At 38.9% G+C, this 101,010-nt stretch carries 64 protein-coding genes (1 of these 64 cut by a window edge); 6 read left to right on the top strand and 58 right to left on the bottom strand.

Annotated elements, in window-relative coordinates; translation table 11 throughout:
* Positions 1-90: 90 nt before the first annotated feature.
* The 17 genes from FN756_RS11710 to FN756_RS11630 all read right to left on the bottom strand — a co-directional run bounded on the left by FN756_RS11710 (position 91) and on the right by FN756_RS11630 (position 18,376).
* Positions 91-462 (bottom strand): thioredoxin domain-containing protein, encoded by a 372-nt coding sequence (locus FN756_RS11710; RefSeq protein WP_142604302.1) that lies wholly within the window; start codon positions 460-462, stop codon positions 91-93.
* 119 nt (positions 463-581) lie between these two features.
* Complete coding sequence (locus FN756_RS11705) at positions 582-1,478, bottom strand: IS3 family transposase (protein WP_142604301.1); 897 nt, start codon at positions 1,476-1,478, stop codon at positions 582-584.
* Positions 1,427-1,951 (bottom strand): transposase, encoded by a 525-nt coding sequence (locus tag FN756_RS11700; protein WP_142604300.1) that lies wholly within the window; start codon positions 1,949-1,951, stop codon positions 1,427-1,429. Before FN756_RS11700 ends, FN756_RS11705 begins: the two co-directional genes overlap by 52 nt.
* 620 nt (positions 1,952-2,571) lie before the next feature.
* Positions 2,572-3,279 (bottom strand): hypothetical protein, encoded by a 708-nt coding sequence (locus FN756_RS11695; protein WP_142604299.1) that lies wholly within the window; start codon positions 3,277-3,279, stop codon positions 2,572-2,574.
* Positions 3,276-5,027, bottom strand: a complete 1,752-nt coding sequence (locus FN756_RS11690) for an O-antigen ligase family protein (RefSeq protein WP_142604298.1) — start codon at positions 5,025-5,027, stop codon at positions 3,276-3,278. The genes FN756_RS11695 and FN756_RS11690 overlap by 4 nt, the downstream gene beginning before the upstream one ends.
* Positions 5,028-5,216: 189 nt before the next feature.
* A complete protein-coding gene (locus tag FN756_RS11685; protein WP_142604297.1) occupies positions 5,217-5,750 on the bottom strand; it encodes a hypothetical protein in 534 nt (177 codons plus the stop codon).
* A gap of 475 nt (positions 5,751-6,225) precedes the next feature.
* Positions 6,226-6,759, bottom strand: coding sequence for a hypothetical protein (locus FN756_RS11680; RefSeq protein WP_142604297.1), 534 nt, complete (start codon positions 6,757-6,759; stop codon positions 6,226-6,228).
* Between the two features lie 26 nt (positions 6,760-6,785).
* The gene (locus tag FN756_RS11675) at positions 6,786-7,604 is read right to left on the bottom strand and encodes a hypothetical protein (protein ID WP_142604296.1); all 819 of its coding nucleotides are present in this window, start codon (positions 7,602-7,604) and stop codon (positions 6,786-6,788) included.
* Positions 7,605-7,712: 108 nt separating this feature from the next.
* Positions 7,713-8,183: a hypothetical protein gene (locus FN756_RS11670; protein WP_142604295.1), complete on the bottom strand. Its 471-nt coding sequence runs from the start codon at positions 8,181-8,183 to the stop codon at positions 7,713-7,715.
* A gap of 49 nt (positions 8,184-8,232) precedes the next feature.
* The gene (locus FN756_RS11665; protein WP_142604294.1) at positions 8,233-10,218 is read right to left on the bottom strand and encodes a discoidin domain-containing protein; all 1,986 of its coding nucleotides are present in this window, start codon (positions 10,216-10,218) and stop codon (positions 8,233-8,235) included.
* A 915-nt stretch (positions 10,219-11,133) separates the two neighbouring features.
* Entirely contained in the window at positions 11,134-11,331 is a 198-nt protein-coding gene (locus FN756_RS14810) for a DUF7149 domain-containing protein (RefSeq protein WP_449441401.1), read from the bottom strand.
* Between the two features lie 395 nt (positions 11,332-11,726).
* Entirely contained in the window at positions 11,727-12,008 is a 282-nt protein-coding gene (locus FN756_RS14785; protein ID WP_142604293.1) for an HTH domain-containing protein, read from the bottom strand.
* A 1,108-nt stretch (positions 12,009-13,116) separates the two neighbouring features.
* Positions 13,117-15,084 carry an AAA family ATPase gene (locus FN756_RS11650; protein ID WP_142604292.1) on the bottom strand — a complete coding sequence of 656 codons (1,968 nt, stop codon included), beginning with the start codon at positions 15,082-15,084 and terminating at the stop codon, positions 13,117-13,119.
* On the bottom strand, positions 15,084-15,401 hold the full coding sequence (locus tag FN756_RS11645; protein WP_142604291.1) for a helix-turn-helix domain-containing protein: 318 nt from the start codon (positions 15,399-15,401) through the stop codon (positions 15,084-15,086). The genes FN756_RS11650 and FN756_RS11645 overlap by 1 nt, the downstream gene beginning before the upstream one ends.
* Positions 15,402-15,483: 82 nt before the next feature.
* Positions 15,484-16,407, bottom strand: coding sequence for a hypothetical protein (locus FN756_RS11640; protein WP_142604290.1), 924 nt, complete (start codon positions 16,405-16,407; stop codon positions 15,484-15,486).
* Positions 16,408-16,420: 13 nt separating this feature from the next.
* On the bottom strand, positions 16,421-17,650 hold the full coding sequence (locus FN756_RS11635) for a site-specific integrase (protein ID WP_142604289.1): 1,230 nt from the start codon (positions 17,648-17,650) through the stop codon (positions 16,421-16,423).
* 270 nt (positions 17,651-17,920) lie between these two features.
* Entirely contained in the window at positions 17,921-18,376 is a 456-nt protein-coding gene (locus FN756_RS11630) for a hypothetical protein (protein WP_185955266.1), read from the bottom strand.
* Positions 18,377-18,644: 268 nt separating this feature from the next.
* Here FN756_RS11630 and FN756_RS11625 point away from each other — a divergent pair, with 268 nt between their 5' ends.
* On the top strand, positions 18,645-19,130 hold the full coding sequence (locus FN756_RS11625) for a hypothetical protein (RefSeq protein ID WP_142604287.1): 486 nt from the start codon (positions 18,645-18,647) through the stop codon (positions 19,128-19,130).
* Between the two features lie 298 nt (positions 19,131-19,428).
* Here the strand turns inward: FN756_RS11625 and FN756_RS11620 are convergent, their stop codons facing one another.
* The 9 genes from FN756_RS11620 to FN756_RS11580 all read right to left on the bottom strand — a co-directional run bounded on the left by FN756_RS11620 (position 19,429) and on the right by FN756_RS11580 (position 33,359).
* The gene (locus tag FN756_RS11620; RefSeq protein WP_142604286.1) at positions 19,429-21,675 is read right to left on the bottom strand and encodes a copper-transporting P-type ATPase; all 2,247 of its coding nucleotides are present in this window, start codon (positions 21,673-21,675) and stop codon (positions 19,429-19,431) included.
* Between the two features lie 23 nt (positions 21,676-21,698).
* Complete coding sequence (locus FN756_RS11615) at positions 21,699-22,028, bottom strand: hypothetical protein (RefSeq protein ID WP_142604285.1); 330 nt, start codon at positions 22,026-22,028, stop codon at positions 21,699-21,701.
* A gap of 51 nt (positions 22,029-22,079) precedes the next feature.
* Positions 22,080-22,394, bottom strand: a complete 315-nt coding sequence (locus FN756_RS11610; RefSeq protein WP_142604284.1) for an HPF/RaiA family ribosome-associated protein — start codon at positions 22,392-22,394, stop codon at positions 22,080-22,082.
* A 380-nt stretch (positions 22,395-22,774) separates the two neighbouring features.
* Entirely contained in the window at positions 22,775-24,010 is a 1,236-nt protein-coding gene (locus FN756_RS11605; protein WP_142604283.1) for a DUF2254 domain-containing protein, read from the bottom strand.
* A 795-nt stretch (positions 24,011-24,805) separates the two neighbouring features.
* Positions 24,806-25,939, bottom strand: coding sequence for a TlpA disulfide reductase family protein (locus tag FN756_RS11600; RefSeq protein WP_142604282.1), 1,134 nt, complete (start codon positions 25,937-25,939; stop codon positions 24,806-24,808).
* An 86-nt stretch (positions 25,940-26,025) separates the two neighbouring features.
* Entirely contained in the window at positions 26,026-27,468 is a 1,443-nt protein-coding gene (locus tag FN756_RS11595; RefSeq protein ID WP_142604281.1) for a RagB/SusD family nutrient uptake outer membrane protein, read from the bottom strand.
* A 21-nt stretch (positions 27,469-27,489) separates the two neighbouring features.
* The gene (locus FN756_RS11590) at positions 27,490-31,131 is read right to left on the bottom strand and encodes a SusC/RagA family TonB-linked outer membrane protein (RefSeq protein WP_185955265.1); all 3,642 of its coding nucleotides are present in this window, start codon (positions 31,129-31,131) and stop codon (positions 27,490-27,492) included.
* Between the two features lie 306 nt (positions 31,132-31,437).
* Complete coding sequence (locus tag FN756_RS11585) at positions 31,438-32,625, bottom strand: FecR family protein (protein WP_142604279.1); 1,188 nt, start codon at positions 32,623-32,625, stop codon at positions 31,438-31,440.
* Positions 32,626-32,756: 131 nt separating this feature from the next.
* Positions 32,757-33,359 (bottom strand): RNA polymerase sigma factor, encoded by a 603-nt coding sequence (locus tag FN756_RS11580; RefSeq protein WP_142604278.1) that lies wholly within the window; start codon positions 33,357-33,359, stop codon positions 32,757-32,759.
* 788 nt (positions 33,360-34,147) lie between these two features.
* Here FN756_RS11580 and FN756_RS11575 point away from each other — a divergent pair.
* The gene (locus FN756_RS11575; protein WP_142604277.1) at positions 34,148-34,504 is read left to right on the top strand and encodes a hypothetical protein; all 357 of its coding nucleotides are present in this window, start codon (positions 34,148-34,150) and stop codon (positions 34,502-34,504) included.
* Between the two features lie 90 nt (positions 34,505-34,594).
* On the opposite strand, the gene FN756_RS14650 is transcribed toward FN756_RS11575, so the two are convergent.
* Positions 34,595-36,088 (bottom strand): M28 family peptidase, encoded by a 1,494-nt coding sequence (locus FN756_RS14650; protein WP_142604276.1) that lies wholly within the window; start codon positions 36,086-36,088, stop codon positions 34,595-34,597.
* Positions 36,089-36,342: 254 nt separating this feature from the next.
* Here FN756_RS14650 and FN756_RS14490 point away from each other — a divergent pair, with 254 nt between their 5' ends.
* Positions 36,343-36,492, top strand: coding sequence for a hypothetical protein (locus FN756_RS14490; protein ID WP_185955264.1), 150 nt, complete (start codon positions 36,343-36,345; stop codon positions 36,490-36,492).
* A gap of 633 nt (positions 36,493-37,125) precedes the next feature.
* Here the strand turns inward: FN756_RS14490 and FN756_RS11565 are convergent.
* From FN756_RS11565 to FN756_RS11495, 15 genes are all read right to left on the bottom strand, one after another.
* On the bottom strand, positions 37,126-38,886 hold the full coding sequence (locus FN756_RS11565) for a sodium/sugar symporter (protein ID WP_142604275.1): 1,761 nt from the start codon (positions 38,884-38,886) through the stop codon (positions 37,126-37,128).
* 116 nt (positions 38,887-39,002) lie between these two features.
* Positions 39,003-40,334: a xylose isomerase gene (gene xylA / locus FN756_RS11560; protein ID WP_142604274.1), complete on the bottom strand. Its 1,332-nt coding sequence runs from the start codon at positions 40,332-40,334 to the stop codon at positions 39,003-39,005.
* Positions 40,316-41,833, bottom strand: coding sequence for a xylulokinase (locus FN756_RS11555; RefSeq protein WP_142604273.1), 1,518 nt, complete (start codon positions 41,831-41,833; stop codon positions 40,316-40,318). Before FN756_RS11555 ends, xylA begins: the two co-directional genes overlap by 19 nt.
* A 5-nt stretch (positions 41,834-41,838) precedes the next feature.
* A complete protein-coding gene (locus FN756_RS11550) occupies positions 41,839-42,678 on the bottom strand; it encodes an endonuclease/exonuclease/phosphatase family protein (protein ID WP_142604272.1) in 840 nt (279 codons plus the stop codon).
* 33 nt (positions 42,679-42,711) lie between these two features.
* A complete protein-coding gene (locus tag FN756_RS11545) occupies positions 42,712-45,381 on the bottom strand; it encodes a glycoside hydrolase family 3 C-terminal domain-containing protein (RefSeq protein ID WP_142604271.1) in 2,670 nt (889 codons plus the stop codon).
* A gap of 380 nt (positions 45,382-45,761) precedes the next feature.
* Entirely contained in the window at positions 45,762-48,548 is a 2,787-nt protein-coding gene (locus FN756_RS11540; protein WP_142604270.1) for a glycoside hydrolase family 38 N-terminal domain-containing protein, read from the bottom strand.
* 396 nt (positions 48,549-48,944) lie between these two features.
* Complete coding sequence (locus FN756_RS11535; RefSeq protein WP_142604269.1) at positions 48,945-50,756, bottom strand: RagB/SusD family nutrient uptake outer membrane protein; 1,812 nt, start codon at positions 50,754-50,756, stop codon at positions 48,945-48,947.
* Between the two features lie 20 nt (positions 50,757-50,776).
* Positions 50,777-53,890 (bottom strand): SusC/RagA family TonB-linked outer membrane protein, encoded by a 3,114-nt coding sequence (locus FN756_RS11530; RefSeq protein WP_185955263.1) that lies wholly within the window; start codon positions 53,888-53,890, stop codon positions 50,777-50,779.
* 867 nt (positions 53,891-54,757) lie between these two features.
* Entirely contained in the window at positions 54,758-57,139 is a 2,382-nt protein-coding gene (locus tag FN756_RS11525; protein WP_142604267.1) for a hypothetical protein, read from the bottom strand.
* 146 nt (positions 57,140-57,285) lie between these two features.
* Complete coding sequence (locus tag FN756_RS11520) at positions 57,286-59,169, bottom strand: RagB/SusD family nutrient uptake outer membrane protein (protein WP_142604266.1); 1,884 nt, start codon at positions 59,167-59,169, stop codon at positions 57,286-57,288.
* A gap of 30 nt (positions 59,170-59,199) precedes the next feature.
* Entirely contained in the window at positions 59,200-62,610 is a 3,411-nt protein-coding gene (locus FN756_RS11515) for a SusC/RagA family TonB-linked outer membrane protein (protein WP_185955262.1), read from the bottom strand.
* A 239-nt stretch (positions 62,611-62,849) separates the two neighbouring features.
* Positions 62,850-63,956 (bottom strand): FecR family protein, encoded by a 1,107-nt coding sequence (locus FN756_RS11510; protein WP_142604264.1) that lies wholly within the window; start codon positions 63,954-63,956, stop codon positions 62,850-62,852.
* A gap of 83 nt (positions 63,957-64,039) precedes the next feature.
* Positions 64,040-64,597 (bottom strand): RNA polymerase sigma factor, encoded by a 558-nt coding sequence (locus tag FN756_RS11505; RefSeq protein ID WP_142604263.1) that lies wholly within the window; start codon positions 64,595-64,597, stop codon positions 64,040-64,042.
* A 165-nt stretch (positions 64,598-64,762) separates the two neighbouring features.
* Positions 64,763-66,508, bottom strand: a complete 1,746-nt coding sequence (locus tag FN756_RS11500; RefSeq protein WP_142604262.1) for a RagB/SusD family nutrient uptake outer membrane protein — start codon at positions 66,506-66,508, stop codon at positions 64,763-64,765.
* Between the two features lie 62 nt (positions 66,509-66,570).
* Positions 66,571-69,675 (bottom strand): SusC/RagA family TonB-linked outer membrane protein, encoded by a 3,105-nt coding sequence (locus tag FN756_RS11495; RefSeq protein WP_142604261.1) that lies wholly within the window; start codon positions 69,673-69,675, stop codon positions 66,571-66,573.
* A gap of 268 nt (positions 69,676-69,943) precedes the next feature.
* On the opposite strand from FN756_RS11495, the gene FN756_RS11490 reads away from it, so the two are divergent.
* Positions 69,944-70,810, top strand: a complete 867-nt coding sequence (locus tag FN756_RS11490; RefSeq protein ID WP_142604260.1) for an AraC family transcriptional regulator — start codon at positions 69,944-69,946, stop codon at positions 70,808-70,810.
* Positions 70,811-71,038: 228 nt separating this feature from the next.
* On the opposite strand, the gene FN756_RS11485 is transcribed toward FN756_RS11490, so the two are convergent.
* From FN756_RS11485 to FN756_RS11475, 3 genes are all read right to left on the bottom strand, one after another.
* Positions 71,039-72,787 (bottom strand): N-acetylmuramic acid 6-phosphate etherase, encoded by a 1,749-nt coding sequence (locus FN756_RS11485; protein WP_185955261.1) that lies wholly within the window; start codon positions 72,785-72,787, stop codon positions 71,039-71,041.
* Positions 72,780-75,380 carry a hypothetical protein gene (locus FN756_RS11480; RefSeq protein WP_142604258.1) on the bottom strand — a complete coding sequence of 867 codons (2,601 nt, stop codon included), beginning with the start codon at positions 75,378-75,380 and terminating at the stop codon, positions 72,780-72,782. The genes FN756_RS11485 and FN756_RS11480 overlap by 8 nt, the downstream gene beginning before the upstream one ends.
* Positions 75,381-75,466: 86 nt before the next feature.
* Complete coding sequence (locus FN756_RS11475; RefSeq protein ID WP_142604257.1) at positions 75,467-78,136, bottom strand: glycoside hydrolase family 38 N-terminal domain-containing protein; 2,670 nt, start codon at positions 78,134-78,136, stop codon at positions 75,467-75,469.
* Between the two features lie 390 nt (positions 78,137-78,526).
* Between FN756_RS11475 and FN756_RS11470 the strand changes: the two genes are divergently transcribed.
* Positions 78,527-79,390, top strand: a complete 864-nt coding sequence (locus tag FN756_RS11470; protein ID WP_142604256.1) for an AraC family transcriptional regulator — start codon at positions 78,527-78,529, stop codon at positions 79,388-79,390.
* Positions 79,391-79,684: 294 nt separating this feature from the next.
* Positions 79,685-80,581, top strand: coding sequence for an AraC family transcriptional regulator (locus FN756_RS11465; RefSeq protein WP_142604255.1), 897 nt, complete (start codon positions 79,685-79,687; stop codon positions 80,579-80,581).
* A 184-nt stretch (positions 80,582-80,765) separates the two neighbouring features.
* Here FN756_RS11465 and FN756_RS11460 read toward each other — a convergent pair whose 3' ends face one another.
* From FN756_RS11460 to FN756_RS11400, 13 genes are all read right to left on the bottom strand, one after another.
* Complete coding sequence (locus FN756_RS11460) at positions 80,766-83,435, bottom strand: glycoside hydrolase family 38 N-terminal domain-containing protein (RefSeq protein WP_142604254.1); 2,670 nt, start codon at positions 83,433-83,435, stop codon at positions 80,766-80,768.
* A gap of 50 nt (positions 83,436-83,485) precedes the next feature.
* Positions 83,486-84,856, bottom strand: coding sequence for a family 43 glycosylhydrolase (locus FN756_RS11455; protein WP_142604253.1), 1,371 nt, complete (start codon positions 84,854-84,856; stop codon positions 83,486-83,488).
* 16 nt (positions 84,857-84,872) lie between these two features.
* On the bottom strand, positions 84,873-87,578 hold the full coding sequence (locus FN756_RS11450) for a glycoside hydrolase family 38 N-terminal domain-containing protein (RefSeq protein WP_142604252.1): 2,706 nt from the start codon (positions 87,576-87,578) through the stop codon (positions 84,873-84,875).
* Positions 87,579-87,647: 69 nt separating this feature from the next.
* Entirely contained in the window at positions 87,648-89,537 is a 1,890-nt protein-coding gene (locus FN756_RS11445; RefSeq protein WP_142604251.1) for a DUF1565 domain-containing protein, read from the bottom strand.
* A 254-nt stretch (positions 89,538-89,791) separates the two neighbouring features.
* Positions 89,792-92,104 (bottom strand): carbohydrate-binding protein, encoded by a 2,313-nt coding sequence (locus tag FN756_RS11440; RefSeq protein ID WP_185955260.1) that lies wholly within the window; start codon positions 92,102-92,104, stop codon positions 89,792-89,794.
* Between the two features lie 152 nt (positions 92,105-92,256).
* The gene (locus FN756_RS11435; protein ID WP_142604249.1) at positions 92,257-93,126 is read right to left on the bottom strand and encodes a sugar phosphate isomerase/epimerase family protein; all 870 of its coding nucleotides are present in this window, start codon (positions 93,124-93,126) and stop codon (positions 92,257-92,259) included.
* Positions 93,127-93,188: 62 nt separating this feature from the next.
* Positions 93,189-93,368 (bottom strand): hypothetical protein, encoded by a 180-nt coding sequence (locus FN756_RS11430; protein WP_142604248.1) that lies wholly within the window; start codon positions 93,366-93,368, stop codon positions 93,189-93,191.
* A complete protein-coding gene (locus FN756_RS11425; RefSeq protein WP_142604247.1) occupies positions 93,368-95,587 on the bottom strand; it encodes a glycosyl hydrolase family 95 catalytic domain-containing protein in 2,220 nt (739 codons plus the stop codon). Before FN756_RS11425 ends, FN756_RS11430 begins: the two co-directional genes overlap by 1 nt.
* A 6-nt stretch (positions 95,588-95,593) precedes the next feature.
* Positions 95,594-96,466: a phytanoyl-CoA dioxygenase family protein gene (locus FN756_RS11420; protein WP_142604246.1), complete on the bottom strand. Its 873-nt coding sequence runs from the start codon at positions 96,464-96,466 to the stop codon at positions 95,594-95,596.
* Between the two features lie 11 nt (positions 96,467-96,477).
* Complete coding sequence (locus FN756_RS11415) at positions 96,478-97,875, bottom strand: sugar porter family MFS transporter (RefSeq protein ID WP_221929055.1); 1,398 nt, start codon at positions 97,873-97,875, stop codon at positions 96,478-96,480.
* A gap of 139 nt (positions 97,876-98,014) precedes the next feature.
* Positions 98,015-98,452, bottom strand: a complete 438-nt coding sequence (locus FN756_RS11410) for an L-rhamnose mutarotase (RefSeq protein WP_185955259.1) — start codon at positions 98,450-98,452, stop codon at positions 98,015-98,017.
* Positions 98,453-98,469: 17 nt separating this feature from the next.
* Positions 98,470-100,029, bottom strand: coding sequence for an SLC5 family protein (locus FN756_RS11405; RefSeq protein ID WP_142604244.1), 1,560 nt, complete (start codon positions 100,027-100,029; stop codon positions 98,470-98,472).
* 19 nt (positions 100,030-100,048) lie between these two features.
* Positions 100,049-101,010, bottom strand: the 3' portion of a protein-coding gene (locus FN756_RS11400; RefSeq protein ID WP_142604243.1) for an enolase C-terminal domain-like protein. 217 nt of this gene lie beyond the right edge of the window; 962 of the gene's 1,179 nt are visible here — the last part of the coding sequence; the start codon falls outside the window, past its right edge; the stop codon is at positions 100,049-100,051.

The raw sequence follows: 101,010 nt of genomic DNA, 5'->3' as shown, positions 1-101,010 counted from the left end.
GCATCGGCCAGTTTCCCACATTACAACAGGATAATAACAATAAATACAACGGGAATTATTTAGTTTTGGATGTAGCTAGTTAGGGGAAGATTACACTTTGTTTTTTAATTTAAGTTGTGTCGAACTATAAGGATAAACTGAATTTTTAGGTTGATCAATGCTTTTAAGAAGTTCTAAGAAATTTTTATAACTACCATTTTTATGAATTGTAACCAATTGTCCCTTAGGAGAAATTATACATGTAATGGGGAAAGAATAGTCATATAACCATTGATTCACCCATGTATTTTCAGGAAAATCTGTGACTATTTTATAAAAAAGATAATTAGATGAATTAATCTGCTTATCTAAATGAACAACAATATCTTTGGGAAGAGATTCACAAGAAGCACATCCTTGTTTACTCACAATAGCCACTAATGTTCTATTTGTCTTTTGAGCCTCTTCTATTGCTTGTTCCATGGACCCTTCTTTTATTTCAATTACTTGTTTTGAACTACAAGCAATTAGGGTCATACAAAAAATAAGGGTGACGGTTCTAAAAAAATATATCTGGACTGCACCCCAAAACTTAGACAAAGTTAGATTAAAGATTTATAATAATGAGTTCGGTATTGTGCCGGACTCATTCCGTTTAAATTAAGTCTGATCCGGTCTTTGTTGTAATACTTGATATAGTCTTTGATCTCTTCTTTAAGCTCTTTGATGGTTTTATAATTTTTTAAATAAAATAATTCTGCTTTAAGCGTTCCAAAAAAGTTTTCGATGATCGCATTGTCCAGACAATTCCCTTTTCTGGACATACTTTGAGTAATGCTCTTTTGTTGCAGCAAAAGCTGGTACTGCTTCATCTGGTATTGCCATCCCTGGTCGGAGTGCAAGATCACTCCTAGCTTGCCTTTTAGCTGTTTAAACGTTTTCTTGAGCATGTCGGTGACTTGTTTAAAATTCGGACTCTCCGAGAGTTCATAACTCAATATTTCGCCATTGAACAGATCGATGACGGGCGAAAGATAAAGTTTTCGTCCCTGGACTTTAAATTCTGTGATGTCTGTTGCTAGTTTTTCTTTAGGCCCCTTTGCCTTAAATTCCCTGTTCAAGATATTGGGAGCTATTTTACCACATTCTCCCCTGTACGACTTGTATTTTTTTCCTCTGATGATGCTTTTCAGTTTCATTTGCTGCATTATACTCAGGGCAGTTTTGTGGTTGACTGTTATACCTTCATTTCTCAAGGCCAGGTGAATCCTTCTGTAACCGTATTTGCGTTTATGTTGTTCGAATATGTGTTTTATGTGCTCTTTTACTTCCGCGTATTTGTCCGGCTTTTTACTTTGTTTAATGTGATAATAGTAGGTGCTCCTGGGCATGTTGGCCAACCGGAGCAAGGCCTTAAAGTCTTCTTGTTGCCTTAACTCATGGATGATCAACGCTTTTTCCTTTTCTCTTTTTCTTCCTGTTGAATTAAGGCATACCACTTTTTTAAGAAGGCAATTTCCGCTTTTAAATACGTGTTCTCTTCTTCGAGTTGTTCTTCTCTACTTTTTACTTTTTCGGATAGCTTTGGAATCTTTTTTGGCATAGGATCCTTGCTTTTTCTGCCTCTGGTCTCTTGCTGGAAGCCTTCCAGCCCTTCCTTCTCGTATTTTCGTAACCAACCCAACAACACACTGGGTTGGCTTACCTGAAAGCGAACACAAGCATCACTCAAAGACAGCTGCTCTGCCAAGATACATCGAACGGTTTGGATTTTAAACGCCGGAGGATATTGTTTTTTACTCGGTTCCAATCCCAATGGACCGTAGGCTTCATAAAACTTAACCCACAGCTCCAAATTGCTATTCCTCACGCCATGTGCTTTGGCTACAGATCGTTTGGATTGATGTGCTTGAAGTACTGATTTAACCAGTTTTAATTTAAAGTCTGGTGTATATTTCGTTTTCTTGTTCATAAAACTGCCCCCAATAAGTGTCTAACTTTTTGGGGGCAGTTTACCTGAGCCAACCTTTTGTTTTTAGTTTGTGGTAGTACCTACTACCGATTTACAAATTTTCACACACAGATATCATTTCTTAAAAAAATCCTTTATCAACCCAAAAATCTAATTCAAAAAAAATCCATGTCAATTGATTTGATGCCCTTTTACATTTGGGACAGCTTTTCTTATTAACATAAATACAAGGATTAGTAGTATTAATTCTTATTATTTTTTCAATTTTCTCCATGGGAACAGAGCGGAACTACCAAAGTATTTTCGACTATAGTTGTTTGGAAATTTTAGTGACATATTTAATATTTTAAATTACGTCCCTTCGTCCCACCATCTTAGGGCGGGACAATAAGGACAGATGGGACATTAATTTTCTACTTCCTTTAACCATCTACCAACTTTAAATTTACTAATAGTTAATCGCTTTCCGATATCTCTGATAGTAAGTCCTTCTTTTTGCTTCGGGATTGATTATTTATAGCATAAATAATTTTAGATGAACCAGACAGTTCTAAAATCTACCTTAATTAAAATGATGCATTAACAGCTGAAATAAATAGGTATCAAAGAACCTTTTATGTTTACTGACAAGCGGATGTAATCAGGTTTCCGTCTGCCCCTTTTTCCATCCTTAACCAGGTGTTAAATTGCATGTTTCCTTTAAATAGTATTAGTCCAGAATTTTTAATCATATCGATTAGCGTAATTTCGAAAGAAGCCGTTCTTCCTTTTGAAAGGAGACTTTGTTGTTGGTTATAGTAGCTGTTTTCAAAACTGTGAAAAGATTGTAAAGATTGAAAGTTTTTTTGACCAAATTGTTTAAATAATTCAATGTTATCTATTTTTAATATATAGGCATTTCCATCTGCCGATACTACACCCAATAAAAAAGTAGCTGGGTTTCTCATTTGGTTAATATCATAAACATCATAGACTGCTCGTATATCTGAACCTGAAAATATTGGATACAAATTACTATAATGACAATGTATATAGCCGTCAAGAGGCTTATCCACGTCAACATTTATAGAAGCTTTGTTTTGCTCTCCAATCACTTTTTCATAAGCATAGCTACTTTTGGACGTTGAAAATAAAACATAACCGGTTTCAAAATTATTGATTTTAGATTCTTCGTAAAGAGATTGAAATTTTGCAATAAATTCTGCATTGCTTGCGAGTTGATTTACCTGCTCGCATGTGCTTAGAACTGGTTCTATTTTGTCATCCTCTTTTTTACAGGCTATAATTAAAAATAGACTTACATAAAGGAATATATTTTTTTGTTTCATAATTTGTCTGTTTGTAAATACATCAAAGCTTTTGCCTTGATTTTATCTATTTCGTTGGATGGAATTTTAATTGGTTTTGTACAGATTTGTTCTGCAATTCTTTTTGCCTTAACGACCTGCCCGGTTTTTTGATAAAAACTTAGTAAATGATCCAATGGCTTGAATAATTTGGGGTGCATGTATGCCGCTTTTGTATAATTTTGCTCAGCAAGTGCATTATGCCCAATAGCAGCGTAACAATCAGCCAACCATATGTACAATTCTACACTATTTCCGTAGCGTGCAGCCCGGATAAATAATGGAATTGCTTGTCTATTTTTACCAGCATAAGCCAATTCCGCCGCATAGTTAAACAGAAATGCACCATTGTTTGATAATACAGGAAAAATTTGTTGATATTTTTTAAATGACGGATTTAATTCTGATAGATTTTCAGTTGCATCTCGCCACTGAAAAATTGAATAAATCTTTTGGATTGATACAAAAGCGAAACCGCATATCACCAGCAACAAAATTGATCTACTTATGCGGGTGGGGGTGTATTTTAATAATATCATATCAATTGACGCTATGTAAGATAAACAGCAATAAAATAAAGCACTAATTGCAAAATCTTGAAAGGGATATGAAAATAGACCGAAAATTAGTATCACGCCAAATAACACCGCAAAAACAATTGCATACGCTTGGTTGTTTTTAATTCCTCGCCAAACAGAAAATATAATTGCTACTATCAATCCTACAAAAACCAAAATACCAATAATGCCATTCTCAACAGTTATTTTCAGAAACTCATTAAATGCGTAATAATTCATTCCTGCAATTTTAACCTCATTTGGAGTTCCTTGTCCTGAAAGAAAATAATTGGCTTGATAATTACCATATTCAGTAAAGAAATTGCCATAACCAATCCCAAAGAAAGGATGGTCTAAAAACATGTAATAACTTATTTTCCAAATTAAAAATCTACCTGACACAGAAACCGTATTCTGCTGCCAAAGACTATTTATAATTACAGCTAATATCCCTATTATTAACGCCGTAATAATTTTTTTATGCTTTGTAATTATATAGACCGGGTCTATCTTCAATCTGTAAAAAATTATGATAATCGAGCCGAGTAACGAAGACACTAAAGCGGTTCTAGATTTGGAAAAGTAAAGCGAATTTAAAACCAGAACCCCAATAGATATAAGTAAAATTATTCTAGCTCTAGTTATTTTGGGTTTTGTGATAAAATGGGTTATGATTGGTAGACCCAGCCCTATAAAGCAACCATAAATACCTGGATTAATAAACGTCCCGCGCACCAAGCTTGTCGTTTGCCAAAATTGCAAAATGCCATATACTGCTTGATATACTATCACAAATAAAAACCCAATTAGGAGCAGTTGTGTATTTTCCTTAGTAAAAGGGTTTACTATTCTTAAGGATATATAAAGCAAAAAACACCCCAGTATATTGAAAATTCTGTCAGAAGGAGGAAATGGCTGGGCGATGAATAACGAGTTAAAAATGATATAAAAGAAGAAAAATACGGCAATAATATCAATAAAAGTGATGTGGAGGCGCTTTACTATACTTGCTATTCCCGCCAAAGCAAGGCTGGAAACTAAAAAAGAAAAAATAAAGGGAGGGAGTTCTCTAGCCCAATAGCTGTGTTTAAAACTGTATAAATTTGAACATAACAAAAACAACAGGATAACCGAAATTGAAAAAAGAGATGATAATTTAGCTATTTTTATCATTACGATTTATAGGAGGGTATATACTTTTCATGCATTTAAACCACGTAATACCTAAATGCTTATTGTGGTTTGAAATAATTATTTATGTTTATTATAGAGTGATGGGTAATCTTCACTATTCTTTAATTAAAGTTCAGTCTTTTGTAGAATGCAAAACTCTGAACTTTAATTCCTTTGTTTTTTAAAGATTTACTTTTTAAACCTGATGCTTTTCAGCAGTTCATCCAGCATTACTGCGGCCTGTTCTTTATCAGCAGAATTGTATTCCAATTTACCATTCAAACAGCACACCTTTGTATTGCTAACACAAAAAAAAGAATAATGAGAAATAAACTGCTCGGTATAGGCTCTGTTTATGATCAGCACCTGGTAATTATTATACGTTTTAATAACGGAAGTATACCCCGGATCTGATGACCAACTATGGCTAGCATCAAAGCCTTTCTTTAATTTATTCAAGTAATTATCTGTCGTTTCTGACATCATTCCATTTAATTGTAAAAGGCAAGTAGAACTCAGCTTATAAAATTCCCCACTTGAGTGTTCAATATTTATTGTAGGGAATTTAACCTTTGTTCGATCCATCTGTTTGAGTTGTCCCCTGTCTATTTTTTCCATCTTTTTAAACGGCGTAAAATTTATAACATCATTTAACGGAACGACTTGACCAAAGCTACTAAGGCAAAGAAAGATGCCTACAATAAGAATGCTAATCTTTTTCATTTCTATTTAACTCTAATTTTATACAATTAATTGCAAGGTATTGATAACACTGAATTGGCGTAAATCCTTTGAGGTATGAAGTCTGTAGAATTTATTGTCGAAGCATATACATTTATACAATCGCCATACATTTTCAGTAATGCATACGTACCTGCTTGTTCATAATCGCCTCCAAGCTGTAAAACATATTCACTTGCATATTCTTGGTATAATTCATTATAGTATAATTGATTTTGTTCAAAACTTGCGCGCTTGGCTTGAATTATTTCCCAATCTGTAACAGTGATTACATATTGATGAGTCGCTGTAATTGTAATGCATTTAAACCACGTAATACCTAAATGCTTATTGTGGTTTGAAATAATTATTTATGTTTATTATAGAGTGATGGGTAATCTTCACTATTCTTTAATTAAAGTTCAGTCTTTTGTAGAATGCAAAACTCTGAACTTTAATTCCTTTGTTTTTTAAAGATTTACTTTTTAAACCTGATGCTTTTCAGCAGTTCATCCAGCATTACTGCGGCCTGTTCTTTATCAGCAGAATTGTATTCCAATTTACCATTCAAACAGCACACCTTTGTATTGCTAACACAAAAAAAAGAATAATGAGAAATAAACTGCTCGGTATAGGCTCTGTTTATGATCAGCACCTGGTAATTATTATACGTTTTAATAACGGAAGTATACCCCGGATCTGATGACCAACTATGGCTAGCATCAAAGCCTTTCTTTAATTTATTCAAGTAATTATCTGTCGTTTCTGACATCATTCCATTTAATTGTAAAAGGCAAGTAGAACTCAGCTTATAAAATTCCCCACTTGAGTGTTCAATATTTATTGTAGGGAATTTAACCTTTGTTCGATCCATCTGTTTGAGTTGTCCCCTGTCTATTTTTTCCATCTTTTTAAACGGCGTAAAATTTATAACATCATTTAACGGAACGACTTGACCAAAGCTACTAAGGCAAAGAAAGATGCCTACAATAAGAATGCTAATCTTTTTCATTTCTATTTAACTCTAATTTTATACAATTAATTGCAAGGTATTGATAACACTGAATTGGCGTAAATCCTTTGAGGTATGAAGTCTGTAGAATTTATTGTCGAAGCATATACATTTATACAATCGCCATACATTTTCAGTAATGCATACGTACCTGCTTGTTCATAATCGCCTCCAAGCTGTAAAACATATTCACTTGCATATTCTTGGTATAATTCATTATAGTATAATTGATTTTGTTCAAAACTTGCGCGCTTGGCTTGAATTATTTCCCAATCTGTAACAGTGATTACATATTGATGAGTCGCTGTAATTGTAATCAAAGATGCGTTGTCTTTATATACCTGTTTTTCACTTTCTGATGCATTTTGAAACTGAGTATTATTAAATTGGGCTGCTAACACAGTTGCATCAGCAGGAGAGGGTGGAACGTCATCGGGATGACCATGAGACGAACTGATAGTATAACCAGCTGTACTGTTCCAAGTGAAAGAGATTGGATAATGAGTTCCGCTTCCAACATGTACAGATGAATTAACATAAGTATTAGCACCAATGCTCTGTAATTTTCGATCTACTCCATATTCATTTGCATGATCTTGGGCCATTCTCTCCAAAATCTGGTCATGCTGATCAGAGATTACCGAGTTTGAAACCATTGTATTTATAGCATTTGCCTGGCCACATGGATCATAGGGGTCTCCCCAGCCCCCAGCTTCGTCGCCCATCAATACAATTGTTTTTTTGTGTCTTTGTGCGGTAGTTTCTGCAAGTGGGTCTTTTTCACATGCTGAAAAACACAACAAAGTGATTAAAATAGTTAATAAAGGATAAATTTTAATTTTCATAATTATTAGTTAGATATTTATAGTTCATTATGAAGGGGAAACTATGATAACTCCCCAATACGGTTCAAAATTTGAAAATGGATCAGATTGGTTCTTTATTTAAAAGTTTTATAGTCGTACAGAGGGAGGTATTGAAGTTACTTCTGATAATGTACCTTTCTTTTGTATAAAAAGGCAATATCTTACTAATTTCAAATAATCTAAATTGGTAATTACCTTGTCATTATTCGAAGTAGAAGGATTGGTTGAATATCGAATGGTACTGTTGATGTGTGATTGATCAGCTTCCTTTATAGTCTTATTTAAATAAGACAAGTAATTTTGTCTAACTGACGCCCTTTGAATAGCCCTCACTGCACTTACATACGATGCATGGGCTGCTTTACAAGCATTTACCTGCATATAATTGGTTAATCTTGAATCCAACATTTTAGTTCGAGCTTCCTCATACTGGAGCTTTAATGTTAGTATATTGCTTAAATTGTTTTCAATTACATCATCCTTGATCTGATTTTGAGCTTTTGTTTGCATTATGCAAATACAACTTAATAATAGAATTCCCAATAGTTTTTTCTTCATTGTTTTGTTAGTTTATAATATAATTTTAAATTTTTGCTACTCTTTTCGACTACCACCAAACCTGGTTATTGTTTTCGTAAGTAAAAATTCGTTCCTCTTTACCCTCAGTCAAATTTCTGAGTAAGAACAATGCACCCTTTGGCACTTCCTTATATTCCAATTCTTCATCCACATTGAAAAGTCCAGGGCCTAATGATATCCACTTGTCGTTCCAATAAAAAAGCTCATAATTCATATTTGCCCTAATCGCATTCCCATCATTTCTTGGGATGTAGCCAACATCGGTAATTTCAATACTTTTTCCTAAATCTAATCCAATCCACTCGTTGTTGTAATCACCCAGATTTTGAGTATAGATATAATTATTTAAGTTTCCATCGAAAGCGATTTTTAAATCACTAGGCTGTACTTCTGCTGAAGAAATGAGCTTGCCCATTAAGGGCTTGCTGTCTTGTATTTTGTTGTAAAAGGAAATTTCAGCCAAGGAACCATAACCATATTCAGGAAACAAGTATCGCAGGTAACGGAAAGTATGCGAATTATTGGTTTTAATTTGTTTTACCTTGGGGTTAACCGGTTCCGGAATAGAATATAATTTTTCTGCGTCTGAAAAATCAGAACTATTTGCCCCCTCAAAAACACCGTTAGCCATTAAATATATCCATCCCATTTTTGCAGAAGACAGTGGATACTTTCGTGTTAAGATTACGGCTTCTGTTTCTTTACTTGCCTGTAAGATTTGTATATTTTTTTTATTATCTAATCGAATTGGCGCCGATATTGGCCGTTGAACTCCATTTTCGTTAAAAATAACAGGAAGATATACTGCCCCCAATCCCATATCTTTAAATATTGCCTCATTATTTTTTAATATTCCTTTGTAAACAGGTTGCCAGTTACGATTGTCAAATACACATAAATACACGTCCGCGTTTGCCGGTATTTGTCCAGGATCCAATGAAATTTTTATATCGCTTACTTTTATATGTTGATTAGTTACATCTAGTATAAATCGTTCTAAATTGGGGGTCAATGCTCCTGAATTCACATCATCAGCCAAATAAGCCTCATCTTGTATCGAATATAAGTTACGATATATTTTAGGGGCTATATCGCTAATTTTAAATTTATAAGGATTATACTCTGCCCCTGAAAAGGCTATGAACTTTCCGTCTTTACCTAAAACGGAGCCAAAGTCATGTCCCATACTTCTATTTGCCCAGTGAGTAATTTGCTCTAAAACCACAGGAATTCCCATAGCCCGCATAGCGAAATTAGCTATCCCCGCTTGATCCAAACATTTACCCATCATTCCCTTTAACAAATTGTTTGGCCCCAATGCCGCAGGGTATTCATGCAGGTTTGCGTTATAAACAAAAATCTTTTTAAGTTCTTTGTTAACCATTTCACATGCTTTTATTGGGTCATCGCTCTTGCCCATCGAATCTTTAAGCCAACTGAATTTTTTCATAAAAATTGGTCTCCACGATTCTAAAGGCTCATTATAAAACCGATAAGGTAAAACATACAAACAAAATTCATCAAATTTTAGGTGTTTTGACCAAGGTAGTTCCCAAGCCTTAAAAGCATAATCAATGTTTTCGATTAGTAATTCGGCAGTAATGACTTTTGCATCAAATGCATTATTAGTGAGTGGTTTATAATTTTTACTATCAACCTTAAGTGAATCCCATACTCTATCAAACTTTCTTAGATAAGAAGAATTAAACTTTTCGGTTGTCGTTTTTTTTGTTTCAGCAATATTATTTATATAGGCATCCACAGCTTTAGATTTATTCCCAGTATAAGAGAAATGCCCGGTCATATTTCCAATTAAAAAATAAGCTGCTTTTAGTTTTAAACTATCTTTCTTGCTCTTGGAATAATACTCAATCACTTTATTGAGTTCAACTGCGTTGTCACCTGCAAACTTTAAGGCAATATCAAACTTTTGTTTGTTGCTTAGAGGTTTATCTTGACCATGGGTAGCTATAGTTAATGAAGTAAGAATAAATAGAATAGATAATCTTTTCACGATTTTTTTTTAAATTTTTAGTTATATTAAATTCTTTCTGTAATAACTTAACAATCTTCGTTTTGAGCTACTATAAAAATACTTTCCTTCTTTTTGCGCTTGTGCTAAAGCCTCTTTTGGAGACCTTTTTACATAGTGAGTTGGCAACCGATAAGATAATCCAAAACTATTGGGCATCAATGCCATTTTATAGCACTGTGATGATTGGCATAAAGTAAAAAATACAATCAACTGAACATGAGGTTAATTTATTTTTAAATAAATAAGAAAATATTATTTAAAGGCATTTAAATGGCTCACTTCTCCCAAACAACAATGACTTTAATTACTTTGCATTTATATTTCTGAACTTCAAAAACAGGCTCAAGGAAAGTATTAGCCAAAAAATTGAAAGTAAGTGAACGGAAGTAGGTTGTTAGATTTTATGAGGGACAGGGGTGCTGAAATTGAATACGCACGAAAGGAAAATACCTGTTTTTATAAGAAATCAGGTATTTTTTGTAGTAAAAGCACAATTTATTGAGATAAAAGGATTATTGATTCTGATACAATTTTTTTATACATACCAAACGCTTTCTGAATTAGTATCCTTAATTCTTGAAGGATGCTGGATAGCTTAAAACTACAGGAGAATTAGTAATATTATTTAGGAATATAGGAGTAGGAAATAGTTTTTTGGAGTTTCCAGTTTGTATTCAAATAATGATAATGGTTACTTTTATAAATTTCTGAACCTTTTACAATCCTTGATCAATTTTGCCGATTCTATTTTATTAAGCAGTTTAAACCAAGTCGGCGCGAGTCAAAAGCAACAAGCTTTAGATTTGAAAAGTAAAGAACTTAGTATCAAGGTAAACGGAAAGCGATTAGCGCTTAGTAAATCTAAAGTTGGTAGATGGTTGAAGAAGTAGAGAATTAATGTCCCATTTGTCCTTTGTCCCGCCCTAAGATGAGGGACGAAGGGATGTTTCGCCCTTTAGTATTTACAAAAAGATTAGGACTGTAGTAGGTATTCTTTAAAAAATCAGCAACTAGGTTTTTATTAAGCCCTTCAGATTCTTTTTCATTGAGCTGATCGATCAGTTGAATAAGATTCGATTTAAACTTTTCTATTCGCTACGATTAGGCTTAACTTTTAAAAAGGCCTATTTAATGCTTTTCTTGGGTTTAGGATGTTATTATTGCTACTCACTTACCAGTCTAATTTTTTTATAAACAGTTAATTGGCAAGGCAAAGCCGCATCATTAAACTATATTGCCACCACACTGCTATAGAACTTTTATATTGCACTAACATTAAAGCTTCGATAAAGATTGCGCCCTGCATTTAGAATCGTATAGTACCGTACATTGAGGTAATTAATATATCAATTTTCTATCATAGGACTAAAGGAAGACTGCCAAATTTTTTATAAAGTTATTTAGATATTTATTGTTATATACATTAGTGTTAATTCACCTGTATATTTTAAGCTATCCAGCATCCTTCAAGAATTAAGGATGCTAAATCAAAACATATTGTCTGATAGGTAAAAATATATCAGAATCCATAATGATATATTCTCAATAAATTCTGCTTTTACTACAAAATTGCCTGATTTCTTATATAAAAAGCTGTTTATTTTTCGATCGTATTCAATTTCAGCACCCCTATCTCTCATAAATTCTAACCACCTACTTATGGTCCGTTCACTTACTTTTAACTTTTGGGCTAACACTTTCCTAGAGCCTGTTTTTGAAGTTTTAATCAAATAATCTAATTGTTCTAGTCTGAAAATTATTTCAATCATTTAAAAATTGTTGGTTTCTCTTATAATTAGAGGTAAAATCAATATCCCCTTCTCGCAAATTTTTTCTTTACTGTTAAATGGTTATTGCATCGCCACTTTTACGAACACTCCAACATGTTATTAAATTGAAGATTTAAACAAGCAGTTTGCTCCAAATTTCATTTGCTCTTTAGCCGCCAGTTTAACTTATTATTCTGTTTTAGGAATAAGACGGCTAGGCTAGAAGTTTGTGTAAGAGAAAATGAAAAAAAAATAAATAAATAAAAAGGAGAGGTGGTTTAATAGTAATAATTAGTTAATATATTTTATTAATTGCATGGTTAATAGAGCTGATAATTAATTAATTGCAGTTTAATGTTTTAAAAACATCTTACAGTGCTATAAAACGGCAGTAATGCCCAATAGATTTGTAGTTATTCGAAGTTAAAGTGATTGAGTATATTCGAAGAGCAAGAAAGATAGTTTAAAACTAAAAGCAGCTTATTTTTTAATTGGAAATATTACTGGGCACTGCACTTATATACAGGGAATTTATCTAAAACTATGGATGCCTGTATAAATTATATTGATGAAACAAAAAAAACGACAAACGAAAAGATAAGAAAGTTCAACTCTTTATGGGATTCTCTTAAGGTAGATCCTAAAAATTCTTTGATTGACTTAACAATCTGTGTTTCTGTAAATCTGTTCTTTTCATATTTGCCAATTCAAAGTTAATTCCTTTTCATGGAAATCCCTCGCTGCGCTGCGGGGAGAATTCTACCTTTAATTGGCCCAACTTTGGGGAAGCTAATAATCAAAAATGATTCATTTTTAACATTTCAGTTTGTAAGAATTTTGTAAAGGATCTTCACTGCTATGCGCGAGGGACGAAGGGACGTAATTTAAAATACTAAATATGTCACTAAAATTCCCAAGCAACTATAGACTAAAATATTTTACTGCTTATCATGAAGATATAATCTGTTCCTTTATTTAAGGGGGTTTACTAATTCTTCAAGATACTTTAGTAAAAAATAGAAAAGAAGTAAAATTTATCCCTTCGTCCCACCAATTTTGGGCGGGACAAAAGGACAAATGGGACAATTTTAGTACTTGGACATTATTATTAATTCTTTAGCCATCGGCCTATTTTTGACTTACTTATATTAAGTTCCCTTTCCATTTCTCTGAAAGTTTTTCCTTTATTTCGGAGCTCAATTGCTTTCTTTTTCATTTCTTCCTCGTAATCAGGATCGGCACATGTTAGCAATGTGGCTTCATTACAGTATGAAATAAACCGGAAAGTGAGAAACGAGTCTATTTTAGTTAATTCACACTTAACAACATTAGTCTGGTCATATTTATATTCGCCGCTTCTACTTGGTTTGACTTGCCTCATATATCTATAGCCTCTATCTGACTGGGACATACCAATAGCAAATACTGAGTCGGCAAAATTGCTTAAGTGTTTACTTCCAGCTAAATCATTAATTGAAAAATGCTCTGACGATCTTCTCTTAGGTGTATGTGCCATTACAACAATAGTAATATCCAACTCTTGTTTCATTTGTTTCAGCATCTTCATTAATTCCATCGCAACCTGTGCATCCTGAGAAGATTGAGAGCTAATAAAGGTGATATTATCAATAAATATTACACTTGCACCTGTTGATTTAATATCTTCTTTAATCTTGTCAATTAAAACAGTTTCAAACTTATTCTGTCTATCAAATTTTAGTTCTGCAAAATCAATACTATCTGTATATAAATTTCTATTAAAAGAATGAGCTTTTCCTTCATTGTCCGAGTACCTTTTTTCAAATTGCTTGTCAGATAATTCGAAATCATAGTAAAGAACCTTTTGCGGTTCACATTCATTTTCAAGCTCTAAAAATTTAACACCTTTACTAATTGCATCAGCTATAGCGATACCCAAAATGCTTTTACCAACTCCTGTATCACCAAATAAAATTGCTAATTCTCCTGTATGAAGAAAAACGTCAACTAATTTTTTGATTTCTGAAAGAGCGCTTGCATCTGCCAGTCGCTGTGAGGCTGTTCTAACAGATTTTCTTTCAACTTCAGGTTGAGTATTCACTTCACTAAAATTAATTAAAGAAAGTAATTCATCCTTTGTGCCACCTAAACGAAAGAAATCAGATACATCCTTTCCTCCTTTTTCTATTAACCACTTTGGAAGGACTATTCTTTTAAATCCAAATTCTTCCTCAAGCTTTAAGCTTTGTTTTAAGCCTGTTTCATCAATATCATATAATACGCTCACCTTAATTCTACTCTCATACAATGATTTAATTAATCTGCGACTCGGTAATGCTGTTTCACTGTTGAGTGTAATGGCATTAAATCCATGTGCAATCAATGTTAAAGCATCTTTTTCACCTGCAGTCAAAATAAATTCAACTTCTTGGTCAAAAAAATCAATACCAGATCCCCATGTAAAGTCCTGTGATTTGCTTCCCACATACCAAAATTTTTTCGGGTACGGACAATATAATTTTGCATGTTTTGGGCCTTTAAAGGCAAACCACATTTCTTCTTTTCTAGAATAAGTTTTACTAAAATCATCAGGTGATCTTTCTGTATAACCATCAACTGCTACAACTTTTGCATTTTGTAAAGCTGTTTTATCTATACCATACTGACTCCAGAACTTTAATTCTTCGTCTGTAAAATAATTTGCATCTCGTTCATTAAGCGTGAATTCGATGTGTTTTTGGGAAGCTAGGGTTGCTGACTTTTCAACATTAGCAAACTTTTGCTTATCACTTAAGGTAAGCGATTCCATATCTTCTATTATATTATTAAGTATTTGTTTATAATCCTTTTTAATATCCAAACCGTAATGATAGGATGCAAAGTCAATTACATTTCCTTTATATTCAGGATCTCCAAAATCATTAAAACGCCATTCATCATTTTTTAAATAAATGCTTAAACTTGGATTACTATCATCGTAGAAGGGATTTCTTGTTAATTCACACTGTGATCCTTTAACCCTTAATTCAGGAATAACCATTTTATAAAATGCTATTCCTCCAGATGTTTTTTCAAGAACAAGTTGCCTATTTGCCATTATTTTCTGTTTTTCTTTTGTTTAAGATTTTGAACTTCCATTGAATCTAATAATTGAGATTTTCGAAATAAAATTTTCCTTCCGACCTGATAATAGGAAATGACTCCTGCTTTTTGATAGTTATACAAAGAAGTCATGGAGCAATTAAGAAATTCTGCAGCTTGTTTCCTGGTTAAGAAATCTTTTGTTTCTTCTTTTTGGGAAATAGAAGTGAGGTTTAGGAGTTTAGGATAGTATTCAGAGATTACATCCTTAATAGAGTTCCGAATTAAATACTCTATTTTTTCATTAGTAATTATTACAATTTCTTGCGTCATAAATCATTAATTTAATGACGCAAAACTGTTTATAGAAGGGACAAGGTCTGTGCAAGGGTAGTTCAATCCTTGACTAAATAATTTATAAACTACTGATTATCAGCATCATTTTTTTTCCTACAGATTCCTTCAACTTACCTTTACTTATAAGACTATATAAACTTTCTGCTTTTACGACAACTCCCTTAAAAATAAAATGTTGCGAAATCGTTTGTGCATATTTATTTTCAAACCTACAATCAATAAGCCCTTTTTCAGATAATTTATTAAAAAACCAAAAGCAACAGTACCTAGTTTCTAACCAATTGATCTTATTCTCAATAATCTCTCCTTTGAAATGGCGATTAAAATCCATAAGCGATAATTCATTAATAAAGCGATGTTCAATTAAAAGTTTATGGAGCTTTTCCAATCCTTCTTCATTTTTCAACCATAATAAATTGGATTTTTTCTCTTCTTTTTTATTAAAGTGGTGTAGTAATTCGAAATTGCCGCTTCCCTTAATTTTTTCTAAAAATTTCCAATACCGAAAATAGGAGAATGCAAGGATCTGCAAATTTAAATCATGCTGGATCGATTCACTCTTAATTGAAAAATTCAAATCCTCATTAGGAGTCGCAATAGAGCTATACTCAATATTCCCTTGAACTATTTGCTGGTAGTAAATCTTTTTAATTGAATTAAATATATCGCGACCCCATACCCCCCCAACTACATCATAAATGAATTTTGTTTTTTCCTCTTCCCCATGAAAAATCTCCTGTAGTAATGTTAATTCATTTAATAGCAATGTCTCTTTGTCTTGAGAGTTATTTATTTTACTCCTAAATAATCCTATCAGCTCATTTTTTGCGCATTCCACATATTCTTCAAATATTTTTTTTTGTTCTTTCGTGATTTTAAGCCAATCTTCTCTACTTAAATCCAAAGCTGAATTAGGTGTAAATTTAAATCTACGTTCTTCCCAATCTTTAAAGGTATATCTATAAGTTTCTTTCGTGTTCATTGTTTTTTAGATTCTAAAACTTAGTGAATGCCTTTTTCATGGCTTCTCTTTTTTGTTCCTCAGCAATATGATTGTATCTCGCTAATATTTCTGGAGATTTATGTCCAGTAATAGACATAATAATTTCCGTGGGTATTCCCTGTCGATAGGCATTGGTAACGAAAGTTTTCCTAGCTACATGGGATGTGAGCACTTCATATTTTTTACATTTTTTCTCCAAACGCTGAGCTCCTCTAAAACGAATAATTGTAATAGGCTTATCTATTCCTGCAATTTTACCTACTTCTTTCAAATAATCATTCATCTTTTGATTACTTATAACCGGTAGGCATTTTTCCATTGGATAATCAACATATCTATTCAATATTTCTCTTGAATAATCATTCAAGGGAATCATAGTTAATTCCTTTGTTTTAATAGTAGTTAAAGTAATAGTATCATTAACAATATTTTCTCTTCTTAAATTATAAATATCAGAAAATCTCAAACCTGTGAAACAACCAAAACAAAACACATCCCTAACATGTTCTAGTGATTTTGATTCTAATTTTAAATCATATAGATGCATTAATTCATCCCAATCAAGGGCAATAATTTCACCATCATTTTCTTTGTATTTAAACTTCTTAAACTCCTGATTTTTACTGTAATTCTGTTCGATCGCCCAGTTCAAAAAACCTTTAAGAATTCGAATATTTTTGGCAATCGTATTATTGGTATGCTGTAGATCAGTTATAAAAAACTCTATATATTTTTTTAAAAAACCTTCATCAAGAGTTTCGAATTCAAGAGGATATTTTTTCTTTAATGAAAACTTTTTAAGATGAACCAAGTTTGTTTTATACTTTTTAATAGTTCCTAGCGTACATTGATTCTTGTGACTTTCAATATACTCTTCAAACACTTCAAAAAATGTTTTGTTAGTTAACTTTTGGTTCTTAGAAAGTTTACTTTTTATATAGTTAACAGTTGGAATATCTCCTATTATTCTTGCATCCCTATATATTTTCTCAACCTCGTTTGACAAAGACTCTAAGTAAGAGTTGATTTGAAGTGCACTATTAACTGAACGTTTTACTTTTTGCTTATTTGCATCCCATTTATCAGTGTCTATCCGTTCACCTGTATATACATTTAATCTTAACCCATCAAAACTAAAACTTAATAAAATCGGGACATTTTTAACGATTAATATCCCATTTTTATCTTTCCTTTTTTCTACATAAAACTTAACACTAGCCATTTACCTAAAAATTTACATACGAATTTACATACAATTTTAACTTTATTGAATTGAAATTTATTGAATCTTGTTTTTCATGAATGTCCCAAAAAAACCGTTATTGCAGTAAAAATTGTGTTCTATTGGAGAAAGTTGAATTTGGATGAATTTTATTATAGAGTCCCTCCAGCTCCACAGAACACATTAAAAAACCGCCTTAAATCATACTTTAAAGCGGTTTTTTAATTTTCACGATCAATATCACGGACACCAATCTCAGAATTTAACCTATCACTTTAAAAGGACACAAATAATTTCAGATATAGTAGACAAAATCACTCCAAAGATTAAAATAATCACCCCCATGGGGTCCCATCCAATATCTACAATAGAATTCTTAACCAGATTATTTGTTTTTGTAATAACAAAGGAATGTTGATTATTCATTTCATTTAATTCCATCTTCAACTCTCCCATTGAGTGTTTTGTATCCAGAAGCTTTGTTCTTATATCTGAAATTTCCTCCGAGAAATGTGTAATTATTTTTTCTAAATTTTCTTCGTTCGTATTTAATTTATCATGGACATTAAGTTCCTCATCTGATGGAGGGGTTACTATTTGACCCTCAATATTCCTTATCTTACCACTCCTAGGAAAGCTCTTAAAGTAACCACAAATTAATTTAATAACTCCTTCGGATTGAAACAGGTTCAATTTTACAATTATTGACTTAATGACTGCGAACATACCTATAAGTTGTAAAATAAGTCCATAGTATCTAACAGAATCCTTAAACTCAATACCCATGCATGTGCTTATTGTCTTTAATAAAAACAAAAACCAAACAAACAAACAGAACCAATAAAACAGTATGCCTTTGTTAATCCAATTAGATAGTCTGTTTAAGTAATTCATAAAGGGAGTTTTGCCATTACCCTAAATGTCCAATTCGATAGTGACCTAAAGGAAGCCATTCGCAGCGGGGAGTTTGAAAATTTAGCTCAGGAGAAAATTCTTGAAAAAATATACGCCATATGCCACCATTCTTTACCGGAATGACAGTGTCGTTTTAGAAGCATTTAATTTAATATATTCAACAAATAAACCAAGAAAATCGGCAGATAGAAGTGGTTCTTATAATCCAATGTTTGACATTGAACTTACAGGTATATGGGACAAACTTAATGCTGAGAAAGATGCTATTGACAAATTGGAGATTGAATCTAAAACTGCCATACAACATTTTAAACAAAATTTTCAAGACCTTAATTCTTTTGGTGACACAATTACACCATTGAAAGCTATAATTATTCTGCTAATGATTATGTTTCCGATTACTGTAATTTATCCTTTGCATTTTATGCCTGTTGGGGCGAATGAAAATCCTACAATAACATTCAACTTTATAACCATCTTAAGCTCTTTTATTTCCTTGAAATCAATTTTGTTACTTGCATTTTTTATTTCAATTGAAGGCATTTTTGTTACTTTCTCATATTAATGAACCAATTAAATAAAAGGCTAAGAATAGCTGTAAAAAATAATTCACAGGATATAAGAAGCATAAAAACTTATTCTCAGTATTTTGATGAAGACTAATAAGCCTTAATCGCTTATTCGATTTGAAATGAGCATTTCTGACGAGAACAAAAAGAAAACCTTATCTACAGAATCAAATTTCAAACCTATGGTATCGGGGAAGCTTACTATAGGTAGCTAAAGGTAGTCGCAAACGTTATAATTGAAAATTTTAACAAACAGTAAACTCTTGCTTATGAATAAAGTTTAATAACTTTTAATTATAATTTTGCATTTCTTAACCTGAGAGCATTCACAATAACTGATAATGAACTGAAACTCATGGCCAATGCTGCAATCATAGGAGAAAGCAATAACCCAAATAGTGGGAATAAAATTCCTGCTGCGATTGGAATGCCCAAGGCATTATACCCTAAAGCAAATAACAGATTTTCCTTAATGTTTCGCATCACTTTGTGACTTAACAATCGTGCTTTGACAATGCCATTAAGATTGCCTTTAACTAACGTGATGGATGCACTTTCTATGGCCACATCCGTTCCGGTACCCATTGCAATACCAATATCAGCTTGCGACAAAGCCGGCGCATCATTAATTCCGTCACCAGCCATTGCTACTTTTTTGCCTTGGGTTTGCAAATACTTTATTTCCCTCAATTTATCTTCGGGCAGCATTTGGGCATTGTATCCATCCAAACTCAACCTCTCGCTTACAGCTTTAGCCGTATCTTCATTATCACCGGTAAACATGATCACCTTCAAACCTTCATGCTGTAATTTGTGAATGGCTTCTTTAGTCGAAGCTTTAATTTTATCCGAAATCACTACAAACCCAATAGTTCTATTACCCTCAGATAGATAAGAAACAGTTTTACCCATTTTTTGCTCATCCTTTACCTGTTTATGCAATTCGGGAGAAATAACTGCTTTCACCTGCTCCATTAATTTTTCGTTACCGAATGCCAGTTTAGCACCTTCAAACATTCCCGTTACTCCTTTTCCTGTAACTGCCTCAAAATTTGAAATGGGTTTTGATGAAATTTTCATTTCTTCTCCATAATGAATGACGGCCTGAGCCAATGGATGTTCACTACTGCTGTTTAATGAAACTATTTTTTGAAGGATATCATTTTCAGAAAATTCAGAATCTGCACTCACTATCTTTTCTACAGATGGTTTTCCTTCTGTTATGGTGCCAGTTTTATCGATAATTAATACATCCATTTTATTCATTTTTTCGAGTGATTCGGCATCTTTAATTAGTACACCCGATTGCGCTCCTTTTCCAACACCTACCATAACAGACATTGGAGTAGCCAGGCCCAATGCACAAGGACAAGCAATAATTAATACTGCAATGGAATTTACAAGCGCATACACATAGGATGGTTCGGGGCCGTAGATCGCCCAAACTATAAATGTAATTATTGAAATGGCTACTACAATCGGAACAAAGTAACCAGAAATTTTATCAGCTAGTTTTTGGATAGGGGCCTTTGAGTGACTTGCAGTATTTACCATTTCAATAATTTTGGCAAGCAAGGTTTCCGAGCCTACTTTTTCAGCCTTCATCACAAAAGTTTTGTTTCCGTTTATCGTGCCTGAACTAACAGCAGCTCCTTTTCCTTTTTCTACAGGAATTGGTTCTCCGGAAATCATGGACTCATCTATGACAGCCTCGCCTTCCAGTATACTTCCATCCACAGGAATTTTTTCACCCGGTTTTACACGTAGCAAATCGTCTTTTTGAATAGTATTTATGGCAACTACTTGCTCTTTTCCATTAACTATTTTGGTAGCCTTATTGGGTGCAAGTTTTAATAGTTCTTTAATGGCACTATTAGTTTTGCTATGAGCTCGGGCCTCTAAAAGCTGACCCAATAACACCAATGTTAAAATTACGGTAGCTGCTTCAAAATAAATATATACCGTTCCGTGATGCGTTTTAAACTGATTCGGAAAAACGTTAGGAAAGATCAATGCAACTACACTAAAAAGCCACGCCACCCCTGCCCCAATACCAATCAAGGTAAACATGTTTAAATTCCAACTAACAATTGATCGCCAGGCGCGCTGAAAGAACATCCAAGAAGCATAAAACACTACAGGGACAGAAAGTATTAATTGCACCCAATTCCAATTTTTTAAGCTTGTAATGTTATATAGCGGATTATTGGGTATCATCTCCGACATCGCGAGGATGAAAATTGGAATCGTAAAAATGCAAGCGATTGTAAATTTATGAAGTAATGTTTTATAGCTTTTGTCTTCCTCTTGCACATTCACTTTTAATGGAACAAGGTCCATTCCGCATATGGGACAGGCTCCGGGTTCATTCCGAATAATTTCGGGATGCATTGGGCACCTGAACTTTGCTGAATTGATGGGAGCCCTCTCTTCTTTTACTAACTGCATTCCACAAACTGGGCATTCTCCCACATTATCATACTTTTTATCCCCCTCACAATGCATGGGGCAGTAATAATGATCACTCAACGATTTTTCCATTTATTAAATTCTTTTTTTGACAATTATTTATGGATTTCTTCCACCTTTATCATAAAGTTACTGACCTGTGAATCACTGAAAACACCATACCCATCAACTAGAGTACCTTTTTCTCCATTTTTGGTTTCAATCGCATACAAAATAGAGCTATCGTCTGGGTTGGATTCTCCTTCGAAGCGATAAAAATGTAATACTTTAACTTCATTAGGCTGAAAAGTTTTTTGAGTAGCTAACGACAGCAAACCGTATGAGGTGGCTTTAAATTGCGTTTCAAAGCCAGTGGCATTTAAGGATTCGAGAATGGTCACCAAAGATTCCATGTACACCTTTTCAATAGGTTTTACAAACTTCATTTGTTTGTAGAGTTAGGGGTTTTATTAACACGAAAAGAAGCATTTACCTTACTAATGATTTTTTAAGCGGCCAAGTATAGTATCAAGCGAGGTTTTTAACTTATCAAGTGCCCCTTCTACGGCCTCTTCTTTAGTATTTGCCTTGTTCGTTACGGCGATGGGCTGCATTCCCTCCAGTCGGGCTTCAAGTAGGCATCGTATATCATTTTGACCTTCCTTATTAGCATTAACGTCGGATAAATGAGCTTCAATCCTCGTTATCTGATCACTAAACCTGCTTAATTTGTTTGATATTAAACTAATAAATGAAGCATTGAGTTCTTCGCTTCCATTTATATTTTTATCGGTATTAAATTGAATAATCATAATGGATATAATTTTATGTTAGAATTATCACAACTTCTGATTGACAAATGACATCCACCATATTATCTACTCTCCCGGTACTTCCGCGACCGTTGTAGTACTCGCTATGGAATATATCGATTGGGATCTATGGGTTTTTCGCGAGATCTTTGTGGAGTCCGTTCAGGAACAGGCTTATTTTGAGTATGAATATCATCCCCCGCATGCATTTTAAAATCAAGTACCTAATTCTGAAAGAATTGATTTTTCTACGCCATCAACATTGCCTAATTTACTGATTTTTAATAATTTACCGAACACTTAGCACCAAAATGACTTTTACATCCTTTTCTTCAATGGATCTTTCAGTATTATTAAAAGTGAATGTTTGATTTCGGAATTTATAAAATATTTTTATTGGACTTATTCTCCTTCAGAATTTTCAATTCTACTTCATGTAATAATTGTTCGACAGATGTATTTTGGTTTAATGAAAAAAGCATCGTTAAAAGATGCCGGATTTCATGCTGTATCATTCTGTCGTTTTTTCCATAATCCCAAATGGGCAATAGGGTTGTTTCAAATATATCTTCGAATGATAATTCGTTGATGATAATTCTTGTTTTATATTTTTCATTTTTAATTACATTGTCAGGAAAATGACACAACCTGTGAGCATATAATTTAAATAAAGCCCTCATGCATTCAATCGCAGTGCCGGGGTCATTAATACCGGGACTAAGCGCTTTAATCGCCACTTCACTCAATTGGCGAAAGCCATAGAAAAAGTTTTCTTCAACAGATTCTGTAACACGTATATTCACCGAGTCATTTATCTTACTCATTACATCGCGAGGTAGTCGTTTATCAGAATTTACAATCGGCAAACCTTTTAAAATAAATGTACCGGGCGCGGGTAAAATCTGTAGCGTGCAATCATTTTCATGGCATATATCAAGCAACGAATGTTTTTCAAAGTTTTCATAAATCCCTGAAGCTTCAGAATAAATAACCGAGGCGTTTTCAATCAAAGGGGATGCCGAAGGTTCTTCTGATAAACAGCATTTATGTTCCAATTGAAGTTTGGTTTCTTTAAATATTCTGCGAATGATTACTTCATACTTTACAGATTGTGTGATGTAATGAAGAAAATAAATAAAAAGAAACACATCCAGTATCGTAATCAGAATTAATAAATAGGTGCTCAAAGCAGGAATGCGGATACCGGAGTCGATATCCCTGATAGAGCTTAATAAAAAAAGAGCATATACGATAGTACCTACATATACACCTAAAACAACTTGATGGAACCGGCTTCCGATTAACTTGTCTAAAATGCGGTTACTCATTTGTGAAGCGGTCTGGTTCAGCACAATCATCACCATTGAAAAACTAAATACAGTGAGCGAAATAATTCCGGCAGCGATGGAGGAAATAATACTTCGCGCAGTGGAAGCATCACGCAACCGAAGCAAGTGTAATTGTGATTTGAATTGTTTCCCCTGTTCGGAAAAATCAAAGGATATGCTTAGGAATGAAATCAGGAGAAAAGATATAGCAATAATAGCGGGATAAAACGCAATGCTGTTTACTGCCTGCCGATAACGGTCTTTAATCCAAATTTTAATTTTAACCATATTGATATTTATGAATAATTTATAAAGAAGGATTTATTGCTTTCAGTATCCAGAAAAAGTGTGTAAATGAAATTCGGGGTTAGGGTCTCAGACTTTAACCCTGTCTTCAAAAATAGCCATAAACTTACTGAGTATCAATCACCAATGAATATTCAGCTGATCCCATTTGGCTATCCAACGAAAAGCGAATTGGAGATGGGCCTTCTCGATCATGATGTCCGTCATCCGTTACCACTTAATGACCTATATAGACTTGTTCAAATTCCTGAAAAAACCTGATGGAGATTGGAGTGAATTAAATAATCGTAAAAAGGACAATTAACGCTTTTTCAAACATAGGGCGGTTCTATTGAAAAAAAACAAAGGAATGCCCTCTATTAACATTCTGACGGCACGAAATATTGGGCAAGTTTTTTTTAACGGACAGCAATGATTTAAAATAATAAAATCCGTTGTGTGATTGATATTAAAATTTGGGGATAAATTGGAATAAAAAGTTGCGCACACAACTGATTAACAGAATTTTGAAGAAGAAAAAACGACCCAGTATTTACTTCTTCCATGCACAACTTAAAGCCAATTTCGATAAGTTCTTTGACATAACAAAATCGGTATTTTCTCCTAAATAGATTGGGCTGAGAATAAGAAGATTTATCTTTTTCGATTAGCTGTTTTGATAATTTTAAAAAATCTGCTATGAGATATTTTAGTCAATTTACAATTTGAAATCCATTCAAAAAAAGGTGCCATCGATACTTGGACACCTTTTTTTCATTTGATTATTTCTCTTCTATTTTATTTTCCTAAAAGCTCCGCAAGCTTTTTCTGCAATTCCTCACCTCTAACATTTTTAGCGATGATTTTACCTGTAGGATCGATTAAATAGTTAGCAGGTATGCCAGTTACACCGTACATGTTCGAGGCTGCATTTTTCCATCCTTGTAAATCACTCACTTGGGTCCAGGCCAGACCATCTTTTTCAATAGCATTTAACCAATCTTGTTTTTTACCGGGGCCATCTAAAGAAACACCCAGAACTGTAAATTTTTTGTCTTTGAACTTGTTGTAGGCAGCTACTACGTTAGGGTTTTCTTGACGACAAGGGCCACACCATGAAGCCCAGAAATCAAGCAGCACATATTTTCCGCGGAAATCAGATAATTTAACCGGCTTGTCATTCACATCATTTTGAGTGAAATCCATTGCTGTTTTACCTACCCCGGTTTGTTTTGCCTGATCAATTGCTTTGCGAATGCTCTTCCCAACATCTGTTGCTTTTAAAGCAGCAGGGAATTTATTGAAACCGGCTTCAGCAGCTTTAGGATCAGCTTGCACATCCGTAATCATTTGATAGGCCAATAAACTTATATAAGAATCAGGGTTTGCTGCGATAAACGCTTTTTGGATTTCATTTGCTTCATTTTTGATGGATTCTTTACGGGCCATAATTTGTTTCATGAATTCTTCATCTTTACGGACATCAGGACCATTAGCAAAAAGGTCATTTCTTAAAGCCTCATTTTTTTCAACAACCGGTTTCGCTAATACTCTAAGTTTAGCAGCGTCCTCATTTACTTTTGAACCTGTTACAACAGCATGTTTTATTGAATCTGTTGCCGATACAACTTGCATTGGAACAGGTTCAAGATAAATTGTGAATTCATCACCTTTACCTTTAGCAGGAGCTGTGTCGTGTTTAATTTTCAGCGTAGCCATGCTGATATCAGTCACGGTTCCTGTAAATACAAATTTGCCGCCCACAATATCAACCGAGTCGGTAATAGGATTATCCTTCGGTCCATACGTTAAAAAAGCCTTTGCCGGCGAGCCCAAATTGCCTACCTTGGCGGTTATGCTAAATTTACCCGGGCTTTGCGCCATTACAGCAAGAGGCAATAAGCAAGCTGCGATCAATACAATCTTTTTCATAATTTCTATTTTTTCATTATAAGTTTTGATGAGGCCATTTGGAAACCAAACAGCTTCATGAAGTAATATTTAGTAAGTAACTCTTATTATGGATTATTAAGCATTCCGGGATTTGCATTCATTACCTTTTCAGGAAAACGCATCACAAATCTTTCCGGACGCAAGGTGAAGACGGTTACTTCACCGTTAGTTTTTACATAACTATGCGTATAGGTTGTACCTGCAAATATCGGATCTACAGACAACCTGCGCATATCAAACCAGCGGTAGCCCTGCAAAGCAAATTCACGGATACGTTCCTCTATGATGTATTTAACCATGGCTGTAGCATCTGTAATATTAACCGTAGCATCCGAAGCCGACATCCGGTTCTTTCGTAAAGTCTCCAGATCAGCTTTGGCGCCGGCAACGTCGTTGGTACGGGCTTTACATTCGGCACGCAACAGGTATATATCAGGCATTGTTAAGCCTATACAAATATTCAAACCACTATTTCTTCGTAATATCCCTCCGGCGAAAGGCCCTAAACTCCCAGATGGCCCTGTAGTAAAGATTTTTTTGCGCTGGTCTGTTGACGTGGTATACAAATCTGCGGCCTTTTTAGTAAGCAGAGCGAACGCATTAGTACTGTTGTAAAAACTGAGGAGTCGCTTAGGCATTAAGACTTCTTCGTATTCAGAAATAATAGGTGGTCCGCTCAAAGACCTAAGCGGTGTAGTAGCAGGGTTATATCCCCATGGCCCATTCGTGGTCATAGTCACATTATAATCATATAACCGTACACTCAGATTGGAAGGCAGGTGACTTAAAGCATTGTTAAACTGTACAAGCCCATCCGCATAACGCCCTATAAACACATATACCTTACCAAGCAAGCCCTCTGCCGCAGCTTTAAAGCCCCGGGTCCTGCCGACAGCATCTACCGGCAAATGCTGAATGGCATTTTCCAGATCACTGATGATAAAATCATACACTTCCTGCACGGTAGCCCTTTTAAAACTTGTAGCCGTGACGTCTGCCGCTGTAATGATAGGGAAGCTAAGGTCTTGCCCTGCAGTAGAAACCGCATAAGGTTTTCCATAATAATTGGTCAGCATAAAGTAAATCCAGGCTCTGTTTAACTTGGCCTCTCCGATTAACTTATTCTTTTGCTGCTCAGTTCCCCCAACCGCATCGGGCACTTCCGTTATAACTTTATTGTAGAAATACAGTTGCTTTATCAGATCTGTCATCTCCCGGGCATCTTCGTTAGGATTATAAACCACATCATCCCATCTGAATAAACGCTGTTCTCTTGCCGTAGCGCTAGTGTAATATGGATCAATAGAAATAGTCTCATCGCCCATCAAAATCTGTCCATCGGCATTCACAGTCATTGCGTCATTATTAAGCATCAGATCGTAATCCCCTATATTCTTTGCAATCAGTTTTCCTTTGGGATCTAATTCCAGAAAACTCTTTTCACAGGAACTGAAGCCGGTTAATATAATCGCCAGTACCAATGTATATTTTATCATTTGATTCTTCATTTTCTTAAGCTTTAGGATAAATTAAAAAGTTAAGTGCGCTCCAACAGTAAATGTATGCTGGTTAAAAGGAGCCGTTCTTGTACCTCCATTTAACCCGAAAGCATTCTGAAACTCGGGATCTATACCGGCCTTATTGGCTTTCCAAAGCATCACATTAGAAAGCTGGGTCCTTAGCGTTAGGTTGCTCACCTTAAGCTTAGACAACACCGATTTAGGCAGGCTGTACGCCAATGATGCGTCTCTTAATTTAACATACGAAGCATCGAGCACATTGATGTCTGCCCGAGTATAATAGTCTGTGTTTCTTCTGCTTGAATTGATTGCGTTGGAAGTTACATAGGAAGGGACATTGGTAAAAGCCTCGTCACCTGGGACTTTCCATCTTCTGGCAAATTCTTCATTAATATTTCCGAGAGTAAATGATCCATCAAATGGTATTAAGCGTGTATTAACATAATTGAAATTCACGTCTTTGCGCATCACGTGACCCAAGTTATAGATCATATTTAAGGCAAGCGAAAAACCCTTATAGTCGAACACATTGGTAAAACCTCCGGACCAAATTGGTTGATAAGTTCCCATGTATTTTAAATCCTCTATTTTCGCTGCAGTCGGCGATTTGGTAATGGTGCCGTCTTTAAGCCTGATCTGCGGATCGCCAAGATTGTCCAGGCCCGCAAACTGATAAGCAAACAGAGAAAATGCTGAATAACCCTCCAGGTAAGTCTGGCTGAGAATGTCGATTGCAGTACTAGGAACTCGACCCGCTAAAAGCGTGTTGTATTTTGTAAGCTTATTTTTGTTATACGCAAAATTGAATAAAGTAGACCACCTGAAATCATTAAGTTGAAGGTTAACTGTTTTCAAACTCAGCTCGACACCTTTGTTGTTCATGTTCCCAATATTACCGGTGATGTTAGCATAACCTGTAAATGGATTAACCGGCGTAAAGCCGATCAGGTTTTCCGTATTTTTATTGTACAGATCGATAGAGCCGCTGATGCGGTTTTTCAGCACAGCAAAATCAATTCCGATATTGGTGGTTTTGGTGGTTTCCCAGCTTAGCTTTTTATTTCCAGGAGTACTGATGTTCAAGGCATTAAGATTTACAGCAAAACCATTGGTCGTTTTGCTGAGAACGTCAAAAGATGCCGCTGAACCCGGATCGGGAGAATTACCGGAGATACCATAAGAGGTACGTAGAACAAGCCTATCAAGCCAGCTAATATTGGCCATAAGATTTTCTTTCCCTAAACCCCAGCTTGCCCCGGCACTCCATACCGGCTTATTTTGTGCAGATTTATCTCTGCCAAACAAATTCGATTGGTCTATCCGCCAGCTTGCGTTTACTGTATACTTTTTATTATAGGTATACCCCCCGTTTGCATAATAAGAAGTAAAACGGACAGTTTGCTCTGTTTCAGAATATTGATCAGGAGGTAAGAAACTACTGGTGGTGCTGCTAGGCATAACCGGTGCACCATAATAAACGACACCTGCAGGAGGAACGCTGTTGTTAAGTGTTGTTGTTTTAAACAGCAGTGCATAATCTATTGGAGTATAACTTAACAATTGCGAATTGTATCCCCGCACAACGGATGTAATGCTGCTGTTAAAGTTTTCTTGGGCTTCCTGTCCGGCCAGCAAAGTCAGCTGATGCTTTTCATCCTTCCAAGAATTGTCATAAATAAACTGATTCCTAACGGTCCAGTTTCTTTGGTTAATATTGCCTACCGTATATTTTCCTCCACTTGAAGGTAAATAATAGGTAGGTAAGCCGCCTGCTGTTGTTGGAGCAACTGTAAAGGAAACCAGTTCATTTCTTACCGAAAAATTTTTCTCGTCCAATAAGTTGGTTGACTTGTTGTTGCCCCGGGCATAACCGTAAACACCTTCGTAACGCAGTCCCTTTAGCAGTTTGACAGTTAAGCCGGAAGTCAATCTGCCATAGAAGTTATTGGTTTTGGTATTCCCATAGTCCACCTCGTTAAGCGGGTTATAATCCAGGCTGATCAAACTTTTACTCTCGTAGCCTTGTCTCAACGCATCTGTCCTATACATCCATGGCATACCGGCATTTGTACCATCCGCATTTTTGAACATTACATAAGGCAAAAAGCGGTTGTCCGGGCTTACCGTATTCTTTGATGAAATGGTATTGTTCCTCAGGTCGGTAATCAGGTAAGCCTGAAAACGATCATTAAATCTAAAATCCTGACGAAGGTTTAAGCCATAATTGTCATTTTTACTACCCGGTGTACTATTTAAGGTATTGGTGTAAGCACCGGAACCGTAAAAACTGTATTTATTTCCTCCACCGGATACAGAAAGGCTATGGTTCATTAAACCGGCATTGCGGTACCACAAGTCTTTAATCTCCTGCACATTATTCTGCCCGGCCAAAACTGCGAGCTGCGCATCAGCCTGCTCTTTGGTAATGAGCCCACGGCTTTGGTTATACAGGATCATTTCATGAGGGGCAACAAGAGCCCTTCCTCCTGCTGTCGGTGTTGATACCGTTGCCCAGGGGTTTGTCACGGGATCAAAGAGGTCCCTTGCTGTCTGGATAAACTCAGTGCTGCTCAATACCGGAAAATAATCTATCTGTGGTTTGCCCTGAAAATTCATAAAAGCATCATAATCAATAGTAACCTTTTCACTATTCCTGCCCTTTTTAGTAACAATAACGACTACACCATTAGCGGCCCTTGCTCCCCAAATAGAAGCTGCGGTTGCATCTTTAAGGACCGTAACGTCTTCTATGTCATTCGGATTTAGAGAACTGATATCGTCCATTGGTATTCCGTTCACTACAAACAACGGATTTTTATTGCCATTGATGGAAGTCAGGCCCCTAAACAAAATAGTAGGGCCTGTAGCATTTGGTGCATTATTGATGGTCAATCCCGGCACCAGACCATCCAAACGCTGGATCACATTCATAGTACCTGAGCGGTTTTTCATGATGTTCAGATCTGGCTTTGCAATAGACCCTGCACTTCTTTCACTGGATATCGACTGATAACCTGTATTCACCCTAACTTGAACCTCTTCTAGATTTTCAGCATTGATAACCATGTTAATCACCCCCATATCTTTAACCGCCTTGGCCCTAAACTCCTTATATCCGGTATAAGAAATGATCACAATAGAACCTTCGTCCACATTTTTGATGAGAAATTCCCCATTGGCATTGGTTATTGCAGCGGCAGTTCTGCCTTTATATTTTACAGGATCAAAATCCTCTATTTTGCCATCTACCTTGACAATACTGACCGCAGCACCCGCAAGAGGATTTCCAGTTTCATCCACTACGCGTCCTGAGATATCAATTGCTTTCAAAGCATCAATAACCTTATCCAGAAAAGACTTTTCTTTTTTAATTGCTACGATCTTACCATCGATCTTATAGGTCAATCCCAAACCAGACAGCACACTATTCAATGCCTCGTCAAATTCCGAATTTGAAAGTTTAATGTCTACTTTCTGGTCATCTCCTATAACCTTGCCGTCATAGTAAAAGCCGTAGCCCGACTGCCTGGTGATTTCTCTAAGCGCTGCTTTCAGCGAAATGTTCTTTTGGTTCAGGGTAATGTGCTGTCCAAAAGTAGCAGCACTTACTTGCAACAGGGATACTATTAGTATAACGGTGGTTAATCGCATAATTAGCAGTATTTTTCGGTATAGCCGTATACCTGTACCGAAATTTGTGGTATAAATTTTATACATTTACGTAAAGTTTTGGATATGCAGTTTGCCTTTAGCGGTCGAAAACTTGGGGCATTCTGCGGTTATACAGTTGATTTTATTGATTGTTCCAAACACAAACCAGGGGTGCTTCACTTCTGGTTTGTTCCTTTATCAGCTTGCTTCCCTTAGATACTTTATCATCTCCTAAGTTGTTTAATCGTAAATAAATCTGTTGATTGTATGTTTATTTCAAGAAGATTAGTATGCTGGCTGTTATACTTATTTTGACACATACAGCCTCCTTCCTTCAATTTTAAAATGTACCTGTCCGGTTGATTCGATCGATTTGATCACATCCGACAGCTTGCTGCTCCTTGGAATCCAACCTCCTGCCTCCAAGTTTTCAGGTACCGAGCCGTTATAAATCACATCGAGATTGTACCACCTGGCAATTTTTCGCATCGCCACCCTGAAATCCATCTTGTCTAGGTAAAACTCCTCGTTCTTCCAATCGATCACGGCATCGATATTGACTTGCTTGACTTTGATCGTTTCCTCTGCATTAATAGCCTGTTCGCCCGGCCTCAACAATTGGCTTTTATTTCCCTCTGTCAGTTTCACTGAGCCTTCCAATAAGGTGGTCGTTATCGCTTTTTCATCCGCATAGGCATTGATGTTAAAATGCGTACCCAATACCCGAACTTCCTGCTTATCCGTTTTCACAATAAAGGGATGGGCCTTGTCCTTTGCAATTTCAAAATATCCTTCTCCTGATAGCTCCACCCATCTTTCTTTCAGATTAGCGAAAGTTGCCGGATATTTTAAAGAAGATGCAGCATTCAACCAGACCGAAGAACCATCTGGCAAACGCACCCGATAGGTCTCTCCGTTAGCAGTAGCCAGTGTGTTAACCAGTGTGTTAATTTTATTGCGCTCTGTAGAATTTCCCTTGATCTCATAAACGAGCTGGCCATCGGCGGTCTTGGAAATTGTTACGCCAGATTCCTTTGCTAGCTCACCATTTGTCGCATCAGTAAGCCTTATCTTCTTTCCATTAGCTAGCGTCAATGTGGCACTCTGCTTACCAGGGGCTACATCGCTGGTATAAGCAATCTGATTAGTGTTGTCATTTTGGTTCGCCCGATAAAACCAAAGACCGCCAAAAACAATGAGCATTGCGATTGCTGCCGCAATTCCGATACGGGGCCATAATTTAACCTTTCTGATTGGAACTGTTTGCCTCCGGGTTTCATACTGAAATACACGCTGCAACAAGTGTTGTTGATGTAATTCGTTCATTGATGATTCTCCCAGTTCCCGTTCATACTCCAATGCAAAACGTTCTCCTATCTCGCTGAAAAAAGCAGGATCATCAAAGTAACCTAGCAGTTCATCCTTTTCAGTACCTGACAGGGATCTGTCCAGGTATTTACCGATAAGCAACTGAAGTCTGACATTATTTCTCATAACAATATTCGTTTGGTTAATAAAATTTTAACCATTTAGTAATATTGACACGAATCGTCTAGGCTTACAGGGTAGTCAAAAAAACAAATTACAGTAACTGACTGTATATCAATTAAATAATTTTAAAAAAATTAAAAATGGTGTTTATCAAACAGACCTAAGATAAGAAGTGGATAAGCTACCGCATGCTTTCTGAAATGATTGCGGATCTTTTTTAATGCGTCTTTCATGTAAGAATTAACAGTTTGGGAAGAAATGTTCATTTGAACAGCTGCCTCATCGTATTTTAGCCCCTGTTGATGGCACAGCTGGTAAACCATGCGCTGTTGGGGTGAAAGTTCAGCTATTGCTTGATTCAGCAGGTTGTTGGTTTCATTGTAATCGAGCTGCAAAATGGTGGATTCATCAACCTCAGAAAATATCTTGCTGAACTCGACAGCAGACTTGGTATCCTGTAATTGCTTGCGCACTACATTCAGTGAATGGTTACGAACCAAGCGATTTAAATAGGCTCCAAAGTTTTTAACTTCCGGCAAGCTTTCCCTTGCAAGCCAGATCTTCAAAAAGATATCCTGAACGATCTCGCCTGCGCTCTCTTCCGAATGGGTTATTTTTTTACCGAAACTAAAAACAAAGCGCTGATAATGTTTGAACAAAAGGGTAAAGGCACGTTGATCCCCTTCGGCTATTTGAGCCAGTATTTCTAATTCGTTTACAAAGTGATTCAAAGCCATGCTATTAACGATCCGTTAGTCCGCAATCTAAAAAATATTTGGCATATCTTGGTAGGCCCCGACAATTACAACTATGGATCAGACACACTTATCAGTCTAATTTATAGATGTATTTAAGTGGCAAAATAGTGAAAACTGTTGAAAGAGTATTATGGAGTGAATTACGTTTTATCAACGTTTTTTTAAAAAAAATGGAAAAGAATTATTGCTGTCCAGTAAAAAAAACTTGCCCAATATTTTGTGCCGTCAGAATGTTGATAGAGGGCCTTCCTTTGTTTTTTTCAATACGCCACTATGTTTGAAAAAGCGTTAATTGTCCTTTTTTACAATTATTTAATTCACTCCAATCTCCATCTGGTTTTTTCAGGAATTTGAACAAGTCTACATAGGTCATTAAGTGGTAACGGATTACGGACATCGTATTAGAGTAGGCCCACTTTCGTGTAGCTTTTCGCTGAATGACAGCGACCATGCAACTGCTGATAAATACTTGCAAAGACAGCGCTAGGTCCAGGTGGGTAATATTGACTTTCGCTATAATTTACACCAAAACGCTTTTACTTAACCTTAAGACATCCATTCTTAAGATAATGGAAATGATCTAATGCAGAAAGGAATGGAATGATACTCCAACTATACGCGATTTGATTCTGCATAAACAAAATTTTCTTTGAATTACCACACCAAAGCATTAACAACTGATCATAAAATAATTAGCTATAATTTTGCGCTACAACTAACAAATAATTGTACTTTCATGTGACAGCATTGTATTAATATACGCAGCAATGGAAAAAATAGATATCCTACAAGAAACCCCTATCTATAATGGCAGCCTTGCAATATGGGAGGTAAAAGATACAAATCCGGATCCCAATTTTGCCCTATTCCTGAAACTGGGGAATGATGAAATGCTAATCATCAAATGGGATTTACATGATTTAATCTGGAAACCGAACTTAAATTTACCCGAAGGTTTCTACGAGCGGTTCACTGAAAGCGATAAGAAGGAAATAATAAATTTCATTAAAATTTTAGAAGGAAGAGTTGCGACTGAGCGTGGAATTGAGAATATGAAGATCATCAGCACCAAAATTAAATCGCTTGACTGGTGTGAATTAGAAGCGTTATGCAATGGAATCTAACTAATAAAGACATTGCATTTTTCTTTTCAAAAAAACAGCCGTCACGATTGATCGAAACGGCTATGTAAATGAAATTTCAACTTCCTGTTTTTAATCCTTAGGCTTATTAAAAACAATTGGCTGATCCAGGTTAACCAAGGCAATCATTGCTTTGCAGATAAAATCAGCAACAGCCTGTATTCCCTTTTTATTGATCAACTGGATATCATCTTCTGGAGTATGGTACTGCGGATGTCCTCCCGTGTGAATACCCAACACCGGTATATTTTTATTGTAAAAGGAAACATGGTCAGAACCTCCTACCCCGCCTTCGAAAACGTTGGCATGCAGGTCGGTTTGGGCGGCTATTGATTTCAATAAAGCTACACCATCCGGAAAAGTTCCAGCTCCACCCACATACACGTTCCGACTGCTATCCAAACGACCTACCATGTCCATGTTTACCATTCCTTTAATTGTATTGAGCGGAACCGGCGGATGGTTCACGAAATAGTCAGAACCCAACAACCCTTCTTCCTCTGCCCCAATTGCAATGAGAATCACACTTCGTTTTAATAATTGGCGATTGACTGCAAGTTTACGGCCAATGCTCAGCAAGGCAGCAGTTCCTGATGCATTATCATCGGCTCCGTTATGAATAGCTGACGTATCAGGCTTTTTAGAGCCCGTTTGATAACCTCCATGTCCTAGGTGATCATAATGGGCACCCAATACAATGTATTCCGCTTTTAATACTGGATCAATGCCTTCAATAACTCCTACTATGTTATTTGTTTTTACACTTTCCAATTCCAGATCGACAGAAGCAGTAAGCGGCTTGTTTAAATTCAATGATTTATTATCCGTTGAAGCATATTCCTTTTCAAGCTGTTCAATGGTTTTTCCCGTTGAAGAAAGTAGTTGATTGGCCACGGTACGTTTAATATGTATTACTGGAATGCCTAACGATTTGTCTTTCCGTGGCCTCATATGGGTTAGCTCATCTTTTTCATTCGATTTCAGCCCTGATACAAACAGCACTCCCGCAGCTCCCATATGTTCGGCCTGTTTAGCCTTGGTATAATCAATTGATTGTTCTTTAAGTAATTGCTTAGCAGCTAAAGCATCGGGTAACCCTTTTAATACAAGCACCCATTTCCCTTTCAAATCAAGGCCTGCATAATCGTTGATGCGTAAGGTATCAGCATCCGTTTTAAAGCCGTATCCAACAAACACCACATTGCCCTCCACTGTGCCATTTGCAGAAAAGGCCAAAGGCAAATAATCCTTTTCAAAAGATAATGAAGAAGGCCCAACAGAAAGGCAATTGTTTTTACCGACCTTAAATTTCAGATTTATGTCAAAGGGCTGAAAGTAAGAAGAAGAAAGCGGTTTAATACCCGAGCGCTTAAATTGAGCAGCAATGTATTTACCTGCTTCTTTACATTGAGTAGTTCCTGGAAAACGCCCTTGCATATTGTCGGAAGCAAGAAACTCAAGATGCTTAATCAGCTCATTTGAAGTGATTTCAGTTTGAGCAATTGCAAAATGACTTAAAAAAGAGATCGATACCCCAACAAGAAAAAATACTGATTTTTTATTCATGCCTTAATTTAATGGAAAAAGATTAAGGCTAAGATCTGATAATTTAAACTTATACCGAAATCTTATCCTGGTACACTAAACCTTAAAGGCATTGTGACACTCCCACTCCATCAACACCCAACAGCGACTTAAAACACACTGGATCAAATACATACAAAACTAACTAATTCTAAAACAAATATTAACAATGGTTAATATATATTCCCTTCAGCGTCATTGATTTTATATAAAATACTAAACATTAATTAACAAGAATGACCAGAATTCCCTACACAGGCAAAAAAAACGCCGAAAAATTTAGAGAGGGCCATATTTACAAGTATTTGACTGGCAGCAATTTGAAATTTATGCTAATTAATTTGCAAGAAAAGGATGCAATGGGAACAAAGCTTGATATTAAATAACCGGTTTGGTTTAATTGATAGACTATGCCCGGCTCCCGCCGGGCTTTTCTTTTTTTTGTAAAAACAGTCAGCTATCACCGGACTCTCTCAGCCACAACAAACATCAAAAATGTTTTCTTGCACAAGTATTAACAATAGTCATCTTATTTTCTTTAAACTCACTCTTACATTATCTGAAATACTAAACATTAACCAGCAAGCTTGTCTAGAAAAAAATACACCTTGCCAGAAAAGCGGCCAAACAACTACAGAAACCACATTTACACAAGTATTTGATTGGCAGTAATTTGAAGTTTTTGTTAATATTTTTTTAAGAAAAGAGCGAATCGGAATAACGATTGATAATGAATGACCGGTTTGGTTTAATTGATAGACTATGCCTGGCTCCCCGCTGGGCTTTTCTGTTTTTTAATAAATAGCCGCCTGTGGTGGGCGGCTTTTTTATTGCAACTACCTCAAAACAATGGATCATATCCAAAACAATCCACAGAGCACATTTTACTTCAGCACATCAAAAGAATAAATCCTTCGATTCAACTGTTTTTCTAAAAAAAAATAGCTGCCACAAATAAGTGACAGCTATTTTAAAACGAAAGCGAAAAAGCCGATTATCGACCGATTTAGTTTAATCTATTACCAGAATACGGTGTACAAGGCAACCAATAAGCCGCAAATGATTAATGCGCCAACAGCAAAGCCAGGCGAGGTTTTAAACATACTCGTATCCACTTCCAAGCCTTTCGCTTTTTTAACTTTTCTAGCTGTAGTCGTTTCTGCTGCAATTATATCATCGGCATAAACAGGTATTTCTTCATCCTCAACCCATTCTTCCACAACTTCAGTTTTTCTGCTTTCAATCATACTGATAATATACATCGACACAACACAAATGATAAATACAAAACCCATACGATCTAAAAATGGGATTTCGAAAACACCTGTACCATTGTCTTTTGAAAAACCTGTTGAAGCCAAAAATGACAGATCGGCAAAGGTTGGCAATAATTTAAAGAATACCGATAAAGCGAAACCACCGATTGTAGCAAATAAGGCAGCATTTGAAGTGGTTCTTTTCCAGAAGAATCCTAGGATAAACATGGCAAAAATACCCGGCGATACAAATCCCGTATATTCCTGAATGTATTGGAAACCTCCTTTTTTATCAATACCTAAGTTTGGAGCAATGACAATAGCTAACAACATGGCTATGATAACCGTTGCCTTGCCAATCCATACTAGTTTCTTTTCGTTAGCATTGATATTTATTACTTTTTTATAGATATCAAGTGTAAAAATGGTAGCAATACTATTGGCTTTTCCTGCTAATGAGGCTACAACTGCGGCCGTTAAGGCTGCAAATGATAAACCTTTTAATCCTGCAGGTAATAAATTCAACAAAACAGGATAGGCTCTGTCGGGGTTAACTTCGCCCCCCTGAAGCATTTCCGTCTGGAAAGCACCTTCTCTGTACAACAGATAAGCGGCAATACCCGGCAATACTACGATCACCGGCATCAACATTTTTAAAAATGCCGCGAATAAAATACCACTTCTTGCTGTTTTCAAATCGGCTCCTAATGCACGTTGCGTGATGTACTGATTACAGCCCCAGTAATTCAAATTCACGATCCACATACCTCCAATTAACACCGTAAGACCTGGCAAATCCATGTAGTTAGGGTTATCTTTTTTGAAGACCATATGAAAATGCTCCCCGGCTTTTTCAGTCAAAAAGCTGAAACCGTTTAACACGCCTGAAGTACCGTAGTGAGTCGCTACCATGTTTAAGGCTAAATAAGTCGTTACTAAACCACCTAGAATCAAAAAGAAAACCTGAATTACATCGGTATAACCAATTACCTTCATACCTCCCAGCGTTATCACAACGGCAAAAATAGCCAAGGCAAACATGCACAGATTTAAGCTGATTCCCGAAATACTATTGATAGCCAGGGCACCCAGATAGAGGATAGAAGTTAGGTTCACCACCACATACAGCAACAGCCAAAACACCGCCATAATCATACTTACGGTTGAGTTATAGCGCTGGTTAAGAAATTGTGGCATGGTGTAAATCTTGTTCTTCAGATAAACCGGAATAAAGAAAATAGCCACAATCATTAACGTTGCCGCCGCCATCCACTCGTAGGTAGCAATGGCCAGCCCCAACTTAAAACCAGAGCCGCTCATGCCGATAAACTGTTCGGCCGAGATGTTAGAGGCGATTAATGAAGCACCAATAGCCCACCAGGTTAAAGACCCTTCTGCCAGAAAATAATCTTTAGAACTTGCATTTGCCGTTTTTTTACGGCGATACACCCAAAAACCATAGGCTGCAATAATGAGAAAATAAACAAGGAAAACGATATAATCCTTGGTTTCAAGTGTTTTCATAAATTAGTTTAGATTGAGATAGATAATTTAATTGGTTGTTTTTACTAATCTGCAATATGGTAAATATTACGATTATTAAAAGAGCTCCAATCATTTTATTAGAGCTCTTTTTTAAATTAAATAAACCGGTTAATCAGATTTTCCAAATACTCCTGCTTCCCGCTTCTTACTTCGGGTTCACCGAATTCAATCGCATATTCTCTTAAATCTTCCAATGTAAGCTTTCCTTGTTCAAACTCTTTTCCTTTCCCACTGTCAAATGAGGCATAACGTTCTAGCCTGATTTTAGTATAATCTGATTTTTCAAGAATAACATTGGCAATGAGGAGAGCGCGGGCGAAAGCATCTGCGCCACCGATGTGGGCGTAGAACAGGTCGGCAGGATCAGTAGAGTTTCTACGGATTTTAGCGTCGAAATTAACACCTCCGCCTTGCAATCCTCCCGCCTGTAAAATCACCAGCATAGATTCGGTTAGTTCATTTAAGTTAGTTGGAAACTGGTCGGTATCCCATCCGTTTTGATAATCACCTCGGTTGGCATCAATTGAACCCAATAAACCAGCATCAGCAGCAACCTGTAGTTCATGCTGGAAGGTATGCCCCGCCAATGTAGCGTGGTTTACCTCAATATTCAGCTTAAAATCAGCCAACAAATCATGCTCACGCAAAAAGCCAATGACTGTAGCCGCATCATAATCGTATTGATGTTTTGATGGCTCGCAAGGCTTAGGTTCGATAAAGAATGTTCCTTTAAAACCCTGAGAACGCGCATAATCGCGGGCTGTGCGTAAAAATTCGGCCAAATGCTCCTGCTCGCGTTTCATATTGGTATTCAGCAGGCTCATGTACCCTTCTCTACCTCCCCAAAAAACATAATTTTCGCCATTTAATGCAATTGTTGCATCTAGGGCAGCTTTTACCTGCGCAGCTCCATGCGTCAACACATGAAAATCGGGATTGGTAGCCGCACCATTCATATACCTGCGATGCGAAAACAAATTGGCAGTACCCCACAATAGCTTCACGCCGGTTTCAGCCTGCTTTTCTTTCGCATATTCGGTGATGGCATTTAACCTTTTTTCGTTTTCAAGAATACTGTTGCCAAAATCAACCAGGTCAACATCGTGAAAACAGTAGTAAGGAAGATTTAACTTAGAGAGCAATTCAAAAGCGGCATCCATTTTATCCTTTGCACGATCTACCGCACCGGCTTTTTCATTCCATGGGAAAACATGCGTGGCTTCACCAAACGGATCGGCACCATTGCCACAGAATGAATGCCAATAGGCTACCGCAAAACGCAGATGTTCTTTCATGGTTTTCCCCGCCACGACCTTATTTTCGTCGTACCAGCGATAAGCCAACGGATTGTCAGATGAGGCACCTTCGTATTTAATTTGATCAATGCCTTTAAAATATTTTTTGTTACCTAAAACGACTGTTGACATACTGTTTCTTTTTGTTCGTTATCAATAGATTGTTTGTTCAATAGTTCTTCCCAATGCTGGTATGCCGATTCATAAGCATCAATATTTGTCGGTTCAACCATTTTTACCGGGAGCAGATTCGTAAATGCATCGGATGCTGAGGCAAAAGCCTTTACTCCGATACCGGCACCTAAAGCAGCACCAATGCTACCGTCGTTTTTGTACAACTCAACCGGAACACCGGTGGCATTTACAAAGGCTTCGGTAAATAATTCGCTCAAAAATAGATTGGCCATACCGGCCTTAATAATTTGCGGATGCATGCCATTTGACCGCATTATATCCAGCCCGTAGCGAAAAGCAAAGGCAATTCCTTCTTGAGTGGCTCTGAAAATATGTGCTTTTGTATGTTTATTCAGATTAATATTATGAATATGAGCGCCAATAATTCTATTGTTCAGCATGCGCTCTGCACCGTTACCAAAAGGAAGAATTTTTAAGCCGTCGCTTCCAATGGCTATTTGACGCGCCTCCTCATTCATTTCAGCATAACTGAGGTTGGAATCAAATGTATCTTTAGTCCAACGGTTGATAATTCCTGTGCCATTTATGCATAACAAAACACCTAAGCGTTTACTTGCGGAGGTGTAGTTGACATGAGCAAAAGGATTTACACGCGATTGAGGATCAGAGGTAAGTTCATCGCTTACGCCATAAATCACACCTGAGGTTCCGGCTGTGGCAGCTACTTCACCCGGATTGAGCACATTTAACGATAATGCGTTATTGGGCTGATCTCCTGCCTTATAACTAACCGGAATCCCTGGTTTCAGGGAAAGTTGTTGAGCTATGTCGTTCTTCAACTCCCCGTAAATTGAAAACACAGGTCGAATGGAAGGAATTACACTGCGATTAAATCCAAAGTAATTCATGACATCTGCCGATACATCATTGGTTTCGAAATCCCAGAAAATGCCTTCGGATAAGGAGGAAATGTTAGTGGTGATTTCGCCGGTCAGTTTCATGGAAATAAAATCACCAGGCAACATCACTTTATCAATTTGCTCATAAACAGCAGGTTCATTTTTTTTCACCCATGCCAATTTTGAGGCGGTAAAGTTTCCGGGAGAGTTTAACAGCTTGGAAAAGCAGTTCTCCGGACCAATGGCAGCAAAAGCCTGTTCTCCAATGGCCACAGCCCTACTGTCGCACCAAATAATAGCATCACGTAATACATTCTGCTGCTTATCAACAACCACCATTCCGTGCATTTGATAAGCAATGCCGATAGCTCCTATTGCCAAAGGATTGTATTTTTTGCTTGAATGAACCCGTAAAATAGCCTTTTGAACATGTTCCCACCAGGTTTCCGGCGACTGTTCGGCCCAGCCAGGCTGGTGCGAAATAATGCTCACTTCTTTATCGGGATATTGCGCAGATGCCAGGCATTGTTGCGAAGCCGAATCAACAACCGAAACTTTTATAGAGGATGTTCCTATATCTATTCCTAATAACAGCATGTTTTTTATTTTTTTCTTAGGCCAGTTTTCTGTTTAGCATTCGCTTTTTTGAAAGCAATCGACAGTTCTGCCATTACGGGTAAGTGATCAGAAGGATAAGGTTCCTGCAGTACACGATGACTGATAACATGGCATGAATCAGATTTTCGATAAGCGATGAAATCAATAGTTTCAGTGGGTTTGTCGGAAGGGATTGTATAGCCGCAATCATTCAAACAAGATCGTTGGAAATTTTGATCGAGCACCTGAATAACCGGACTTCCTGTTTCACTATTTAAATCACCGGCCAGTACCAGCGGAAACGGACTATGACTGATCAGACTATCAATTGTTTTAATTTGCAACATACGACTGGCGTGATCTTTTTCTGCATCTAAGTGAGTGCAGGCGAAAAGCATTTTTTTATGCTCATCAATCCGAAGGTAGCCAAGGGCAAGCGCTCTACGTTCAGCATGATTGTTTGCTGAAGGAAGGTTGTACGTTTTAACAGAATCAAACGGAAATTTGGACAAAATAGCGATGCCATAACCACCTCCGTCGAAATCAATAGCTTTCCCGAAATAATAATACATCTTGGTCTTCTCACCGAGTTCCTTAGCCTCATTCATCATTTTTCCGGAACGACGTGTATTCACATCTACTTCCTGTAAGGCGACCACATCAGGCTTATATTTATTAATAAGCGCTGCTATGGTATCAACATCAATCGCTTCAGGATGCGTAGGCGGACTGGCGTGCCGGATATTGTAGGTCATTACCTTGAGCTGTTTTTGCTTGCCTTGAGAAAAACCTTTTACCGAAAACAAACAAACCATGCTCGCCAGCAATGCGTTTCTTAATAACATATATTTATTTTTGATAACGTTCTTTTTAACTACCTACTGCTTCTTAATTACCATTGCGCCTTTACTTACCTGAACCTTAACAGTCTGTTCCTTTATCAAAACAGTACTTTTACTTACCTGTGCCACACCATCAAGTGTTACTCCAGGCTGCCCACCACCTACGCTTATCTGTACTTTCCCTGTAGGCAGGTAAGATTGTCCGTACTCATTCACAAGCATCAGTTGTTCAGGAGTAAGTTCAAATTGAACCAATTTTGTTTGTCCCTTTTTCAGGAAAATACGTTGAAATCCTTTCAATGCACGAATTGGAGCTTGTTCTTTAACATCAGGGTATGATACATACAGCTGCACTACTTCTTCCCCATCGTAAGCTCCGGTATTGGTAACAGATGTTGATACAGTAATGGATTTACCTTTTTTCGCTTCAGTTGGAGCGTTTAAAGATGCATATTTAAACGTAGAATAACTTAGGCCGTAACCGAATGGATATAAAGCGTCTCCCTTGAAGTAGCGATAGGTATGACCTTGCATGTTATAATCTTTAAAGCCAGGCAAATCCGCATCACTTTTGTAAAAAGTTACTGGTAAACGACCAGCCGGATTATAATCGCCAAAGAGCACATCCGCTACCGCTGTCCCTCCACTTTGACCTCCATACCAGGCGTTCACAATGGCAGGAATATTTTGTTGCTCCCATGGCAGGGCAATAGCACTACCCGTAAGCATTACCATTACAACCGGCTTCCCTGTAGCTTTTAACTCTTTTAACAAAGCAGTTTGTATTGCAGGCAGCATAATTGAAGAACGATCGCCACCATCAAAACCTTCAACATTTACCGGCATTTGCTCGCCTTCCAGTTCAGGAGAAATTCCACCCACAAAAACAATGGCATCTACATCGGCCACTCTTTTCGCGACGGCAGGCAAGTCAGCTTTTTGAATGGATCCTTTCTGCATACGAATCAAGGCTCCATCTTCGTTTTGCCAGTATTCCAATACCATTTTGTAATCGACACCTTTACGGGCTTTCCATTTAAAAATGCGTTTAACCGGGTCGTAATTCCAGTGATTAACTACCAGACTGTCGTTGATGAACAAGCGGTAACCGTCATCACCTTCCATTTGCCAAGAAATGGTTTCATCCTCCTTAACAGAAAAATTAGTCGTAAAACGGGCCGAGAAATGTCTGGCCTGAACTCCAGGAGCTGGTATTTGTCCTTCGGGGTAAACAAAATTGATATCAGCAACCATGGTTTCATAAACAGGGGCTCCTTCCAGTTTATCATTGTTAAAATAGGCGGCCAGTATACCGTGCTGATTCTTGTAAGAATAAAAAGAAGGATCGTTCTCCGGCATAAAAAGCGTTTCACCAACATAATTCACCGCAGGTTCATATACAATTTCAGTATGCGCACCTACCTTATCTCGAATACCATCCAACACCGAAACAATGCGGGAAGGAACACCATTGTAATTGCCCAGCATAGCTGTTCTACTATCGGCATTGGGACCAATAACCGCAATACGTTTAAGCGATTTACTTAGCGGCAATAGTTGATTTTCATTTTTTAATAATACGATTGACTGTTGAGCCATTTTTAACGCGTGAGCTTTATGCTCCGGCGATTCTAATGAACTAAAAGGAACTTTCGTATATTTTACATTTTCTGCCGGATCGAACATACCTAACCTGTATCGAATGGTAAACAAACGCTTCACCGAAACATCAATTTGTTTTTCATCAATCAAGCCAGTTTTAACGGCATCCACCAATGTTTTATATACCGAAGTACCGCATTCCACATCTGTACCATGCATTACTGCATCGGCTGAGGCTTCCGCCCTATTTTTGTGCGTTTTATGGTTTTTTACAAAATCATCAATTGCCCAACAGTCGCTTGTTACATATCCGGTAAATTTCCATTGATTTCGCAGGATATTATTCATCAAAAGGTCATTGGCACAACAAGGCTGCGAGTTCAATGCATTGTAGGCACACATCACGCCGGCAACTTTTGCATTAACTACCAACTCCCTGAAAGCCGGCAAATAAGTATCCCATAAATCATGATCGCTGGGATTGATATTATCAACATGGCGGGTAGGCTCAGGGCCGCTGTGTACCGCATAATGCTTGGCACAGGCTGCCGCAAGGAGGTATTTAGGATCATTTCCCTGCAGGCCTCGTACAAAGGAAGCCCCTAGCTTGGCTGTAAGAAAAGGATCTTCTCCATAGGTTTCCTGCCCGCGGCCCCAGCGCGGATCGCGAAAGATATTAATATTGGGGGTCCAATAGGTAAGACCCAGGTAACGGTCTTTGGTTTTGCCATCAGCAACCGCTTTATTGTTAATCGCGCGACCTTCCATAGCTGAGTATTGTGCCATCAGCTTCAGCGAAGTAGTATCCCAGGTAGCGGCCATACCAATTGCCTGCGGAAACACAGTAGTTTTATAAGGAGTACGGGCTACTCCATGCAGAATTTCATTCCACCACTCGTATGCAGGAATGCCCAAACGCGGTACAGCCGGAGCCGCATTCAGCATTTGAGCCACTTTTTCTTCCAAAGTCAATCTGCTCACCAAATCATTTACCCGTTTTTCCATGGGCAAATGGGCATTCCACATTGGATATTTCTTATAATCTTGTGCCTGTAACAGTGTTGAACAAAACATCAACGCTACCAAAAAACGTATTTTTTTCATGTATTTGCTGTTTTACTAAAATCATTTTAAAATAAGAGAAAACCCAGGCCATTCATAACTGCAACATCAACAAAAATCAAACATGACTTTAGTACCCTGGCATGAGCATAATTGAATTTGCTTAAAAGTATAGCAATTGAATACTTCAACACACAACAAAATTGACTAATAATAATACTATTTTCACTTAGAGGAAGCCTCAGCTGTAGTAGCGGCCTTATCTGTATCTGTAGTATAGAATGATTCGTTTGCAGGATAACTTGAGCAAGAAATTAAAAACCTACAGACTTTTACAACTTATTAGCGCCTGTCACCCCAAAAGGAAGACAGGCACAAGATGGAAAGAATCGTGAATTTTAGCAAATGGAACTATATCCCAATCATCGATTCAACACCAAGCTAATCGGAGCGTAAGCCGGAATGGTTACCTGCAATTTGCCGTTTGTGATGGGTATTTTATTGCCGAAAGGTTCGCCGCGAAGATTTACCGGTTGGGCGTTACTAAATCCGCCGGATGCTGGTAAACGAACCTCCACGGTCCCTGATTTTCCTGTTTGCTCCCATAACCTTAATATGATTCCATTTCCATCGGGATTAGGACCGAATGCCGTAACGGCAATACCTTTTTCAGACAATTGAATACCTGATTGCGTAGTAGGCAATTGTCCTTTTTGAAGTTTGGATCCGGCAGCTTGCAGCGGAATCCTTGTTTCCATGGCAGGCGTAATCAAGGATGATTCTGTATTGAACTTCTCAAAACTCCAAAGCCTTACACTGGCGCTCATGCGTTGTCCGTTGCCGATCCATGCCGGAAAATTAGTACGCCAATGATTATTGTACAAGTTCAGGTATATCCAAGACTTACATGGGGCAAAATGACTATCAAATTTATACTCCCCCGGGGCTCCAACACTTAGCAATGGAGCATCAGGGGAATAAAAGCCCACGCCACTACCAGAAAGACTATCGTAAACAGCGGCACCGTTATTAACCCACCACAAATGATGATTAGCATTTTCGATGTTCATATCTGTAGCAGGATTGGCAACGCCTCCCAATCGACCAAGCTGAAATACCGGATTGGCTACTTTAAAAGGCAGGCACAACCAGGCCGCTTCGGGCCATGAATCGGGTTGTTTTTGCCAACTGAGTGCCACATCAGCCACAGGCTCGTATCCGCTCAATGATAAGGAAATGCTTATTTGCTGAGGAGCGCCGGCATTGTACAACGTACAAGTAAGCACTGCTTTTACGTCAATTTCAGAAAGCTGAAAATCCAATGTCATATTTTCGGGCTGCGAGGTGCTATAGGTACCATCTTGCGGCATATCGTAAGCCACAAAAGCAAATCGATGGGCCTTGTACTGCGGATAGAGCGAACGCTGAAGCCATTCGTCAAGTTGTGCATAACCGAATCGTTCATGAAAATACTGACCAAAACCCTGTGGAGCTTCACTATCGACCAACTCGCGCCCGCTACGCTTATCAACAAGACTTACAATTCGACCTTTTTTCGCATCCAATATGGCTTTAAAAAACGGGCTTTCCATTACACCTTCTTGTTTATTGAAGGAAAGAAGGGGCTTCTTAGCAACCTCTTTGGATGCGATAAACGTGCGATATCCCATAGACGGAATATCGGGAACAAAAAAACGGCTAAAAGGCTGTTTGTCTTCGATTGCCCCCAATTCATGAGAAACGGCAATCGGCTCACCGCCATCAGCCGGCTTAAGCGAAACGTATTCATTTCCAAACAGAAGTCGGCTGTCGAACTGAATTTCTCCACCACGCTTCCAGGGCAGGGGATTATAAACCATAATACGATTTCCATCTATCTTTACATTATCAGCCAGTGTTGCAACCGCATCTTTATATGGATTATCAACAAGTTGTTGCACTTTTTCAATGTAACCGGCATGGTCAGCCCATGATTTTTCAAGCAATGAATACTGAGGAGGCAGCCCTTTTCCCCACTGCTCCTGCCATGGTTTTCCATAAGGTAATTTCACATAATGCTGATTGGCCAGCCCCCAGGTATGTTCACTATACAGCAGGCTGTTTTCATAGGCATCGGCCACTTTGCTGGAAATATCCGGATTGTAGATCCCCCATAATTTTTCCAGATTGGCAAGCTCATCAAGCCCTGCTATTGAAGGGCGAATATGCGTGGCCAGTTTGCTCGCTTCCGGTATTGCCATCGTTCCATGAATCCAAGGATCACCAATATCACTGCGTACAACTGGCAACTTACTCAAATCTTCCTTCATCACCAGGTGGGCAAAATCATCTAATGCTCCTACAGTGGCTTTGATCCCCATTTTTTGATAAAAAGCAATATCCTTGGCCACCGTTTCAGGAGAAGGAGGCCCCTGATTGTCGCCGGTCATGCTAACGTAAACCCATGTTTTAAAAGGCCAATTAGCAGGAGGCAAAGGACTACTACCGTATCCGTTATTATATAGAGTAAGAAGCCTTGATCCGTCAGGGCCCTCCCACCAAAAAAATGGAGGTAAACCAAATGTTTTGTTGACTACTGGCCCGCCCATGTGGTAAAACTTAATGCCTGCACGGGTAAGCAAAGTGGGTATGATCCAACTTTGCCCTGGAACATCACTCATTTTGGCACTGATTGGCAAAGGCAGATGATATTTACGGGCAAGGGTGGAAGATATATTAAGCCCCCGCACCAGATCTTCGGGTTCCGAAGTCTCTACGTGCATACTGAAAGGGAAAGCATGAACGGTAAGATTACCTTTTTTTATGGCCTCTTCTATTTTCCGTTTGCGGTCAGGCAACTGTCCCTCCCACAATATTTGCTTCATGGGCCAGCCTGATACTGTCCAAACAAACTGTTTGTCGTTAGGTTGATCTTTATTTTTTTCTATGGCATCCAATACCTTGTCGGCCATAGCCGTTCGATAGTCGTGAACCACTTGTTGTACCGTTTCGCTGTACCCTATGTCAAAGTGCGTTTTGTACACAATAATCACTTGCTTTAAAGCTGCAGGTTTAACCTCATGCTGTGCACCTGCATTAGCGGCCAGCGGCGATGATCCAGGCAATGTATTAAGTGGATCATACTCCTGCGCCCTTAGCATCAGCGAAGTACAAACCAATAGAGATGATGCCACTGTTGTAATTACATAATTCATTTTAAGAATTTTCATTTGCCAAGCTTGTTATTTATTATGATGCCATTTAAATTTCTTTAAAAATATGAGGATTGGAGGCTACAACCCACACCAAGATTGACTAATAAGTATGTTATTTATACAGGAAGAAAGTTCGAATTTTGTTGCGGGTATTCGGAATGCGACTCAAACATTTTTTCAGAACTATTATTTTGCTTTTAATAACCCTCCTGCCCCCTTTGGTTTCTCCCCGAATGTTTCCTGGAAAAATATAGCATGATCACTCTATTTATCACTCCCCTTGCGCTGCGCCTCTGCTTGACTGTTAATTTTTTCACGTTGCCACTAGAGAAAAGTTCATCTCAATAAAAAATCCCGGCTACTTTCGTAACCGGGATCATGTTTTAAACAGGTCGATTCATCATTTATTAACTATTGCAATGGATCGAAAGTACCGCCCCATTCTTTGTTTTGTGTCAGCACATTTTTCGATTGAGAAATTTGGCCTGGAGGAATTGCATAAAACCAATGATTAAGATCCAGATTAAATTTATAGGCAGGATCGTTATCTAGATTATCGATATAAACCCCAGTGAATTTAGCCCTGGTCGTTGCATTCATAATATTTTCAGATGGAGTAACCGTTTGACCAGGCTTAAGTGTAGTGTATAAAGCATGCTTATATACCTGACTGTTCAAAAGATCGTATCGTTTCCACCGTCTTAAATCTCCCAAACGCTTGTTCTCAAAGGCAAATTCTACCTGACGCTCATTAATATAAGCATCACGAATTTGAGCTGTACTTGTAGCTGTAATACCGTAAGTGTCAGCTCCGGCAAGGATACCAGCTCGTTTACGGATATCTTTCAATACCTGCAAGGCCTCGCTGGTTTTACCTAACTCGTTGGCACATTCACCGTAGTTCATTAGCACTTCGGCATACCTAATAACCGGCCAATCTGTTTGCCCTTGGTTGTATAATCCGAGAACCAAAGTTGTATCTAAACCTTTTCGATCCCAAAATCCTGTTTGTCCACCACCTGTCATGTTAACTTTGCCATCATTATGAATTGTAGGAATAGCACTTTTATAATTAGTACCATCAAATTGCCAAACTTCCCAAAAGCTATTTCCTTTTACATATATTGGAGTAACTTCATCAGGAGTTGGATAAGGTGTACCTCCACAGAAAACAGTAGCATAAAATCTGGAATCTCTATTGGTATAAAAATCAGTCATAAACTGCTGGTTATAAGCAGGATCTGATAACATATTTTTATCAAACTGCATCGGTGAACCATCCTTTTTAGGAAATGCCAATAACATATTCAAGGTAACCTGATTAGCGCCTGTTGCATCTTTTGTGAATGGAATCGGCCGTATTGAATTAAATGCAATTCCTGCACCTGGAAACAGGTATTGGCGAACCATAATAACTTCCTGATTTCTTTCCTGATACCAAATATTTCTAAAATTAGGAAACAATCCGTGTCCTTGTGAAACTGCGAAGTCTTTAGCTGCCTTATTAGCGTCGTATGCAGATTGCCAACGGGTCTGATCATTGCTTGGATTGAATAGAGGACTTGCATAAGTAAGCAACACTTTACCTTTTACTGCCATGGCTGCCACTTTTGTAATGCGACCAAAATCAGCATCGATATATTTACCAGGTAAAGCAGCAATTGCATCATCCAGATCCTTGATAATCTGCGTTACACACTCCGAAGTTTTATTGCGTGGCTGAAATAAACCTGTCACATCTTTTTCATTCTGCGTATGTAGAATTAAAGGCACCCCTCCAACATTTTGCACCATACCCCAATAAGCCCATGCACGCCAGAATTTGGCTTCGCCAATGAATTGAGATTTCATTTGAGTCGATAAAACAGATTCTGGAACCGTTTCTATATTATCCAGGAAAAAATTGATTTTATCAATCCAGGTATAACTTAAACCACTGGTGGTCGCATCAACGCTGATGATTCCGCGCTGATAATTACCTAAGGTTTTCGAGCCATTATATCCTTCATCAGTAGCATTTCCATCAAAGGCCCAACCTGGCATTTGACCACCATAAATATCAGTCAAAAAGGCCTTAATCATGTTAGGGTCCTTCCATACATTGTCAGGAGCGATGGCGCCATTATTAGTATAATCCAATCCATCTTTTTTACAGGATAGGGTTGTTAATGCTAAAGCAAGACAAAAGGTTAATAATTTTGGTATTTTATAAGGTAATTTCATATTTCAAGTATTTTTAGTGATTAAAGCGTGAGATTTACTCCAAAGTTTAATGTCTTCATATTAGGATATGAATAACCGTCACTCATTTCCGGATCATAATATTTTTTCGCGAAATTACTGAGTATAAACAGGTTTGATCCGCTGAAATATAATTTCAAATTTGAAACTCCAACTCTATTCGTATATTTTTGAGGAATTGTGTAGCCAACGTTTAATAATCTTAAACGTAGGAAGTCGGCTCTCTTCAACCAGAAAGTACTGTTGTTAAAATTTACCCCTCTAGTTCCGTCGTTTGCAGAATAACGATATGGAAGTGTTGCATTTGGAGTTGCAGGGGTCCAACTATCAGTAGCCCAATTTGCCCACATTCTGTTCCACTCTACACCACCTGCAAGATCGCTCATGTATTTATATTGGTGGAGATTGCCACTGAAAGAAGCATCCAAAGAGAAGCCTTTCCAATCGAAACCAAGGTTTAAACCAAGAGCAAGAGGGTTATTGTTCTTTTTGACCACTTTTTGATCCCAATTATCAACAGTGCCGTCAGGAGTACCGTTAGGACCGCTTAAGTCTTCATAGATTAACTGACCCAAAGCAGGTGCAATACCATAGTATTTATAATTGGGCTTAGCTGCTTTTAATGCATCTAAATCCGCCTGAGTACGAATCATGCCGATTACTTCATTTGTAACAATCCTTGAGGTTGACATTCCTAAAGCTTTTTGCCAAGGATATGTTGGGTTCTCATCAAGAGTATTATATTTTGCCCCTCCATAAGATAGGTTCAGATTGGCATAATAGTTAAAGTTGCGCACTTTATTAGTATAGCCAAAATTCATTTCTAAGCCACGGGCAGCAATTTCACCGTAGTTAGATTGAGGTAATGTACGGCTGAATGTAGGAGGAACCGTGGCAATACGTTGACCCAAGATATTAGTAGTCTTTACTGAATAATATTCGGCACTTGCATTAAAATGAGATAAGAAATTAACATCTACACCAATATTGGTATTAAATGTTTTTTCCCAGGTTAATTGATCATTTGTCAGAGCGCCATAAGTAATTCCGACGTTATTGGCAGGGTTTGTTCCTAAGTAAATGTTATTACCACCTTGGTAAGATTGTTGCCATCCCCAACCACCAATTGCATCATTACCAACAACACCCGCAGAGGCACGTAATTTTAACATATCGATCCCTTTTACTCCTTTAAAGAAGTTTTCCTTAGAAACAATCCATCCTACAGATCCTGCAGGGAAGAAACCCCAACGCTTGTCAGCCGGAAACTTCACAGAACCATCATATCTGCTGGAGAAGTTAGCCAGATATTTGCCATCATAATCATAGAAGAACTGGCCGATATATGACTTGCGTCCGTCAGGTTGAACCGTAGATCCACTTGCATAGTCATCAGCCCTGATATTGCTTGCAAACCCCCATTGATCAGATAAATAAACCGGAAAGTTTTCTCTTCCTCCAGTTATACCACCTCCAACTACCTCAAATCTTTCATAACCTAACAAACCCTTTACACTGTGCTTGCCAAAAGAACGATCATAGTTCGCTTGCACGTTTAACTGATAATCATTACTCCAGTTGTAACTCTCTTGAATATAATTTTTACCAATTTGTGATGATTTTCTGATTGAAGCATATGCAGGATCATTCAAATTGAATATGTGAATACCGGTTTTCGAAGGCATATATAAATTATACTGCGTACCATAAGTTTTGGAACGATCATTCGTATATGATTTATTGAACTGAACCGATGTACTTAAGCCTTGAACAAAAGGTAATCTATAAGTAGCTTTCATGTTTAAAACCGGCTTAATACCATTGCTTTTAACATATCCGCCATCTCCTCTTACTTCTGCACCTACGTTACCAATCCATCCGTAATCAACAGGCTGTCCATAGTTGGTCCAAACCGGTTGGTCAGGTTGCCATACCAATAGTTTGCGGTAAATACCCGAAATATCACCAATAGCCGTATTTGTAGTACTACTATTTAGGTTGTTATTTAATGTAAGACCTGTAAATACTTCTATGTCTTTAGTAATGTCGGCGGTAATATTAGCGCGTAAATTATATTTGTTATATGCTACATTTTGTAAAAATGCATTTTGCTTGGTGTAAGAACCGCCAACAAAATAACGGATCTTATCAGAGCCTCCCGAAGCACTGATGTTATGGGTAGTAACCGAAGGGTCTTGCCATACGGCTTCTAACTGATCGTATCCCCATCCATTGTTTACTCCTTTATAATAATCAAAATCACTCTGAGTCCATGACCAGAAACTATTAGTACCATTCGCTCTATTAAACAATTCCCCACTCTGAATAGCATTAGTTCTGGCGGCATTAGGATTTCTTTTATCTACACCAGTATTAAATGAATAGCTGATCTGAGCTTTTCCTACTTTTCCTCGGCGAGTAGTTACCACAATTACACCGGCAGCGGCACGAGAACCATAAACTGCAGTTGATGCTGCATCTTTTAAAACAGAGATGTTATCAATATCATTCGGACTTAAGTTATTGAAATCACCCGAACCGCTGATCTTACCATCAATCACATACAATACAGGCTGTGAATTCCAAGAACTTCCAGTTCGAATGGCAATACTTGGCTGAGTACCTGGAATACCACTTGGAGTACTTACACGCACACCTGCCATTTGACCGGCTAATAGGTTACCCAAAGTAGTAGTAGGAGAATTACGACGTGTATCATCCATTTTCAGGGTTGCCACTGAACCGGTAAGTAATTCTTTTTTCTGTGTTCCGTAACCCAATACCACCACTTCTTCCAGCTCTTTTGTATTAACATCCATTGTAATGTTAAGCTTAGCCGATTTCGCCTGAATCTTAACCGGATTATAACCAATCATTTCGAACAGGAGCCAGCTGTTACGAGGAACTTTAATTTCAAACTTACCGTCGGCATCGGTAACAGTCCCTTGTTTTTTACCATCAACGGGAGTCACCGTCACGCCGGCAAGCGACGAATTCTGTTCCTTTTCACTTACAGTTCCTTTTACTGTAATTAAATCCTGGGCGTAGGATTCTTTAACTAGGAATATCAGGCTCAGAAAGGCCAGCATCCAGCATAGTAAACGTTTTTGATTCATAGTTATTAATTTATGGTGAAACCCCAAATTGCACACAATAACCATGATCGACCACTCTTAACTTGCCCTCTTCTTATTCTTTTTACGCTTGGCAAACTGCCTGAAGATTCACCATAAAATCCAAAAAACCAGCATTATTGAAAAAGGTTAAGCAAAGCTCAAAAACCGTATTTACAATGCATTTAAAGCCATAAACCTTATAAAAAAATCATAAAAAGACCTACCTCTTTGAAAAGAAAACCAGCGAAAACGCATACAAAAAATAAGCTTCTATGTTAAACAACAATCTAATTTTAACATCTTTTGATGTTTTTTTGCTCTTCCCTGCTTATTTCCTACTCCCTGAATTGCCCGCACAAGGAACGGATACCCATATTTCCTCAGATTATATGTGTAAACAATTATTAAAAGCCAACATGAGCCGAAGACCCTTCGACTACGCTCCGGGTGACAAGTGAAGCGCCAGCCGCCGATAAGAGATAAAGAACAACTAAGCCAATACTGAAATCGTTCGACTGAATCAGAATTTAATTTGAAAAAGGCAATAGATGAACTACCCTGTTTTTGTCATGTTGAGCGGTCGAAGCATCTGCTTCATGATGTTAAAAACCCTTCGACTACACTCAGGGGGACAAGTGAAGCGCCAGCCGCCGATAAGAGATAAAGAACAACTAAGCCAATACTGAAATCGTTCGACTGAATCAGAATTTAATTTGAAAAAGGCAATAGATGAACTACCCTGTTTTTGTCATGTTGAGCGGTCGAAGCATCTGCTTCATGATGTTAAAAACCCTTCGACTACACTCAGGGGGACAAGTGAAGCGCCAGCCGACCACGGAGGCGAAAATTACCGACAGGAGAAAAACGTCAAGAAGGCTCTTTATTAATATAAATAGTTTTGGTTTCACCTGCTTTCACATTCACCTTTTGCCAATTAACAAAACCATTGAGCGGCAAAGGCTTTTTGGCTTGGGCAGCTGTTTCGGATAAAATGGAAACATTGGCATCGTAAGGTGTAGGATTTGTTATACTGATACTTACACCAGATTGATTTCGTTCTATGATTTTTGCTTCGATATGATCCATCACTAAAAAAGTGGAGTCATCGGTATGCAAATAAATACCAGGATTCATGGTAGCGGAAAGCGCTGCCAATATTTCCCAGGCCATATTGGAATCTCCGTAATCTACAAAACCCTGATTATTTCCTTCCCAATCAGATAGCTGCACCCTTTCAGTTACAAAACCACTTTGTGTTCGCAATGGATTATGCGGAGCGCCCACATATTGAATAACGTTATGCGTTTGATCTTTATAAAGTGCTGCAATTTTTTCATCGCCGGTGGCCCGATAAAGCTTTAACAACATGTCGCCGGGCAAAATATAATAACCCGGAGCACTGTGATTATTCTGGGAGCTGGCAAAAATACTGCCTGCGGCATGTGTTCCGGCTTTTTGCATGGCACTCCCCGTCGGAAATTGATAATCATAGGATACCATGTATGTTGACATGTAATTCGCAATAAATTTTGCCTTTTCAATCCATTCGCTTTTTTGAGTAACATCAAAAAGCACCATGCATGCTTCCAGCATATTAACAACCGTTTCGCTATCAGGAGACTGCATGATTTCAGAAGGTCCACCACCTGAATACCCCTTCAGAAAAAAGTTGTTGTAATAGTATGTGGTGGATGTTTCGGCAAGCTCAAGGTATTTTTTATCGTTAAAATAAACCGATGCCAATGCTAATCCTGCACCTGCATAAGCACCAGCCGAAGAACCATTGATATACATCTCCAGATTGTCGGCATTAATAAACTGTCCGAATTGACCGTACTTATTCCAAACCTGCATCAATCCATCGGCACATCTTTTCAGATTCGACTCCCATTGAGGCTTTATCATTTCCTCATGGTGATGTTTTTTAAACATATCAAGTGACTTTACTCCAAAGTACAAAACTTCCATACTTCGGCGCATCATGGCAATATTGGTCAATTTATCCATCTGACCGTGCGGGTCGCCGTAAATTTTTCCGTTTTTATTAATGGCATAAAACAGACCGGTTGGTGCTTGGGCTTTGAAAAGCATGTCGTTAAATGAACGGACCACACGTTCCAACCGTTCAGGGGTATCCATGATTAATTGCGGAAAGGAAAAAGTAGGCAAACCGCTCCAGCCAATTTGGTAAGCATAAGGACTGTCACCTGGCTGAGAACTATAATGAGAACAATAATAAGCAAGGGAATCGTTATTGACCCACCTATTTTTATTGTGCATTTCAACGATCAATCTGGCCGCTTCACTGTAAGGCGTAACGTTTGCAAAACTATTTTGGCCACTCAATGCTTTTCGTTCTGAAAAAACTTTCTGATAAAATTCAGGAAGATTCTTTGCTTTAAAATTGTACAAATTAAAACGGAACACGACCTCATCTCCGGCTTTCCAATCTGCAGCTTTATCACCCGAGGCCGCTCTTCCACACATCACGTACCTTTCTTTTCTCACCCCCGGTGCATTCACAATAAAACTGATCCTTTTGTTCAAACTGTTCACTGCTGCATCTTCTTCTATAATCATCCCGTTATTTCCAAAGCGTGTGGATTGTTCGGTCAGCAACAAAAAACCGGAATGACCCGTAGGGTTAAAAAATCCCATCATCGGAGTTGCTAGATTGCCTGTATTCATTTCCATTTTAGCATGACTCCCATCCGGATTGAGGTGCAAAATATTGGTTGTAGTTACAGGCATATCCATTGGCCGGTCCTTTTCATCATTTATAAAAGGCGGATACTTCTGGGGCAGAATTTTAAACCTATTTCCCCCGTATACCATAGCCGGTGCAAATACATAATTATTAACGGACCATTGATTAAACTCAATCGCCAAAGCCACACCGGCTGATTTTATTTCGCCGCTAACCAATTTGAATTTCAGTTCAGCATTCAATTCATCTTTTTGTGTAGCCGACCGGCTGATCTTTATTTCAGTTTGCCAGGTACAATTTTCGGTCTTCAGCGAGTTGCTGCTAAAACAAAACTTATTTTCAGGTAGATTATTCTCATATTGGGTTACCATTAACCGCATCTTTCCATTCAGGTTCTGCAAAAAATCATTGATAACGGATGGAGTCTTTTCATCCTTTAATGACAACCATGAACCGTTATTTTTTTCTTCAACCTGCGAAAAACCGGGATTGTTGATTATAAGCAGAGCGATCAAAAGCCCTAATTTTCTTCTAATGTTCATAACCAATGGGTTTAAAATTTCGGCTGTCTTGTCACCGTGAAACAGATGTTGAGACCCGATAGCTACCGGGTCTCAACATGAACAAAAAATGGCATTATTCAGCTTAGTGAAGCGCTCCGTTCAATCCAATCGTAATCGCATTGACACTATTGAAATGGGTCGAAACTACCGCCCCAGGTATTGTTTTGTTGTAGTTTAGGGTTACGCTGTAAAATACTGTATGGTAACCCAAACAAATATTGTTTATCCTGAATATTAATTGGTGCTTTATCGCCATTTACAACACTACAAGCAAACTTGGTGTATACCGCAGGTTGCTTAATATCATCAAACTTTCCGGGCAAAGCTGCTCCAGGTTTTAAAATAACCGCAAACCCATGTCGTTTACCCAACGATCTTAAGTAGTTAAAGGCTTTCCAGCGACGTAAGTCGTCCCAACGTTTGTTTTCAAAGGCTAATTCCACAAATCGCTCATCATGAATGGCCTGACGCAAATCAGCTGTATTTAACCCATAATTTCCTGTACCTGAGCTTATGCCTGCCCGTTGGCGAATAGGCGTTAAATAACCAAGCACCTCACCAGCACCTCTTCCTGATTCAAAAGCAGCTTCTGCCAGATTTAACAATACTTCAGCATAACGTATCTCCGGCCAGTCGGTAGCCGAGTGGTTGGCATCAGGGGCTGTTTTATCTACGCCTTTGGCCCTGTAAGTACAATTGGGAGACAAGTCGGTAAGACCTGACCATGACTGGTTTAAATCATTTTTATATTTCCAGCTGCTCAAATCATGACAATTTTGGCTTGCATCAATTTGGCCAAATTGCAGGAAAGACCAATTATACACATTCTGTTTTTGCCATTTTGTACTCCACATAACAGGAGCTCCATTATACAATACGGTTGCATAAAAACGGTCATCACGGTTGAGAAAATACTTTTCGTAATCAGCAGCAGTAACAGGGTTGAATGCAGAACCATCTTTCATTGGGAATGCTTTTAAGAGTTCCCATGAAGGACAATCGGATTCCCAGTCATCGGCCGAAGCAAACAAAGGAACAAAACCAGGAGCCGGATAATACGAATCAGGATAGTTAAATCGTCTTACCATGATCACTTCTTTGTTCATTTCATCATCCCAGATTTTACCAAAAACCGGATATAATCCTTTTCCCTTTGCATCTAAAAAATTCTTTGCTGCTAAATTGGCGTCGTAAGCTTTTTGCCAGGTTGCAAGGCCGTTTAAGCCGTTGAACAATGGGCTGGCATAGAATAACAACACCCTTCCTTTAAACGCCATCGCAGCACCTTTATCGATACGGCCGGCATCTTTGCCTCCCCAACTATCCGGCAATAAAGCAATCGCATCATCCAAGTCTTTCAGAATTTGTGTAACGCATTCTGAAGTTTTATTGCGGGGCTTTTGAATAGCTGATAAATCACCAACTGGCTGAGGCTCCAAAATCAAAGGCATTCCTCCCACATCTTTTACTAATGAATGGTAAGCCCAGGCTCTGAAAAATAAGGCTTGTCCTTTTATCCAATTTTTATTTCCCTCATCAAACGTTGCGTTGTCAATTTTTGACAAAATTTGATTGATGCTGCGTATGCTTCCATACGTTTTCACGGCCCACCCTTCGGAAACATCGGCTCTGTCGTAATTTTCAAGCCAATCATACGTAGCTGTACCTAATAAGTACCTGGACGTTTCCATATCGGTTGGCGCCGCTTCATCCGTACCGGTAAAATTACCATATTGTACAAGTTGCGTATTTGTATTCCATCCTCCCCAAAACCAGTTATTCATACCTTTAGAGCAACCTCCGGGATTGCCGGTTCCATAAGCCATGCCGGGCATAAGATTATAATATATGGTGTCTAAGAATGCAGTTGCAGCGGTTGCATTACCCCAAATTTTTGCTTCATCCAGCGTATTCATCGGCCCTTTGTCCAATATATCTTTACGACAACTGCTGAAAAACAGTGAAAAAGCAATTGCACATACTAATGTGGTTGAAAAAATATTTTTCATTTATAAAGCATTTTAGTAATACACAAATAATTAAAACTGGAAGTTAACACCTGCATTCACGGTCTTCATCACAGGATAGCTTGAACCGGAAAATGTTTCAGGGTCGTAATATTTAAATTGACTAAACGTAAACAAGTTAGTGGCGCCTACAAATACATTTGCCGACTTAAACCCAGCTTTTCCTTTAACTATATTTTTAAGATCGTAGGAAACTTGTAAATTTTTTAGCCTTATGAAAGAGCCGTCATATACGTTATAAGTTGATGCCACTTTGTAGCCACTTTCCCTCGGGTCGCCTGAGCGAAAAAGTTTAGGGGCTGTACCATTCGGATTTTCAGGAGTCCAGGCATCTTGGTAATAGATGGGTGCAACCAAACCAGGGAAACTGCGGCCCCAAGGATCATTATACAGGATTTTGTATCCTGCCAATCCTCCCCAAAGCATGTCAAGAGAAAAGCCTTTGTAATTAAAATTGAAATTTAAACCAAAAGAAATTGGAGCATTGTTGGATGCAAATGCATTATTGGCATTATAACTGGCTGCGGTATTTCCCGCATTACCATATTTGGCGATCACGACTTTATCGTACGTATCAATTTTCCCGTCGGGCTTCCCTTTAGGGCCTGACACGTCTTCAAAATCCATCATTCCTAATTCGGGCTTAGCCCCAAATATGGTAAAGTCGGCAGGTAAAGCATTCAGATCGCTTTGCGTTCTAATGATTCCGGTTGCATGGTAACCCACCATTGCATTCAAAGCCTTGCCATTAGGATTTTCAGCAGCTAAACTATTGGCAGGGGCGTCGATTTGAACCACCTCGGTAGAGGCCAACCCTAAATTGCCTGAAACATTCATTTCAAATCCGGTAAACAGCTTCGCCCGCTGATAACTTAATTCCAGTTCCAACCCTTTAGCATTCATTTTGCCATAATTTTCAGGCGGGAAGTTTGTTCCAAATTCAATAGGCAGCGTTAATATGCGTGTACCTAAAATATCATAGGTTTTCTTTGACCAAAATTCGGTTGTAAGGTTCCAATGTTGAAGGAAACCAAAGTCCAATCCTAAATTAAATGCTTTGGATGTCTCCCAAGTATAATTGGGGTTAGAAATACCGTTATAGGCTAACATACTTGAATTACCTACAGGGTCACCAAGCGCATAGTAAGTAGAAGATGCGTTGTAAAGCTCCTTCCATAAATAATTAAAAGAAGGATCGTTACCGGTAGTACCGTATGACAAACGCAGTTTCAGAAGATCTACAAACGATTTTTTATCCCACTTTTCAAAGAAAGATTCTCTTGAAATTACCCATGCAGCAGATGCTGACGGAAATAAGCCCCAGCGTTTACCTGGTGCAAAATTGCTGGAACCGTCTTCTCGTAAAGAAAAAGATGCTAAATATTTTCCTGCAAAATCATAATTAAGTCTTCCTATATACGATATCCGACCAGGCAAATAAGTTTCATATCCGGATGCCTTCGTGTCTCCAGCTGCCGAACTGGCAAAAGAGAATTGATCGGTAGTAAAATAGGGAAAGTTTTGCTTATAGATAGACGAATACGTATCATAACCTTCTGATTGTTCATAAGCAGCCAAAGCACTTATTGAATGTTGCCCTATTGTTTTATCATAGGTAATTATTCCATTTAGTTGTGAAGACGTTGTTTTTCCGTTAGTATTGTCAACATAAGCTGTAATCGGTGAACCACTTTCAATAGTACCAGTGACTTCATCTGTCAACACACCGGCTTTTGAATTTGGGTCAGGTTTAAATTTATATAGCGTTGTCTTTTGGGCAAATGATTTTGAAAAACTATTAGCAATGTTTTTGCTGTACAACATTTTAAGTGCAAGTCCATTTATAAAAGGAACCTTATACTCTGCCGTTAACAAAGCATCCAGTTGCTGATCATTGGATTTTACATATCCACCATTACGCATAACTTCAATAGGATTACCTCCTAACCATCCCGGATCTACAGGTTTACCATCGATGTAGGCAGGGGCAATACCAGAGCCCAGGTAAAATAATTTTTCATAGAACCCCGATAAATCATTTTGAGAAGCAAGTGCTGCAGCAATTGATTGTCGATTATTATTGTTGAAATTCAGATTTAAGCCTACTGATAAATCCTTGTTCAGTTTGGTTGAAACATTACCACGCAAATTGTATTTATTGCTTTTTAAACCAGGCAAAAAACCTTTCTCATCAAAAAAATTACCGCCTATAAAATATGTCACGTCATCACTACCGCCCGAAATGTTTAACCCATGTTTTTGCGTAAAGGGATTTTGATACACTTCATTAAAATAAATTCTAGCATCTGGATTGTTTTTAGCGATCCATTGTTTATCAAAATCATTGTATTTTACTTCAGGCGCATACAAATTATTGACGATGTCAGCTGCTTTAAGCAGTGGCATGTATTGAAATTGTACCGCAGGCTTACTATATACACCCGCTACAGAATTGAATTGCACTTGCATTTTTCCCTTTTTACCCGTTTTTGTGGTAACCAACAAAACCCCGTTTGAGGCACGAGAACCATAAATAGCGGTAGAAGAGGCATCTTTTAAAATGCTTAGATTCTCGATTTGATTGGGATCTAAAGCATCGAATGCACTTTGATCTCTAACAACCCCATCGATTACAAATAAAGGAGGAGCTGCATTCCAGGAAGATGCAGAGCGAATCCGCACAGCCGAAGACTGCCCTGGAATACCGGTTGCTGATTGCACAAAAACGCCAGAAGCTCTGCCCGCCAAAACATTTGATAAATTGGAAGCAGGAATATTTGACATTTCTTTGGTATTCACCGTTGCCACAGCGCTTGTTAAACTCGCTTTTTTTTGAGTGCCATAACCCACTACTACTATTTCATCCAAGGCCTTAACATCCTGAACTAGATTAACATTTATAACAGACTGATTACTAACCGATACTTTTTTAGTAGTATAACCTGTAAAGGAAAATATTAATGTTGCTTTAGCCGGAACCTTAATAGAATAGTTACCATCTGCATCAGTACTTGTTCCTATAGATGTTCCTTCTGCACTCACAGAAACACCTGGAAGTGGCCCGCTTGCATCAGACACTTTACCTTTAACCACTATTTCATCTATAACATATGCCTCTGTAGAAACAGTAGGAGTAATTACTACAAGACCATTATCTTTCAGAATATAACTTAAACCTGTTTGGAACAGGGCCTCTTGCATTACGACTTTTAAATCAGCGCCATCGGCATTAACCGATACTTTTTTGTCTTCCTGCATGCAACAACTACTGTAAACAAACCTGTATGCCGTTTGCTTTTCAATTTCATCTAATACCTTTTGAATACTTGTCTTTTTTAATTTCAGTGATATTGTGCCTTGGCCAAAACTGCTTGCCGAAACCTGCATACAGATGACCGTAAGCATTAAAAAAGTTAATTTCATAATTCGTAGTATCTTGTCTGGGATATGAAATCGCCTTACATGGTTAAAAAGTTGATTTTTTGTCATAATTTTGGGTTGCTAAGTGATAAATTAATTTAGTTAGAGATTCTAATAGCTAATTGATTTATGTAATTGCGGGGAGGGTGTGTCCGCACCTTCCCCTTTTTCTACTTTTTTACAATCGGATAGGGTGTGTCCGCACCTTCCCCCTGTGTTTCCATATTTAAACTTGTTTTGGATTATTTAATGAAGATACTGTCCCTTCTCATTTCAAACTTAAACGGATAGGATAGTTGTAAGGCATCCAGCACCTTGGGCACTGTTTCATCTTCAAACGTTCCGGTATAGCGATACCTTTTTACCGCATCATTGGCAAATACGATATTAACACCGTACCATTCCTCCATTTTTTTTGCTATGGATTCCAGTGGTTCATCCACCACCTGCAATCGCTTGCGTGTCCAGGTGGTTTCTTCAGCTTTATGATTGACCGGATCCATAACAATTGGCATCACCGCGAAATTGGAAACCTTGTAAGCGCCTGGTTGCTCCTGCGTTTTTGAAGGCGGCTCCACAATGACTTTCTGATTTGGTTTTAAAATAATAGGGCTTTGACTCTGGTCATTCATCGTAACGACTACTTTCCCACGAATCAGCGCTGTTTCTATCTTATGCTGGCCGGGATATGCCCTCACATTAAAGGCCGTGCCAAGCACTTTTACATTTAAAGAAGCAGTATGCACTGTTAAGGGATGCTGCTCATCGTGTTTAACATCAAAATAGGCTTCACCAACTAATTTTAGCTCTCTAAATTCAGCGCTATACCCAGCCGCTAATGTTAGCGTACTGTTCTTGTTCAAAACCACAATACTGCCATCAGGCAATAAAACCGTTTTCTTTTGAAGAGTAGCCTGATATTTGATTTCAGGCTGAACGTGGAGTTGTGAAATGGTAGATTTTTGTCTTGCTCGCTGAATGTATATTATACCCATAGCAATTACTAATAGGGCTGCGATACCACCGGCATTTCGTATAAATTTGACAATTACATTTTTCTTGATGGTGTTTTTTTTGCTTTCGTTGGTTAAATTGTCAATAACATCTACAAATAACTTTTTCTGCTGAATGGCTCGCTGCAACTCATTCAATTGATTGATCTTTCTGCCCTGCTTTGCACTTAAAATATTCACCAGGCGCTTAGCCTCTTCGATATCATCTTGCCTATCAGGATTGGCCTGTATCCAACTTTCCCAAAAAACAGTACTCTCATTTCCTTCACCTAAACAATACTTCTGAAAAGTTTCGTCACAAGCAAAATCCTCAGATTTATATTTTGTAAAATTCATAAATTCTTACACTTTTACAACTAGACGACAAAAACGTAAGAATTACCTATAAAAATTTTAATATTTTTTTGAGATAGAAAAATTCAACCCTTTTTCAATGTTTTTCGCAAAAAACAAATAGCATCGTAAATGATATTATAAGAAGTTTTAATGTTTTGAGAAGTGGATAAGGCTATTTGCTCATAACTCAAGCCATCAAAAAACTTCATTTTAATAAGTTCCATTTGACGGGGAGTCAATTGTTGAATGGCTTCGTGCAATCGCCTTTTCAGTGACTCATCCTGTTGTACGTTGATCAAAATTTCTTCGTACGACATTTCTCTCTGTTCTTCCTCAACGGCAATTATATTAATGACACTCTTCGTTTTCGACATATAGGAATACTGGTCCAACATATTTCTACGTAGACAAGTAAATAAATAAGACTTGACATTACCAACTGGGGTCAATCGCTCTCGTTTCTCCCAAAGTTCAAGAAAAACCTGATTGATGCTATCTTTCACCAGCTCATCGTCGGCAGATAACTTAAGCCCATAACGTACTAACTGGAAATAAAGGCTATTATACAGGTCAAAAAGAGCCTGCTTATCCCCATTTCTGAAACTTTCCCAATAAATGCTATACTCTACTTCAACTGACATGCTTAAGAATTAGGATTTCAATTCCAGCAAAATTTAGGTTTATCAATTGCTCTAAACCTCCTCAATATTGATGAGATTAGATGTTATTTTAACCCTCATAAAAAGGATGAGGAGCTTTTAGCTCCTCATCCATACTAATCAACTTTAAATAAATATGAAATAAAACTATTTTAATGGATCAAATGTCCCGCCCCAATTATTATTTTGAAGCAATTTAGGGTTTCTATCCAAGCGCGCCTTCGGAATTCCATAGATGTAATATTGATCTGAAACTGCGATATTGGATTTATCCGTTGTAACAACCTTATAGGTAAATCTGTTATAAATGGAATTAATGTCATCTTTCGGGTTCACGTCCAACTCACCTGTTTTCAGCAAAATACCCAAGCCATGTCTTTGTTGTAGGCCACGTAAATAGCCAAACAGTTTCCAGCGTCTGATATCATTCCAGCGTTTACCTTCAAAACAGAACTCCACAAAGCGCTCATTTTGATATACCGAACGTAGGGTTGCAGTTGAACTCGCTGTAATCCCATAATTACTGGCAGCACCAGCAAGAACACCTGCCCGCTTTCTGATTTGATATAAAACATCAAGTGCTTCAGTTGTTTTACCTAACTCATTTGCGGCCTCACCATAATTCATCAACACTTCGGCATAACGAATCTCCGGCCAATCCACTGCTGCATTATACACCGTGCCTTTAGTAATAGTTTTATCAATAGCTTTAATCCTGTAAAAACCGGAATTGGACCATAAGTTCCCTTCATCGGTAATGGTATTATGAGATCCTTGTATGCCCGTGGCTCCCTCCCAATTGGTTATGCTTTTAAAATAGGTCCACAAATAAGTATTCTGCGTTGTCATTTCAGCGATATATTGATTTGGACTGCCGTTATAATAAATATTAGCGTAAAAGCGGTCATCCCTGTTTCTAAATAAAGTGTCATAGGCGCGCGGTGCATCACCCCATGCTTGTCCATTTTTCATCGGAAACGCATTCACTAATTCCAGCGATGGACGATCTGTTCCTACGTCATCCTTTGACCAATTCAAAGGTCTTAGTCCGGTTTGTCCATAAGCCGCTTCTGGATAATTGAAACGTTTTACCATAATCACTTCCTTATTTAACTCATCATCCCAAATTCTGCTATAAGGTGTATGTAAACCTTTCCCTTTGGAATCCAGGAAATTTTTGGCGGCCAAATTTGCGTCATAGGCTTTTTGCCATTTTGATTGATCATTTGTTGGATTAAACAAAGGACTCGCAAAAAACAACAGCACCCGGCCTTTAAATGCCATGGCGGCCCCTTTGTCGATCCGGCCAACATCTGAACCCGACCATGAATCCGGTAAAAGCGCAATGGCATCATCCAAATCTTTAACAATCTGATTTACACATTCGGTAGTAGAATTCCTTGGAACCTGCAACTGAGACAAATCAGATGTAGGAGCCTGAGCAGTTAAAATCAACGGAACGCCACCATATGCATTCGTTAAAGAATAATAAGCCCAGGCTCTCCAGAATAACGCTTGACCCTTAATTTTACTCTTAGAGGCATCATCAAAACTGGCGGCATCAATATGATCCAGCATGATGTTAACCGTACGGATATTATTGTATTGGCTAAAAGTATCCCATGAATCCACAGTGGCGGTTCCGGTTAGCCAGGCATTTGTTTGTCGTTGATAAGCCACACCTTCATCCGTACTGTTCCCTGACCCATAGGTATTACCCGGCATCATTGCCGCATAAATATTATTAAGATAGGCATTGGCCAATGGCGCATTACTCCAGGTTGCATCAGGGGTAACGGCCGCAAAATTTTCTTTATCGAGCTCTTTAGTGCAACCGTTAAAAAGGACTCCTGCACAAATACCAAGTGCTATTTTTGATATGTATTTTTTCATGTAATTCTTTTATTTAATTGAACTGTTCTTAACTACTTCTATTTCTCACTTAAGCAATACAATTAAAAGCGAACATCCAGTCCAAATGAAAATGTTTTCATAGTAGGATAACTCATGAATTGAAAAACTTCAGGATCGTAATATTTGAATTTGGATAGAGTAAATAAATTGCTACCCGATGCAAAAATCTTCACATTATCTATTTTCAATTTTTGAGTATATCGTTGAGGTATGGTATATCCTAAATTCAAATATTTCATGCGCATAAAGCTGGCACCAAAGGTGTTAAAAGTAGAAGTAGGCACATAGGTAGCTCTTGAATCGCCCCATGCGTATAACTTAGGTGTACTGCCGTTTGGATTCTCTGTAGACCAGGCATCATCATGATAAGCTGGTATTTTAGCCCCTCCGCCAAAGTTACGTCCCCAAGGATCACTATAGGTATTTTTAAAGCCAGCCAGTCCGGCAAACAAAGTTTCTATCGAAAATCGTTTGTAACCTAAGTTAACGGTGAGACCAAACGAATAGGGCGCATTTCCACTGCCCATATAATTACCAAGAATAATTCGATCATAAGTATCAATTTTGCCATCCGGTTTGCCGTCCACTCCGCTTAAATCAGCAAAGTTCATCATTCCTAATTCAGGTTTTGCACCATTTATGAGGTAATTAGTAGGGAGCTTATCCAAATCTGCTTGAGTTTTTAAAATGCCAGTTGCCTGTAAGCCTGTTCCGTAAGTCAATGTTTTACCATTCGGATTATCAATAGCAAGTGCATTAGCAGCCACGTCACGTTTCTTCACCGTAGTGGTAGCATAACCAAAATTGCCCTTTACAAAGTAATTGAAGCTTTTTCCAATTGTATTTTTATAGCCCAATTCCAGCTCAAGACCATTAGCATCCATTTTTCCATAATTTTCAGAAGGTAAGGCTCCTCCAAACTCAGTTGGCACAGCTAAAATTCTGCTACCTAGAATGTCATAGTTATTCTTTTTCCATAATTCAGCTGTAAACTCCAGTTTATCAAACATTTTTAAATCGAGGCCCAGATTATAGGCAGTAGATTTCTCCCATGTTAAATTTGAATTAGGAATACCTCCATAGGCTAAACGTGGTACCGCAGCTCCAGGACTGCCCATATAGTAAGAAGCGTTTTGAATATTGTACTGATCTTGCCATTGCCAGCCCCCTATTGCATCGTTACCTGTTGAGCCGTATGACAGACGCAGTTTTAACAAATCAATTTTTGATAAAGCAGAGGCGTTTTGGAAGAAATTTTCTTTAGAAACTACCCAACCACCAGATACCGATGGGAAAGTTCCCCAACGCTGATTTGGAGCAAACCTAACCGAACCGTCTTCTCGTACAGAAGCTGAAACCAAGTACTTATCAGCATATGAGTAGTTAATTCTACCTATATATGACAATCTACCATCTTCAAACTCAGAGCCACCTGTACTCCAATCGCTGGTATTTTTACTGGTAGCAAAAATCTGATCGATTGGCATTAATGGGAAATTATTACGCGTTACTGATGTTGCATTAAATTTATAATCCCATTGCTCATAAATAGCTGAGGCACTAATTGAATGATCTCCAAAAGTTCTGTCATAGTTAACAAAACCATTGAATTGAAAACTATTGCTTTTGGCATTGTCATTACTCAAATATTCTGTCCCCGGATCGCCACTCATTACACTACCCAATTCCTTGTCGGTGTAAATCAAATTATTAGCACCGGAAGTTTCAAAATTGTATAACAATTGCTTTTTCGCATAACTTTTGGTATAGCTATTATTTGTGTTTTTGCTCAAAGTAGCTTTTAACGAAAGTCCGGGAACCGCCTCAATTTTATAGCCAATGGACATTAATGCATCCAGCTGTTGATTATTGTTCTTCCAATAACCACCGTTTTTCATCATTTCAATTGGGTTGCCTAACCAACCCGGATTTACAGGCTTCCCATTGATGTAGGAAGGTTGAAAAACAGTAAAATAAAGTAGTTTACCCCATAAGTTATTCAAATCCACTGAGCCGCCATCGTAAGTAAAGTTGAAACGATTTCGTGTTCCATAATTATTACCTAAGTTTAAGCCAACTGAAAGGTTCTTGGTAATTTTAGCCTCCACATTGCCCCTCAAATTATATCTCTTGTACCATACATTAGGTAAAAATCCATTTTCATCCACGTATGATCCGCCTAAATAATACTTAATCGAATCCGTTCCTCCTGATACACTAAGGGTGTGTCTTTGGTTATTGGGATTTTGATAAGCTTCATTATAAGCATTCATTCCTTTAGGGTTATTTTTTAGCACCCATGCTTTCTCCTCAGGAGAAATACCACCATTGACAGCTATCGAATAATCCAGGGCCTTACTCACATCCATGTATTCGGGAAGCGCTCCGGTTCGTTGAGAACTAAATACACTGCTAAAATTGAGCTGCGCTTTGCCGGATTTACCGGTTTTTGTGTTTACTAATATTACCCCATTAGAAGAGCGGGAACCATAAATGGCAGCAGAAGCAGCGTCTTTCAAGATGGTGATCTCAGCTACTTCATTTGGATCAAGAGCGTCAAAACCGGCCTGATCCCTCACCACTCCGTCAATAACAAATAAGGGCGATCCACCATTCCAGGAAGATTGAGCCCGAACTTTAATATCAGAAGAAATACCGGGCGTACCTGTACCCGAACGCACAAAAGATCCTGACAAACGACCAGCCAGCACATTCGTAAGATTTGTTGTTGGAATTAAAGCAATTTCATTCGACTTAATACTAGTTACAGCATGGGTTAAAGAAGCTTTCTTCTGAGTTCCGTAGCCTACTACTACTACTTCATCCAGCGCTTTGGAATCTGAACTCATGGTCACATTTAACTTTTCAGATTTTACTTCTACAGTAAGTGATTTGTAGCCGATAAAATCGAACTGCAAAAAACTATTTAAGGGGACCTTCAATTCAAATTTTCCATTAGCATCAGTAATTGTTCCTTGTCTTTTATCACTGACTAATGTTACACTAACACCAGCAAGTGGAGCATTCTGCCCCTTGTCTAACACAGCGCCCTTGACCGTTATCAAGGCTTGGGCGAAGGAGTTTTCAGCCAGAAATACCAGGCTAAACAGCACTAGCATCCAACAGAGTAAACGTTTTTGTTTCATAGTTATTAATTAGTTTTGATGAAACCCCAATATCCTGACTGCCCATCGAAATGACGACCATTATCCTAACTATTTAGTGTGTTATTTTTCCTATTCAACTCCACTTTTCAGCTACAAAACCGCCTTTTGCCAAATAAAATTTCAATTACAACGCCGCCATCATTCCAATAATTTTGATTTCAGTTGCAAAAATCAAATCATCTTTTAGCTTTGCTTTTAGTGCACTGCACAAGCCTAACTAAATCAAAAACTTAAAATTTATTTGTATATGAAGTATTTCTATGAAAATTTCACCCTACCGTCAGAACAATCCTTCTCAATTAATATTTATACGCCGGAAATTAAACGTTACGATCTATTAAGAGCACATGCCAGTTTTGAAATTGCCCTGACAGAAAATTGCATCGGAAAACATTTTATTGGGGATAATATTCAGGATTTTGAAGGCACGCAATTGGTATTAATGGGCAGCTACCTCCCTCATTGCTATCACTATTATCATCAACAGGATCCGTCGATTCAACCTCAGATCACAACCATACATTTCGCCCCTGATTTTTTAGGGAAACCCTTTCTCCAACGACCGGAAGCCACCCCCCTTAATGAATTATTTATCAAAGCTTCAAAAGGAGTTTTATTTAATGGATCCACGGTAAGCAATGCCAAAAAAATTATGCAGGATATGTTATTAGCCAAAGGTTTATTAAGAATTTCCCTCATGCTGCAATTGCTCGACTTACTATCCGTAGACAATTCATATCAAATCTTATCTTCCCCATATTACAACGTCACTGAGGGGGCAGATGAAAAACTAAAAATCAACAAGGTATTCGAATACATCTTTCAAAACTTTACAAAAGAAATCTCCTTACAGGAAGTTGCGAATCTTGTTCCTATGACCCCAACCGCTTTTTGTCGCTTTTTTAAAGCAAATACCAACCGTACCCTAATTAATTTTTTAAAGGAAATACGAATTAGCCATGCGGCCAAGCTCTTACTCGAAGGCAAACACAATGTAACAGAAGCCTGCTACCATAGCGGATATAATAACCTGTCTAATTTCCATAAGCATTTTAAAGAAGTCAAAGGTCTTTCTCCCAGGGATTTTGCAAACCAATATAAAGCAAGCGCCTAAGAAACTTCCCAACTAGATAATAACTATAAATACAAAACCACCGCCTGGAACCAAGCGACGGTTTTGTATTTAAAGCATCCATTGTATAGTTTATCCAGTATTTCAGGAGCGGTCATAGAGGAAGATATTAAGGGGATAAAGCGTAGGTAGTGCATACGAATTATGTTAAGTAAAAAACCGATCCTCGGTTATAACATTTGGGTTACAAATCCGAATGAGCTAGGTAACTTAATACCTAGCATTACGAACCCCATTCATCTGCCTGCAGGCTTCTCCCAGATTATAATCATAATGCTGCAAGAGTTGCCGACTCTCTTCATCAGACAACTGATAAAGATTTTTTAAAATAGCCTGGGCTCTTAAAACCAATTTATTATTCAGACATTTTAAATCAGTCATAAAGGAACCATGCACTTTTCCATTGCAGATCATTCCAGTGGTTGAAATAAAATTCAGGATTTTTTTTGTGGCTGTACCGGCTTTCATTCTTGTAGAACCCGCCACTACTTCTGCACCTGAATGTAACGGGATGATTTGATGGCAGTAGTCAGGATGAAGCGGCGGCAACTCCTGTTGAAGCATCACCGTGTATGCTTTGCGTTGGTGCGCAAAATGCAATCCTGATAACACATAATAAGCTGACCCGCTGGCTGATATTCCGATCACCACATCCTTTGGCGTTATATTTAACAATAATAATTCAGGCATACTGCTGGCGTCTTCTTCAAATCCACTTTCAATATCAATAGCAGCTTCCGATACGCCTCCCGCTATAACTGCAATCACCTGATCTTTACCCGCACCATAAGTGCAAGGAATTTCAACGGCATCAAGCGCTGCTATTCTCCCGCTTGAACCTGCGCCAACATAAATAAGTCGACCGCCATTTTTCAGCGAATCGGATACCTTGTGGGCTACATAAGCAATTTGCTCAATTTCCTGATCAATCAATCGGGTTGCTTCCTCTTCAGCCTTATTTAACAGCTGCACAACTTCTATTGCCTCCAACTCATTCAACTGCGCATTTGGTTGATAAGGTAATTCTGTTGTATACTGTTCATATCTTGGTTTTATGACTTCTGTAGCTGCTTTTCTCTCGTATGCAATTAAAGAAAGAGCACCGAACAATTCCAAATTAGCTTCTTCTATCACTTCTATATTTAACAATCCCTGGTTCTCGCCTGATTGCAATCCTATTTGTGAAAGGAGCTCCTTTTTTATATCGCAGTTCGCTATCGCTACTGACTCTGAAAGCTCGCCTGAAATACATACTTTATCCAATGCATAAATTTCAGCGGCACTCGTGATGATTCCTGCCAATCGCTGCCAATAAGCCTTTACTTCCGTTTCATAAGCTGAATCAGAAAAAACAGTTGCCAGATTTCCCGATTCATGCAGTGATTCCAATTTACTGACACTGCCCAATTCATTGTATGTTCCATCAGGTGTATAAATGCCCCCTAATAAAGGAGAATTGCCATTAGGCCTCCATCGTCTTCCATTTTTCCAAATAGAAAATCCAAGGTTTGTTCCTATGCACAACACCCCGATAGTTTGTTCACCTTTTAAATAACCTAATTCTGCTATGGCTATACTGGCAGCGTCAGTATCATTGATCAATACTACCGGGCAGCCGAATTCCATCTCCAGCCCCCCTTTTACATCTACCCGCTTAAGAATGGACAATTTTGAAGTAGTACTTTCCACCCTGGTGCCATGATAGTTAACAAGCCCGGCTATAGAAACCCCTATACCCGTTATTGCACCGTATTGGATTTCACATTTTCTAATTAACGTTTTTATAACATTCAAAAAATCGGCTGGCTCCGACAATAAAGAGGGCACCTTTTCTATCCGATTCATCAAGGCACTTAACGAAATCTGTTCTTTTGCAAATACCTCAAATGTTTCAACAGGCGCAGTCACAGCCTTAATCCAGGTATCGCCAATATCTATCGCTAATAAATACTTATTCATTGGCAAGCTCTTTTTTTTCGGTTTTAAATTCAGACTCAAATAATTGTTTACGTTGTGAAGCATTCAGCATAAGGGGAGGCGCAACTGTTTGCAATAATTCTCCTTTGGCTGCCTTTTCTTTTGCCAATCTGTTGTATTCGTACAAAAAGGTGTTCTTAATTAACTCAAAGCTGAGCGGTCTTACCTCATTGGATTTTTCACCAGGCAACAGAAATGGTTTCCCGGCTTCAATGATTGCTTTCCCGTTCTCAACACCTTTAAATTTGTTTGCCCCTCTGTAGTCCATGAGCACATTTTCAACTGTGTGTAGATGAGCGCTTATATCATCATTCCACACCACCGACAATTTAGTAGCATCCGTACTTAGTAATATGCAATCAGCTTCTCTTTTCTGCCAACTGGCATCTGATGAAAATCGGATCAGTTTTTTAAAATACGGAATACGTATCCGATAATAAGCAGGCTGGGTGTGAAACTGATTACTAAAAGAATAATTCGCACCCTGGGCATTTGCCGAAAAACTTGCAGTGATCTTACCAAATTCGGTAATGGCGTTTTTCATTTCCACCTTTTTACCGATGCCCACCCATTCAGGAGACAGGCAATTAAAAAGCCACAATTCCCGATTCTTTGACTCCATCCCGTTTTTCCCGCCTATTTCCATCAAAAGCAAATTTCTTACGGTAAGGGCCTGCTTGCTGCCTCCCCATGCATGAGGGGGTGGGCAATCCTGGGCCACCTGACGATCGGTCCAGGGCTTAACCAGGTTCTCAAAACATTCCATCGTAGAACCACTATGCAATAACTGGTGATAAAAATCCTTTAAAGCCGTAAATCCATCACCCTGAGCCAAGTATTGCTGTATCATGTTGGAAGTAATGTATTGATGCAGATACATTCCATGGCGGTAAGTCATGATACCTTCAGCATAATCTTTTCTAATCCGTTTCAATGTTGCGGTCACCCGACTATCTGTCGGTGCCAAAATTTCGGTAGGGTATGCTAAGATCATGTTCTCCCAATCGGCATCCGTCATACACTCATCAAATCCCTCGCGCGCTTTTTGCCCGGTAAGGTAATTGTACAAACCTGTTGGCACATATCCATCTTTAGCAGAAGCATCAATGGCTTTTAAGATATTCTGTTCGTACTTATTTGCCAAGGTTGTCCACCTGATCTCATCCTCTTTTTTGTTCAGTAATCGAGCTACCCCAATACAACTCCTTAGTCCCATCAACGCAAAGAAGTTTTGACCACTATAATGCCCTGTTATCATTTCAGCGTCATACGCATAACACGGAGGCAACAACCCATATCGACTACTATCAATGGAAGTTTGCAGAAATTCAATGCCTTTGGCTATACTTGGAAAGATTGATTGGGCAAAAGCGGCATCCCGGGTATAAAGGGCTGTCATTGCGATGGAGTACAAAATATGACCCTGCGTGGCCGGAATAATTTTTCCGTGCGCAACAGCACGATCAAAGTATAACCCATTTTCCTGCTGTTGCTTTAAAGCATCAGGAATGATGGATTCCTCTAGTATCTGTGGCATACCGGCCGACAAATACAGCAGAGTCATCTCTGGTACTGAAGTCAAGAAAAAATCCGAGTAAGGCAATCCATCTGTCTGATATTTTTTCCCTTGTCTGTTTCTTGTAGCCAACAAAGTGTGTACAACACCCGCCTTATAAGCATTTTCCACCCTGGCTTCCGGTATCTTAAACTGACTGGCATTTTGCATCAAATCTTGCCAATAGCGAATAGTTTTTGCCTTGTGAAGACTGTAAGATGCCTGATTAATCTTTTTTAATAAAGCCGTTTGTGCAGTGGCTACCGGCACCTGTGGCATTTTAAATACCCATTCAACCGTTTGCCCCGGCTGCAACAACTTTTCATTTACAGCCAAGCAACATTCAGCTCTTTTAGTAATATGGTATTGCCTGCCTGAAAAAGCTTTTTTATAAATTACACCTGGAACTGATTGCCTGCTTGCACCCTGTTCAAAACCATAGATGAAATAGTTGTTTCGAATTACAGCATTTGAAGTCATTTCATAATTCCAATCTGGAGAAAATGGCTCGTTGTAGGAATAAGGATCGCTCTCATATCGGTAATCTCCCCCATTATGCCTCAACGCGGCCTTTAGCATTGCGGTTGCAGCATGAGCCGCAACATTGGTGACTTTAATCTTTGAAAAATTAACAACAGGTGATGCTACATCTTCATCAATATAATCAGCAAAATATTCCAGTTCATATTTCAATCCTGCGTCTTCCCAGCTGTATTCCACAATGGGTATCCAACCATCGAAAAAGGTTTTTTGCCTTGCGAAAACGGGATTGTTATTCTTGCCCCAAAAAAAGCACAACTCAGCATACCTGGTAAATAAAGCGCCGTCAAACGTAACCTGCGTCACATCTGACTGAAACGGCATGCCAATCACCGTAGTTGATTTGGCCAAATAATTCCATTCTTTTTTTGCGTCATCAGTAGCAGAAGCAAGCATGGAGGTCGACTTTTTCTCTTGCCCATAACCATCATAACTTATGAGCAATCCATATGTAATTAATCCCAAAAGAAAGTATTTCATAACTAAATTTTATAAAGTTGGTAACCCAAATTGTTAAAGTAAACGCATACAATACTCGTTCAAGTAATATCCTTAAACAGTCGCAATCATTCCAGAATAAAACTTGCAGGCCCGAACTCCTTAATCTCACAAATAAATTTTTCGTTTTTGACAGGTATTGTCTTTCCACTTACTTCACCTCTAAGGTTTACCGGTGTAGCTTTAGTGAAATACTGATATCCGGGCAAGGAAATCGTAACCTCACCCGATTTTCCTGCCTGCTCCCATAAGCGCAGCAAGGTTCCCTTATTTCCATCGGGATCGGTACCAAATGCCGTAAGCAGTACACCTTTGCGAGAAACGGAAATACCTGATTGTTGTGATGGTAGCTTTGTTCCCTGTCCGGTTGCAGCAATGGCCATAAGTGGTACTCTTGCTTCCCATGATTTCACAGCCAGGTTTTCAGCAGATTTTTCGTCCGGCTTTATGCCCCAAATGCGCACTCTCTCGCTCCATGCCCCTTCTGTCCAGAAAGGATAATTGCAATTCCACATATTGTTGTACAGGTTCACAAATACTGTTGGTTTTTTTGGAAAATAATCATAATCGTATTTCCAAAGACCCGGCTCACCGAAACTAAGCAAAGGAGCATCGATAGCGCAAAGCCCCATACCTGTGTGATCCCGAGCAGTGATAGCCGTACCTGTATTTATGCCGTACAGGTACCTGTTGCCGCCGGTAATCTGGTCGGTAGCCAAGTTCATAGTGCCACCAATACGACCTGCCAGGTATTGAGGATTGGCTACATTAAATGGAAAACTAAGCCAGCCACCCTCAGGTAATGTGCTGGGCTTTTTACCCGTTATCTTCCATTCCACCTCGGCATAAGGTTGCTCTGCCGGAAAAGTAAATTTGATCGATATCGATTGCGCAACGGCAGGCAAACTTGTAGAAGTGAGTGTGACCACATCGGCTACCGATGATCGAGCATGCATGAGCGTCCAATTATCAGCACTACTGATAGAATAAGGAACATTGTCAGGCATATTGGGTTTATAGGTGCCATTGGCCGCATTGTTCTTTGTGCAAAAGCGATTGTAATAATCCACGGTCTGAGCATGGCTGAACTGCTCGTGAACATATTGACCTAGTGCATAAGGTTGATGCTGATCTACCCAATCCCTTCCGGTTGACTTCTCTATAAGAGAGGCAATCCCCCCGCGTTTCAAATCAAACTGCACTTTGAAGTAGCGCGTTTGCAGTGTGTTTGTATTGGCATCCACTCTGGAAACAGCTGCAGGCTGATGCAGGGAAATCGTCTTATAGCCACTTGCCGGCACATTATCAGCCATTACTTGCCGGCCGTCTATCACTACCATTCCTGAACGTGGCCAAGGCAATGGATTGTACACAACCACCTCCCCGGCAATCGATTTTACTGATTGGGCAAGGACACTTAGGCGGTCTGACAATGCCCCGGTTACAATGCTGTCGGATATTTTGATGTATCGTTTATGGTCTTCAAAGCTGGCTTCAAATTTCTGGTAATAGCCATTTTTTCGGGCATCCAAGAATGCATCCCCATACAGGTACCTTTCGGTGTCTCTGTTTTTTCCATCCATCGAAAAGAAGCCCCAGCCTGGCGTATTACCGCCCCAGGTATGCTCTCCATAGAGCAGACTATTTTCGTATGACTGGGCTAAAGAGGGGGCTAGCGGACTAGTATGTATACCCCACGACTGCAGCTGCGTGTTTAATACATCTACTGCAGATTGCAACGGCCGAATGTTCCGGGCTATTTTGGTTTCGACAGGCATAGACATCACGCCGTGTATCCAGGGGTCCACCATATCGCCCCTGATCACCGGAAGGTCGGGGTTTTCGGCCAGTAATGCCTTAGCAAATTCATCCAGGGTAGCCAAATGCAGCTTTACTCCTTTCATGCTGTCAACCTTTGCTATTACGGCGTCCACCTCTTTGGGAGAGGGCGGGCCTTCATTGTCATGGGTCATCATAACTGCCAGGTAGTTTTTGGATGGCCAGTTACGAGGCGGAGTAATATCAGACCCATATTGAGCAGTATAATTGCAAAGGATTCGTGACCCATCGGGCCCTACCCACCAGAACAATTGAGGTAACAATACAGGACGGTCAGAGTAATTGGCTCCAATTTGCAGGAATTTAATGCCCGCATTATTTAAAAGGGTTGGTAATAACCAACTATGTGCCGGCACATCAGTCATTTTCGCTGCTATGGGCAAGGGTTGCCCGTATTGGCGTGCTAAACTGGAAGAAAAGTTCAGTCCCCGCACGTAATCTTCCAACTCAAAAGCATCGGACTCCATTGTACAAGGTAAACCATGCACCGCGATAGAACCTTCGCGGAGGGCCTGTTCTATTTTAGCGCGTCGCTCAGGCGTTTGCAGAGGACCTAATATCGCTCCCGCCATCGGCCAGCCCGCAATGGTCCATTTAAACCGTTCCTCTGCTGGCTTTAACCGGTCGGCCTCAATCATCCGGATGGCGTTGTCCATCATGTCTTCTCGATATTTCTTAAATACTTCACTTGCCGACATGGTAAAACCCAGATCGCAATGGGTTTTAAATACCACCCATATATCGGTTACTGCAGGTGCTTTTTTTCCTGGCAGTAAACTAGAAGGCGCTGAAGGTACTGGTATCGGAGATTTAGGCCAGGCTTGCGACGAAGCCTGTAATGATACTGTCAAGAGCAGGACTGGTAAAATGCATTTTACAGCAAGCTTAGATTTCTTCATAATTAATTCTTTGTGTAGAGATACTTTTATGATGATTAGAACTTACGATCAAGGATATAATGTTGATTGAAGCAACTTCTACACACAATATTCGTTCATATAAAAGCCTTTAACATCCTATTAATTGCCAACTCTTGATGTTATTTTAGCTGATATAGATTTCGAGAGTTACAATGGCCGCTTTTTTATTTTTTTTTAATCATTACAAACGATGGTCACTTTTCTATTTAATTAATCAGTGCTCTAGAAATATTTTGCATGTGTGTGTGTGTGTGTTATGACTCTAACACGAAAGCTATCAACATGACACCTGCTTAAAGGCATTTATTTTATCACTGCAGTTGCAAAATTGAAATCAGCTGTTAGTTTTGTTTACTAAACCTTTCGACCATGAAGTACTTTTACGAAAACTTTAGCTTTCCTCCCGATCAATCCTTTACGATCAGAACAGATCTGGTAGAAATGAAGAAAAACAACATATTAAAGTCACACTTAAACTTTGAAATTGTCTTATTCGAAAATTGTAAAGGCAAGCGCTTCATAGGAGATCATATTGATGATTTTGAAGGAACGGAGCTTGTATTGCTGGGCAGCTATTTGCCGCATTGCTGGCATTTTTACCAGGAGCTGGAACCCATGGTAGCCCCTCAATCTATAGTCATCCACTTTTTTCCCGATTTTATGGGCAAGCAATTATTGGAAATGCCGGAAGCTAAACAATTGAATGAACTATTTTCCAAAGCTTCAAAAGGAATTTTATTTACAGGCCCTGTTGTAGAAAAAGCAAAAATGATCATGCGCACCATGCTATTAGAAACAGGGATGTCAAGAGCAATATTAATGCTGCGTTTGTTGGATTTACTCTCCCAATCCAATAGCTACCAATTATTGTCTTCGCCTTATTTCAATAGTGTGGAATCTTCGGAAGAGGCAAAAAAAATCAATAAAGTATTTGAGTATATCTTCCAAAATTTTAAAAAAGAGATTTCATTGCAGGAGATAGCAGACTTACTTCCCATGACACCATCAGCATTCTGCCGTTTTTTTAAAGCAAAAACCAACCGTACCCTTATCGACTTTATAAAAGAAGTGCGGATCAGCCATGCCGCAAAACTGTTGCTCGAAGGCAAGCATAATGTTACAGAAGCAAGCTTCCACAGCGGGTATAACAACATTTCCAATTTCAATAAACATTTCAAAGAATCAAAAGGACTATCGCCACGCGACTTTTTGAATCAGTATAAAGTTGCTTGAGAAAAAGCATAAAATGTATCTTGAAAAGTTTTACAAAAAAACGGGACATCAAAAGCGATGGCCTGTTTTTTTTGTTGCAATCAGTTTAACTCCGTTTTATTCGTCCAAAAAAGAGGAGCTTCATGCTCCTCTTAAAGAGCTCTATACGATTTTTCTCAACTCGTTAATAATTTAAGAGCATCATAAACCACTCTTATTTTAACATTATTTAGTATTTTTTTTAAAATTGGTTAGTGTCGTTTTTACAAAAAGTTTATTTACTTTAGATCAAAACCAAAACACATATATCTATTTATGCAATGCATCTACGAAAACTACACATTCCCAGTTGACCAATCTTTTTCGATCAGTGCTGAACCATTTGAAATAAAAAAACATCATACCTTAAAGTCCCATGCAAACTTTGAGATTACCTTACTTGAAAACTGTAGTGGCAAACGTTTTATTGGCGATCATATTCAGAACTTTGAAGGAACAGAACTGGTGATACTAGGCAGCAACCTACCCCATTGCTGGCAATGTGATAAACAACCAGATCCAATGAGTCCTCCGCAGAGAACTGTCATCCGTTTTTTTCCTGATTTTTTGGGCAAACAATTATTAGAAAAACCGGAGGCTAAACAATTATCAGAGTTGTTCTGTAAAGCTTCAAAAGGGATTTTATTTACCGGATCAACAATAAAAAAAGCCAAAAAGGTAATGAGGGAAATGCTCGTTGAAACAGGAATGGCAAGGGTTGCATTGATGTTGAGGTTACTTGACATCCTGGCGCAATCTGACACGAGCCAGGTATTATCTTCTCCTTATTTCAATAGCATTGAAAGTTCAAGCGAAGCACAAAAAATAAATAAAGTATATGATTATATCTTCAGAAACTTTAAGAAAGATATTTCACTGCAAGAGGTTGCAGATCTTATCCCCATGTCGCCAGCAGCCTTTTGTCGCTTTTTCAAGGCCAAAACCAATCGTACATTAATTGATTTTGTAAAGGAAGTAAGAATTAGTTATGCTGCAAAACTATTGCTTAAAGGGGGCCATAATATTACCGAATGTTGTTATAACAGCGGATACAACAACATTTCTAACTTCAACAAACATTTTAAAGAATCAAAGGGGTTATCTCCACGCGACTTTTTGAATCAGTACAGAATGCCTGAAACAGAGAATACCAAAAAAATGCAAGTTGCCTAACAATATACTTCTGAAAAGAATACAGACTTTTTTGTACTATATAAAAAAGGTTAGTAAAACTGATTTACTAACCTTTTTTCGTTTCTTTCACAAACGGCCCAGCGAAATTTCCTGTCTCTACTGTACTTTAATTCCATCTCCAAGGCTTCCCATTTATTAGCTTGAAGAATGGTCATTCAAGAAACTAGTTCAAAAGGATACTTACCGGTTCATAAGCGTTAATAGGTACATCAATGGTATTATTAATTTTAAATTCTTTCGACAGAAACTCCCCTCGCAGATTACAAAAGCGGGCTGTTTTAAAGGAATGATTCTCAGAAAGGGTAACCTTGCACGAGCTGTTGTTGCCAGCCTGCTCCCACAAACGTAACACAGTGCCATTACCATCAGGATTTTCACCAAATGCAGTTATTAAAATGCCGGCCCTTGAAACAGAGATGCCTGTTTTAGTGGCAGGTAATTTTCCAGTCTGACCATCCGCCACACCGGTTAACAATGGCAAACGTGTTTCCCATCCATATTGAGACAGGTTGGCAACTGTCTGCGTACCTTTGTCAACCGGCCAGATACGCACGCTTTCGCTCCATGAACCCTCCTGCCATAAAGCGAAATTGGTATTCCACATATTATTGTAAAGGTTTACAAATACAGATGGAGTCGTTGGTACATAATCCATGGAATATTTCCAAAGCCCCGGTTCACCAAAGCTTAACAGAGGAGCATCGGCAGAGGCTAATGCTACACCCGATTTATTAGCCTGGGTAATTGCCGCCCCAGTAGTTACTGCCATAAGGTGTCTGTTGGCGCCTGGTACAATATCCTTTGCAGGATCGATTGGACCACCTAAACGACCAACAGTAAACTTCGGTTTCTCCACACTGAATGGAAAACATAACCATCCTCCTTCAGCTTGTTTTTCGGGAGTTTTTGAGTCTACTGCCCACTTAACATCTACATAAGCAGCGTTGTGAGGGAAGGTAAACGTTAAGGTATACCCCTTTGCATAACCATCTGTTGATACCGCTGTTAATGTGGCAATGTCTGCAACAGCAGCATGCATAACGTTTATTTTCCATGCATTTGGTGTATAGGTTAAATAAGGAATTTCTTTAGGCATTCCAGGTTTTCCAAGATCATTTAAACCCCAACCATCTTTGATACGACTGTAGGCATTAAACCATTTATCCACTTCATTAGCGCTAAAACGTTCGTGCAAAAACTGCCCAACAACATACTTCGATGATTGATCTACCAACTCACGACCGGTTGATTTTTCAATTAAAGAGGCGATTCCTCCTTTTTTCAAATCAAAAACCACTTTGAAATAAGGAGTACTAAAGGTTGTTGCTTCATCCCTGGTAACGGCACCTTCATTTAATTCATTCATTGAGAACGTGCTGTAACCAGAAGCAGCCACATCTTTCACATAGAAGTATTTTCCTTTTTCCCATGGGTTTTCAATCATCCCCGATCGTTTCCATGGCAAAGGATTATATACCACCACACGTTTTCCTTGCTTATTAACCGATGCCGCCAATAAATCAAGTTCAGTTTTAAGTTCTGTGCTTACAATGTCATTGGCATTAAGAATGTATTGACGTTTATCATCGTATGAACGAAGCCATTTTCGTTTACTTCCGATTGTGGTATTTTTGTGATTGCTATTTATCAGCGAGGCGTAGTTGCCGTCTTCGGGAACCGGTTCTGCCGCTGCTTCATCCATCCATTTCTTCCATGCATCACCATAAGCATAACGAGGGCCGTATTCCGCATTCATCCCCCAGGTATGTTCGGCATATAAAAGACTTTGTTCATACGCTTTGTTCAGCTTTGCAGCAACAGGTACAACCGAGAGGCCCCAAGATTTCAGTTGCGTATGCAAGACATCAAGAGCTGGCTCCAAGGGGCGTATATTTCTAGCAATTTTTGTTTCCTGAGGATTCGATTGCAGGCCATGAATCCAGGTATCGGGACAATCACCTTTTACGGTTGGCAGATCAGGCTTTTCGGCAAGTACGGCTTTGGCAAAATCATCCAGTGTACCAAAGTGGATTTTCACTCCGGGTAATTCTTTGGCAGCATAAACAAGCAGCTTATCAATTTCCTTTGAGTTTGGCGGCCCGTGATTATCACCTGTCATTTGCATGGCCAGGTAGTTCTTACAAGGCCAGTTAGGCGTTGGCCTGATGTCAGAACCATAAAGTGGGGTATAGTTGCATAATACTTTTGACCCATCGGCTCCTTCCCACCAGAACAGCTCGGGAAAACGAGGATACTGACTGGCAGGATTACAGCCTAATTGTAAAAATTGAATGCCCGCATTTTTCAGCAAGGTAGGCAAGATCCAGGAATGACTTGGCACATCCGTCATTTTTGCACTGATAGGCAACGGAAGCCCATATTTCCTTGCAACCGCTGAAGAAAAACCCAAGCCCCTCACCAAATCTTCATAATCCAACGACTCTGTATGTGTGGTAAAAGGAAGGCCATGAGCAACAAGTGTTCCTTCCTTTATTGCTTTTTCAATTCTTGCTTTTCGTTCCGGTGTTTGTAACGGGCCAAGTATTTGCGCCTGCAGGGGCCAGCCTGAAACTGTCCAGGAAAAACGCTTTTCTTTTGGTTGCGTTTGGCTCTTCTCTATTACGGTTAATGCATTGTCCATCATTTCTTCCCGGTACCGCTTAAATACATTTTCGGGGAGATCTGTAAACCCGAGATCAAAATGTGTTTTAAAAACCACCCATATATCCGTCACTTTTGAATTGATAGTCTTTTTTTCACTCGACGGTTGCGCCTTTGCCGCTAAACTGAAGAGTACCATAAAAAAAAGTACTGTAGTTTTTTTTCTTGTCATTACAATTACATTTTAGCTTTAAACAATAGTTTTTTATTACCAACGAACCATCAATAAAAATAAAACCAATCAAAATCCAAAGGCATTTCTGAAAACCCTTTAAACAAAAGCGTTACAGCCTGTTTGCCTTCTACAGACTCATTCAGTGTCGCACTAACAATTTGGTATGAATCTTCTTTATTGTATGCTTTTATTTCACAATCGGCTACCATTCTTTTTTTCCGCCCATCGTTCACCCATACTTGCACGCTTCCGTTGCCATGCCCTCCCAATGTTTTGCAAACGAAATTTTTCGTAGCCTTGCCAAATTGAATATACTTGTATACCGCTGTGTCTCCGTTTTTCAAGTTTGCCAGTTTCCCAAACCAGAGATTATCAGATTGAAAATCTTGTGATCGGACGTTGCCACTCATTTGGCAGGCCCATTCAGCTTGAATTTGCATATTGGCAGGCAAGGGCCCTGACGCTCCCTGTGAAGACATTTCCACTTCCCGGATACTACCATCCTTTTCAATTTTTATAGGCTCTATACATGCTTTCCTAAATTGCTTTAAGCCTGCTGATGGACGATGATAAAAAACATACCATTGACCGTTAAACTTTTGTATAGATCCGTGGTTGTTTTCAATCACCGGATTTGAACCATAATTATCGATGATTACACCCCGAAATTGAAACGGCCCCATGGGTGAAGTACTGGTTGCATAGGCCAAGGATGTGCACTGGTAACGCGTATTATGTCGGCCACCGTAAGCGTAAATGAGGTAATACAACTTGCCTATTTTTCGGATGGATGCCCCCTCATTGAAATAATTATCTTCATAATTTCCGGCCAGGCAATTAGTGATTGTTGTTGTATCAATCTCCCGCATATTGGGTTTTAGCTTTGCCACTTTGGGCGCTGTTTGCCCCCAATAGAAATAAGCCTGACCATCATCATCAAGCAGTACAGCCGGATCAATTTGATAGACGCCTTTTAAATGAGTGCCGTTTTCAAATGGACCAAGCGGCGACGAAGCGGCAGCTACTCCCTCGGTGAAGGTTCCACTGGGCATACAATAATACAGATATGATGAATCGCCTTTAGTAACACAATCGGGCGCAAATAAAAGTTCATTAGTATAGGGAACCTCATCATTTTTCCCTTTAGAACTAAATGCATTCGTTTCGATGTTCCAGGTTTTCAAATCGAGGCTAGACAATATGAAATGACGGTGCGAGCACCAGTATCCATTTGATTCATCCAAGGAACCATATACATACAAATGGCCATCTTTTCCTACATGTGCTTCCGGGTCGGCAATATAAACACCTGGTGGCACAATCGGATTTTGCGAAAAAACGACTGACGAAGTGAGGCAAGCAGTAATAAATAGTAATGAATGGCAAAGTTTCACTATTAAACGATATTCTTTTTTCATGAATTATTTATTGCTCTTATTCCAGGATAAAACTTACAGGCCCGAACTCCTTAATCTCACAAATAATTTTTTCGTTTTTGACAGGTATTGCCTTTCCACTTACCTCTCCCCTAAGGTTTACTGGTATAGCTTTAGTGAAATGCAGATGCCCAGGCAACGAAACCGTAACCTCCCCAGATTTCCCGGCCTGCTCCCATAAGCGCAACAAGGTTCCATAATTACCATCAGGATCATTACCATAAGCAGTAATCAAGACTCCTTTACGCGATACAGAAATACCTGTTTGCTCGGCAGGAAGCTTTTTCCCATTTCCAGCAACAGCCATGGCCATAAGAGGCAGTCTGGCTTCCCATGATTGTACAGCCAGGTTTTCTGAAGGCTTTTCTCCTTGTTTGACACTCCATATGCGAACACGTTCGCTCCATGATCCTTCAGTCCAGTAAGGGAAATTGGTATTCCACATATTGTTGTACAAGTTCACAAATACAGAAGGCTGTTTAGGGAAATAATCATAATCGTATTTCCAGAGTCCCGGCTGGCCAAAACTGAGCAAAGGTGCATCAATGGCACAAATACCAACACCTGATTGATCGGATCCAATTAGAGATGCTCCTGTTTGTACACCATATAGATATCTGTTGCCTCCAACAATCTGATCCTTCGCTAAATCCATAGCACCACCCAAACGGCCCACTAAATACTTAGGCTGATCAACATTTAAAGGAAAACATAACCAGCCTCCCTCCGGAACCGTATTGGGTATTTTATTATTTATTTTCCATTCCACATCCACATAAGAAAATGCTTTCGGGAAGGTGAATTCGATGGAAACTGATTGAGCTACAGGATTAGCGTTCACCGTAACCAATGTAACCTTATCGGCAACGGGTGAGTGTTCTGTTTTCATTTTCCAATCTGTAAGCCTTGTGGCCAAATAGGAAATATCTTTAGGCAAATTCGGTTTAAGACCGGCTAATGGATTGTTCATCACATAATTTCTGTTGTGATAATCCTCAGTTTGTGCATAGCTGAAGCGTTCATGCAGAAATTGACCCAACACGTAATTGGAATGTTGATCCACCAATTCTTTGCCGGTTGCTTTTTCAATTAATGAAATGATTCCGCCTTTCTTCTTATCAAACTTTGCTATATAGAATTTTGTATTGAGGATCGCCGTATTATCACTTGTTGAAGTAAAGGTTGTTGCAGTGTTCTTGATTACTTTGTATCCATTTGCCGGAATATTTTCGGCTACTATTTTTTCACCATTAAAATCCACTACTCCGCTTCGCATCCATGGCAAAGGATTATACACCAGTAAATCGCCAGCACTAGCTTTTACGTTTTTGGCCAGAAGGCTCATGCGTGCATTGAAGTTTGTTCCAATAATGCTGTCTGTAATGTTGATGTACCGGGCCTTATCTTTAAAACTGGATTCAAATTTTTCGTAAAAGCCCTCTTTCCTTGCTTTGATGAAATCATCATTGTATTTATATCGATCTGCTACTGGCACTTCCGTCTTTCCATCTTTTGAAAAAAATCCGGTTCCTGGTGCCCAGGCACCAAATGTATGTTCACTAAAGAGCATGCTGTTTTCATAAGCCTTTGCCAATGACGGCGCTGCAGAAGAAGTTGCAATCCCCCATGCTTTCAGTTGCGTATTCAATACATCTAATGCCGGTTCAAGTGGACGAATGTTTCTGGCTGTTTTTGATTCCTGAGGCATGGCCATTACACCGTGTATCCATGGGTCAACCATATCGCCACGAATAGTTGGCACTTGCGGATTTTCAATCAATAAAGCTTTTGCGTATTCTTCCAAATCGGCCAAATGCAAGCGAACGCCTTTCATGTCTGCTACTTGTTTTTGAACTGCTTCAATCTCGTTAGATGGAGGCGGGCCTTCATTGTCATGTGTCATAATTACGGCCAAATAATTTTTTGAAGGCCAGTTCTCAGGAGGTTTTACACCCGAACCATAATGCGGAGTGTAATTGCAAAGCACCTTTGAACCATCGGGTCCTTCCCACCAAAAAAGTTGAGGAAGCGACATTGGCTGCACAGTATAATTACAACCAATTTGTATAAATTTTATACCCGCATGATGTAACAAAGTGGGAAGCAACCAGCTATGGGCAGGTACATCTGTCATCTTCGCAGCAATGGGCAACTTATGACCATATTCACGGGCAATTTGAGAGGAAAATTCCAAGCCGCGTACATAGTCTTCCAATTCCATTACATCTGATTCTATAGTGGCCGGCAAAGCATGCACACTTATTGCACCTTCCCTTAGTGCCTGCTCCACTTTCAGTTTTCGCTCAGGTGTTTGTAAAGGACCAAGGATATCCACTTTCATCGGCCATCCGGCAATGGTCCATTTAAACCTTTCATCAACCGGTTTTTTCTTATCAGCTTCTATCAAGCGGATGGCGTTATCCATCATATCTTCACGATACTTCTTAAATACTGCACTTGCCGACATAGTATAACCAAGGTCGCAATGGGTTTTAAACACCACCCAGATATCTGTAACCGCAGGTGCCTTTTTTCCGGGCAGTAAATTAGAGGGCGGCGCTGGTACTGGGATTGGTGATTTAATATAGGTTTGAGCGGAAGCTTGAAGAGCGGCCATCAACAGCATGGCCGGAAAGATGCATTGGGCAAACTTCCTTGAATTGCCTTTATATCTGCCTGATAATAATGAAAGTAAAGTTTTCATTTTTGTGCATTGGATTAAATTGATTTGTCAAAAGCTGAGCATTTCGCAATTTGACAATGATCATAAGTTTTACCACACCTTTATTTTTTGTTTGCCAGTATTCTTTATTTCAAAAGCGCCGGGCGAAGGGTTTTCAGTATTACGTTTGTTGCCAAAATAATCCGTATCAATTTTTAGAGCTGAACCATCGGTATTTTCAAATGGCAAATTAGGGATGATGGCAGGTTGCAACGTTTCAGTTGTCACTAGTTTTCTTTTTTGTTCTGCTAGCCAGTTTTTATCGAGGTTGATTTCAAGGTAAACTCCATCTTTTTCTTTGATGAGTTTTGCGTCTGCGTCAAAATCCTGTTTATCCAACTCGCCGTTAACCTTTTTGTCCTTGCACAGCACTTTCAAAGAATCATTAAGACCCGTTCCCCATTTATAAAAGTCAACTGGAGGGCCCTGGTTTGTACCCTTTGTGTACACATTCCCCTGCATGGTCACCGGAAGCAGAGCATTATCATAGCGCTTTGCATTAGCCTTCATTACAAACAAGTTGTTCATGAATTGCATATCGCCGCCCGGGTTATCATGCAGCGCATTCATAAAAGTGGAATGAGGCTTTAGGTAAGGCGTTAAACGGGCATCATAACCATAGACGCTAAAAGCTCCTCCAAATATATTATGTGCGAAAGCGGCCCCATTGGTATTCATCAGCAAGCTCAGCTTAGAAAGCAGCAAGTTATTAGTTACTAACGTAGGACCATGGTTCACTTCGATAAACATATCCAGATCGTTTTCATACAACAGGTTGTTTTTTACTTGTGTTCCCTGTGCCATCCAATCGAGCCATATCCCTTTCTCAGACCGATAAATCTGGTTATTCATGATCTGCACATCCACAGCGCCATGAAACTTGATACCGGCCATTTCGGCACCGGTAAATTGGCGACGTATATGAATATCATGAATAGTATTACCCTGCACAATGCTGAAAGCACAACCCATACTGCCTACGATACCAGTTTGCTCACAGTAGGCTATCGTATTGTTACGAACAATGTGCCCCCCAATAGTTCCTTTGTTCCAACCGAAAGCCAATGCTCTTTTGATCGTACCCACATATCCTTCGGCCGATTCAGTTTGATTGTTATCGTGTTCGTCGCCATATTTACCCAGTGCAACCCCTGAACATTTGGAATACTGAATAGTATTGTTTTCAATCACCCAACCACGACTCCAATTCGTCCCAATAAGTCCCTGTTGCTCCGCTGTAGGCGGCGCCCAATTCGTGGCAGCTTGTTCCAAGGTAAAACCTCGCACGGTTATAAAATTCATGAAGGGTTTATTAGGATAAAAAACCGTTTCACGTGCATTGACTTCCACCAATTCCTTATTGGGATCCACGTTTTTAAACTGCGCCCAAATAGTAGTAGTATCAGCATCAGCAGATGCATACCAAAGCGGATTTTTCCCATCAAATGCGCCTAATACTTCTTCCTTTTTCGCGGCTTCCATTAACCAATCACCATTCAGATACACAGCGCCTCTCAGGTATTTTCTTTCTTTAGGTGTGGGCCAAAACCAATCGCCGTGGATGTATTCTTTAAACGGATTGAATTTTCCGAAAAACTGATTCGGTATTTTCACCATCCAGGTATCGGCTCCTGTTTGCTTCCAACCTTTGATGATTTCTGACCCTTTTATCGTCACGTTCTCACCTTTTGCCGCCTGATAAACGATTCGCTCCTTATCGGAATTACCACCACGGGGTGGCGTAATCTGTTCACGGTAAATACCTTCATGAACGGTAATCACATCTCCCGGCAATGCTGCATTTGCGGCCGCCATAATGGTTTTAAACGGTTTGGCTAGAGAGCCATCATTCTTGTCGTTTCCATTTACTGACACATGGTATTCTTTTGCTAATGCAGAAAAGCTGCTAAAAGCAAGTAATAAGGTTAAAATTCTCTTCATACTTGGCGATAATACTAAAAGCTTTAAGTTGATTAATTAGTTATTTTTTTGTTCAATCATATAAACCCATTACTCGAAAAAAGCACTGCATTTTTTACTAACCACTAGGTTTTACCACACCTTTATTTTTTCTTCCCGTTGTTCATTATTTCAAAAACACCGGGCGAAGGATTGGCCGTTTGCGCTTGTTGCCCAAATAATCGGTATCGATTTTTAATGATGAACCATCTGTATTTTCAAATAATTATTTCGCCTTAGGACTTCTTCGGCCAAACCTTAATCTCCTGGTTACTATCACCTGACAATTCGAACGGACCAGGAAAAGGGTTTTCAGGATTGCGTTTGTTACCGAAATAATCATAGTCAATTGCAATTGGAGAACCATCTGGATTAGTAAAACCTTGGTTTGGAATAGCTGCCTTTCCTAAACTTTCAGTTGTTACTAGCTTACGTTTTGTTTCCTTTTTCCAATCGGACGAAACTTTCAACGACAAATACCAACCTTCCGTTTTTTGAACAATCCGAACGTTTGTATCGAAATCAGGATAAATCAAGGCAGTAGGATCATTTGCCAAATCTTTTGCTCCTTTAGTAAAAACATTACCGGCATATTTTACTGGTAACTTAGGTTCATCCCATTTACCTAAGGCGGCTTTACCAGTCAGGATGTTGTTGTACCACTGCCAGTCACCACCTGAGTTAGCTGATTTTCCTACAGAAATAGTTGTATGAGGTTGGTATAAAAATGAGTATCGTCCTCCGGCACAACGATCCATTCCGCCTGAAATAGTACCATTGATAAAATTATGAACCATTGCGATGCCTTGAGCTCCTAAATTAACCGGATGTTGAGAAAGTAAAATATTGTTTGCAAAAAGTATTGGGCCGTGACACACTTCAATGAATACATCCTCTGCAGCATTATTGTCATGAAAAACATTTCCAATTATTTGTGCTCCTTGTGATCCCCAATCCAACCAAAGCCCTCGGATAGTATTGTAAATATGATTATTTCTCAAAACAGCATCAATAGCGAAATGAAGCTTGATTCCTGCCATTTCAGCGCCATCGAACGTCTCTCCGAGGCAAATATCATGTATATCATTACCCTCAATAAGACTGAATGCGCCTCCACTACAACCAACAATACCTGCCTGACCACAATCATAAATCTGATTATTGCGTATGATATGAAACCCTGCCTCCTCTTTTGTCCAGGAAGCGTTCTCGAAATAGTCGATGAGCTGTTGCTCAGTCTGACCTCCATTGGGTTCGGGATAGACTTTTGATGGAAGTTTTTGGTAGTGGTGAGAATGCCCGAAAGTGGGACGCCCAAGCGATATGCCCGAACAGCGTGAATTGCGTATAATGTTGTTTTCGATTACCCAGCCCTTTGCCCAACGCGGTCCGATTAGCCCCGGCTGTTCTGCTGATGGAGAAGCCCAATTGGTGGCGGCATTCTCAAGTGTAAAACCACGCACAGTGATATAATTGATTCCTGTTTTACTGGGGTAAAAAACTTGTGAACGAACTGAAATTTCCACCGCTGTCTTATTGGGATCAACTATCCCAGGAAACTGCGCCCATATTGTTGTCTTACCATCAGATTTCAGTGCAGGAGCTTTGATGATAAAGCATACATCTTGTTTCCCTGAGAGCTCTCGCAGCATTTTCAGGTTGAATACTGCAAACTTCTCCCAATCACCAGTGTTGGTTACCAATGCTGAACCTAATAATTCTCCATCTGGATTTTTCAGATGCATTTCAACAGTGCCTCCTTTAGCGAGCGTAGCCGCTTGAAAATCCAATACATCCGTTCCATTTCCAAAGTCCACGCCATCAAAATGAAGGATAGAACCATTCTTAAGATAACCAAAAGGCCAGCGGTCAAGAACAGATGCACATATTGCCTGGTCGCCATTTTCCACCGATGCTTGCATAGAAGTCATTTGCGCTCCTCCATGAGGTCTAATCCACTCAAAGTTCATCAGTATAGGACCTCCGTTACCATCGGCTTCCGCATACCATAATGGCTGCTTACCTGCCGGCTTTATAACCTCATCATGCGAAAATGTTTCCCGTATGCGATTTTCATTCAAATAAATGCTACCTGTATGATTAGGCTTGCCCTTTCCTTGATACCAACTGCCGTAAATCTCTTCATCAAAAGGATTTGTCTGCCCAAAAAATAAATTTGGCAAGGTTAATTTCCATGTATCGTTCTGTACTTTTTCCCATCCTTTAGCGGGTTCTGAACCGGTGATGATAACCTTTTCGCCAGAAGCCGCCTGATAAGTAATACGTTCCTTATCAGAAGAACCTCCACGGGGAGGATCAATGCGTTCACGGTAAATACCCGCATGTACGGTAATTACATCGCCGGGCATTGCTTTATTGGCTGCAGCCCTGATGGTTTTAAACGGCTTTGCTAAGGATCCAACATTTTTGTCATTCCCATTCACCGCCACATGGTATTCTTTATAGGTCGTTTGTTTGCGGCCAGTTTTATCTTTTGCTAAAACGGAGATGGTACTCAAGACCAGCAGAGTAAACAATAATCTTCTCATAGTTAAAACACAACTGCACATGCAACGAATTCATTATCATATCTTTTAGAAATCGAATTTTCATGGATTCTTACTTCCATGCGTCGAGTCGTCGGGTACAGGAAACATCCATAACAGGAAAAGAAGGCATTGCTTTGCCTTCATCCTTTATTTTATATTTTTTCAGTTTGGTTAGCTAGAACGCCCATTTGCGATGAATTGTAGCCCTTAGCGTATCGCTCTCTCAACAGCTCCATCATGTAAACATTCACCTCCCATTGGTCACAAAGGGGAGTTTGGGTTCCGGGTAGATAAACCATATATGGAGATGGACCAAACTCTGGAGTAATTGTTAATACGGACTGTTCCTTTTTTTTGCGTTCTACTACCTTGTCCCACCAGTTTAAATGCATGTTTAACGCATGTTGCCATTCGGGCATCCGTGGATCCGGAATCTGTGGGCCACAAGGATAACCTACTCTTGCATGTATATGCTCGGCACGCTCAATAGCCAGCTCCAAAGCCTCTACCTGATCTTCTAAAAATGATTCGGCCACGCACACCCAATGTGAGGCATCGAGTGTAAGCTTCAGATCAGGAATTTCATGTAAGTAATTTTTGGCTATATGGGCGGCAAATGAAAATTTATTACGGTGTGTTTCATGAACGATTTGAACACCGGTTTGCTTGCTTACCTGCAAAGCAGCTTCTATCAATGCAGTATTTTGTTCAACGCTAAAAAAGTCTCTTCCGGTCTGTGAATTAATCTTAACACATGGAAGCGTCTTTACTTTTTCGAGCCAGGTACAATACAGATCAAAATGTTTTGAAAAGTCAGCATCACAGGTGTCGTAGTGTTGTATAATGACCTTTAGTTTATATTTTTCAGCGGTGTTCCATATTTGCATAAATCCTGCAGCTGTATCATTTTGAGCAAAACCAACTTCAATACCATCATAACCGGCATTGCTGGCTTTTTGACAAAAATCTTCCCAACTTAAATTTTCGCTTCCCCAGCGTGGGCAATAAAATTGAATTTCCATAGTGTTTATAAATTAGATTTAAATTTTTATTACATCAGAACGCTAGCAAACCTGGCTACTCTTTATTGCACAATCAAACGTTGCGCATAACCTCCAGGGCGATCCAGTTTTTTCCCTTTGTCAGATACTGGAAACACCTCAATATCTTGAGCACTATCGTGCATCAATCTGTTCTTTGAGTATTTTCTCCATAGTAATTTATTCTCAGATGGTTTGTCCGCCAGATGCCAATTTAGGCGCATCACCCTGGTTTAATGAGTAATATTTCGCCCTTTAATGTTGACAGCTTAATTCTTTCCCCACTCTGCTTGTATGCCTTTCTGTTATTACTTTTAATAATTAAGGCTTTACCTTCCCATGGATTTTGAAAAACACAATCCAATCCTTTTTCACTTACTACCCTCAAGTATTTAACCTCTTTATTTTTTAATTCGGATGAAACCAAAAAAGCGCCGTCGCACCTGATATTGGAAAAGCCAGCATTCAATTCTTTTGGCCAAACGGCAAATACACGCAATACATTTTGGTTTGACATACATACCATTTCATTGATGGTATTGGGCACGGTACTGCAATTCTCAATACCATGTGGATTACCTAGTTGAAACCCGTTGGGATAAGTGTGCAAGCTATAACTGCGCAGTTTGGCAAAAATGGTATCGGCATTATATCCTACCCTAACCGCTGCCGGGAAAAAGCTATTGGACCCATTTATATCCATCCACCTGTTCATTACCTTAATAGTATTCCTGGCCACTTGCAGCAGAATGCTGTCGCTTTCCAGTCCAATTTGTCCGGCAGGATAAATATGCTGAATACCCAAGGTATTGTCGCGCCACCAGTCCGTTCCTTTTTCAGTATATCTAAAAATAGTCTCTCCGTTTCTAACCTGTAGTGTATATCCGGAAAGATGATCCATCTTCTCTTTCCAGTTATCCCTTAACTGTTTATCTACATTCAACAGTATACTCATATCACTGGCTGTTTTTAATACCTGGCGAACCAAGCCTAGTGAAAGAATAGGGTTCATCGATCCAAACGTACCTTCATGGATGGCATCGTTTTCAATGATATAACGGTCACCTTCTTTTTTCAGGTAGTGCTGCCAGAAGATGGCAACAGACCGCATGAACGGATATATCTGTTTCGTAAACAGAGTATCATAGGTTTTGTAAAAGTGCATGGACATGTTGACTGCACAATAAGCCGCATTGCTTTTTTGTCCAAAAAACAAACCCTCGTCCTCAGTCTTATAATTCATGAGTTTATTCTTGCGGGTGGTTTCTATACCCAATGGGCCGATACCAACGGGATATAATACCCCATCCGGATTTTGCGCAATCTTTGTCGAATAATATTTTCCTCTTTGAACAAAGTCGATCAAAGGCTGGTAGTAAGGCATTGCCTGTTGTAAATGATTCGACGAATACAAACCGTAAAATGGCGCCGTATAATTGTAATTGAGGTGATAGTCGCCATTCCAGTTAGGAATTTCATGGGTTATCCAACTACCAAAAATGCCTGGTGGGAATTTAGGATCACGGCTACAAGAGGCCATATTGTACTGAGACCTATAGTACTGGTGTTCAATGATGGAATCTTGAATACTCACAAAACTTTCATTCCAGAATTGGTGCCACCATACTTGATGCTCTTTGAGGGCTCTTTTAACCATTTGCAACGATGTTTGCTGAACCTGTTGTCGAACCAATTGAAGACAATCGGAATCCTTAAAATTGCTTGACAGTACACAAACCATCTTAATTTCCTCTCCTGGTCTGAGCCAAAACTCATTTGAATCCTTTCCAATTATTTTTAAAGCGGCAGCCGCCTGGCTTTGAATACTTACGTCATTAAAAAAGCCACGTCGTATCCATTGCACGCCCTGTTCGTCGTTCCCTGAAGAGGTACTGTCGGGGAATTTGTTTTCCCGGAGTTGATTTAACAACAATGTGGCCTTACCTCCTATCGAAATTTTGCCATTGTTCTTTATCCCAATAATCAACCAATCTTTGGTGGCAGCAACTTCTGATTGAATAATGGCGGAAACATTGCCTTGGGCAAAATCCGCAATCGTGACGGCATTGTACAAATCCTGCTTTATTTTGTAAGGCGCAGACTTCAATAAAGGGATATCAATCTGCAATTTTCCCAACACTGCAGGAAAGGATTCGTCATATCCTGATTTGAATCTCCAGAAATCATTACGGGCCAGATAATACACCTGCTGCTCAGGTTGTCCGGCCAATGCCACGGCAACAGAGCCATTGCCTAACAATGGACCGTCCACAGCCACCCTTCCGGGTGTTTTGGATGGAGGCGATGAAAAAAGGTTTTTGTACTTGCCAATAATTTGGGCAGGAGAATACATTTGTGCATTGGCGTCGTAGACAAGTATGGCAATGCCTGTAAATATACTCACCAATATTTTTAACAAATTAGTCCTTACTTTTTCAAGCATAGCCTTTTACAAATCCGTTTTTATCTTTAATACTTCCGGTCGTAGATAAGGCTGGTTGGCATCAATAGTTCCTTTCCACGCATAAGGATCTTCTCCGGCTACCATCACCACATCTCTAAGGTCTTCAGTTGGTTGCAGTTTTCCATCCTGATCCCATGGTAACATGGACTCCGCACTCATGTAATGATTCACCAATGCAGTACGGAAACAGTCGGTCGTTTTATTGCGACGAGAACTGTGCAAGGTATAGCCATTAAAGAATACAACGGATCCTTTTTCAACTTCAACCGGTACAAGGTTATCGGCATAGTGCGATACATCGATGGTATCCACATCGGCATATTCATTACAATCGTTTTTTACTCTAGGCATCATATATCCAGGCCTGCCCGGCACGATCCAGAGACATCCATTATCAATGGTTGCATCATCAATGGCTATCCATACACCGGTGAGCGAACGGTCTCTGGTAGGAATATAGTACTCATCCTGATGCCATGCCTGACCTGCTTTTCCAGGCCCCTTTACAAACAACATCGACTGCATGCACTTTACGTTAGGACTAATAATATTTATCAATACATCTACTATTTTCTGATGCGATAAATAAGTATGAATCAATGGTGAAATTTTATGGGGAAAATGAATCGCCACATATTTTTTCAGCACATCTGCGTCCGTTTCATTTTTTTCAACGGGTAGCATTCCTTCCACATAACCTCTTTCACCGCGAAAGATGGCAGCCGTTTCTTGTTTCAGTTCCCTGATTTCCGTGTTGGACAAAAGCCTTGGTGCAATCAGGTAGCCGTATTCAGCATAGAACGCTATATTTTCTTGACTTATACTTCCGTTTCGTAGGTAAGCCTGTTCTTTGTTCATGGCACTATTATTTAGGAGATGAATACTGTTTCAATTTCTTCCAGTGACCTGCCTTTTGTTTCTTTCACTTTAAGGAACATATAAATAAAAGCGATCGCACAAAAAACAGCATAACTAAACATGGTATAAGCCACACCTAAATGCTTTGTCATTACCGGAAAGCTAAGGGTTACGGCAAAATCGGCCAGCCACAAGGATAATGTTGCCACTGATAATGCCAGGCTACGAATGAGGTTGGGAAAAATTTCGGAGAGATAGACCCAAACCACGGCCCCCATGGTAGCGCCAAATGAAGCAACATAGAGCAGCATGAAAATGAGTACGATAAAATGATCGAAATAACTATAGTGAAAACACAAGCCGACCGCAATCAATGAACATCCCATCAATAGGCTGCCTATTAATAAAAGCTTTTTACGGCCTACCTTGTCTACCAAACCAATCGCAACAAACGTGGATATGATGTTAACGACACCGATCGCAATGGTTTGCAACAACGATGAAGAGCTATCAAGCCCAGTTTCTTTAAAAATAACCGGCGCATAGTAGATGATCGAGTTGATGCCTGTTACCTGTTGAAAAACGGCTACAATAATCCCGATAAATACAACCGGACGGTACGTTTTGCTGAATAACAATTTCCATGAAATGCTGTGTTTTGTATGAAAACTGTTTTCAATTTCTGCTAACTCCTTTTCAATCGACTCACTTTCTGAAATTTTTTCAAGGATGGCTGCAGCCGCTGTCCTTCTACCTTTCATGACGAGCCACCGGGGTGATTCGGGCACCAATAGCAACAGTAGAAAAAACAAAAGAGAAGGCGCTGTTTGGGAGGCAAACATCCATCTCCAGTTATTGGCACCTAATCCATCGAAAATATAATTGGAAAAATAGGCCACAAGGATTCCGATCACAATAGCCATTTGATAACAAGCTACGAGTCGTCCTCTCCATTTTGCCGGCGACATTTCAGCAATGTACATGGGCGATACCATGGCAGCAGCGCCGACCCCCAAACCTCCGATTAAGCGAAAGAAGATAAATACATTCAACTGCTGTGACAGGCCTGCACCCATGCCCGAAACAGCAAACAGTAAAGCACAAAAGATCAGAGTGAGCCGTCTTCCATATCGGTCGGCCAGCGTTCCGGCAAACATGGCTCCGATGGCGCATCCAATCAAGATGGAGCTTACTGACCATCCAAGCCAATATTCATTAAGTGAGAAATAAGTGCTGATGTAGGGGATAGTGCCCGAAATAATTGCTGTATCAAAACCGAACAGCAACCCTCCAAGGGCCGCCACAAAACTTACTAAAACGATAAATTTTTTACTTAGGTTATTGCGTGAATCTGCCTGAACAATCAGTTCCGTCAATTCAGCACCCGACTCCATGGTTAAATTTTTCATAAATAATGGTTTAGGTATTTACTTCATTAAAAGCTCTCCTCTTTGACTACTTTTCGTTGTTTTCCTTTAAAAACATTGAGTCCATTGCTTATTGGGGCCCAACTTAAATAATAAGGCTAAGTCGCCTTTTGAAACGATATTATTGGTTGCTGAATTTATAAAAAGGCTGCGCTTCTACCCAGGTTTGACCAGGTGAAGTGCCTTCTACTCCTGTCTGATAAGCATTCATCAACTTATTCCATTCGGCGCAGCGAGGACTATAAGATTCAGCGAGTTTTCCCATGGCTCCTAAATCAGCATTATCAGGCACTAGGATCGTCATAACAAGCAAATGATTATATCGGAACAAGGTGATCTTTTTGTAACCGGCCTTTTTAAATCCTGCTTCTACTTCGGGCCATACCTGCTGATGATGATCGAGGTATTCTTTTAGCTTCTGTTCATCCTTGAGAATATTGACAACAAAAACTTTTTCTACCAGTTTATCTGTATTAACTGAACCCTCCTTGTTTTGGCTACAGGAAATGAAGAAAATTGCAATAGCACAGATAACACTCGTTAACAATGATTTTTTCATATACAAGTTGTATTTATTTAACTGAATACCCAATATAATGCGGTCATCACCACGGCCAGCATACTCCATCCCAACCACGCATTTTTGGAGATATGGCCCGATTTTCTGTTAGTTTCTATTAATGAGGGTAATGACTTATCATAAACTGGCTTAGTAAACAATGTTACTAAAACCATAACTGCTGCCAGCGCAAGAAAAAGATAAACAGACAACAAAAGGAAATGTGGCCAGGCCTGTTTTGAAGGAAAACTAAGCACATGGCATACGCCTACCACCAAACAAACGAAACCTCCTCCATATAAAACTATTTCAGCAGCCAAACTATTTACCCGTTTCCACATAATACCGGCTAAAAACACAACCGACAGTGGTGGCGCCAATATAGAAACCAAACCCTGGCTGAGTTCAAAAAAGCCTTTTCCCGATTTTGAAAACAGATAAGCAATCCCAACTGCCAGAGCAGCAGCAATCAAAGTAAGCCATTTACCCATTTTGTGTTTAGCAGCCTCATCCATGGGTTTAAACTGCGATACCACATCAAGAGTAAATACTGTGCTGAAGGAATTAAGACCTGAAGAAACTGTATCAATCAATGCGGCAATAAGAGCTGCAATGCAAAGCCCCAGAAAGCCGTGCGGCATCAATTGTGTAACAAGCGTAATGTAGGCGTTGTCGGGCTTGGCAATATCTTTAAACAAAACAAAGCACATAATGCCAGGAAAAATAAAAATGAAAGGCATTATGATTTTCAAAGCCGCAATAAAAATGGATCCGTACTGACCTTCCTTTATATCTTTTGCAGCCAAAACTTTTTGCACAATGGTTTGGTCGGCGCACCAATAATAAATAGCTACCACAGGATAACCTGCAATGATTGCAATCCATGAGTATTCCGGATCTGATGCAGGTCGAAACAACTTCCAGTAATGATCAGGCACCGAGCTTACTAATGTAGATACTCCACCAATGCGTTTTAACCCTAAATAGGTAAGTATAACAGAGGATAAAATGATAATCAGAGATTGAAAAACTCCGGTTCGAACAACGGCTTTTAAGCCTCCGATAGCTGTAAAACTGGAAGCAATAATGGCGATCAATATGATGGCGTGCATTAAGGGCCAGTTAAATATCTGAGAAATAATTAAGCCTCCTGCATACAATGCACTGCCTAGCCAAACTACCAAAATGGAGATCAAGCTGTATATGACCAGGAAATTATAAGAAGGCTTACCAAATCGCAACAACAAAAATTGTGGCATGGTACTAACCTTGGTTGACAGGTAGTGAGGCAAAAAAAACATGGCAAGTAGCAATAGGAAAACCCATGCAAGCCATTCAAAATTACTTCCCACTACCCCATTTGAAAAACCGATACTGGCAAAACCTATCAGCATCATTGGGCCGGCATTGGCACTAAATAAAGAAAAGCCAATTTGCCACCATTTCAGCGACCTTCCTCCAAGAAAAATATCTGCATTGTTTTTTTCTTTGTTACTCAAATAAAAACCAATTAAAAACAAGGCAACAATGTATATCAGTAATACAAGGTAATCAACATTAGCAAGCGTTACATTCATAATAATTAGTTTAGTTTTTTTACATACTCACGATAGGGAGATATTCCTTCACGTTATTTCTACTCCATGCTTGGCTACGCACCACTTTATTGGCAGCGCTCCAGTAATCCCAGTCGATCCGTATTGGCAGGCCTTCAATATCAGGAAGTACAAAGTAGCCATTTTTCAATTCAGGCCGCACCATAAAATATTTTTCCAGCCCAAACATAATGGAATGCAAATACTCTACCCGACAATGCTCTGGTGCAACTGCCATCAATGATGCAGTGTACAAAGAATATCCACCTGAAGAAAAGTCTACTTGAGAAGCAAGGGCTAGTTCTTTAACTTCCATCCATTCTTTTACCCCAGCTATCTGATTAGGTATGGGTTGCAAATGTTTGACCCCCATATTTACTAAAGTCGGAAACATCAGGGATGTACGTTCTGATTCGCCGTAGGAAATTTTCACAGTGGTACTATTGCACAACTTTTCAATTTGCTCATAATCGGCAGAATGAACCGGTTCTTCAAACCAGGCGATGTTTTCGGAGGCAGTAAGATCCAAGAAGTGTAAGGCTTGTTCACGAGTCCATATTTGATTGGCGTCCACCGCCAATCTAACCTTGTCGCCCAACAAGCTGCGTACAAATTTCACCCGCATTACATCTTCCTGCATTTTTTGTCCAAAGTCCTTTCCTACTTTCATCTTATAGCAATCGACCCCTGCTTTCATGAAGTAAGTTACTTCGGCCTCTAATTCTTTAAGCGAGTAATTGGTTCCTCCTCCGCTTCCATATACTTTTATTGCATCACGAGTCGCTTTAGTACTTAGATAGCGATGTAATGGCAGCTTTGCCCTTCTGGCAGCCAGATCGTGCAAGGCTAAATCTATCTGCCCTAACAATGCTGAAGCCGGGCCCCGAAATCCTTCATTCCGTATGGACCAATACAGGCGATAATACAACAAGGAATAAGAAACATTACGGCTGTGTAACAAAA

This window comes from Solitalea koreensis (genome assembly GCF_900182575.1).
Classification (GTDB): Bacteria; Bacteroidota; Bacteroidia; order Sphingobacteriales; family Sphingobacteriaceae; genus Solitalea; species Solitalea koreensis.
The sequence above is the reverse complement of the archived record's forward strand: the minus strand, read 5'-3'. Positions and strand labels throughout refer to the sequence as shown.

What these genes read in the sequence shown, in the direction of transcription:
- FN756_RS11600 (WP_142604282.1), bottom strand. Translation starts at nt 25,939, where the DNA reads ATGAAAAAGATTGTATTGATCGCAGCTTGCTTATTGCCTCTTGCTGTA.
- FN756_RS14650 (WP_142604276.1), bottom strand. Translation starts at nt 36,088, where the DNA reads ATGAATAAAAAATCAGTATTTTTTCTTGTTGGGGTATCGATCTCTTTT.
- xylA (WP_142604274.1), bottom strand. Translation starts at nt 40,334, where the DNA reads ATGTCAACAGTCGTTTTAGGTAACAAAAAATATTTTAAAGGCATTGAT.
- FN756_RS14490 (WP_185955264.1), top strand. Translation starts at nt 36,343, where the DNA reads ATGACCAGAATTCCCTACACAGGCAAAAAAAACGCCGAAAAATTTAGA.
- FN756_RS11430 (WP_142604248.1), bottom strand. Translation starts at nt 93,368, where the DNA reads ATGCGCCTAAATTGGCATCTGGCGGACAAACCATCTGAGAATAAATTA.
- FN756_RS11615 (WP_142604285.1), bottom strand. Translation starts at nt 22,028, where the DNA reads ATGAAGTTTGTAAAACCTATTGAAAAGGTGTACATGGAATCTTTGGTG.
- FN756_RS11455 (WP_142604253.1), bottom strand. Translation starts at nt 84,856, where the DNA reads ATGAAAAAAGAATATCGTTTAATAGTGAAACTTTGCCATTCATTACTA.
- FN756_RS11545 (WP_142604271.1), bottom strand. Translation starts at nt 45,381, where the DNA reads ATGAAAAAAATACGTTTTTTGGTAGCGTTGATGTTTTGTTCAACACTG.
- FN756_RS11415 (WP_221929055.1), bottom strand. Translation starts at nt 97,875, where the DNA reads ATGAAAAATTTAACCATGGAGTCGGGTGCTGAATTGACGGAACTGATT.
- FN756_RS11410 (WP_185955259.1), bottom strand. Translation starts at nt 98,452, where the DNA reads ATGAAAAAATCATTGTTAACGAGTGTTATCTGTGCTATTGCAATTTTC.
- FN756_RS11685 (WP_142604297.1), bottom strand. Translation starts at nt 5,750, where the DNA reads ATGAAAAAGATTAGCATTCTTATTGTAGGCATCTTTCTTTGCCTTAGT.
- FN756_RS11620 (WP_142604286.1), bottom strand. Translation starts at nt 21,675, where the DNA reads ATGGAAAAATCGTTGAGTGATCATTATTACTGCCCCATGCATTGTGAG.
- FN756_RS11475 (WP_142604257.1), bottom strand. Translation starts at nt 78,136, where the DNA reads ATGAAGAAATCTAAGCTTGCTGTAAAATGCATTTTACCAGTCCTGCTC.
- FN756_RS11695 (WP_142604299.1), bottom strand. Translation starts at nt 3,279, where the DNA reads ATGAAACAAAAAAATATATTCCTTTATGTAAGTCTATTTTTAATTATA.
- FN756_RS11610 (WP_142604284.1), bottom strand. Translation starts at nt 22,394, where the DNA reads ATGATTATTCAATTTAATACCGATAAAAATATAAATGGAAGCGAAGAA.
- FN756_RS11420 (WP_142604246.1), bottom strand. Translation starts at nt 96,466, where the DNA reads ATGAACAAAGAACAGGCTTACCTACGAAACGGAAGTATAAGTCAAGAA.
- FN756_RS11670 (WP_142604295.1), bottom strand. Translation starts at nt 8,183, where the DNA reads ATGAAGAAAAAACTATTGGGAATTCTATTATTAAGTTGTATTTGCATA.
- FN756_RS11680 (WP_142604297.1), bottom strand. Translation starts at nt 6,759, where the DNA reads ATGAAAAAGATTAGCATTCTTATTGTAGGCATCTTTCTTTGCCTTAGT.
- FN756_RS11690 (WP_142604298.1), bottom strand. Translation starts at nt 5,027, where the DNA reads ATGATAAAAATAGCTAAATTATCATCTCTTTTTTCAATTTCGGTTATC.
- FN756_RS11470 (WP_142604256.1), top strand. Translation starts at nt 78,527, where the DNA reads ATGAAGTACTTTTACGAAAACTTTAGCTTTCCTCCCGATCAATCCTTT.
- FN756_RS11520 (WP_142604266.1), bottom strand. Translation starts at nt 59,169, where the DNA reads ATGAAAAATATTTTTTCAACCACATTAGTATGTGCAATTGCTTTTTCA.
- FN756_RS11465 (WP_142604255.1), top strand. Translation starts at nt 79,685, where the DNA reads ATGCAATGCATCTACGAAAACTACACATTCCCAGTTGACCAATCTTTT.
- FN756_RS11480 (WP_142604258.1), bottom strand. Translation starts at nt 75,380, where the DNA reads ATGAAATACTTTCTTTTGGGATTAATTACATATGGATTGCTCATAAGT.
- FN756_RS11515 (WP_185955262.1), bottom strand. Translation starts at nt 62,610, where the DNA reads ATGAAATTAACTTTTTTAATGCTTACGGTCATCTGTATGCAGGTTTCG.
- FN756_RS11435 (WP_142604249.1), bottom strand. Translation starts at nt 93,126, where the DNA reads ATGGAAATTCAATTTTATTGCCCACGCTGGGGAAGCGAAAATTTAAGT.
- FN756_RS11550 (WP_142604272.1), bottom strand. Translation starts at nt 42,678, where the DNA reads ATGTTATTAAGAAACGCATTGCTGGCGAGCATGGTTTGTTTGTTTTCG.
- FN756_RS11505 (WP_142604263.1), bottom strand. Translation starts at nt 64,597, where the DNA reads ATGTCAGTTGAAGTAGAGTATAGCATTTATTGGGAAAGTTTCAGAAAT.
- FN756_RS11635 (WP_142604289.1), bottom strand. Translation starts at nt 17,650, where the DNA reads ATGGCTAGTGTTAAGTTTTATGTAGAAAAAAGGAAAGATAAAAATGGG.
- FN756_RS11630 (WP_185955266.1), bottom strand. Translation starts at nt 18,376, where the DNA reads ATGTTCGCAGTCATTAAGTCAATAATTGTAAAATTGAACCTGTTTCAA.
- FN756_RS11710 (WP_142604302.1), bottom strand. Translation starts at nt 462, where the DNA reads ATGGAACAAGCAATAGAAGAGGCTCAAAAGACAAATAGAACATTAGTG.
- FN756_RS11525 (WP_142604267.1), bottom strand. Translation starts at nt 57,139, where the DNA reads ATGAACATTAGAAGAAAATTAGGGCTTTTGATCGCTCTGCTTATAATC.
- FN756_RS11535 (WP_142604269.1), bottom strand. Translation starts at nt 50,756, where the DNA reads ATGAAATTACCTTATAAAATACCAAAATTATTAACCTTTTGTCTTGCT.
- FN756_RS11500 (WP_142604262.1), bottom strand. Translation starts at nt 66,508, where the DNA reads ATGAAAAAATACATATCAAAAATAGCACTTGGTATTTGTGCAGGAGTC.
- FN756_RS11530 (WP_185955263.1), bottom strand. Translation starts at nt 53,890, where the DNA reads ATGAATCAAAAACGTTTACTATGCTGGATGCTGGCCTTTCTGAGCCTG.
- FN756_RS11555 (WP_142604273.1), bottom strand. Translation starts at nt 41,833, where the DNA reads ATGCTGTTATTAGGAATAGATATAGGAACATCCTCTATAAAAGTTTCG.
- FN756_RS11650 (WP_142604292.1), bottom strand. Translation starts at nt 15,084, where the DNA reads ATGGCAAATAGGCAACTTGTTCTTGAAAAAACATCTGGAGGAATAGCA.
- FN756_RS11640 (WP_142604290.1), bottom strand. Translation starts at nt 16,407, where the DNA reads ATGAACACGAAAGAAACTTATAGATATACCTTTAAAGATTGGGAAGAA.
- FN756_RS11595 (WP_142604281.1), bottom strand. Translation starts at nt 27,468, where the DNA reads ATGAAGAATCAAATGATAAAATATACATTGGTACTGGCGATTATATTA.
- FN756_RS14785 (WP_142604293.1), bottom strand. Translation starts at nt 12,008, where the DNA reads ATGATTGAAATAATTTTCAGACTAGAACAATTAGATTATTTGATTAAA.
- FN756_RS11645 (WP_142604291.1), bottom strand. Translation starts at nt 15,401, where the DNA reads ATGACGCAAGAAATTGTAATAATTACTAATGAAAAAATAGAGTATTTA.
- FN756_RS11585 (WP_142604279.1), bottom strand. Translation starts at nt 32,625, where the DNA reads ATGAGAAATAATGTCAGACTTCAGTTGCTTATCGGTAAATACCTGGAC.
- FN756_RS11405 (WP_142604244.1), bottom strand. Translation starts at nt 100,029, where the DNA reads ATGAATGTAACGCTTGCTAATGTTGATTACCTTGTATTACTGATATAC.
- FN756_RS11605 (WP_142604283.1), bottom strand. Translation starts at nt 24,010, where the DNA reads ATGGTTAAAATTAAAATTTGGATTAAAGACCGTTATCGGCAGGCAGTA.
- FN756_RS11510 (WP_142604264.1), bottom strand. Translation starts at nt 63,956, where the DNA reads ATGAATTTTACAAAATATAAATCTGAGGATTTTGCTTGTGACGAAACT.
- FN756_RS11485 (WP_185955261.1), bottom strand. Translation starts at nt 72,787, where the DNA reads ATGAATAAGTATTTATTAGCGATAGATATTGGCGATACCTGGATTAAG.
- FN756_RS11590 (WP_185955265.1), bottom strand. Translation starts at nt 31,131, where the DNA reads ATGCGATTAACCACCGTTATACTAATAGTATCCCTGTTGCAAGTAAGT.
- FN756_RS11575 (WP_142604277.1), top strand. Translation starts at nt 34,148, where the DNA reads ATGGAAAAAATAGATATCCTACAAGAAACCCCTATCTATAATGGCAGC.
- FN756_RS11580 (WP_142604278.1), bottom strand. Translation starts at nt 33,359, where the DNA reads ATGGCTTTGAATCACTTTGTAAACGAATTAGAAATACTGGCTCAAATA.
- FN756_RS11675 (WP_142604296.1), bottom strand. Translation starts at nt 7,604, where the DNA reads ATGAAAATTAAAATTTATCCTTTATTAACTATTTTAATCACTTTGTTG.
- FN756_RS11450 (WP_142604252.1), bottom strand. Translation starts at nt 87,578, where the DNA reads ATGAAAACTTTACTTTCATTATTATCAGGCAGATATAAAGGCAATTCA.
- FN756_RS11445 (WP_142604251.1), bottom strand. Translation starts at nt 89,537, where the DNA reads ATGAAGAGAATTTTAACCTTATTACTTGCTTTTAGCAGCTTTTCTGCA.
- FN756_RS11700 (WP_142604300.1), bottom strand. Translation starts at nt 1,951, where the DNA reads ATGAACAAGAAAACGAAATATACACCAGACTTTAAATTAAAACTGGTT.
- FN756_RS11460 (WP_142604254.1), bottom strand. Translation starts at nt 83,435, where the DNA reads ATGACAAGAAAAAAAACTACAGTACTTTTTTTTATGGTACTCTTCAGT.
- FN756_RS11440 (WP_185955260.1), bottom strand. Translation starts at nt 92,104, where the DNA reads ATGAGAAGATTATTGTTTACTCTGCTGGTCTTGAGTACCATCTCCGTT.
- FN756_RS11490 (WP_142604260.1), top strand. Translation starts at nt 69,944, where the DNA reads ATGAAGTATTTCTATGAAAATTTCACCCTACCGTCAGAACAATCCTTC.
- FN756_RS11495 (WP_142604261.1), bottom strand. Translation starts at nt 69,675, where the DNA reads ATGAAACAAAAACGTTTACTCTGTTGGATGCTAGTGCTGTTTAGCCTG.
- FN756_RS11425 (WP_142604247.1), bottom strand. Translation starts at nt 95,587, where the DNA reads ATGCTTGAAAAAGTAAGGACTAATTTGTTAAAAATATTGGTGAGTATA.
- FN756_RS11540 (WP_142604270.1), bottom strand. Translation starts at nt 48,548, where the DNA reads ATGAAAATTCTTAAAATGAATTATGTAATTACAACAGTGGCATCATCT.
- FN756_RS11565 (WP_142604275.1), bottom strand. Translation starts at nt 38,886, where the DNA reads ATGAAAACACTTGAAACCAAGGATTATATCGTTTTCCTTGTTTATTTT.